96 protein-coding genes and 1 pseudogene (2 of these 97 running past the window's edge) are annotated in these 115,343 nt (G+C 48.2%); 57 read left to right on the top strand and 40 right to left on the bottom strand.

What is annotated here, in order from left to right; all coding sequences use genetic code 11:
• From ebgA to ACUUHJ_RS30860, 8 genes are all read left to right on the top strand, one after another.
• Window positions 1-2,897, top strand: partial view of a beta-galactosidase subunit alpha gene (gene ebgA / locus ACUUHJ_RS30895; RefSeq protein WP_472300949.1) — the 3' portion only. It extends 214 nt beyond the left edge of the window; only the last 2,897 of its 3,111 coding nucleotides appear in the window; the start codon falls outside the window, past its left edge; the stop codon is at window positions 2,895-2,897.
• A gap of 95 nt (window positions 2,898-2,992) precedes the next feature.
• Entirely contained in the window at window positions 2,993-4,729 is a 1,737-nt protein-coding gene (locus tag ACUUHJ_RS30890; protein WP_472300948.1) for a cache domain-containing sensor histidine kinase, read from the top strand.
• A complete protein-coding gene (locus ACUUHJ_RS30885; RefSeq protein ID WP_472300947.1) occupies window positions 4,701-5,894 on the top strand; it encodes a response regulator transcription factor in 1,194 nt (397 codons plus the stop codon). The genes ACUUHJ_RS30890 and ACUUHJ_RS30885 overlap by 29 nt, the downstream gene beginning before the upstream one ends.
• A gap of 118 nt (window positions 5,895-6,012) precedes the next feature.
• Window positions 6,013-7,311 carry an ABC transporter substrate-binding protein gene (locus ACUUHJ_RS30880; protein ID WP_289675254.1) on the top strand — a complete coding sequence of 433 codons (1,299 nt, stop codon included), beginning with the start codon at window positions 6,013-6,015 and terminating at the stop codon, window positions 7,309-7,311.
• A 57-nt stretch (window positions 7,312-7,368) separates the two neighbouring features.
• Entirely contained in the window at window positions 7,369-8,289 is a 921-nt protein-coding gene (locus ACUUHJ_RS30875) for a carbohydrate ABC transporter permease (RefSeq protein ID WP_289678175.1), read from the top strand.
• Window positions 8,286-9,098, top strand: coding sequence for a carbohydrate ABC transporter permease (locus tag ACUUHJ_RS30870; protein WP_082909882.1), 813 nt, complete (start codon window positions 8,286-8,288; stop codon window positions 9,096-9,098). The genes ACUUHJ_RS30875 and ACUUHJ_RS30870 overlap by 4 nt, the downstream gene beginning before the upstream one ends.
• A gap of 30 nt (window positions 9,099-9,128) precedes the next feature.
• Window positions 9,129-9,785: a YesL family protein gene (locus tag ACUUHJ_RS30865; protein ID WP_472300945.1), complete on the top strand. Its 657-nt coding sequence runs from the start codon at window positions 9,129-9,131 to the stop codon at window positions 9,783-9,785.
• Window positions 9,775-11,466, top strand: a complete 1,692-nt coding sequence (locus tag ACUUHJ_RS30860) for an amylo-alpha-1,6-glucosidase (protein ID WP_472300944.1) — start codon at window positions 9,775-9,777, stop codon at window positions 11,464-11,466. The genes ACUUHJ_RS30865 and ACUUHJ_RS30860 overlap by 11 nt, the downstream gene beginning before the upstream one ends.
• A 66-nt stretch (window positions 11,467-11,532) precedes the next feature.
• Here ACUUHJ_RS30860 and ACUUHJ_RS30855 read toward each other — a convergent pair whose 3' ends face one another.
• From ACUUHJ_RS30855 to ACUUHJ_RS30845, 3 genes are read right to left on the bottom strand one after another with little or no spacing between them, the layout of a single operon-like run.
• Window positions 11,533-12,255, bottom strand: a complete 723-nt coding sequence (locus ACUUHJ_RS30855) for an amino acid ABC transporter ATP-binding protein (RefSeq protein ID WP_472300943.1) — start codon at window positions 12,253-12,255, stop codon at window positions 11,533-11,535.
• Window positions 12,252-12,905 carry an amino acid ABC transporter permease gene (locus ACUUHJ_RS30850; protein WP_173611721.1) on the bottom strand — a complete coding sequence of 218 codons (654 nt, stop codon included), beginning with the start codon at window positions 12,903-12,905 and terminating at the stop codon, window positions 12,252-12,254. The genes ACUUHJ_RS30855 and ACUUHJ_RS30850 overlap by 4 nt, the downstream gene beginning before the upstream one ends.
• 51 nt (window positions 12,906-12,956) lie before the next feature.
• The gene (locus tag ACUUHJ_RS30845; RefSeq protein ID WP_289675246.1) at window positions 12,957-13,742 is read right to left on the bottom strand and encodes a transporter substrate-binding domain-containing protein; all 786 of its coding nucleotides are present in this window, start codon (window positions 13,740-13,742) and stop codon (window positions 12,957-12,959) included.
• Between the two features lie 196 nt (window positions 13,743-13,938).
• Between ACUUHJ_RS30845 and ACUUHJ_RS30840 the strand changes: the two genes are divergently transcribed.
• From ACUUHJ_RS30840 to ACUUHJ_RS30820, 5 genes are all read left to right on the top strand, one after another.
• On the top strand, window positions 13,939-14,640 hold the full coding sequence (locus ACUUHJ_RS30840; RefSeq protein ID WP_472300942.1) for a response regulator transcription factor: 702 nt from the start codon (window positions 13,939-13,941) through the stop codon (window positions 14,638-14,640).
• On the top strand, window positions 14,633-15,724 hold the full coding sequence (locus tag ACUUHJ_RS30835; protein WP_289675245.1) for a HAMP domain-containing sensor histidine kinase: 1,092 nt from the start codon (window positions 14,633-14,635) through the stop codon (window positions 15,722-15,724). The genes ACUUHJ_RS30840 and ACUUHJ_RS30835 overlap by 8 nt, the downstream gene beginning before the upstream one ends.
• 166 nt (window positions 15,725-15,890) lie before the next feature.
• The gene (locus ACUUHJ_RS30830; protein ID WP_472300941.1) at window positions 15,891-17,159 is read left to right on the top strand and encodes an efflux RND transporter periplasmic adaptor subunit; all 1,269 of its coding nucleotides are present in this window, start codon (window positions 15,891-15,893) and stop codon (window positions 17,157-17,159) included.
• 12 nt (window positions 17,160-17,171) lie between these two features.
• Window positions 17,172-17,891 (top strand): ABC transporter ATP-binding protein, encoded by a 720-nt coding sequence (locus ACUUHJ_RS30825; protein WP_289675243.1) that lies wholly within the window; start codon window positions 17,172-17,174, stop codon window positions 17,889-17,891.
• Window positions 17,888-19,069 carry an ABC transporter permease gene (locus ACUUHJ_RS30820; RefSeq protein ID WP_289675241.1) on the top strand — a complete coding sequence of 394 codons (1,182 nt, stop codon included), beginning with the start codon at window positions 17,888-17,890 and terminating at the stop codon, window positions 19,067-19,069. Before ACUUHJ_RS30825 ends, ACUUHJ_RS30820 begins: the two co-directional genes overlap by 4 nt.
• Window positions 19,070-19,136: 67 nt before the next feature.
• Here ACUUHJ_RS30820 and ACUUHJ_RS30815 read toward each other — a convergent pair whose 3' ends face one another.
• Window positions 19,137-21,029, bottom strand: coding sequence for a serine hydrolase domain-containing protein (locus tag ACUUHJ_RS30815; RefSeq protein ID WP_472300939.1), 1,893 nt, complete (start codon window positions 21,027-21,029; stop codon window positions 19,137-19,139).
• A gap of 171 nt (window positions 21,030-21,200) precedes the next feature.
• On the opposite strand from ACUUHJ_RS30815, the gene ACUUHJ_RS30810 reads away from it, so the two are divergent.
• Together ACUUHJ_RS30810 and ACUUHJ_RS30805 are read left to right on the top strand one after the other, a co-directional pair.
• Window positions 21,201-23,030 (top strand): response regulator, encoded by a 1,830-nt coding sequence (locus tag ACUUHJ_RS30810; RefSeq protein ID WP_472300938.1) that lies wholly within the window; start codon window positions 21,201-21,203, stop codon window positions 23,028-23,030.
• A gap of 67 nt (window positions 23,031-23,097) precedes the next feature.
• On the top strand, window positions 23,098-23,439 hold the full coding sequence (locus ACUUHJ_RS30805) for a zinc ribbon domain-containing protein YjdM (protein WP_015893952.1): 342 nt from the start codon (window positions 23,098-23,100) through the stop codon (window positions 23,437-23,439).
• Window positions 23,440-23,517: 78 nt separating this feature from the next.
• Here the strand turns inward: ACUUHJ_RS30805 and ACUUHJ_RS30800 are convergent, their stop codons facing one another.
• The 10 genes from ACUUHJ_RS30800 to ACUUHJ_RS30755 all read right to left on the bottom strand — a co-directional run bounded on the left by ACUUHJ_RS30800 (window position 23,518) and on the right by ACUUHJ_RS30755 (window position 31,656).
• Window positions 23,518-24,456 (bottom strand): alpha-helical endospore appendage domain-containing protein, encoded by a 939-nt coding sequence (locus ACUUHJ_RS30800; protein WP_472300937.1) that lies wholly within the window; start codon window positions 24,454-24,456, stop codon window positions 23,518-23,520.
• Window positions 24,457-24,682: 226 nt separating this feature from the next.
• The gene (locus tag ACUUHJ_RS30795; RefSeq protein ID WP_472300936.1) at window positions 24,683-26,554 is read right to left on the bottom strand and encodes a glycosyltransferase; all 1,872 of its coding nucleotides are present in this window, start codon (window positions 26,552-26,554) and stop codon (window positions 24,683-24,685) included.
• 26 nt (window positions 26,555-26,580) lie between these two features.
• Window positions 26,581-27,504, bottom strand: coding sequence for an MBL fold metallo-hydrolase (locus tag ACUUHJ_RS30790; protein ID WP_472300935.1), 924 nt, complete (start codon window positions 27,502-27,504; stop codon window positions 26,581-26,583).
• Window positions 27,505-27,532: 28 nt separating this feature from the next.
• Window positions 27,533-28,288 carry a hypothetical protein gene (locus ACUUHJ_RS30785; protein WP_289675232.1) on the bottom strand — a complete coding sequence of 252 codons (756 nt, stop codon included), beginning with the start codon at window positions 28,286-28,288 and terminating at the stop codon, window positions 27,533-27,535.
• 35 nt (window positions 28,289-28,323) lie between these two features.
• Window positions 28,324-28,692: an alpha-helical endospore appendage domain-containing protein gene (locus ACUUHJ_RS30780; RefSeq protein ID WP_472300934.1), complete on the bottom strand. Its 369-nt coding sequence runs from the start codon at window positions 28,690-28,692 to the stop codon at window positions 28,324-28,326.
• Window positions 28,693-28,749: 57 nt separating this feature from the next.
• Complete coding sequence (locus ACUUHJ_RS30775) at window positions 28,750-29,106, bottom strand: alpha-helical endospore appendage domain-containing protein (RefSeq protein WP_289675229.1); 357 nt, start codon at window positions 29,104-29,106, stop codon at window positions 28,750-28,752.
• A gap of 207 nt (window positions 29,107-29,313) precedes the next feature.
• The gene (locus tag ACUUHJ_RS30770; RefSeq protein ID WP_289678182.1) at window positions 29,314-29,487 is read right to left on the bottom strand and encodes an alpha-helical endospore appendage domain-containing protein; all 174 of its coding nucleotides are present in this window, start codon (window positions 29,485-29,487) and stop codon (window positions 29,314-29,316) included.
• Between the two features lie 265 nt (window positions 29,488-29,752).
• Window positions 29,753-30,448: a hypothetical protein gene (locus tag ACUUHJ_RS30765; RefSeq protein ID WP_289675228.1), complete on the bottom strand. Its 696-nt coding sequence runs from the start codon at window positions 30,446-30,448 to the stop codon at window positions 29,753-29,755.
• A 148-nt stretch (window positions 30,449-30,596) separates the two neighbouring features.
• Window positions 30,597-30,797 (bottom strand): hypothetical protein, encoded by a 201-nt coding sequence (locus tag ACUUHJ_RS30760; RefSeq protein ID WP_289675227.1) that lies wholly within the window; start codon window positions 30,795-30,797, stop codon window positions 30,597-30,599.
• Window positions 30,754-31,656, bottom strand: coding sequence for a class I SAM-dependent methyltransferase (locus tag ACUUHJ_RS30755; protein WP_472300933.1), 903 nt, complete (start codon window positions 31,654-31,656; stop codon window positions 30,754-30,756). The genes ACUUHJ_RS30760 and ACUUHJ_RS30755 overlap by 44 nt, the downstream gene beginning before the upstream one ends.
• A gap of 173 nt (window positions 31,657-31,829) precedes the next feature.
• Here ACUUHJ_RS30755 and ACUUHJ_RS30750 point away from each other — a divergent pair, with 173 nt between their 5' ends.
• The 4 genes from ACUUHJ_RS30750 to ACUUHJ_RS30735 all read left to right on the top strand — a co-directional run bounded on the left by ACUUHJ_RS30750 (window position 31,830) and on the right by ACUUHJ_RS30735 (window position 36,237).
• The gene (locus ACUUHJ_RS30750; protein WP_472300931.1) at window positions 31,830-32,978 is read left to right on the top strand and encodes a glycosyltransferase; all 1,149 of its coding nucleotides are present in this window, start codon (window positions 31,830-31,832) and stop codon (window positions 32,976-32,978) included.
• A gap of 212 nt (window positions 32,979-33,190) precedes the next feature.
• Entirely contained in the window at window positions 33,191-34,159 is a 969-nt protein-coding gene (locus ACUUHJ_RS30745; RefSeq protein WP_472300930.1) for an ABC transporter substrate-binding protein, read from the top strand.
• Between the two features lie 87 nt (window positions 34,160-34,246).
• Window positions 34,247-35,257 carry a FecCD family ABC transporter permease gene (locus tag ACUUHJ_RS30740; RefSeq protein WP_472300929.1) on the top strand — a complete coding sequence of 337 codons (1,011 nt, stop codon included), beginning with the start codon at window positions 34,247-34,249 and terminating at the stop codon, window positions 35,255-35,257.
• Window positions 35,254-36,237 carry a FecCD family ABC transporter permease gene (locus ACUUHJ_RS30735; protein ID WP_372676695.1) on the top strand — a complete coding sequence of 328 codons (984 nt, stop codon included), beginning with the start codon at window positions 35,254-35,256 and terminating at the stop codon, window positions 36,235-36,237. The genes ACUUHJ_RS30740 and ACUUHJ_RS30735 overlap by 4 nt, the downstream gene beginning before the upstream one ends.
• A 204-nt stretch (window positions 36,238-36,441) precedes the next feature.
• Here the strand turns inward: ACUUHJ_RS30735 and ACUUHJ_RS30730 are convergent, their stop codons facing one another.
• Together ACUUHJ_RS30730 and ACUUHJ_RS30725 are read right to left on the bottom strand one after the other, a co-directional pair.
• Window positions 36,442-37,383, bottom strand: coding sequence for an alpha/beta hydrolase (locus tag ACUUHJ_RS30730; RefSeq protein ID WP_472301260.1), 942 nt, complete (start codon window positions 37,381-37,383; stop codon window positions 36,442-36,444).
• A gap of 78 nt (window positions 37,384-37,461) precedes the next feature.
• The gene (locus tag ACUUHJ_RS30725) at window positions 37,462-37,881 is read right to left on the bottom strand and encodes an organic hydroperoxide resistance protein (RefSeq protein ID WP_088910006.1); all 420 of its coding nucleotides are present in this window, start codon (window positions 37,879-37,881) and stop codon (window positions 37,462-37,464) included.
• Between the two features lie 174 nt (window positions 37,882-38,055).
• On the opposite strand from ACUUHJ_RS30725, the gene ACUUHJ_RS30720 reads away from it, so the two are divergent.
• The 9 genes from ACUUHJ_RS30720 to ACUUHJ_RS30680 all read left to right on the top strand — a co-directional run bounded on the left by ACUUHJ_RS30720 (window position 38,056) and on the right by ACUUHJ_RS30680 (window position 47,737).
• Entirely contained in the window at window positions 38,056-38,517 is a 462-nt protein-coding gene (locus ACUUHJ_RS30720) for a MarR family winged helix-turn-helix transcriptional regulator (RefSeq protein ID WP_289675219.1), read from the top strand.
• Between the two features lie 207 nt (window positions 38,518-38,724).
• A complete protein-coding gene (locus tag ACUUHJ_RS30715; protein ID WP_289675218.1) occupies window positions 38,725-39,285 on the top strand; it encodes an RNA polymerase sigma factor in 561 nt (186 codons plus the stop codon).
• Window positions 39,272-40,861: a DUF4179 domain-containing protein gene (locus ACUUHJ_RS30710; protein WP_472300928.1), complete on the top strand. Its 1,590-nt coding sequence runs from the start codon at window positions 39,272-39,274 to the stop codon at window positions 40,859-40,861. Before ACUUHJ_RS30715 ends, ACUUHJ_RS30710 begins: the two co-directional genes overlap by 14 nt.
• A gap of 145 nt (window positions 40,862-41,006) precedes the next feature.
• Entirely contained in the window at window positions 41,007-43,682 is a 2,676-nt protein-coding gene (locus ACUUHJ_RS30705) for a YhgE/Pip family protein (RefSeq protein ID WP_472300927.1), read from the top strand.
• Between the two features lie 142 nt (window positions 43,683-43,824).
• Window positions 43,825-44,070, top strand: a complete 246-nt coding sequence (locus ACUUHJ_RS30700; protein WP_289675215.1) for a hypothetical protein — start codon at window positions 43,825-43,827, stop codon at window positions 44,068-44,070.
• 220 nt (window positions 44,071-44,290) lie between these two features.
• Window positions 44,291-45,700, top strand: coding sequence for a helix-turn-helix domain-containing protein (locus tag ACUUHJ_RS30695; RefSeq protein WP_472300925.1), 1,410 nt, complete (start codon window positions 44,291-44,293; stop codon window positions 45,698-45,700).
• A gap of 373 nt (window positions 45,701-46,073) precedes the next feature.
• Window positions 46,074-46,379, top strand: a complete 306-nt coding sequence (locus ACUUHJ_RS30690; protein WP_289675212.1) for an aspartyl-phosphate phosphatase Spo0E family protein — start codon at window positions 46,074-46,076, stop codon at window positions 46,377-46,379.
• An 85-nt stretch (window positions 46,380-46,464) separates the two neighbouring features.
• Window positions 46,465-47,172 (top strand): amidase domain-containing protein, encoded by a 708-nt coding sequence (locus tag ACUUHJ_RS30685; RefSeq protein WP_289675211.1) that lies wholly within the window; start codon window positions 46,465-46,467, stop codon window positions 47,170-47,172.
• 19 nt (window positions 47,173-47,191) lie between these two features.
• Window positions 47,192-47,737 carry a hypothetical protein gene (locus ACUUHJ_RS30680; protein WP_289675210.1) on the top strand — a complete coding sequence of 182 codons (546 nt, stop codon included), beginning with the start codon at window positions 47,192-47,194 and terminating at the stop codon, window positions 47,735-47,737.
• A 47-nt stretch (window positions 47,738-47,784) separates the two neighbouring features.
• On the opposite strand, the gene ACUUHJ_RS30675 is transcribed toward ACUUHJ_RS30680, so the two are convergent.
• Both ACUUHJ_RS30675 and ACUUHJ_RS30670 read right to left on the bottom strand, forming a co-directional pair.
• Window positions 47,785-49,176 carry an MFS transporter gene (locus ACUUHJ_RS30675; protein ID WP_472300924.1) on the bottom strand — a complete coding sequence of 464 codons (1,392 nt, stop codon included), beginning with the start codon at window positions 49,174-49,176 and terminating at the stop codon, window positions 47,785-47,787.
• Window positions 49,177-49,285: 109 nt separating this feature from the next.
• Complete coding sequence (locus tag ACUUHJ_RS30670; RefSeq protein ID WP_015893929.1) at window positions 49,286-49,711, bottom strand: MarR family winged helix-turn-helix transcriptional regulator; 426 nt, start codon at window positions 49,709-49,711, stop codon at window positions 49,286-49,288.
• A gap of 168 nt (window positions 49,712-49,879) precedes the next feature.
• On the opposite strand from ACUUHJ_RS30670, the gene ACUUHJ_RS30665 reads away from it, so the two are divergent.
• Complete coding sequence (locus tag ACUUHJ_RS30665; protein ID WP_289675207.1) at window positions 49,880-50,533, top strand: glycosyltransferase; 654 nt, start codon at window positions 49,880-49,882, stop codon at window positions 50,531-50,533.
• Window positions 50,534-50,597: 64 nt separating this feature from the next.
• Here ACUUHJ_RS30665 and gcvPB read toward each other — a convergent pair whose 3' ends face one another.
• From gcvPB to ACUUHJ_RS30650, 3 genes are read right to left on the bottom strand one after another with little or no spacing between them, the layout of a single operon-like run.
• Window positions 50,598-52,187, bottom strand: a complete 1,590-nt coding sequence (gcvPB, locus tag ACUUHJ_RS30660) for an aminomethyl-transferring glycine dehydrogenase subunit GcvPB (RefSeq protein WP_472300922.1) — start codon at window positions 52,185-52,187, stop codon at window positions 50,598-50,600.
• Window positions 52,188-52,203: 16 nt separating this feature from the next.
• Window positions 52,204-53,589 (bottom strand): aminomethyl-transferring glycine dehydrogenase subunit GcvPA, encoded by a 1,386-nt coding sequence (gene gcvPA / locus ACUUHJ_RS30655; protein ID WP_472300921.1) that lies wholly within the window; start codon window positions 53,587-53,589, stop codon window positions 52,204-52,206.
• 51 nt (window positions 53,590-53,640) lie between these two features.
• Complete coding sequence (locus tag ACUUHJ_RS30650; protein ID WP_472300919.1) at window positions 53,641-54,423, bottom strand: SDR family NAD(P)-dependent oxidoreductase; 783 nt, start codon at window positions 54,421-54,423, stop codon at window positions 53,641-53,643.
• Window positions 54,424-54,686: 263 nt separating this feature from the next.
• On the opposite strand from ACUUHJ_RS30650, the gene ACUUHJ_RS30645 reads away from it, so the two are divergent.
• Both ACUUHJ_RS30645 and ACUUHJ_RS30640 read left to right on the top strand, forming a co-directional pair.
• Entirely contained in the window at window positions 54,687-56,441 is a 1,755-nt protein-coding gene (locus ACUUHJ_RS30645) for a sigma-54 interaction domain-containing protein (RefSeq protein ID WP_472300918.1), read from the top strand.
• A gap of 59 nt (window positions 56,442-56,500) precedes the next feature.
• Window positions 56,501-57,277, top strand: coding sequence for an arylamine N-acetyltransferase family protein (locus ACUUHJ_RS30640; RefSeq protein WP_472300917.1), 777 nt, complete (start codon window positions 56,501-56,503; stop codon window positions 57,275-57,277).
• 158 nt (window positions 57,278-57,435) lie between these two features.
• Here the strand turns inward: ACUUHJ_RS30640 and ACUUHJ_RS30635 are convergent, their stop codons facing one another.
• Window positions 57,436-58,470, bottom strand: a complete 1,035-nt coding sequence (locus tag ACUUHJ_RS30635; RefSeq protein ID WP_472300916.1) for a M56 family metallopeptidase — start codon at window positions 58,468-58,470, stop codon at window positions 57,436-57,438.
• 4 nt (window positions 58,471-58,474) lie between these two features.
• A pseudogene (locus ACUUHJ_RS30630) lies at window positions 58,475-58,848 on the bottom strand (BlaI/MecI/CopY family transcriptional regulator).
• A 113-nt stretch (window positions 58,849-58,961) separates the two neighbouring features.
• Between ACUUHJ_RS30630 and ACUUHJ_RS30625 the strand changes: the two are divergent.
• On the top strand, window positions 58,962-59,630 hold the full coding sequence (locus tag ACUUHJ_RS30625) for a class I SAM-dependent methyltransferase (RefSeq protein ID WP_472300914.1): 669 nt from the start codon (window positions 58,962-58,964) through the stop codon (window positions 59,628-59,630).
• A gap of 48 nt (window positions 59,631-59,678) precedes the next feature.
• Here the strand turns inward: ACUUHJ_RS30625 and ACUUHJ_RS30620 are convergent, their stop codons facing one another.
• Window positions 59,679-61,217, bottom strand: coding sequence for a hypothetical protein (locus tag ACUUHJ_RS30620; RefSeq protein WP_472300913.1), 1,539 nt, complete (start codon window positions 61,215-61,217; stop codon window positions 59,679-59,681).
• A gap of 144 nt (window positions 61,218-61,361) precedes the next feature.
• On the opposite strand from ACUUHJ_RS30620, the gene ACUUHJ_RS30615 reads away from it, so the two are divergent.
• The 9 genes from ACUUHJ_RS30615 to ACUUHJ_RS30575 all read left to right on the top strand — a co-directional run bounded on the left by ACUUHJ_RS30615 (window position 61,362) and on the right by ACUUHJ_RS30575 (window position 74,923).
• Entirely contained in the window at window positions 61,362-62,765 is a 1,404-nt protein-coding gene (locus ACUUHJ_RS30615) for a sigma-54 interaction domain-containing protein (RefSeq protein WP_472300911.1), read from the top strand.
• A gap of 203 nt (window positions 62,766-62,968) precedes the next feature.
• A complete protein-coding gene (gene gabT / locus ACUUHJ_RS30610) occupies window positions 62,969-64,318 on the top strand; it encodes a 4-aminobutyrate--2-oxoglutarate transaminase (RefSeq protein WP_289675193.1) in 1,350 nt (449 codons plus the stop codon).
• 26 nt (window positions 64,319-64,344) lie between these two features.
• Window positions 64,345-65,769 (top strand): aldehyde dehydrogenase family protein, encoded by a 1,425-nt coding sequence (locus tag ACUUHJ_RS30605; protein WP_472300910.1) that lies wholly within the window; start codon window positions 64,345-64,347, stop codon window positions 65,767-65,769.
• A gap of 264 nt (window positions 65,770-66,033) precedes the next feature.
• Window positions 66,034-67,488 carry a polysaccharide deacetylase family protein gene (locus tag ACUUHJ_RS30600; protein ID WP_472300909.1) on the top strand — a complete coding sequence of 485 codons (1,455 nt, stop codon included), beginning with the start codon at window positions 66,034-66,036 and terminating at the stop codon, window positions 67,486-67,488.
• 34 nt (window positions 67,489-67,522) lie between these two features.
• Entirely contained in the window at window positions 67,523-68,836 is a 1,314-nt protein-coding gene (locus ACUUHJ_RS30595; protein WP_289675190.1) for a nucleotide sugar dehydrogenase, read from the top strand.
• A gap of 27 nt (window positions 68,837-68,863) precedes the next feature.
• Window positions 68,864-70,747 carry a glycosyltransferase family 2 protein gene (locus tag ACUUHJ_RS30590; protein WP_472301259.1) on the top strand — a complete coding sequence of 628 codons (1,884 nt, stop codon included), beginning with the start codon at window positions 68,864-68,866 and terminating at the stop codon, window positions 70,745-70,747.
• A gap of 36 nt (window positions 70,748-70,783) precedes the next feature.
• Window positions 70,784-72,544, top strand: coding sequence for a polysaccharide deacetylase family protein (locus tag ACUUHJ_RS30585; RefSeq protein WP_472300907.1), 1,761 nt, complete (start codon window positions 70,784-70,786; stop codon window positions 72,542-72,544).
• Window positions 72,545-72,571: 27 nt separating this feature from the next.
• Window positions 72,572-73,645 carry a glycosyl hydrolase family 18 protein gene (locus tag ACUUHJ_RS30580; RefSeq protein ID WP_472300906.1) on the top strand — a complete coding sequence of 358 codons (1,074 nt, stop codon included), beginning with the start codon at window positions 72,572-72,574 and terminating at the stop codon, window positions 73,643-73,645.
• A gap of 444 nt (window positions 73,646-74,089) precedes the next feature.
• A complete protein-coding gene (locus tag ACUUHJ_RS30575) occupies window positions 74,090-74,923 on the top strand; it encodes an undecaprenyl-diphosphate phosphatase (RefSeq protein WP_472300905.1) in 834 nt (277 codons plus the stop codon).
• 101 nt (window positions 74,924-75,024) lie between these two features.
• On the opposite strand, the gene ACUUHJ_RS30570 is transcribed toward ACUUHJ_RS30575, so the two are convergent.
• The 9 genes from ACUUHJ_RS30570 to efeO all read right to left on the bottom strand — a co-directional run bounded on the left by ACUUHJ_RS30570 (window position 75,025) and on the right by efeO (window position 84,337).
• Complete coding sequence (locus tag ACUUHJ_RS30570; protein WP_472300904.1) at window positions 75,025-75,744, bottom strand: hypothetical protein; 720 nt, start codon at window positions 75,742-75,744, stop codon at window positions 75,025-75,027.
• Window positions 75,745-75,954: 210 nt separating this feature from the next.
• Window positions 75,955-76,422 (bottom strand): OsmC family protein, encoded by a 468-nt coding sequence (locus tag ACUUHJ_RS30565; protein ID WP_472300903.1) that lies wholly within the window; start codon window positions 76,420-76,422, stop codon window positions 75,955-75,957.
• A gap of 178 nt (window positions 76,423-76,600) precedes the next feature.
• Window positions 76,601-78,289 carry a hypothetical protein gene (locus ACUUHJ_RS30560; RefSeq protein WP_472300901.1) on the bottom strand — a complete coding sequence of 563 codons (1,689 nt, stop codon included), beginning with the start codon at window positions 78,287-78,289 and terminating at the stop codon, window positions 76,601-76,603.
• A gap of 27 nt (window positions 78,290-78,316) precedes the next feature.
• Window positions 78,317-78,757, bottom strand: coding sequence for a divergent PAP2 family protein (locus ACUUHJ_RS30555; RefSeq protein ID WP_289675177.1), 441 nt, complete (start codon window positions 78,755-78,757; stop codon window positions 78,317-78,319).
• A 23-nt stretch (window positions 78,758-78,780) separates the two neighbouring features.
• Window positions 78,781-79,137, bottom strand: a complete 357-nt coding sequence (locus tag ACUUHJ_RS30550; protein WP_041749727.1) for an SMR family transporter — start codon at window positions 79,135-79,137, stop codon at window positions 78,781-78,783.
• A gap of 61 nt (window positions 79,138-79,198) precedes the next feature.
• The gene (locus ACUUHJ_RS30545; protein ID WP_289675174.1) at window positions 79,199-80,128 is read right to left on the bottom strand and encodes a decaprenyl-phosphate phosphoribosyltransferase; all 930 of its coding nucleotides are present in this window, start codon (window positions 80,126-80,128) and stop codon (window positions 79,199-79,201) included.
• A gap of 221 nt (window positions 80,129-80,349) precedes the next feature.
• Window positions 80,350-82,134 carry an FTR1 family iron permease gene (locus ACUUHJ_RS30540; RefSeq protein ID WP_472300899.1) on the bottom strand — a complete coding sequence of 595 codons (1,785 nt, stop codon included), beginning with the start codon at window positions 82,132-82,134 and terminating at the stop codon, window positions 80,350-80,352.
• Between the two features lie 27 nt (window positions 82,135-82,161).
• A complete protein-coding gene (efeB, locus tag ACUUHJ_RS30535; RefSeq protein WP_289675172.1) occupies window positions 82,162-83,439 on the bottom strand; it encodes an iron uptake transporter deferrochelatase/peroxidase subunit in 1,278 nt (425 codons plus the stop codon).
• Between the two features lie 4 nt (window positions 83,440-83,443).
• Window positions 83,444-84,337 (bottom strand): iron uptake system protein EfeO, encoded by an 894-nt coding sequence (gene efeO, locus ACUUHJ_RS30530; RefSeq protein WP_472300898.1) that lies wholly within the window; start codon window positions 84,335-84,337, stop codon window positions 83,444-83,446.
• Window positions 84,338-84,707: 370 nt separating this feature from the next.
• Here efeO and ACUUHJ_RS30525 point away from each other — a divergent pair, with 370 nt between their 5' ends.
• From ACUUHJ_RS30525 to ACUUHJ_RS30465, 13 genes are all read left to right on the top strand, one after another.
• Window positions 84,708-85,496, top strand: a complete 789-nt coding sequence (locus tag ACUUHJ_RS30525) for an HAD-IIA family hydrolase (RefSeq protein WP_472300897.1) — start codon at window positions 84,708-84,710, stop codon at window positions 85,494-85,496.
• A 21-nt stretch (window positions 85,497-85,517) separates the two neighbouring features.
• Window positions 85,518-87,599 carry a glycerophosphodiester phosphodiesterase family protein gene (locus ACUUHJ_RS30520; protein WP_472300896.1) on the top strand — a complete coding sequence of 694 codons (2,082 nt, stop codon included), beginning with the start codon at window positions 85,518-85,520 and terminating at the stop codon, window positions 87,597-87,599.
• Window positions 87,600-87,659: 60 nt separating this feature from the next.
• Window positions 87,660-88,760: an ABC transporter ATP-binding protein gene (locus tag ACUUHJ_RS30515; protein WP_472300894.1), complete on the top strand. Its 1,101-nt coding sequence runs from the start codon at window positions 87,660-87,662 to the stop codon at window positions 88,758-88,760.
• Window positions 88,761-88,785: 25 nt separating this feature from the next.
• Window positions 88,786-90,102, top strand: a complete 1,317-nt coding sequence (locus tag ACUUHJ_RS30510; RefSeq protein WP_172139517.1) for an ABC transporter substrate-binding protein — start codon at window positions 88,786-88,788, stop codon at window positions 90,100-90,102.
• A 26-nt stretch (window positions 90,103-90,128) separates the two neighbouring features.
• Window positions 90,129-91,016, top strand: a complete 888-nt coding sequence (locus tag ACUUHJ_RS30505; RefSeq protein WP_007717821.1) for a carbohydrate ABC transporter permease — start codon at window positions 90,129-90,131, stop codon at window positions 91,014-91,016.
• 12 nt (window positions 91,017-91,028) lie between these two features.
• Window positions 91,029-91,832 (top strand): carbohydrate ABC transporter permease, encoded by an 804-nt coding sequence (locus ACUUHJ_RS30500; RefSeq protein WP_016739540.1) that lies wholly within the window; start codon window positions 91,029-91,031, stop codon window positions 91,830-91,832.
• A gap of 18 nt (window positions 91,833-91,850) precedes the next feature.
• Complete coding sequence (locus tag ACUUHJ_RS30495) at window positions 91,851-92,672, top strand: sugar phosphate isomerase/epimerase family protein (protein ID WP_289675167.1); 822 nt, start codon at window positions 91,851-91,853, stop codon at window positions 92,670-92,672.
• 1 nt (window position 92,673) lies between these two features.
• Window positions 92,674-93,243 carry a glycerol-3-phosphate responsive antiterminator gene (locus ACUUHJ_RS30490; protein WP_289675166.1) on the top strand — a complete coding sequence of 190 codons (570 nt, stop codon included), beginning with the start codon at window positions 92,674-92,676 and terminating at the stop codon, window positions 93,241-93,243.
• 232 nt (window positions 93,244-93,475) lie between these two features.
• The gene (locus tag ACUUHJ_RS30485; RefSeq protein WP_289675165.1) at window positions 93,476-94,573 is read left to right on the top strand and encodes a nitric oxide synthase oxygenase; all 1,098 of its coding nucleotides are present in this window, start codon (window positions 93,476-93,478) and stop codon (window positions 94,571-94,573) included.
• A 101-nt stretch (window positions 94,574-94,674) separates the two neighbouring features.
• Window positions 94,675-95,262 carry an RNA polymerase sigma factor gene (locus tag ACUUHJ_RS30480; RefSeq protein ID WP_289675164.1) on the top strand — a complete coding sequence of 196 codons (588 nt, stop codon included), beginning with the start codon at window positions 94,675-94,677 and terminating at the stop codon, window positions 95,260-95,262.
• Entirely contained in the window at window positions 95,231-96,181 is a 951-nt protein-coding gene (locus ACUUHJ_RS30475) for a hypothetical protein (protein ID WP_289675162.1), read from the top strand. Before ACUUHJ_RS30480 ends, ACUUHJ_RS30475 begins: the two co-directional genes overlap by 32 nt.
• A gap of 232 nt (window positions 96,182-96,413) precedes the next feature.
• Entirely contained in the window at window positions 96,414-96,818 is a 405-nt protein-coding gene (locus tag ACUUHJ_RS30470) for a hypothetical protein (RefSeq protein ID WP_289675161.1), read from the top strand.
• Between the two features lie 259 nt (window positions 96,819-97,077).
• Complete coding sequence (locus ACUUHJ_RS30465) at window positions 97,078-98,043, top strand: iron-hydroxamate ABC transporter substrate-binding protein (RefSeq protein ID WP_289678171.1); 966 nt, start codon at window positions 97,078-97,080, stop codon at window positions 98,041-98,043.
• 69 nt (window positions 98,044-98,112) lie between these two features.
• Here the strand turns inward: ACUUHJ_RS30465 and ACUUHJ_RS30460 are convergent, their stop codons facing one another.
• Window positions 98,113-99,735: a family 10 glycosylhydrolase gene (locus ACUUHJ_RS30460; protein WP_289675160.1), complete on the bottom strand. Its 1,623-nt coding sequence runs from the start codon at window positions 99,733-99,735 to the stop codon at window positions 98,113-98,115.
• Window positions 99,736-99,976: 241 nt separating this feature from the next.
• Between ACUUHJ_RS30460 and ACUUHJ_RS30455 the strand changes: the two genes are divergently transcribed.
• Entirely contained in the window at window positions 99,977-100,927 is a 951-nt protein-coding gene (locus ACUUHJ_RS30455; protein WP_472300892.1) for a lipase/acyltransferase domain-containing protein, read from the top strand.
• Window positions 100,928-100,982: 55 nt separating this feature from the next.
• On the opposite strand, the gene ACUUHJ_RS30450 is transcribed toward ACUUHJ_RS30455, so the two are convergent.
• The 6 genes from ACUUHJ_RS30450 to ACUUHJ_RS30425 form a co-directional block, all read right to left on the bottom strand.
• Window positions 100,983-105,800 (bottom strand): collagen binding domain-containing protein, encoded by a 4,818-nt coding sequence (locus ACUUHJ_RS30450; protein ID WP_472300891.1) that lies wholly within the window; start codon window positions 105,798-105,800, stop codon window positions 100,983-100,985.
• 53 nt (window positions 105,801-105,853) lie between these two features.
• Window positions 105,854-106,471 (bottom strand): class D sortase, encoded by a 618-nt coding sequence (locus ACUUHJ_RS30445; RefSeq protein ID WP_472300890.1) that lies wholly within the window; start codon window positions 106,469-106,471, stop codon window positions 105,854-105,856.
• Between the two features lie 339 nt (window positions 106,472-106,810).
• Entirely contained in the window at window positions 106,811-107,443 is a 633-nt protein-coding gene (locus ACUUHJ_RS30440; protein ID WP_289675155.1) for a LysE family translocator, read from the bottom strand.
• A 152-nt stretch (window positions 107,444-107,595) separates the two neighbouring features.
• Window positions 107,596-109,359: an SH3 domain-containing protein gene (locus ACUUHJ_RS30435; protein ID WP_472300889.1), complete on the bottom strand. Its 1,764-nt coding sequence runs from the start codon at window positions 109,357-109,359 to the stop codon at window positions 107,596-107,598.
• A 14-nt stretch (window positions 109,360-109,373) separates the two neighbouring features.
• Complete coding sequence (locus tag ACUUHJ_RS30430) at window positions 109,374-110,309, bottom strand: hypothetical protein (RefSeq protein ID WP_472300888.1); 936 nt, start codon at window positions 110,307-110,309, stop codon at window positions 109,374-109,376.
• Window positions 110,306-110,455 carry a hypothetical protein gene (locus ACUUHJ_RS30425; RefSeq protein WP_007724683.1) on the bottom strand — a complete coding sequence of 50 codons (150 nt, stop codon included), beginning with the start codon at window positions 110,453-110,455 and terminating at the stop codon, window positions 110,306-110,308. The genes ACUUHJ_RS30430 and ACUUHJ_RS30425 overlap by 4 nt, the downstream gene beginning before the upstream one ends.
• A gap of 187 nt (window positions 110,456-110,642) precedes the next feature.
• Between ACUUHJ_RS30425 and ACUUHJ_RS30420 the strand changes: the two genes are divergently transcribed.
• Window positions 110,643-112,436, top strand: a complete 1,794-nt coding sequence (locus ACUUHJ_RS30420) for a vWA domain-containing protein (RefSeq protein WP_472300887.1) — start codon at window positions 110,643-110,645, stop codon at window positions 112,434-112,436.
• A gap of 13 nt (window positions 112,437-112,449) precedes the next feature.
• Window positions 112,450-115,343 carry the 5' portion of a tubulin-like doman-containing protein gene (locus tag ACUUHJ_RS30415; RefSeq protein WP_472300886.1) on the top strand. 496 nt of this gene lie beyond the right edge of the window, so only the first 2,894 of its 3,390 coding nucleotides appear in the window; it begins with the start codon at window positions 112,450-112,452; its stop codon lies off the right edge, out of view.

Below are 115,343 nucleotides of genomic sequence, written 5' to 3'. Positions count from 1 at the left end.
ATGCGACGGAGTGGGCGCGAATTCAGGTGCCGGGGCATTGGCAGCTGCAAGGGTACGGGAAACCGCATTACACGGACTTGTACTATCCGTTTCCGGTCGATCCGCCGCATGTGCCGTCAGATAACCCGACAGGCTGCTATTTGCGAGAGTTTACCGTAGCGTCTGGGTGGAAAGATCAGCAGGTGATTCTGCGGTTTGAAGGGGTCGACAGCGCTTTTCATGTGTGGCTGAACGGAAAGGAAGTCGGCTATAGCCAAGGAAGCCGCTTGCCATCTGAGTTTGATGTGACGGAGCTGTTGCAGGAAGGCAGGAATCGCTTGGCTGTTCAAGTGTACCAATGGTCGGACGGTACATATGTAGAGGATCAGGATATGTGGTACTTGAGCGGGATTTTTCGGGATGTTTCCCTAATTGCCAGACCGAAGCTGCATGTGAGAGATCTGGCAGTCGTGACTGATCTGGATGATGAATACCGCCATGGTGTGCTGCGTGTACGTGTCCATGTAGAAAACAGTTCCGCAGCTGCCTATGACAGGGTGAGCGTGACCGCTAAGCTGCTGGATCAATCCGACACGCTGATCGCTTCGCTAACTAACACCGAGGCAGGCGTTCTGGTATCCGGACAGGAAAAGATCGTGACCTTGGAGCTTCCGGTACAGGAACCGAAAAAATGGTCGGCGGAGGAGCCGAATCTGTATCACCTGCTGCTTGGAATTGAGCAGGGGTCGGGCGAAAAGACAGAAGTCATCCCGATTCGCGTCGGCTTCCGACGTATTGAAGTAAAAGGAAACAACTTCTACGTGAACGGTGTAGCGATTCGCCTGAACGGCGTGAACCGCCATGATCATCATCCCGATCTTGGGCGAGCAGTCCCGTATGAAACGATGCGTGAAGATGTGCTCATGATGAAGCGTCACAACATCAACGCTGTTCGTACCGCGCATTATCCGAATGATCCGCGTTTTTACGATTTGTGCGACCAGTACGGATTGTATGTCATGGACGAAACCGATTTGGAGACACATGGCTTCCAGTTAACCGGCAACATCAGTCAGCTGAGCGATGATCCAGAGTGGGAGCAGACATACGTAGAGCGCATGGAGCGCATGGTGGAGCGCGACAAAAACCATCCGTCGATCATCATGTGGTCGCTTGGCAACGAATCCGGCTTTGGCTGCAATTTCCGGGCTATGGCCGCTTGGTGCCGACAAGCGGACCCGACTCGCCTCATCCACTACGAGGAGGATCGCGAGGCAGAAGTGTGCGACGTATTTTCCACCATGTACTCCTCAGTAGAAAAAATGATTCAGCACGGTGAAAATGAACATCTGCAAAAGCCGCATATCATGTGCGAGTATGCTCATGCCATGGGAAATGGACCCGGTGGCTTGCGCGACTACGCCAATGTGTTTGACAAATATCAACGCTTGCAGGGCGGTTTTGTGTGGGAATGGATTGATCACGGCTTGCGCCAGTATACGCCGGATGGGCGAGAGTATTATGCCTACGGAGGCGACTTCGGGGACTACCCGACGAATGGCAACTTCGTCATCGATGGACTGATTCGTCCAGATCGCACCCCATCCCCAGGGCTGCTCGAATACAAAAAAGTGATAGAGCCGATCGTCGTTGAAGCAACTGATCTAGAAAGCGGGCTCGTCACCATTACGAATCGCTATGATTTCCGCACGCTTGCGCACGTGAGAATGGTTTGGCGTGTGACTGCAGACGGACAAGTGGTGCAGAGCGGCACGCTGTCGCTACCACATACAGAAGCAGGAAGTCGTACCAATGTAGCTGTTCCGTATACCTTGCCTAAGCAGGTGCAGGATCGAACCGACTACTGGCTGACGCTCTCCTTTGTGCTGGACCAAGATGAGAGCTGGGTACAGGCTGGACATGAGCTGGCTTGGGCACAATTTGCCTTGCCAGTGACCGCTGCCCAACAGGATACGGCCGCTTCCTACCAGCCTGTGTTCAGCAGAGTAGATGCGAGAGAAAAGAAAACGGACGTGACCCTTACAGGAGCAGATTTTCAGTTCGTTTTTGACAAAGTGAGCGGTGTGCCGACGAGCTGGGTGTTTGCGGGTAAGGAGCTGTTGGTGGCAGGACCTCGCCTCACGTTTTGGCGCGCTCCGATTGACAATGACATGTACGTAGTGGAAGAGTGGCGCAAGGTATACCTCGATCGTTTGCAAAACCGGGTGGAGCATGTAAGCATCCAGCAGGATCGAGAAGATCGTGTGGTCATTACCTGCGATGTGCGGATTGCTCCACCAGTATACGACTGGGGTTTTGCATGCCGCTACACGTATACCGTGTTCGGAAATGGCGAAGTGCAGGTAGATGTTCAAGGCACACCCAAAGGTACCCCGCCAGCAATGCTGCCGCGAATCGGTTTGAAGCTATTGGTTGCCAAAGATATGGAGCGCGTCTCGTGGTATGGTCGCGGCCCGGGAGAGGCGTATATCGACAGCAAGGAAGCCAATTGCATCGGGGTGTATCATGCGAGTGTGGATGAGCTGTACACGCCGTACGTGTTCCCGCAGGAAAATGGCAATCGCACGGACGTCAAATGGATGTCGATCACGGATCAGCGAGGCATTGGACTTTTCGCGATGGGTCAACCGACCTTGGAATTTAGCGCACTTCGCTATGATACGGATGATCTGGAGCAAGCAAAGCACACGACAGATCTCGTAAAACGAGAGTATGTCACACTGCATCTCGATTATCGACAAAACGGGTTGGGTAGCAATAGCTGCGGACCTAAGCAATCCGAGCAGCATGCCTTGCGTCCAGAGGAGTTCCAATTCCAGATGAGGCTAACTCCTTTTTCGAAGGATACGATTTCTCCGGTTCAGCTGTATAAGCGGAATTTGAATTTGTGTAACTAACCGCTGATTGCTCTCGAAGGCATCGCCGAAACGTTGTACAATCTAGCTAAAGATCGAATAGTGCAACTAATCGGAATACGGTGGTGGTTTGTCACATGAAGTCATGGTCGCTCTTCCCGCGCAGAAGCATTCATGCCAAGCTGCTCGCTTTTATGCTGATTGCAGCCATTATTCCGCTGATTACTCTGGGGAGTATGGCGTATTGGAAATCGTCGATGGTCGTTCGCGAGCAATTTAGCAAGTCAGGCGAGTATATCGCGACACAGCTGCAAATCCAGATCGACAACTACCTGAGTCAAATGAGATACATGGCCTATGACATCAATACGTACGTGTCTGACCCGACATTGGTCGTTATGCGGGAGGAACAACCGAAGACCTACACAGGCTTCCTGGAACAAAAAAACTTCGAGCGATACCTGGGGGCGCACCGAAACCTTGATACAAAAGGCATTTTTATCGTGACGCCCTCCGGTTATTTTTTCGGGGAAAATGTCATCAATGGACAGGATCTGATGCGGGAATCGTGGTGGAGAGCACTGCCCACCAAGCTGGATGAGGAGCGATGGATCGGCTTTTACACGCCCAGGCATTATGTCGGGTTTCAGGATGAGGCGGAGCTGCGGAATCAGGAGAAGGTGCTCGGTCTGGTCGTTCCCGTTCTCAGCGGTTATGGCGTGTTGAAGGACAGCCGGATTTTGATCGAGATGAAAGCAGGCAAGCTGTTTCAATTGTTTTCCCAGTTGGAAAAGGACATGAGTGCGCATGTGACGATCACAGCCAAAAATGGCGAGTTGATTTACCAGACTGCGGGTACGTTCGTCCAGCAAGAGAGCGATATCGTCTGGAACAAACCGCTGGAGTCCAACAACTGGATGATACAGGTGCGCTTGCCGTACGAGCAAATGAACCGCTCTGCGGAAGTGATTCAATCCTTCTTTATCGCGGCGCTGATTCTTTCGGCAGTGCTTGCCCTTCTTTTGGCTTATTTATTTTCCAGACGGATTACAGGCAAAATCAAACGACTGCAAGAAACGATGCGGCTGGTAGGAACAGGCGAGCTACAAACTCGCGCAGAGGTAGATACAGAAGACGAGCTGGGGCGATTAGGGGTGAGCTTTAACCAAATGGTGAGGCGGATTCAGACGTTAATCGCCGAGGTGAGTCGAACCGAGCAGTTGAAAAAGGAAGCAGAGCTGCGAGCCGTTCACTACCAAATCAATCCGCATCTATTGTTCAATACACTCAATTCGATCCAGTGGAAAGCGAGATTATCTGGTGCCAATGAAATTGGCAATATGCTCTATCATCTCATCAAAGTGCTGGAGGGCAATCTCGACATCACGCAGGAGCTCGTCCCGTTGGAAAAGGAGCTACAAACCGTCGAGCATTTTCTGCAAATCCAAGAGCTGCGGTACGGACCTGTTTTTCAATTTGAACAGACCGGAGTAGAAGCTTGCCGCCGCTATTTAATCCCGCGAATGACTCTTCAGCCGCTTTTGGAAAACATCTTTTTCCACGCATTCGAAGATGGGCATGGAACGATCCGGATCAGTGTCAGTGAAAAAGAAGGGCTTGTGACGCTGTTGTTGCAAGATGACGGCGCAGGAATTGTGCCCCAGCGATTGGCTAAACTTCTCGATCCTGATCTGGAGCGTTCTAGCAAGCGAGGGCTCGGCGTGTACAACGTCGATCAGAAGTTCAAGCTTCATTTCCGTATGGAGCACGGCATGAAGATTTCATCTGTCAGAGGAGAAGGAACCACAATTCAAATCATGTGGCCGAAAAGGGAGGAAATTCCTGATGAACATCAAGGTAATGATTGTGGATGATGAAGTGCTGGTGCGAAGAGGACTGAAGGCAATGGTGCCATGGAGTCGCTATGGGATGGAAGTGGTAGCCGATGCACCGAATGGTCGGAAAGGCTGGGAGGCATTCCTGCAAATACAGCCCGAGCTGGTGATTACGGACATCGTTATGCCAGAAATGGATGGGCTGGAGCTTTGCAGGCGGGTGAAGGAGCACGCACCACAAACAAAGGTGCTTCTGCTCAGCTGTCACCGCGATTTTTCTTTTGCCCAGCAGGGAATCTCTCTCGGGGTGTCGGGATATTTGTTGAAGACCGAGTTCCAGGATGAGGAATGGGGTACGTTGTTGGAAAAGCTGCGGACTGAGTTGGCAGGCGAGTGCGCGCGACCTGAAAACATTCGTGAACGCCCTGATGAATGGAAGCGGGAATTCGGTGCGTGGTTGACTGGCTTGAGCCTGGATTTCGAGCAAAGCTTGTCCTCCCTCCTGCAAACACATTGGTCGTGGATGAACGATTCCATGCGTGTATGGCTCTTGGAAGGGATGGGCAGTGAGAACCGGGAGGAACAGGAGCGGGCATGGGTAGCAAGTGAGCTGGAAGGCGAATGGGAATGGCTTGCATGTGGCGATATTCGTTTTTTGCTGACCCCGGCAAGTACTGGCAGACAGGTAGAATCCTTGCTCGTGGAATGGAAGCTGGCTGGAAAGGTGACGAGCTGGGAGACAGCAAGCCCGTTTGCTGGACTCGAACCGTGGATTCAGACGGTACGAATGCTCTACCAGCGCACGGAGCGGGCGCGCAAGTACGGCGTCATTCAAGACCCATGGCAGGAACCGATCAAGCAGGCTGTTCATTACGCACTCGATCGTCTGGATACGCCATTGACCGTTAGTGAGGTAGCTTCACAGGTGGGACTGAGCCGCAGTCATTTTAGCGTGATGTTTAAAAAGGGAGTGGGCGAGAGCTTTGGGGAGTTCCTCGACAAGCGCCGGGTAAAAATGGCCCGGGGGATGCTGGATGAAACAGCTCTGTCCATTCAGGAGGTAGCGGAGCGAGTCGGTCTTCCTGACCCGAAATACTTCAGCAAATGGTTTAAAAAATATACAGGAATGACCCCGAGTCACTACCGTTTCAAACAAAAGGAGGAGTCCAGTCGAACAATCGTCCACTCCACCGCGCAAACCTGATCAGAACGAAAAAAAGGAAACAAATTCACGCACTATTGCGAACAATTAGCGGTTTCACCGTTTTTTCCCCTTCATTAAAATAAAGAAAAATGAGGGGTAAATCTAGGGGGGATCACAGATGAGAAAGGTTGCGTCAAAATGGATGGCAACTGGCATGGCACTTCTTTTGGCCGTCGTAGCTGGTTGCTCACAAGCCCAGCCAGCAGGATCAGACGGCACGTCTAGTAGCACAGGTACGACAACGCCAGCGTCGTCTGATAAAAAGGAAACGGTTACATTGCGTTTCGCGACATGGGATACGGACCAAATGCTGAAGATCCAACAAGATATCGCGAAACAATTCGAACAGAAAAATCCAGGTGTGAAGGTACAAGTCGAGGCATATGCAGATGGTTTTGATCAGAAGCTGGTAGCGGCATTCGGAGCCAAAAATCCGCCGGATGTCATGTACATGTGGGATTTCCCCACGTATAACGCCTCGCTCGAGCCATTGGATGAGTACGTAAAGAAGGACCCATCAGTGGCAATCGACGACTTTTACCAAGGCCTCTTAAACTATAATCGATTCGATGGAAAATTGTTCGGACTCCCAGCGGGCTTCTCGACGCGGGTCGTCTTCTATAACAAAAAGCTGTTTAACGAAGCAAATGTACCACTTCCGACAGACGACTGGACGTGGGAGGATTTCAAATCGGCAGCCAAACAGCTGACCGTTCGCGAAAAGAAGCAGTACGGCTTCGCTGTTCGTTCGGAGCCGGATACGTACGATTTGCAGCAGTTCGTGTGGAGCAACGGCAGCAGCTTCATCAGCCCTGATGGAAAAGCCATCGAAGGCTACATGAACAGTAAGGAAACAGCAGAGGCCCTGCAAATTTTCAGTGATTTGGCGAAGGACAAGAGCGCTTTGCTCGTCGGTGGAAAAAACCAGCAAAGCGGCAACGACTTGTTCAAAGCAAGCAAGCTCGCGATGTATGACAACGGCGTATGGTCGCTCGAGTCGTACAAGAAGGCGAATGTCGATTTTGGTACGGTCGTGATGCCGCAATTCCCTGGTAAGCCTGGCAAGGGAGTCATTGCAACCTCCTCAGTATCGATCGCCAAGGATTCCAAAAACAAAGAACTGGCTTGGGAGTTTTTGAAGTTCTTCGTTTCCAGCGATGCGATCAAGATGCGTACATCTGATTTGCCTGTGCGTATTAGTGTCGTACAAGAGAAGAAGCTTGATCAAGACCCGCTCTACGCGCCGTTCTATAAGACATTGGAGCAATCGACTGACACGCCAGCCTTCCTGTTGAATCCGCATTGGAACGAAATCAACCGGAACCTTTCCGCAGCGGTCAATGCGATCATGATGGGACAAAACGCCGAGGAATTACTGAATAAGGCAGTCAAAGACTCCCAGAAATTCTTGAAATAACGGGAAGGGGTCAGGAAATTGAATACAGAGAGCGTTGTGACACACAAACAGCCTGCCATGACCGTTCAACCGAAAAAACTCAGGGGAAGGGCGTTTCTTACGCCCTATCTTTTTATCTTGCCTTGGATTCTCGGCTTTCTCGCTTTTACGCTGGGACCAATGCTGTTTTCGCTCGTCATGAGCTTTTTTGATTGGCCTGTCGTTGGTGAGGTTACGTTCGTCGGCTTGGACAATTACATCAATATGTTTACGGATGATCCATTGTTTTGGCAATCGCTCTGGGTCACGATTAAATTTGCGCTGTTGTTTGTCCCGTTGAATTTGTTCATCGCGTTGTTTTTGGCGATGATGCTGAATCAGAAGGTAAAAGGCAGCGGCTTTTTCCGCACAGTGTTTTACTTGCCGAGCGTGATTTCCGGTGTGGCGCTGGCGATGATCTGGGCGTGGGTATATGACGGAGAATACGGTATTTTCAACTATTTGCTCAGTCTGATTGGGATTACAGGTCCAGATTGGCTAAACGATACGTCGTGGGCACTCGTTGCCATGGTAATCGCTAGTTTGTGGGGGCAAGGCTCCATGGTATTGATTTTCCTGGCGGGGCTCAAAAGCATCCCGGAGAGCTTGTATGAAGCGGCTTCGATTGATGGGGCAGGGGCGGTGCAAAAGTTTTTCCGCATTACACTGCCGATGGTCAGCCCTACGATTCTGTTTAACCTGATTATGACGATCATTAGTGCGTTCCAGCAGCTGAGTCTAGCACTCTTGCTCACAGGAGGCGGACCGTTACAGTCTACGTATTTCTATGCCATGTACGCGTATGACAACGCCTTCAAATACTTCAAGATGGGGTATGCTTCGGCGAACTCCTGGTTTATGTTCGTGATCATTTTGGTATTGACCTTCCTCGTATTTAAAACGTCCGGCAAATGGGTGTACTACGAGGGCGACAACCGCAGGGGAGGGGAAGAAGCTTGATACGCAAAACGATCGCTTATGCGAGCTTGATCTTTTTCTCTTTCCTGTTTCTCGCACCGTTTTACTGGATGATCTCTACTGCGCTCAAGTCGGACGCTGAGATTTTGCAGTATCCTCCCAAATGGATTCCGGATGTGCTGCATTGGGAGAACTTCGGGAATGCGTGGATGTCGCAGCCGTTTGATCTGTATTTGGAAAACTCGTTGACGGTGACGATCCTGACTACGATTGGGCAGTTGATATCGTCTTCGCTGGTCGCGTACGGCTTTGCCCGGTTCACGTTTAAAGGAAGAGACTTCCTGTTTATGGTCGTTCTAGCGACGATGATGATTCCGTGGGAAGTGACGATGATTCCGCTGTACATGGAGTTCAACTATCTGGGCTGGATCAACACACTCAAGCCGTTGATTGTGCCGTCGTTCTTTGGATCAGCGTTTTATATTTTCCTCATGCGACAGTTTATTTTGACCATTCCTCGTGAGCTGGATGAAGCGGCGCGTATTGATGGTGCGGGTTCATTTCAGATTTACGCTCGGATTATTATGCCGTTGATGATGCCTGCTCTGATTTTGGTGAGTGTATTCAACATCTTGGGTACATGGAACGACTATTTGGGTCCACTCATTTTCTTGAATGACCAAAGTCAGTACACGCTGACGCTGGGACTGGCGCAATTTAAAGGGATGTATGAAGTAGAGGCTACCGGGCTGATGGCGGTAACGCTCCTGATCTCGCTTCCGCCGTTACTCCTCTTTTTCCTCGCACAACGATATATCGTAGATAATTCAGCTGGTGTTGCTATTAAGTAAGAAGCTATCAAGTAAGGAGGGAGAACCACAGTGGGGAATCGGGCGAAGTGGGAAGGCTGGGCATGGTCATTTCATCAATTTGGTGAGCGATTGTTGCGGATGGCGGCAGCGCATTTCATGTGGGTGGCGTGCGCGCTCTTGGGAGGCATCGTTTTTGGAATCTTTCCAGCGACAGCTGCTCTACACGACGTACTTAGCGGCAAGTGGAATGACCGTGGGCTGCCGTCCGCCTTCTGGCATGCTTTTCGCCACTATTTCTGGAGAAGCCAATGGCTTGGCGCAGGGACGGTGCTAACGGGGGCAATCCTGTGGGTCGATGTGGTGTTTTTCCTTCGCATGGGCTCTCTGTGGGGGCTCTCGTTCGCGGCTGTTTTTGCGGGGATTGGATGCTTGCATGCGGCTACCACTTGCAACGCTTTTTCCCTGCTTATTCGGGAGGATGCGGACGTGAAGCGGACGCTCAAGCAGTCGTTTTGGCTAGTCGCGGCCTTTCCGTTGCATTCGCTCGTCACGATGGGAGGCTTGCTTCTTCTCTTGATTTTCTTGCTGGCGATTCCCGTTTTGCCGATCTTGTTGGGAGCGAGCCTGCCTGTCTGGTGGATGAATGCCAGAATGAGCCGCCTGCTGGAAAAGCGCGATCGTACACGATCGACGAAGCAACCTCGAGGTGAGACATATGCTGTTTGATTTAGGATTGGTTCCTTTTACCCGATACGGGTCGTATCTCGTACTCTCGCGACTGGGTAACGCCAAGCGAAAAGAAGGACTATATTTGCGCAATATCCGTGGAGGAGACAACCACGATGGTGCGATTTTTCGCATAGAAATGGTAGCCGATGGTTTGGCAGTTCCGTTTGAAACGGAGGCTACGCCAACCTTGCTGCGTCTGTACGGGGATAAAGGCGAAGTGAAGCTGTGCATGAGCGAGCCGCAGCTGGTGCAGGTACGTGGTCAAGGGGTTGGTTTGCGAATGGTGCTCGAATCGACGGCAGCAGATTATGCGATTCAAGCTGGAGCCGGATGCTGGGAAATCAATCACTTTTCCACGGAAATTCGCTTGAGAGTGACTCCGCTTGCCGGATCACTTGTGGTCAACCCTACGAAGGCATCGCGTGAACAGCAAGTCACAATAACCTTTCTTCCCGACGAGGAAACGGGTGTATTGGAAGGCGTATTGGAGGAGTTCCACACGGTATGGAAGGAGCGCAGCTACCCTGCCTTTGCTGATGGATGGGAGCAGGTAAAAAAAGAGTACGACGACTGGCTGGAACGGACACTCTCTGTATCTGAGGGGCATGGCGAATGCTTGAACGAAGCAAGAGAACTCGCGGCATACATCACCTGGTCTTGTGTGGTGAGACCCGAAGGCTACCTGCCACGGCCTGCGATGTACATGTCCAAAAACTGGATGACAAATATCTGGAGCTGGGATCATTGCTTCAATGCGATGGCACTGACGCGAGCAAACTTGCCGCTAGCGTGGGATCAGCTCATGATTTTTATCGACAGGCAGGATGAAAGTGGTGTCTTCCCCGATTTTATCAATGATCGGTATGCGTTGTGGAATTGCTGCAAGCCTCCGATTCACGGCTGGACGCTGCGCTGGATGCTGGATCGGAACGATGCGATTACAAACGAGATGCTGGAAGAGGTGTATGAGCCGCTTTGTCGCTGGACCGATTGGTGGTTCCGTTACCGCGACGATGATCAGGACGGGATTCCGCAGTACAATCACGGCTATGACTGCGGTTGGGACAACAGCACGATTTTCCTTGAGGGGGCGCCGATTGAAAGCCCCGATTTGCCTGCGTATTTGATTCTGCAAATGGATGTGCTGGCGGATTTGGCGAATAGACTGGGTCGTCCCGAAGAGGCAACGAGGTGGCAGGAAAAGGCCGAAATGACGCTGCAACGACTGCTGGAGAAGCACTGGAATGGCGAAAACTTCTTCGCGACCCACTCCGGCAGCGATCAGCCCACCCAAGGAGACAGCTTGATCCGTTATATGCCTCTCGTGCTTGGCGAAAAGCTGCCGCAGCACATCCGGGCCAAGCTGATTGTGGACTTGCAGGAGCGGTTTTTGACAGAGAATGGACTGGCTACGGAGAGTCCAGCCAGCTCCTTCTACCGCGCTGATGGCTACTGGTTAGGCCCGATCTGGGCGCCAGTGACGATGCTCTTGGTCGATGGATTGCGGCAAGCAGGCGAAGTCGCGTTTTCTCAGGAGATTGCCAGACGTTTTTGCCGAATGGCGGCGCGCAGTGGCATGGCGGAAAACTTCGATGCGCTGACAGGTGATGGACTGAGAGACCGGGCCTTTACGTGGACGTCCAGTGTGTTTTTGATGCTGGCGCATGAGTATGTGTAAGGTAGTTTTATAGGAAAAAACAAGCGGGCATGATGGATGAAAAATCGCATCATGCCCGTTGCTTGTCTATAGCACTTTACTGAGAAATGCCTTGGTTCTCTCATGCTGGGGATTGTCAAAAATCTCGGCAGGTGTGCCTTCTTCGACGATGTATCCGCCATCCATGAAAATCACGCGATCGGCTACTTCACGGGCAAAGCCCATCTCATGTGTAACCACGACCATTGTCATTCCTTCTTTGGCCAAATCCTTCATCACCTGAAGAACCTCTCCGACCATTTCTGGGTCGAGTGCAGAGGTAGGCTCGTCGAACAGCATGATGTGAGGGTCCATGGCGAGCGCACGTGTAATGGCTACGCGCTGCTGTTGACCACCAGACAATCGATCGGGATACACGTCTCGCTTGTCCGCCAAATCCACTTTTTTGAGGAGTTGCAGCGCCTTTTGTTCATTTTGCTGACGCGCTGAATTTTTGACGTGCTTGGGCGCAAGCATGATGTTTTCCAAAACAGTGAGATGCGGGAAGAGATTGAACCGCTGAAACACCATGCCGACACGCTCTCGCAGCTTGTTGATGTCGACTTTGGGGGAAGTAACCTCTATGCCCTCAATGGTGACTTTGCCAGATGTTACTTCTTCCAACTGGTTCAGGCAGCGCAGAAACGTACTTTTTCCCGAGCCGGAGGGACCAATGACGCAGACAACTTCACGATCTTTAATGGTAGTCGAGATGTCTTTTAAGACTTCCAACGAGCCAAAGCTCTTTTTCAAATTCTCTACATGAATCATTTCGCATACCTCCTCTCAAGGGAACGGGACAGCAGACTGAGGATGTAAATCATCAGGAAATAGAAGACCGCTACTACAGCCCAAATTTCGAATGAGCGAAAGTTGCTAGAAATGATAATCTCACCACTGTTCATCAGCTCACGGATACCAATGACCGTTAAGAGCGAGGTGTCTTTTAGCGTCACGATGAATTGGTTGACGAAAGCAGGAATCATGCGGCGAACAGCCTGAGGCAAGATAACCAGGCGCATGGCTTTTCCGTGGGATAGTCCGAGGGAGCGAGCAGCTTCCATCTGTCCTTTATCGATAGAGAGAATCCCTCCGCGAAAAATTTCAGCCAGGTACGCTCCGGCATTGAGGCTGAGTGCTAGAATACCTGCGGTTGTCTCTGGAATTTTGATATCCAGGACAGGCGGCAATCCAAAATAAATAAAGAAGATTTGAACCAACAGCGGTGTGCCGCGGAGAAAGTCAACGTAAGCGGTTGCAATGCCACGAAGTATTTTGGAGCGGCTGGTGCTCATTAAGCCAAAAAGCAATCCGATCAAGAGAGCGAAAAACAGAGAAATGACCGTTATTTTTAACGTGACCACAGAGCCTTGGGCCAAGACAGGAAGTGCGTCGACAATGACATCCCAACTACTGCTCATTTGGACAACTCCATTCTTTCTAAGGTGAAAAAAAGGCGCGTCTTGCGCCTTTTACTTTTTCGTGCTCAAGTATGTGTTGATGATTTCGTCGTATTTCCCGTTCTCTTTCAGCTTTTTCAGACCAGAGTTGAGTTTGTCTTGCAGCTCTTTGTTCCCTTTTAAAACTGCGATGCCGTAGTGGTCACCATTGAGACGGTCACCTACAATTTTCAGCTTGGAAGCAGGGTCTACCGTAATTTTATAAGAGATAACCGGATAGTCCTCGATGGTTACATCAGCATTGCCGTTTTGAACCTCTTGGAACATGGAAGGGCTATCGTCGAAGTATTTGACAGTCGCTCCGTACTTTTGCCCGAGCTCATCAGCAAAGGTCGCGCCAGTCGTGCCTTTTTTGATCGCAATCGTTTTGCCAGCCAAATCTGCCTCTCCATTGATCGTTGTGTTGTCCTCACGTACGACCAAGGAAAGACCTGCTTGATAGTAAGGTTCAGAGAAATCTAGAATTTCTTTGCGCTTATCATTCATGCTGATCCCCGCAATGGCACCGTCCAATTGCTTCGCTTGAACAGCTGGAATGATTCCTTTGAAGTCCATCGGCTTAATTTCTACCTCAAAGCCCTCTTCTTTGGCAATTGCATTGATCAGGTCGATGTCAATTCCTACGTATTTTCCGTCTTTTTCAAACTCAAAGGGTGGGTATGTTGCATCTGTACCAAACACGTACTTTTTTGCACCGGATTGCCCGGATGTTGAGGCAGCCTGATCTGTGCCAGTGCCACACGCACTTACCGTAAGTGCCAACAAACCAGAAACCACAGCAAACATTAGTTTTTTCATAAATTACCCCCAAGTATATTTATGTTAGATATGATATGGACATGAATATAGTAATATAGAAAAGTCTGCAAAGTCAAAACAAACTGAAAGTAATTATTATCCATAATTGTATGAACGAGCTCTGTGTACGATAACAGAAAAGTTAGTTCATACCTGCTATAATGGTAGGAAATGTATACAAGGGATGGGAAAAACGATGAAGCACGTCACCATATTGATCGCCGACGATGAAGCGGAGATTGCGGAGCTCGTTGCCTTGCATGTGAAAAAAGAAGGTTACCACACAATTATTGCAGCGGATGGAAAGGCAGCACTCCAAGCTGTGCAGACGCATTCGATTGATTTGGCGATTCTCGATATTATGATGCCTGGACTGGATGGCTACGAGGTCACCCGTCTCATTCGTGAACAGCACAATATGCCGATTATCTTTTTGAGTGCCAAGACGTCCGATCTGGATAAAATTTCGGGATTGGTGATGGGCGCAGATGATTATATGACCAAGCCATTCAATCCAATGGAATTGGTCGCTCGTGTGAATGCCCAGCTGCGACGCTTTAAGCAGCTGAATCAACCAGCAGTAGCAGTAGCGAGTAACAAGGTTTTAGAGGTAGGGGGACTTGTCATTTATCCAGAGGAGCGAACTGTGAGCCTGTACGGAGAAACGATTGAGTTAACACCGAAAGAGTTTGATATTCTCTACCTGCTGGCAAGATACCCAAAGAAGGTGTTTAGTGCAGATAATATTTTCCAGATGGTGTGGGGCGAAGCGTACTATGAAGGTAGCAATACAGTCATGGTGCACATTCGCACCTTGCGAAAGAAGCTGGGAGAAGAAAAAACGAAAAACAAGTGGATCAAAACGGTTTGGGGAGTAGGGTATTCCTTTCATGGCTAAGATGATACGGAGCTTTCGGTTCCAAATGGTCAAGCTTCTGGGCCTAAGTCTGCTTCTATCTGGTTCGGTAACCTATGTGATCTTTAAAGCGCTACAGTTTTACTATCGATCACAGGTGAAGATGGAAAGCATTTTAGCGCCGATTCGCCAGTTTATGCGAGAAATAGGGGACATTTACTTCTTTCTGATTATTTTTGTTCCACTAGCCATACTGTTTTTCTTCTTGCTAACCAAACGGTATGCCGTCTACTTTCAGGAGATTTCCAGAGGAATTCATCATCTTGCAAACGGCGACTTTACCCATCATGTTCAAATACCGTCAAACGATGAGTTTGGAGATATTGCCAAGGACATCAATCTGGCGGGTGAAAAGTTGCAAGAAGCCGTACAAAGAGGAGATTTTGCCGAAAGCAGCAAAGATCAGTTGGTTTTAAACCTGGCGCATGACCTGCGGACGCCACTGACTTCTATTTTAGGGTATTTGGACATCATTTTGCGGGACGAGCAGTTAACGGTGGAACAAGCCCGACATTACACGAATATTGCTTTTACCAAGTCGCAGCGTTTGGAAAAGCTGATCGATGAGCTTTTCGAAATTACGAGAATGAACTATGGCATGCTCACCATCCAACAGAACATGATTGACCTCAGTGAACTGCTCATGCAGTTAAACGAGGAGCTATATCCTTCCTTGGAGAAAAATCAGTTGGAAACGAGAATGAATGTGGCGTCACGATTGACGGTTTGCGGGGATGGCGAGCTCTTGGCACGCGTTTTCGAGAACATCATGACGAATGCCATCCGTTACGGGCACGATGGTCAGTTTGTTGACATCAACGGTTTTCTTGCGGGTGACCAGGTCGTTGTGCAGATTATCAATTATGGTCACGAGATTCCCCCGGAAGATCTGCCGCATCTTTTCGAGGAGTTTTACACAGGTGACAAGGCCCGAAGCCATCAAAACGGAAGCACAGGTCTCGGGCTATTTATCGCCAAAAATATCGTCGAGCGCCACGAAGGGACGATTTCTGCCGAGAGCAATTTGATTCGTACGATTTTCGAAGTGCGCTTACCTTACAAATAGACTCCCTCACTTTAAAAAAATTTAAGTTTTACCCCACTTTTTCTTTTAACAGTTTTCCTTATCCTGATCGGGTGACGAGCCGGGGTGGAAACTGCGAAGGAAGAAGTGGGGTTTTTTGATTGGCTAAAAATGATCGGGGTTTAAAGTTTTTGGGGAGGTAAGGAATATGAAAAAACGTTTGTGGATCTGGCTGGGTGTGGGCGTGGGCGTGCTTGTGGCCGGGTTCGGTGGCTATGCAGCTTCTTCGGGAGAAAAGAAGAATGGCACTACTGTCACGTTATCAACGGTGGTAACGGCCGATTTGGAAAGCACGATTTTGACGTCGGGCCTGGTCAAAGTACGAAATGAACATACATTGTTCGCTAACTATGCAGGCGAATTGCGGAATTTCTCCATCAAGGAGGGAGACAAAGTGACGAAAGGGCAGGTGATCGGCAATATCGACATGTCCGATGTCAGCAATGAAATCATGGATATCGAGGCACAGATCACCATTCAAGAAGCGAATATCGCAAGGCTCTCCAAAGGTGTGGAAACTGAGGAAGTCACGAAAATGCAAGAGCAGCTTGCCCAGCATGAACGCGAATACCAAACGGCATTAAAAGATTACCAGCGAACGCAATCGCTGTTTACCGCAGGCGTGTCTACCCAACAGGCTGTAGAGGAGGCGAAGCAAAAGCTACAGACCGCAGAATCAAGAGTAAGGGTCGCGAAGCAAGATTTACTTTTGAAGCAAAAAGGGCCAGACAAGGCAGAGATTCGCTCCTACGAGGCGCAAATTCAAAAGCTGAATTTGGAAAAAGCAAAATATGAAAAGCAACGTGTGCAAAGCAGCATCGTGTCTCCGATTGACGGAACGGTGCTCTCGATGAAGGTGAAACAAGGGAAGTACCTAAGTAAAGGCGAGGAAATTCTCACGGTTGGAGATACCAATGATGTTATGGTCGAAGCAGCAGTTGGAGAATCTGACTTGCGTAAAATCAAAATCGGACAGGATGCGGTGGTCTCAGGCATTTCCTTAGGCGGAGAACAGTTGCAAGGTAAGGTGTTGCGCATATCTCCTATGGCTGTAACCAGCAAAGAGCCGGGTGGAGAGAGTACGGGAGTGCCGGTCGCTGTCCATATAAATGAGACAAGGGAGTATTTGAAGCCAGGTTTTCACGTGGATGTGAACATCGTCCTGCAAAAAGCAGCAAACGCCATGCAAGTCCCCATTGAGGCAGTCGTGACAGATCAAGATGGATCTTCTTTTGTCTGGGTAGCGGAAAATGGCAAGGCCAAGAAGAAAAAAGTGACGACTGGAATTGAAAGTGAATTGTTTATCCAAATTGAAAGCGGATTGGATGGCAGTGAAGAATTGGTAGCGAATCCACCGGAAACCTTGCAAGAAAATGAAGTGATCTTCCAAGCATCTCCCGAAGAGTTTGCGGGGTAAAGGAGGATACATATGCTGAACATTGAGGGGTTAACCAAACAGTACAAGACGGATGAGCTGGAGCTGTTCGCTTTGCAAAATATCAATATCCACGTAGCTCAAGGTGAATTCGTGGCGATCGTGGGACCTTCTGGTTCCGGAAAATCGACGTTTATGAACATGCTGGGTTGTCTGGATCGGCCAACCTCCGGATCGTATGTCTTGGATGGAATTGATGTTACGCAGTTGAAGGATAGTGGGCTGGCGCAGGTACGCAATCAAAAAATCGGCTTTGTCTTTCAATCGTTTCATCTGTTGCCACGTGCTACTTCGCTGCGAAACGTAGAGTTGCCGATGATGTATGCGGGCGTCGGCATGACAGAACGCAAAAAAAGAGCGAAAGCGGCGTTGCAGCGTGTCGGACTTGCCCAGCGGATGGATCATAAACCAACGCAGCTGTCCGGCGGTCAAAGACAACGGGTAGCTATCGCCAGAGCGTTGGTTAACCAGCCAGCCATTTTGCTTGCTGACGAGCCGACAGGGAATCTGGACAGTCGTTCCAGCATCGAGATCATGGCGATTTTTCAGGAGTTGCATGCGCAAGGGGTAACGATTCTGCTCGTCACGCACGAGGCGGATATCGCTCAGCATGCCGAGCGCGTCATTACGTTTCGAGATGGTCATATCATCCGAGATGAGCGAGTGGAGAAGCGCTTGTTTGCTACTCCGTCCGAGGAGGTGATCCTCACGTGAATTTACTCGAAAGCTTTCGTACGGCTCTGGAAGGGATTGGGACAAATAAGCTCCGAGCTACCTTGACGATGTCTGGGATCATCATCGGAATCATGTCTGTTATTGCCGTGATTACACTAGGAAACGGCAGTCAACAGGCCTATACTGATCAGTTGGAGAAGCTGGGTGCTACTAATTTCAGCGTTACTGTTTGGTGGGGCCAAGGAAGCAAGATTACTGATTTGACAGTGGAGGATGCTTATGCACTTCCCCAACAATCGCCCTACATTGAAGAGGCCGTGCCGTTCACAAGTCTTTATGGAACAATTCGTGGCCCGAAAAAGGGGAAGGACGCAAGTATACAAGGAACAAATGAGGATCTGTTAAAGGTTCAACCCAACTTGAAACTAGTTGCAGGCAGATATTTTACTGCGAAGGAAGTAAGAGAGGGGAAGCCGGTTATCGTTTTAACCGAAAAGTTAGCGGCAGGGCTTTTCGGACGTGAAGACCCGATTGGCAAGCGTTTGACTTTCAAAGCAGCATCAGTCGTCGTTATTGGCGTGGTAAGGGAAGCCAAGCTGATGATTGACGATGGTCGATCCGAGGGTGCTTATATGCCGATTACCTTTCTGCACAATATGGACGGGTACAAGTACGTTCATACGATAACTGTAAAAGCCAAGTCGAAGGAAACGATGGAAGCAGCCAAGAAGCATACAGAGAAGTACTTAAACCGCAGGCACGATCGCGAAAACTACTACCAAATCGATAGTATCGAGAACGCACTGGGGGAGATGGATTCCTTTTCCGGCACGCTCACCACGATTTTTAGTGTCGCAGCCGGGATTGCGCTGTTTGTCGGTGGGATTGGCGTCATGAACATCATGCTCGTATCCGTCACGGAGCGGACGCGGGAAATCGGCATTCGCAAAGCGTTAGGGGCCCGTTACGGAGATATTATGCTGCAGTTTTTGATTGAGTCGCTGATCGTCTGCCTGATTGGTGGAACGATTGGCGTGCTGCTCGGCATCGGGACAGCCATGTTTGCCTCGAAATATGTCGATGTGCCACCGTTATTATCGTGGGAAAGTATCGTAATCGCTTTTGGGTTTTCCAGTGTCATCGGTATTTTCTTTGGGCTCTATCCGGCTCATAAGGCAGCTAGGCTCCATCCGATTGACGCGTTGCGATATGAGTGAGGAACGAAAAAAATGACTAGCAGAATTCGCCGCTAGTCATTTTTCTATTAGTCCCGAACTCGGAGTCCTATGAGTAATGAATCGAAAGAAAGTTCCAGTAAAATAAATAGCCAGTATACAGGATGGAAAGTATCGCTGCTGCGCTATTCACTACCTTCCAGCGAGCGCGCTCCTTGGATGTTCCGATTCGCAGGAGTAAATAAGCGGCGGCGGCCAACGAAACAATCGGTAGGGATGCGACAACGAATTGGTAAAAGACCGGGTAGCCATAGACAAGCTCTGCGTTTGCATAGGTGAATTGGATGATAAAAAACAAGCTATGAAGCAGAGCCATAATCGGAACGACCTTCGAAATAGCGTGCGATTGTTTGCGCCATTTGCGTAGCCCGAAACGAGCGATCCAGACGAGCGAAAGAAGGATGAACACGATTCCGGGAATCACATATAGAGCCAGGAGAACAGGCGGACTTTCGATGAAGGAGATACGAGGGAGCGAAAAGTTCATCGGTCCTGTCATATAAAATTTTCCTTGTTCTTCGTGAAAATATAGCTGTTCCTCACCGTTGATCTCTTGAAAGAAATGATCGTCTACCTGCACAAACTTTTTCTCAAGGGATTGCTGTCCTTCATTTTGGAATAAACCAGTCACGGATATCGTCTGCCCATCTAATGCCTTCACTGTGTAAGGGTAGCTATTAAGCAGCCGAAGCCCTTTGCCCCAGCCATTCTCGGGCGTCAGGGTAAGCAGATATTGACCTTCCAGCTTTTTCATTTCGTCTATGGTGCCATCAACAGGAGTTATGGGCTTGCGGACTTGCTCTGTCAGTAGCTTGTCGGTAAACGCGTTCACGACCTTGCCGTGTAGCTCCAAGCCCGGATGCGTGGCGTTCACCGCAACAAAGATGCCGATTGATTCTGAGGGAATCAGCACCATTTTTGAGATAAAGCCATCAATCCCACCGTTTGCCCATAGGGTAGGAATGCCGTTTTTCGTCTCTCCTTTAAAAAAGCCATAGCCGACCCCGTACATGCGCTTATGGGCCGCGAATTGCTGGGCATGCATGCTCTGGACAGTTTCTGGTTTGAGCAGAGATGTGCCGTTATAGCTGCCGCCAGAAAGATGGGCGATCATATAGGGGGCGAAGTCAACTGGTGTCATATTAGCGGCACCACTCCCTGGGAAAATAATCCCCGAGTAAGGAATCGTTTGATAGCCGTTTCCGTCGTAATAATAGCTTTTAGCCAGATTGCTCTTGTCCTCTGGGAGATACAATTCGGCGGAATCCATACCTAGCGGGCGGAAGATATTCTCCCGCATATAGTCATGCAAAGATTGACCGGAAGCTTGTTCGATTACACTTCCTAACAATCCGGTGCCCGCATTACTATATTGAAATTTGCTGCCTGGCGTGAAAATCGTCTCCTGCATCTGAAGCGTTTCATTTACGGGCTCGGTCGAGAATTCTGGTATCACACTCTCGCGGTTGTCTCTTTTATAAATTTTTTCATCTATACCGGCTGTATGTGTGAGCAGGTGGTGGAGTGTGATCGGTCCGTAACGATTATTGGTAATTTTGTAGTCCTTTAGGACGGTATTCAAATCTTCGCGTAAGGAAAGCTTGCCTTTTTCCACGAGTTGCATCGCTGCAGTAGCAGTAAACGACTTGGTCACGGAACCGATTCGAAACACCGTACGCTCAGGATCAACGGGGATTTGCTGTTCGACGTCGGCAAAACCATAGCCTTTTTTAAAAATGATGCGGTCTCCCTGGGTAATGACAATGGCTGCGCCCGAGATATGCAAGTTGTTCATTTCATTTTTCATGACGGGATCAACTACTTGTTCGATGGAAAGAGCAGTAAGAGGGGAGCGAGCATTGACCACAGATAGGGGCTGTATCAGCATGAGGCAGGATACGAGCAGAACGGCAAACCATTTTCGTAAAGCAAATAATGTCATGTTTCATCACCTTTCGCGTTTTGCGTCAGTCAATTGTTGTAAGCCAGCGACAGGGATGAGTATAGGACGATGAGTGTCACGGTGAGAAGTCACAGAATGTCATTGCTTATCGTGATAGTAGCTGATCGTCATCTGATACTATAATGGAGAGAAAGTTAGGGTGTAGATGAGGTGTGCCAATTGCTTGCATTTGTTAAACGATGGTTATGGGTCGACTGGATGATCTTCACCATCCACTTTATGTGGGGATTGACGATTATTCTCGGTTTTGTCCGCCATCACGATCAATTGCCTTATCCGATAGTGTTTACATGGATCGTTTTGTTCTTCGTGCTTGTCGTCCCCAGTTGTTTGCGTCGATACTCTCGTAACCTATATTTGTTCGCCGAGATTTTTTTGAGTGGAGGCTTGTGTATTGCCTTGAACTTCTTTTTTGAAGGAGTAAGATGGCAGTTTATCCCCATCGCTTTTCTCATCGGGTATCACAGTGTGGAACGATCTTATCGCTGGACGGGACCATTGGCGATTTTGGCGATTCCGTTTCTTGTGGGCGAGGCAATTGGGTTTGATTTCGAGCCAATAGTCGTAAGTGATCTAATAGTGTACCATTTCGCGGCATATGCGCTTGGTTTTGCCTTTCAATTGCTTAGCCATATGCATAAGCAAGGCTTGATCATTCAACATCAGAACCAAATATTGGAGCAATACACTTCCCAGGTGGAGGAAATCACGCTGCTGGAAGAACGGAACAAAATGTCCAGAGAGCTGCATGACACGATCGGGCACACGATGACATCGCTTATTATGGGGATGGAGATGCTTCGGTCTAAAATACCAGATGCGGAGGCTAGTCGGCTGGACATGCTTTTACGGATGGCCCGACAAGGTTTGGACGAGTCCAGAGGGATTTTCCACAAGTGGGCTCAGAATGGCTATGAATCTGCTACGACGATGGAGTCCGCCTTCGTTGAATTGATCGAGCAATTTCAAGTGGCTACAGGGGTGTCCGTCAAGCTGCGTATGTACGGTGCTGAGTATGCGTTGAGCCGTTCCATAAAGCTGACTTTGTACCGCTGCTTGCAAGAAACACTGACCAATGCTGTGCGACACGGAAAAGCATCACAAGTTCACGTGGGGCTTTACTTTGAAGAAGCCCAGATCCGGTTGCAGGTCGAAGATAATGGGCAAGGAAATGGGACAATCGAATTTGGCTTTGGTCTGCAATCGATGAAGGAAAGGCTGGAAGCACTTCAGGGACGATTATCGATCCATTGTATGGACGAAGGAGGTGTGACGGTCATTTGTAGTCTGCCAGCTATGCAGGCTGTACCAAGTGCAGGCATACGTATCCTGATCGTCGATGATCAGCCCTTTGTGAGGGAAAGCTTGCAACTCGTTTTACAGAATCAGCAAGATTTGCAGGTGGTCGGGGTCGCAGAGAACGGCTTCATGGCACTGGACATCATTCCAAAAGAAAAGCCCGACGTCGTACTTTTGGACGTTCAAATGCCTGTCATGGACGGGGCGAAGACACTGCAAGCGATACGTGAGCGGTGGCCGGATATGCGTGTCATTATGTTGACGACCTTCGAAGAAACAGCCCTTGCGGCAGAAACGCTAGGGAGAGGCGCGAATGGCTACTTGTTAAAATCGGTAAGTCCGATCGAGCTGGTAGAGGCGATACGAGTGGTTCATCAGGGTGAAGCATTGATTAACTATAAGATTGCGGATGTCCTTTTCAAAGAAATGCGCTTGCAGCAAGAAGAGCTGAATGGACTTCGCCAAAAGCAAGGGCGCGAGTGTCCCTATGGGCTGACGGAACGGGAAAGAGGCATACTGACCTCGTTAGTAGAGGGGCTTCGCATGAAAACAATCGCGGAGAAAATCTTTCTTTCTGAAGGAACGGTGCGCAATTGCACCACAGTGATTTATGCAAAATTGGGTGTTAAGAATCGCGAAGAGGCTGTTAAAAAAGCACGAGACGAAGGGCTTACTGGTTAGATGACCAGATTTTCTGGCTAGTTATGGTAGAATGGACAGTATCGATCGAATGGAGGTTATATCAAAGATGAGTCAATTGCCAAATTGCCCAAAATGTCATTCAGAATACACGTACGAAGATGGAAGCTCCTTGGTATGCCCGGAATGCAGCCATGAGTGGACGTTGCAAGCAGACAGCGACAACGGTGAAGATAACAAGGTCATCAAGGATGCGAATGGAAATGTCTTGAACGATGGCGACACCGTAACCGTCATTAAAGACCTCAAGGTTAAAGGGACTTCTTTGGTCGTGAAAATCGGGACAAAAGTTAAAAATATCCGTTTGATTGACGGAGACCATGATATCGACTGCAAAATCGATGGTTTTGGTCCAATGAAATTGAAATCGGAATTTGTGAAAAAGGTGTAAGCCGGGAATGTAACGGACAGGAAAAAGCTGACTGCATGGTAGATTGCAGTCAGCTTTTTTCGTAAAGGCAAAGTCTTGTTAGGTGAGACGGTGAATGGACCAGACGATGCCCTCGCCGCCTCCACCTAAGTTGAGGTTGATGGTCAATCCATTGGCAACATAGAACAAACCGAGAGTATCACCTGCATGGAGTTGAACGTCACCTGCGAGCGTGACGGTTCCCGCCCCCAGAATGGCTCTTAATATGAGTACGAGCGCAATGTTTACGTTGAGAACAGGAAAATCACCGCTAATGAGATTTGTTGCAGTAGGGGTGATTCTCTGTACTTCAATTGCAGGGGTGATTTCCGGGCCTAAACTAACGGTAATGGCTTCGCTTGTTTCATAGGTAATGGTTGCTTTGATGGCGTAAGTTCCAGTCTCTGGTACTGTATAAGTGCCAGTTAGCGGATTGAAACTTGGGCTGCCATAATAGGGGCTGGCTATTGACCAGTTAACTAATTGGGAAGATTCGCCAAGGGTTACAGTTGATAAAAAGGCTGAGAAGTTTTCAGTGGTGAAAGCAGGTCCAGTCGCGCCAGTGGCCCCGGTAGCGCCAGTTTCTCCGGTGGCACCCGTCGCGCCAGTCGGTCCAGTAATCCCCGTCGCACCTGTAGCCCCGGTGGCACCCGTCACACCAACGCCCGTGGCCCCTGTAGCCCCCGATATGCCACCTGTGCTGCTGGATGAAACAGACAGGATGTTGTCCAGTTTCGATTGCAAGAGCATTTCTTTTTTCGCAACGTCTTGCAAGGTTTGGCGAACGCTTGCATTCACCAGAAGGAGATCGCTTACCGAAGCAGGAACAGTCAAGCCTGGTAGTGTACCAATGGCATATTGCATTTTTTCTGCTTCTGCATGAATAATATGCCCGAGGCTGAGCTCTTCGATGGCGATGGAAGTAAGGAGGAGATTGATAGCATCGTCTCTCGTTACAGTAATCGTGGGAGTAATATTGGGAATATTTGCTTGAGACATGGCATTCATCCTTCCTGTTACATTCAAAAACTTATTACTATGCTATGAGGCTTTATCTGTGCGCGTGCCTGGCTGTATAGAAACGGAAAAAAGCCAATCTGATTTCCAGATTGACTTTTGTGTTCACCGGTAAGCACCGTGCTCATCAAAAAATAGACCACCATTGCTTATGGCATGTATACATTCACCCACAGGGTGGGTAACTTTTTCATGATCACGAGGGGAGTCAAGTCAGAGACTCAAAGTACTTTTTGTTGTAGAGAATGCTAGGGTGAGTTGGGTTGTATAAATAGGCAATATCATTGTGGTGACGTGATTTCTCGTTGTCCCCCATTTGAGAATAGCATAAGCAGAGTTGCAGATGAGGTAGCCAGGTCCAGGAAACATGGTCGATGTGTGCGAGCTTTTCAGCAGGTCGCTCTACTTTTGTTGCGAGATCATACCAAAAAATGGCCAGTAGCCAATTTTTATCTTCGACGTGAAAGGCTCCGATCTGGCAGCATGCTTCCGCCCGTGGGCGATCGTAGTTGAACGTACGGTATAGCGACGACAGAACATTTTGTCTCTCATAGAGATGGGAATAGCAACTCGCCAACTTCAGGCAAGCGTTAATGTTGTCCTCTACCCAGCCTTGTTGGGTGTTCAGGAACCTCGTGTAAAAAGTAATGGCTTCTTCATGATACTGATTGTCTCGTAATTCATTCGCATAATAGTACAAGTCCCGTGGGGAGAATTCTTCCCCTTTGGCATCCCTGCGTCGATAGATTTGCAGATTGCGGTCCGTGTATTCCTTCTGCTTGTTATGCGTGATGGATATGTCACTGTTGATGACGTTACCACTTACTTCCAAATACTCATGGACGGGTCCGATCCAGCGAAATCCGCGGTCGCGTTTTACGAGGCGATTGCGGCGAATGCTGTATGCCACATTCCCATTGCTGTCTACAGAAAGGTTGTAGTTCATCGTGACACTGTCGATGCTGTAATTCAATGTAAACCTCAACTCGCGGAAGAGCTGACGGTCCTTTTCCAGAAGGATATCGTCTGCATCCAACCACAAAATATAGGGGCATGTTGCCTTGCTGAACGCATAGTTGCGTGCGGCTGAAAAATCATCAATCCACTCGAAATCATAAAGGGTACAGCCATAGTTGGACGCAATTTCTTTCGTGCGGTCTGTTGAACCCGTGTCGACGATAATGATTTCATCGACGAGATCCGCAACGGTGGAGAGGCAACGCTCCAGAGCGTCTTCTTCATTTTTGACGATCATGCATAAACTGATTGAAATCTGATTCGCTTTCCTCGCTGTCATGCCATTTTTTTTGCGATACTCGCTCACTCCTGCCAGATCCGACTGACGGTAGATGTGGTACCCGGGAAGGTGCGTATCTACATGCAAAGAAAAGCCCATGGCTACAGCCCGGACGCAAAAATGCCGATCTTCTCCCCAGAACGACAAGTTGGCTATTCGTTTAAAGCTGACGCCTGCCTCCAAGACCTTTCGGTGGATTAACGTGCATGCACCGAGACCTCCTACCTCGTACACACCCGGTTTACGCAGCATCTCTAAAAAGTTTTGGTTCTCCGCTGATTCGGAAGCGCCCTCGCGTGTTAACGTGTATTGATCCATCAGCCAAACTTGAGGAAGCTCAATCGAATCAGGCTGCCAGCGTGTCCAGTAAATGTTGGAGATAATATCTTTATTGGCTTGAAGCAGCTGTTGCAGGGTGTGAGGATGTAAAACGAGATCTGAATCGATCAAAAACAAGTAATCAAAACCCTCTTTGAGCGCATAGGAGATAATCGTATCTTTCATTTGCGCTACCTTCCAAATATTCCGTTCCGTCCAATAATGGGTCAGTTCATTTCGAACATACGTATCATCGTCTGTGTTTTTGAGGATGACGGTTCGTTTGTTCTCCTTCTCGAAATCAGCCAAGAGTGTACTGGAAAGTGGGTCTTTGTTATCGTCAATGAACAGGTAATGGACCAGTTCATTTTTGGTAGTCAGCTCTGTGAGGGATTGAAGGAATTCCTCCAAAATAATCGGGAATTGTTGAATGGGACTCCCGATTAAAATACGTTTTTTACCCATGGTACACCCCCATATACAGCCTTTGTTCAAGTGTTTGGCGCGGGTTTGCTGAATAGCAGTAAACCATTGTCCACCTTTGCGACAATTCGGTTCTCTTGCTGTAGTTCTTTTAAATAAGAGCGGATAATCGAGGTAGTCAAACCGTAGCGGTGCAAGTCATCTCCAAACGCATACTTTTTCATGACCTTTTGGACTACTTGCTCGAGAGTGCTTGGCTGCTCATGAATCCATGCTTCAAGAAAAGCAGAGGTGTCTTTCATAAGGGTGAGATGCCTGTTAATTAGTCCTGTGACTGTCTTGTAAGGTCCGCCATGGTACAGCACGTAAGCGTTCAATTTCATCATCGAGAGCTTCTTGAAGCTTCTTCTGGCAGCCCTCAGATCGTTAAAAAAAAGCAGCTCCTGCTTGTTCAATGTTTTGGCACCAAACAAGGCATCGCCGCAGTAAAGGACATGATCAGGGGTAATAATGCCGACCATTCCCGGCGAATGCCCCGGTAAGGAGACGATTTTAAATGGAATGGTATGGACGTGAAAGATACCATCGGTGGATGGCAGATAATCCGTTACGAGTGCACGTGTATTCTCATTGTTTTCATCAGGCTTCGTATCAGACCCTCCACCTACGTCGAAAACCAAAGGCTCGAGATGCGGATTTTCGATGATATAGGATGCCAGATGTGTCGCATAGATGCGTAGATTGGGGAACCTTTTTTTCAAATAGGGATTGCCACCGTGGTTAACAGCGTGACCATGTGTATGAACAACGGCAAGGATTTGATACCCTCGATCGCTGATTCTCGCGCATACTTTCTCGATGACCGTGGCATTCGGTCCGCTATCCATGAAAACAGCAGTTTTGCTGGACCTATCCAAATAGACACCGATCCCGTATTTACCGGAGACCACATAACTGTTGCCGGCCACTTCGATCAATTCCAAACGAGCCATATCCCTTACTCCTTCATTAGATTCAGGTTCATATGTGGATGACCTTGGTGACATTGCCGATACGTACCTTTACGGAGTTCGGTACAAAGGGAGGCTTTGTAGGTGCAGACACTCGCTTAGCGAGCATCTTTTTCTGGCCACGCACTTTTGCCATGTTTGTTACAGGCTTGGGACGCTTGGATTTGCGTTTGTTTTTATCGGGAGTAGGGACGGAGGCAGCCTGTGCTAATAATGGGGGTTTTTGACGTGCTGATTTCCGGTTTTTGGCCGTATCGATGCGTGCTTTGTTTGCGAGCAATGGAGGGGTTGGGGTAGGTACAGGTGGAACGTCAAGCTGTACAGGTTCGTCGTCTCGAATATCTCCTTCTAGCCCCAATTGCATCGGCTCGTCGTAGGGGGAATCCTCTTCCGGTTCTATCGAGTAAAAAGCTTGTAATTGCCGCAGATGATTTTCTATCAAGGTGGTGATTTGTTTATGTGAAAACCTCCATGTCTTTACCCATTCCGATAACTGGGCTATCGCAGCAAGGACAGGAGTGTGCATTTCACTAGCGGGATGGAGGGGATTATGCGATTCAAAAAGGAAGCTGTGAGCAATCTGCTTATGATGTATGTGGGTATGCAGTCTGACGAGCAGATTGATCATCGTTGATATTTGGTAGCCAAACAGCATGAGCTCATAATCTTTGGCATGATGAAAGCGAGATTCCAATCCTTTGACCAACTGGACGATGGAATAGGTCAGCTTTAGAACGGTTTGGTCATCGATACCTTTGTTCTTCATGGCAATTGACCTCGAATTCCTGAAATGATCAATCGTTAATAGTCGATGGTGAAGTAGTCATCCAATTCATCCCCGAAATTGGATGCTTCCATCTCAAAATTTGATTTAAGCGCCACAGGGTACATGTGAATGGCTGCGTTCAGCTTTTTTAACAAAAGCCACTCAGCCATGAGCACCGAATCCAGAATCGAAATGACTGTACGATTAAAGGTGATGATTTCATCATTGGAGGGGTTGTTGGGGAAGTCCAGATTTTTGCCAACGAAAGCAAGGGCTTTGTCAGCTTCGGCGTTTAGCAATCTGGACAAGGCTTCTTCCTCTAGGGCAATCGATTGCAGCAAATGACTCAGAGCTTCTTCACGCGTAGGCACATCATATGAAGGAACTTTATCTTGTAAGGTCATCATCATCCCTCTTCAATAAAATTAGGATCCCATGAAAAGCAGTGTAAGTAGTAAGGGTTATTCTTTAAAGCAAGAAAGGTCGGGGATGTCAGACGTGTCAGGTAAGTCATCATGATGATGATCATGATTATGCATCTGCTCCAGCTTGATAATATCCTCCAGCCTGAATTGTAGGAGCATCTCGGTCTTGATGACATTGCGCAGCATTCGTTCTACGCTGTTGTTTAAGGCAAGCGCATCATTGAGCGAGAGGGATTGCTCCTTCACGATCCTTTGGATCTTTTCCCCCTCTGTATTAATAATGTGAGAAAGTCCGATTTCCTCCAGCGCAATGGAGGTGAGAAGCAGATTTAATACCTCGTTTCGTTTCAATATAATTTCTGGTGTTATATTGGGGACCGTGGGCATTGACATCGTTATCCACATCCTTTGTTTGTATGACTTTGTATACATACAAAATAAGACTGGCCTAATGAAGAAGGCGATCTGGTTCCCTTTATTTGCACAGAACGCCTTCGGCCAAGTTTCTTGCAACAAAAACGATAGGATCGTCATAGGATCGCGTGATTGAGAGTGAAGAAATGGAAACTTCCTCGCAGTACATGTTATGTATCCGCGATCTTAATATGACAACTTAATCGTATTGATTGGATAACGGGGTAGAGGTGCCTCTGCATTCATAATATGCACCAAAGCCAATTCTTCCAGAGCAATGGATGTCAGCAGTAAAGATACCGATTGCTCAATCGTAACGGAAATCGTTGGGGTAATGTTAGGGATGGTAGGTTGAGACATAAGATCACCTCTTTGAAGTAATGGATAACTTGCTCATTTGGCCTATCGCTTACTTCTAAACGTGTGATCGCTAGCAAATCCCCCTTTCTTTTAACTACGGTAAGTGTATGCATAGGTGTGTGTCCAACTGAACTGTAAGGAAGAGAGGAAAAGGAAAAGGCCGGATCGATTGACCCGGAACAGTGATATGGTGATAGTTTCCTTTAGATATAGCCGGTGTAATATTTGGAATGGTTGCTTGGGACAAACTCATTACCTCATGGACTTAATTTTTGGTTCCCTGGAGCCTTACCAATACCCAGCGACGATTTCCAGCTATCTCTCGAAAAAGTTCTTCGTAGTGATAGATTTTTCCGAGATGAGCCAGAAAGGGATAGTGATCAAAATCATCTACGAGAGTAAGCGCATCCGGCTTGAGCGTACCAACAAATAGTGGATAGGCAAGAGCGCGGCCGTTGCCATGCGGACCGTCAACTACCATGACATCTACTGATTGACCGGAAAGCGGTAGTTGGTCCAAATCGGCGTAAAAGGCATTTTGTATGGAAAAATGATCAAATTGATTCTCGGGAACACGCTGTCCGATGGTGGGCCACAAGCTCTTGCTCTCTGCTGGATTGTTGAAGACCTTGTTCCATTCCTCTTCGGATAGTTGCTTCAAAGAGCTGGTTACTAAAGCGACATGCGGTACATCCCCTAAACTCTCCTTGATTTCCTTTGCACGAATCGGATGATGCTCCAAAAAGGTTGCTTGGACCTGTAACAGCTCAAGCTCGCCAAGTGATTTCCAAAACAGAGCGGAGTCACCTCCACCCAACTGAAGCACCTGGCACTCCTCATTTTCTTTGTTAATATGTCGGCATGTATGTACGAGGGCCTGTTTGCTCAACGTGAGAGAGTTGTACCGCCAGTGATTACAATTGGACTGCTGCAAGGCTTTTTCAATATCGCGAACGATCATCTTCATTCCACCCATTCCAACAGATTGGGATGTTGATCCAAGATGGATTCATACTGTTCCTTCCAGCCATATTTGGCGTCGGGGTCGAGTAGCTGATAACGGTTGTATTTGCTTTGTCTGTCTTCGAGTCGGGCCCAGCCAAAATGCTTCACGCGGGATGGATGGCACAGGTAAGAGAACTGGTTGATCGAGAGAGGAAATCTGCCGCAATGCTGAGGGGTTTCCCTCCATCATCGTCGATGATGACGGCTGCATCAATAAAGTCTTTATGTACTTCCAGCGCTCTTCTTAAATAGCGATTGCCTTCATTTTTCACAATCATGGAAAGAGTTAGTTTGGCTCTGGTCATCTACGTGCTGCACCTCCTGCGCTTGTCGTGTTGCAATGCAGAAGATTTCATGGCCTTGGAAGGTCGACTGGAGGTTCACGGCTAGCTGCATGATGTCCTGGATCGGTAAAGCTGTTTGCGTGGTCTTGCGCAAATGGTTTTCCAAGCGATTCGTTTCTTCCCGAGAAAAGATGGAGAGAATCTCCCAACCGCCTTGATGAAGCAGTGAGATCAAATTGTCACGCGAGTAATGAAAGAGGTGGTCATTCTCGGTATACAGCGGGGAATACACCCCAAACAGTTTATTGGTAAACGAGTTTTTGTTCGGCACGCTAAAAATGATCTTTCCTCCTGGTTTAAGAAACCCCTTCAATTCTTCAAGGTATTGCTTTGGATGCGAAATATGCTCAAAGACGTGACAAAAAACGATGGCATCAAACGTACCAAGGTGTTCGGGGGCGAGAACAGAGGAGTTCCATAACGAATGAACCAGTTGTAACCCATACCGATCTTGGGCGTATGCGCATGATTGATGTGACGGCTTTACCCCAACAACCTCCCAGCCAGCCTCACGAGCAAGGAATAACAACTCTCCTGTTCCTGGACCAATTTCGAGCAACTTCCCTTTTTCCGAAAACCACATATCGAGCAGCAATGTATGGAAAATCGCGTGTTCCGTAAATGTATTTTTGGCGTATTGATCCCGCATGGAGACCCAACTCGCGTCATAAATGTCTGCAACCAGCTGTGTCACGTTGATTTGATCGAGGTGAGGTTGAAAAACGAGATCACAATCTTTGCACGTTAGGAGGGAGAAGGTAGCGTACTGGTGGAAAAGCGCAACCTGAGCGCTGTTGCACAAAGGACATGAATCATGCATGGATACGATCCCTGCTTTCTTTGTGATATCTGCCTACCACTACCTATGCGCGGCTCCAGCAAAAGTTTCGAAAGCCAAGGGAATGGCGGCGTTCTGAAAGAAGCAGTCCACTCATAGAGTAAAGGGGGGATAGACTACGATCTCAGTGATGTGTGTAAAAGGAGATGAGCAGCATGTCTGAGGCGCCCAAAATTTCCTTATGTATGATTGTAAAAAACGAAGAAGAATGCCTTCACAAGTGCTTGGAAAGCGTGAAAGATCTTGTGGATGAAATGATTATTGTAGACACGGGGAGTACTGACAACACCGTAGAGATATGCAAGTCATTCGGAGCGGTCGTGCATTCGTATGAGTGGCAGGATAACTTCGCAGAAGCCCGAAACTTTGGACTGGAAAAAGCAACGGGCGACTGGATTTTGTGGATGGATGCCGATGAGGAAATGAATAAGGAAGACAGCAAGAATTTGAAGGAGCTGCTTCGTGGTCAAGAAGATTCTCTTTTTTATATCCATCTAATTAATTACATTGGAGATGAGATAAATGAAGACGATGCTTTTCATATCGCTCACTCACGTTTGTTTCGCAATGGCATCGGTTTTCGCTTCCATTTTCCCATCCATGAAACGCTCAACGTAGAAGAGGTTCTTCCCAATCTGACCGAAGATCTCCACATTCAAATCTTGCCTGTACGGATATACCATTATGGCTACATGAATGAATGTACTGGCAGAAAGAACAAGTTCGAGCGCAATATTGGGCTACTTATGAAGGAATTGGAAAAAGAGGACCACTCTCCATGGATTGAGTATCATCTTGCCAGTGAATTCTCACGTATCCAGGAGCATGAAAAAACGTTCAAGTTCGTGAATCTGTCTATTATCGGGTTTCTCGAAAACCATATGATGCCTCCTTCGCTTCTTTATAAGCTCAAATACTCTACGTTGATCTCGATCGGCAGTGCTGAGGGAGCGTGGCCAGGAATCGAAAAGGCAATCGAGATGTATCCAGACTACGTTGATTTGCATTTGTACAAAGGGATCATTCAGTATTTGAAAAAGGACTATAAACGTGCTTTGATGACGTTTGATCACTGCTTGGAGCTAGGGGAGAGCAACATTCGGCATCTGACCTTGAAGGGATCGGGAAGTTTTCACGCCTGGTACTACAATGGGCTTTGCTACGAAGGTTTGGATCAAGTGGAGGAGGCTGTGACCGCTTATCAGACGGCATTGGCAATGGCGGAAAATCATGCGCCTGCCAAGGAAGCATTAGAGAAGCTGTGCTCGACGACTGAAGTGAGTCATACGTCAAATAACAAATAGCATTGTGGCGAAAAGCCGTTTACGTCGATAGTCCAGACGTAACGGCTTTTTTCGTAATGGCAGAGCATGAACAAAATGACGTTAATCATCTTTATTACGATAAAGAGTTTAATAAACATAATGTTTCATTTACGGCAGGGGATTGTTACAATAAAAAACGCATTTTATCGGTAATAATAATCATTATCATCAAGACAAGCGAGGGACAAAAGATGAAGCGAACAAATGGAATGAAACGTCTCGGCTATATGCTTTGGACTCTTGCACTGGCAGGTACGGTATTACTGACTGGGTGCGGTAGCGCAGAGCAAAAACAGCCACCAGTAGGTCAAGATAACGCGAAAACTGCACAAAAGCGCATCGTAAAACACGAGCTAGGCGAAACGGAAATTACCGGGGACCCGAAAAGAGTCGTCGCGCTGGAGTACTCCTTTGTAGACGGACTATGGGAGCTGGGAGTGACGCCTGTAGGAATCGCGCAGGAGAAGGATAAGGACGTAGAAGGATTGATCGGCAAAAAAATCGAGTATACCCCTGTGGGGACTCGCCAGCAGCCAAGTCTGGAGGTCATCAGCTCGTTGAAGCCGGATTTGATTATCGGTGATTTGAATCGCCACAAGGACATTTACAAGGATTTGCAAAAAATCGCACCGACGATCATTTTAAAAAGCCGCAACTCGACGTATCAGGAAAACCTGAGCTCGTTTGTCACGATAGGGGAAGCGCTGAACAAGCAAAAAGAAGCAGAGCAGCGTCTGATCAAGCACAAGGAGATCATCGCAGAGTTTAAAAAGAAAGTACAAGCTGGCGATTTCCGCAAAGTCATGCTGGGAGTATTTCGAGCAGATTCGCTGTCTGCACATGGTTCGAAATCGTTTGATGGCGAATTGCTCGAAATGATTGGAATCAAAAATGCAATTCAAGACGCGCCAGAGCCAACGGTAAAAATCAGTCTGGAGCAAATGGTGCAGTGGGACCCAGATGTGATTTTCCTGGCGGAGGCTGACGACGCGCTGTTGAACGAATGGAAGCAAAATCCGCTCTGGAACAATATCACCGCAGTCAAAAATCACGAAGTATACAAAGTAAATCGTGACCTCTGGACGCGCTATCGCGGACTGAAATCCGCAGAACGCATTGTGGAAGAGGCAGTGAACCTCTTATATAGCAAGGAAAAATAATATACGATGCAAATTCCGGAAAAGACCGATCGCTGATCTGGTCTTTTCCGTGTTCCTGCACGTGGTAGTAGATCGAGGTGGCTTGTATTGCAGAAAACAACGACACGACAACGAAAAAGTACCTTTGTCCTCATTGTGATCGGCTTGGTAATCCTCTTGCTGATCGGTTTGTTGCTGAGCTTGTTTACCGGAGTAGCTTCGCTGCAGATTCGCTCATTAGTAACGCATTGGTTATCGGGCGAATTCTCCAAGGAGCTCCTGATTTTCCAAACCATCCGCGTTCCAAGAGCCGTGCTGGGAGCCATCATTGGGGCAAATTTGGCTGTGGCAGGCGCAGTGATGCAGGCCGTTACCCGCAATCCGCTGGCATCCCCACAAGTGTTTGGCGTGAATGCGGGGGCTTGTCTGGTGGTCGTACTTGCGATTGTGTTTTTACCGGATATCGGGAAAGCCAATCTCATTTATTTTGCATTTGCTGGAGCGATTCTCGGGGGACTTGTGGTCTTTGGATTTGCAGCTTCCCGCGGGATGACCAATCTCAAGATCGCCTTGGTAGGAATGGCCATCCACCTGCTGCTCACCTCCATTACGAAGGGAATTATTATTTTTAACGAACATATCTCGAATGTATTGTACTGGTTGTCTGGCTCCATTAGCGGAGCGGCTTGGACGGATGTGCAATTGATTTTGCCATGGTCGATGGCGGGACTCCTGCTGGCGATCTGGCTGTCCGGCTCTTTGTCTGTGTTTCGACTGGGGGAGGAAGTCGCGTTGGGGTTGGGACAAAAAATCGCCCGCGTCCGACTGCTGTCTTATGTTGTGGTCGTTATTTTGGCAGGCGCCTCTGTTGCTGTCGCCGGAGCTGTTGGGTTCGTCGGACTGATGATACCGCATATCGCAAGGAGGCTCGTGGGTACGGACTATCGCGTCGTCATCCCTGTGTCTGCGCTTGGTGGTGCTGTTTTAGTGACCTATTCCGATGTCCTGGCTCGCTTGATTTCCTATCCGTTTGAGTCTCCTGTAGGAATTGTAACGGCTCTCATGGGAACCCCGTTCTTTCTGTACTTGGCGAGAAAAAAGGGGAGGGAAATGGTATGACTTCGCGAAAAAACACCCTGCTCCTGATGGGCCTCGGTGCCTTAGTCTTAGTGGCAGCATTGCTTAGCATGGGGATCGGTCCGATCTTTATCGGCCCTGATCAACTCATTCGAGTGATTATGGGCGAAGCTTCATCGCTTACGTTTATGATTGAAAACTATCGATTGCCGCGGGCGTTGCTCGCGATTCTTGCTGGAGCGGGCTTCGCGATCGCTGGTGTGATTTTGCAAGGAATGATCCGGAATCCGCTGGCATCACCGGATGTCGTAGGGGTAACCAAAGGTGCGGGCTTGTTCGCAGTTGTGGTCATCATTTTGTTTCCGACTGCTTCACCACTTCTCCTCCCGATTGTCGCGTTTTTGGGAGCACTGGCGGTAGCCATTGCCCTCATCTATTTCGCTCGGAAAAGCGGTGCACAGCCAACTACGTTTGCCTTGGTTGGAATGGGAGTAGGAGCGATCTGCCAAGCGTTGACCGAATTCATCATGGTGAAGTATCCGATGCAAGCTAATGATTCTCTTGTCTGGTTGGCAGGGAGCTTGTGGGGGAAAGGCTGGGATGAAATTTACGCTTTGCTGCCGTGGCTGCTCGTATTCATTCCGATTAGCTTTGCCCTGCATCGAAAGCTGGACATTATTAGTCTAGATGAAGGGAGCTCCACCGGGCTTGGACTGAATGTCGTGCGAACACGCTATATGCTCTTGCTGCTCGCCGTTGCATTGGCGGGCGCATGTGTAGCGGCGATTGGCTCGATCGGCTTTGTGGGATTAATTGCGCCACATATGGCGAGAAAGCTGTTCGGTCATCAGCATCGTTATCTGTTGCCAGGTGCGGCGGTTTTAGGAGCGTTGATTCTCGTCATTGCAGACGCATTGGGGAGGGGACTGAATCCTCCGTTCGAGATTCCCGCGGGTATCGTGACGGCGGTCATCGGTGTTCCGTACTTCTTGTATTTGGTGCGTCAAGAGAAGAGAAAGTAAAAAAAGCCTAAGTAGCCAGTGTGATCCGGTATTCTACCGGGGTACACTGGTTTGTTTTTTCTCGAACCGCTCCTTTTCTACCCATAAGAAATCCCCTCCAAGTAGAGTGTACCTCCCACCGTTTTGTGGGCGAACTTTTTACACTGTCTACTTAAAGGGGATATTAGCAGTCTAGGTTTTTTTCGATGTCCGCATTTTCCCTTTTTACTCTTGTTTAAGCCATGCGTTAGCCAATGTCATGGCCCCACGCGCTGCTTCCGTATTCGCCAAATCATTAAGCATGACGAAATCGTGGATGATTCCTTGGAAACGTACCGTTGTTACAGGTACACCAGCCTCACGAAGTAAATTTCCATAAGCCTCCCCTTCATCGCGCAATACATCTGCTTCCGCTGTGATAATTAATGCCTCCGGAAGTCCTTTCAACTGTTCTGTCGTTGCACGCAAAGGGGAAGCAGTGATTTCCGCTCTTTGTTTCGGATCGGTTGTATATTGATCCCAGAACCATTGCATGGCGTCACGACGAAGGAAGTAATTCTTGGCAAACTGATGATAGGAAGGAGTATCAAATGACGCGTCCGTTACGGGATAGAATAGCAGTTGCTTGTTAATTTGTGGACCTTTTCGTTCTTTCGCCATGAGAGTAATAGCTGCTGTCATGTTTCCGCCAACACTATCCCCTGCTACTGCCAGTTTTTCAGGGTTCATGCCGTGCTGTTTTCCGTTTTTCGATACCCACTCCAATGCTGTGTAAACTTCTTCGATCGCAACAGGATACTTTGCTTCCGGCGAGAGGCTATAGTTGGTAAAAACGACTGCAGATTGGGAACCAACTGCAAGTTCACGTATCAATCGATCGTGCGTATGCTCGTTTCCGAATACCCAGCCAGCTCCATGCGTGTACAAAATTACGGGGAGGTTTTGAGGGGCGTTCTGCGGCTTCACAATCCTGATGGACACAGTCCCTTTTGGCCCTCCGTTAATGGTAAGGTCTTGAATATCAACAGGTAATTTCTTAACAGGACCAGACTGAACCTGATCCACGGCCTTTCTCCCCTCTACTGGTCCAAGATCGAATAAATATGGAGGATTAGCTGTTGCGTCTGCGAATGTCTGGTCTCTGTCAAACGCTTTTTCTGCCTTAATGAGGAAACGTCATTCGAATACAAAAAGACCCGTAAGAAGATACATATCCGAAGCAGCCTACTTACGGGCCCTCTTTGTTTAGATGACTCTCAATTCAACCTGCATGTTGCCGTTGCGAGTTGCTCTTGAATACGGACATACTTGGTGAGCCTCTTCTACCAATTCCTTTGCTGTGTCTTGGTCAACGCCGTTTACTTGAACCTCCAGAACCGTGTGTAATTGGAATCCGCCCTCCGCATCTTTTCCAAACGAAACGTTAGCCGTAACTGTCGTACTCTCCAGCTTGATCCGTTTTGTACGGGCAACGAGGTTCAGTGCTCCATCGAAGCAAGCAGAATACCCAGCTGCAAAAAGTTGTTCAGGATTGGTGTAAGCACCGCCAGGTCCACCCATTTCCTTTGGAGTGCGAATTTCAAGATCAAGTACGCCATCGGACGATTTCACTACTCCGTTCCGTCCGCCGGAAGCAGTTACAGAAGTTGTATAAATTGGTTGCATGGACACTCTCTCCTTTAATTGTTTACGATTGTATTGTACGCAATTTAATTTACCACTCACTTAAATTCTTGTCAACATGAATAGCTATTTAATTTCGCGCTATTAAATTTGACATTACTTACCCTGGACGTTATGATTCTTTCAAAATATGCTATATCGGAGCGGATTTTATCCATGAATAACGATGAATTTCTACAACTAAAGAATCAGCTTTGTTTTACCGTATACGCACTGTCCCGTGAAATTACTCGTATGTATCGCCCCTATCTGGAAGAAATGGGCGTAACCTATCCACAGTATCTTGTTCTGCTCGTTTTATGGGAGTATGGCGAACGTACAGTTAAAGAGCTTGGAGAACAGCTTTACCTAGATTCAGGCACGTTAACCCCACTCCTGAAACGAATGCAAGAATCAAAATTGGTCACACGAGACCGTTCGAAAGAGGATGAACGAGTTGTCGTTATTCGCTTGACAGAAAAAGGACAATCTCTAAAAGAGCAATCCTGTAAACTGCCAGAAGCTTTATTAAATAATAGTAGGCTCGATCCTAAGGAATTTAGTGAGCTTCTCCAAAGTAGCCAACATCTGCTTACGCACATCCATCATTCAAACGAAGCCATCAGTTCTAAAAGATAACGTTACTTTTTAAAGGAACGGACCGTAATACCAAATTACTAGGAAGAGCCTGACCAGTGATGGTCGGGCTTTTTTTCTTGTCCTGAAAATATTTATCCAATCCTTGTAAGAAAAAAACCGATCTTTTCATAGTAAAAGTAGAATGGTTGCTGGACAGTAGAAGTGAACGGAATGTCTGGTGATAGAAATAGAAGGGAGCGACAATTCATGGAGGAGGATCAAGAGTGGGTGAAGCAAGTCTTGGGAGGCGACCCGCATGCCTTTGCCCACCTTGTGAACAAGTACAAAAACAGGGTGTGCTCGTTACTCGTACGGATGGGCAATTCCCCAGAGGATGCAGAGGATTTCGCACAGACTGCTTTCGTCAATGCGTATAAAAGCTTGCAGCAATATGATGCGAGCCGTCCGTTTTCAGCTTGGTTAAATAAAATCGCAATCAACTGTTGTCTGCAAGCATGGCGGACGGCACAGAAGAAGAATCCGATCGTGCCTTTTCAAGAATCTATGAAGGCCCACACCAATGATGAAAACCCGGAGTCGTTTTACCTAGCTCGTGAAAAACAAAACGAAATATTCGCTGTCATGGGAGAACTCGCTTCCCATTACCGGATCGTGCTTACTCTACGGTATTTTGAAGAGCTGAGCTATCAAGAAATTGCTGAGACGATGCAAGTGCCGGTAACAACCGTGCAAGTTCACCTGTACCGCGCGAAGAAAAAGCTCCGTGAGCTCATGGGGAAAAGGGGGGAACTTCATGAAATGTGCTGATTGTATCCGACTGATTAATCAAGTCGACAGAGAGCTTTCACATGAAGAAGGAAGACAGCTTCAGGACCATATCGCTGGTTGTGGGCATTGTCAGTCCATGCTGCTTCAGGAAGTCGATGAAGTGGAGGCCGACTTGAGTAAACCTTGGCCGATCGTATCTGCTTCGGATCCTTTCACAGAAAAAGTCATGGCGGAAATTTTACAAGTAGAAGAGCAACAACAAGAATCGTTACGTCGAAAAAAATGGCCTAGTCGTCTATGGAAACGAGCAAGCATTACCGCAGCCATACTGCTGCTTGTCCTGACAGTAGGTGTCGTATCATCCCCTACGCTCGCTAACTATGTCACGTCAATTTTTTCCGAGTCGTTTATCGTAGAAATGAAGCGTGGAGGCGATTTGGGCTTTTCTCAAAAAGTGAATCAAACAGTCACGGATCAAGGCATCGTCGTGCTGGTAGATGAGATTTTGGTCGATCCATTAAAGATGTATGTGTCGATTCGATTTTACACGGAACAACAGAAGGAGCTAGAAGCTTCGATTGAGTTTGAAAACAAGGATAACCGGATTTTTCTGTCTGACAAAAACGGGAAGTACATCGGAACGGAAGTGGACCATTCATACGACTTCGAGACGTTGTATCTGCCAAAGAACGTTCCAAATGATTTGATTCTCAACCTGAAAGTAACCAGAGTGGATCTGCGCGACGAATCATCTAAAGAAGGCGAAGAGAAGGTAAATCCCACCTATGGAAGCTGGCATATGAAAATTCCCGTCTCGCTGGAAAAAAGCAAATCGGCCACACAAACGATTCCGATTGAGAAAACATACACCTCTCCGCAAGGGTTTATCTTGGAGGCTGATAGACTAGTGCTGACACCAATAGAATCAAAGCTGATCCTCTCCTCTAAGATGAATGAGCAAGAGAAGGCCCGTATAGAGTCGAAAGCGGAAGCAAGAATGAAGCTTCACAATTCACTTTACCCGGACAAGGTCACCGCCCAAGAAGTATGGGATTCCATCAGAACGAATGCGACAGTCATGTGGGAAATCGTCGATGAGACGGGCAAGGTTGTGATGGATACGAATGGGGCGGATGGCGAGTTTTACGGTCCGATTGAACCAAACAAAAAGCTGACGTATCGTACTGTCTACATCGAGAAGGCAGAACCATCCGATTTGCTCATGACTTTTACACCAGCAAAACTCAACGAGCAGCCTGTAACCTTTACAAATGAAGGGAATACGTTTGTCTTGAAGTCGTTTCGCATCGAGCCCGATCCTGATCCAGATACTGGTACATCCGGGTACGTCGGTATCATTGAGGCAGAGATCAACTACCAGAAGGACACGTTAGAGTACTACGGAATGGATGCCGTTGGATTAGGCACTGTCAAAATGGAGGAAGACGATCTTTCCAAGGACAGTAAGCGCCCACATATAAGAACGATAACCATCCGCGATTTCCCAAAAGGAAAAGGAAGGGAAAACCAACCGGTGACGATTACAGCTAGTAAGCTTATTAAAAGGTATGAAAACGTGGATTGGAGCTTTGACATCGTAAGCCCAGCGCATTGAGGAAGCCATCGCTTTTGTCCTTCATAAATTGGCGTGCAGCTGATCATGCTACTACTGACAGCTCATTCCCGACGATTTCCTTTCATGGTAAACTGTCATGTAAGTGTCATGCTTCATCCATTCTGTCCTACTAGGTGGTACATACATGCGGTCTATATGGAAGATTTACAAAACAGACTGGATTAACATTTTCAAGGTCCCGACTGGGATTTTTCTGATCATCGCCATCATTCTCATTCCTTGTTTATACGATTGGATCAACATCAAATCAGTATGGGACCCTTACGCCAATACGCAAGGGGTCAAGGTAGCGGTGACGAGCGAGGATCAGGGAGCTACGGTTGACGATAAAAAGGTCAACATCGGAGAGGAGCTCATAAAGAGCTTGCATAACAACCAGAAACTAGGGTGGACCTTTGTGGATAAAGAAGAAGCCAGAAGGGGCGTGGAGCGGGGAGATTACTATGCCAGCATCCTGATCCCGGCTGACTTTTCCACAAGAATCACGGGAATTGTTCATGGCAACCTGAACAAGCCTGAAGTGATCTATACGGTCAATGAAAAAGTGAACGCCGTCGCACCCAAAATTACCTCGTCGGGCGTTTCGGCGATTGCCAAGCAGATCAACGAGAGTTTTACGGAAAGCGTCAGTGAAGCCTTGCTCACGAAGCTTACAGAGATCGGCATTAAAATCGAAGAGCAATTGCCGACCATCCGTAAAATCGAGAGTGGCGTTTTCCAACTGGAAAAAAGCCTGCCTGAGATTCATGCCGCAGGGCAAAAAGTACTGGAGATTGAGAAGAAACTTCCCGAGATTCACGAGAAAGCGCAGATCATTCTGGAAGTGGAAAAAAGAATCCCCGAGATCAATCAAGCAGGGCAGGCCGTCCTCAAAATCCAGCAAAACTGGCCCAAAATCAATGAGGCGGCGTCTGTCATTATCGCGATGGAAGACAAGCTGCCGGTGATTGAGCAAGCCGTTGGACGAATTGAAGAGCTGGATCAAAATTTTGATAAGGTCGCAAACGCAGTGACTACGGCCACAGAAAAAGCGAGTCGAGCCATTGAGATCGTTTCGGCTGCACAACAAGCGTTGCCGCGTATCGCTGATCTGACTGATAAGGGCGCGTCTGTTGCCGATCAGCTCAATGACTTTTTTACGAAGCATGACGGTGCCTTTGAAACGATTGCACCGCTGATTAAACAAAATCTCATCTTAGCCCAGCAAGCATCGGATGCGCTCACACAACTCACAGACAGGCTGCTGCAAATCAATCCGGATCGCCTCCCTACTGCAAGCGAGGTAAATGCCGTGAAAGACAGGTTATCCAGAGCTGCGAATGTTTTGGGGCATACCGCATCGATTGTAGAGAAGGTAAACAGTTATATTCCAGGACAGCCATTAAGTCATTTCGCAGAGCGGCTGCGCACGATTGAGAACAGAATGAACCGGCAAATCGAGATTCTTGGCATGATTGCAAGTGCGTTGGAAAACGGCAAGCAGCCTGCGAAAGATTTGGTGGAGAGTCTGAATCAGCTCTCGAAAAACACTAGCGCGGAATTGGGAGACATCCTGTCCCGTTACGATAGCGAAATCGTTCCAAAAATATCCGAGGGCATTGACAAGCTGAAGGTGATCACAGGAGAATCTGCCGATCTACTGCATAAGGCCCAAGAAAAGCTTCCGGATGTCGAAGCGATTCTCAAAGAAACAAAGGCAGGATTGGAGCTGGGATTGGCAGAATTGAAGCGAATCCAGCAGGAGATGCCGCAAATACGGTCGCACGTCCACGAGCTCGCGCAAACGCTCAGAAGCAAGTCGGATGCTTTTGCAAATGCGATTCGTGTAGCAGCGCCATTCCTGAAGAGCAATCTTCCTGCCATCGGGAAAAAGCTCAACGAGGCAGCGGCATTTGTCCAGAATGATTTACCCAAAGCGGAAGCGGATTTGACCAAGCTGGCTGATTTTGTGCGCTACAAGCTCCCGGAAGTGGAGACAGGAGTCCATAGAGTTGCTGCATTGGTTCGCGATGATTTGCCTAAGCTGGAGAGTGCCATTGGGAAGGCCGCCGATAAGCTGAGAGAAGTGGAAGCGAACAACAATTTCGCCGACCTTGCCAAGCTATTGCGCGGCGACATAAAAAAGGAGAGCGAATTCCTCGCAAGTCCCGTGCAGATCAAGGAAAACCGCCTATACCCGATTCCGAATTATGGTTCGGCCATGTCGCCGTTTTACGGTGTGCTGTCTCTCTGGGTAGGTGCGACCTTGTTGATTTCCCTGCTGAAGCCGAATCCGGAAAATCCAGACGGAGTGTACAAGCCGTATCAGTTGTATCTTGGCCGCTTGGGAACGTTTGTGACAATCGGGCTGCTTCAGGCGTTGTTCGTCACGCTCGGTGATATTTACATCCTCGGGGCCTTTGTAGCGGACAAAGCTCCGTTTGTGTTATTTGGTATGCTGGTCAGCCTGGTGTTCGTCACGATTACGTACACGCTGGTGTCCGTCTTCGGCAACGTGGGCAAAGGGATAGCGATCATTTTTATGGTATTCCAATTCTCCAGCTCGGGCGGTACGTTCCCGATTAGCATGACCGCGCCGTTTTTCCAAGCGCTGAACCCATACATGCCCTTCACGTATGCGATCAGCCTGTTACGTGAAGGGGTGGGCGGCATCCTCTGGGAAACGGTGATCCGGGATATACTCGTATTATTCGGCTTTATCGGTATCAGCCTGTTTGTGGCGCTTGCGCTGAAGCGTCCGTTGAGCGGAATCATTGAAAAGTCGATGGAGAATGCGAAGAAGACCAAGATTATTGGGTAAAGGTTACACGGAAGTTGATTGAAATTAGCAGGGTGTCCTCACGTAGATATCACTACTGGAGGGCACCCTTTTTTTAAGGACAAGTGATTTTATGATTTTGTAAAATATGGCTTATTGGTGAATTGTAAAGGGGGAGTGAACCATGGGGAGATGGTTTGGATACATTCTACTGACGATTTTGATAGGCGGTGTGTGCTTTTTTGTCATTACTCCACAAATCACCTTGATGTTGAGTATGTTCGTCATGATTGGAACCTTGTTTTATATTGTACACATTTTAAAAAATGAACTGCCTAGATTCGTTCAGGATCGGCTGGAAAGGCGATTCCATAAGACAGATAAAAGACTCGAGGAATTACAAAACCTGTATAGGCAGGAGGCTGAATAGGGATGTTTTGACACCTTCTGTTGGTGCCCTCCCTACACGAGTACAGGATACCTTTTTCCAACAAGGTGGGGTCACCTCACGAGTTTCGTCAGAGTATACTCTAAATGAACAAATCTTGTAGAACGATAGCTATTTCTGTAAAATATTTACATTTACTCACGTCGTCTGTAAAATATAGGAAGTTTAGTGTTTTCTTGTGTTAAGGAGGAGTAGATTTAATATGGGGGAAGGTAAGACAGTTCAACGATCATTACGATCAGAGATTGAATATCATCTGAAAGATCGTGGTTACACACTGACTAGACTTAGCGAGATAACAGGTATTAATCAGGGAGTTTTGAGCGACCTTTTAAATCGAATTCCACCACGGTCGATGACAATTGGTCACTTGGATGCACTCGCTCATGCGTTTGAGCAATCTCAAGGCTGGCTGTATGAATTGTACGAGGCCGAGTGTTTTGTGGAAGGAAGAGTATCGCGATCAAGGGTTGTCCCCTATCTGGTTCGATGCGCGGAAATTGGTCGGCGGGATTGTATTGATTCGATTGTCTACAAAGTACTGGACAATCAGAAAAACACGTCGATTCTCTTTCAGGTAGCTGAGCAACTCTTTACCAAAGGGAAACGTAAGGAATCGGTTCTTTTTTATAAGCTCGTCATTGATACGGATAAAAACAGTCACAATGAGCGCTTCGTCATCGCACAGTATCGATTATTTCGAGCTCTACAAAGTACCGATTCCGAGAAAAATTGGGGGGCTGTCATACAATTTGATCCATATCGTAAGAGACTGCCGGAAAACTATCAATTGGATGCTCTATTACAGCTTGCTAATGTATGCTTTTCGCTTCACAAATGGAAAGAGGTAGAGCGTTATGCAGATGAGCTAAGGGGATTGGCAACTGCTGTTTATCAGGATCAGTTGCGCGGGCGGAATAGCAACAGAAAAATCCCTCCGCTGAAGACAGAGCGGCATTTAGTTGTATACTACGGTCAGGGATTCCTTTTGAAGAGTGCTGCCTTGGAAAAGCAAGGACTGTATAAAGAAGCGAAAGAATATATCTCTGGTTACACTGATCTGAGTTGGTTTGAACTGTTGGATGAAACAGGACAGATGGAGGTAGATAAGTTTCGACTGTGGGCAACGGCTAATCGCTATACATTGGACGTCCTCCTGGGTGACATCGATATTTTACCTACTTATACTCGTTTCCTTATCGATCACCCAAAAGAGATCCTTTCAGGTCTTATAGCCATTATGGAATCGGCCAATAAGCATGGATTTTTAGTGGATGGGATTCTCGAACAACTTACAAATCAGATCAATGATTTTAATGATTATGATAACCTCATCCAGACAGATCGTTATTTTCGTTTTCGATATGAGCTAGCTATGTATCGACTTCACAATGGACAGTATGAGAGCGGAATGGAGGATATATTACGCTGTCTGGTTTTATCGACTAGCCTTAAGAATGACAGTGGCTTCATTCGTTGCGTTACACTATTCGAAGCTTTCCGATCACATGCAACAGATCAACAAAATAGGAAGTACAAGCGAATCATGGAGGGGGTACGAAATAATGAGGGCGATTTTGCTATCAATAGCTTTAGTTTTGGGACTGTGTAGCAGCGTCACGAGTGGGCAAGCAGGAATCCCTAAAGGAACCGTTATACAATATGAACACGGTGTTGGTGGGTAAACGCTGATGCTAAACATCCTCTTTTGAGGATGATCAGGCTGTCGATAAACCCCCACTCTAATTTTTACAAAAATTTGACCTTCTAGAATTGCTCCTAACGCGTTTTACGAGGGTGGGGAGACATATTTGTACCTCCTGAAATCAAGCGAAAAGTTCCCTTTTTTCGGAAGTGAACTTTCTCTACACTCTGAGCATCCTCTTTTGAGGGTGATTTTTTTTACTATTCAAATTTTGTCAACCACTAACTTTCTGAATGTTAGTGTATAGTTATAAATGTACTTTATTGTAAAAAAAAGGTAGGTGGTAATCATAGGAGCTATTACCTATAAAAAGGGCGTTCCACCCCTTCGCCAGGTTAAAGGAACGCCCACAGGAGGAGCAGTTACAGCTCCTATAAGTAAATGTACCACGCTACCTTTAGATCGGGAAGGAGGAACTTATGACGATGTAGATCATTTGAAAAATATTGTAGAACAATTACGCGAGAAGCTTGTGCAATTGTTTTTAGAAAAGAATGATTTGTTGGATGACGAAGTTGTGGAATTAAGCCAGCAATTAGATCAGTACATTCTTGTAATTCAATCAAAACTGATGCAAAACGAATGAAATTTAATAGTTTAGGGGGTACCTCCAGCCAAACGCGGATTTAAAACTATACATTAGGAAAGTTCATTCAAGGAGATGGGGAAAGTTGAAAAATACGGTAAAAAAGTCATTGCTTCTTACATGTTTAGGATCAACATTACTAGTTGGACAAGCATTCGCAGCGCCAGAAACTATGTTTACGAATACGGATTCCAATGTGAACAGTAATTTTGATCGAAAAGCTGCCAAAAAATATGCTGAAAAGTATGCTGAGCGACCGGGAAACAAAGATTACGCAAATTACGGAAGCAACGGTGATGGCGGTGATTGCACAAACTTTGTTTCCCAAGTTTTGCATGAAGGTGGGGGTTTGGATTTTCATGGGCAAGCTGGATACAATAGGAATACAAAGGATTGGTACTACTACGGCCGTAATGTTCCGGAAAACAAAAATGATAAAAAATCTCGTACATCATCATGGACCGGCGCTCATCAATTTAGGGAGCACTGGGCAGTAGTTAATGGTTCAGGAGGGGAATTTGCATATCAAGCCAAAAAGTACTCAGTTAAGGATGCTCAAAAGAACTTTAAAGACATTTACAATGATTTGTACGAAGGAGACATTGTGCAGTTTGTTGACAGTTCTGGAAGAACAGTTCATTCACAAGTAGTTCATCGCTTTAAGAATGGTGAGCTGTATATGGCTCAGCACTCAGTAAACGACAGTGATTTTACTTGGGGAACAGACCTTCCATTGAGTGAATGGGTCGATTATGGCGGTGCATATATTGTAACAATAAAAATCAAGAAATAATCCACGAAAGGAGGTGAAAATGGTGTTTGTAAATAAAACTAAAAAATTTCTTGCTTTATCATTTTGTAGTGTTGCTATTTTGAGTGCTGGGAGTTTTCTCGGCTATCAAGCTTATGCAAATGATTTGTCTAAAAAGGAAATTCTTGAGCAAAAGAAAAAGGAGTATCAAGAATTAGTGGACCAAGATGATCCTAATGCTCCTAGCGAAGAAAGGGAAAAAGTTAAAGAACTGGGGTGGGAAGTAGGAAAGCTCGAAAAAGAACTTAACCCCGAAAATCCTGAAGATATATTAAAACGTAAGTTAGCTATTTTCAAAGAGATGACTCTCATTCATGAATCAAGTTATGAGGGTAGTGATGTAGATTTAAGTGACCCAACAGTGATCGAAGTTTTAGATCAAATAGAACAAAGAAAACAACTAGTTGAAAAATTTGAAGAGAAACTAGCAGCGTACAAAAGCAAAATAAACAAGGTAGTGCAGTCTAAAGACGCCAAACAAGAAGCAGAACAGTTATTAGAAGAATTTCAAGAAGAAAAAAGAGCTATTAGTATACAAAGCGAGTAATAAAACAAGCCGCCGACGAAAAATTCGTCAGCGGCTTTTCGCATCATCTAGGGTGTCCTTTCTTCTTGAACAGGCACAGAACCTGTCGCCAGTCGGGCAGCAGATACCAGCCCCAGTATGACGATGAATGTCTGAAGGAGCAGAGAAACAGTAATACCAACAGAAAGTGAAAACGCAAAGGCAGTCATCACAGAAACGATGGCTCCTCCCATCCCAATGACAATCGCAGGCGTGAACGTATCCGCGATAGATAGTTCGGCAGATACTTTCCCTTCCTCACCAGACTTCGCAAGGGAAAATGCAATAGCACCGCTTGTCGGGTGAGCTAAACCGATTCCGAAGCCCATAATGATCTGGCTAAAAATCGCAACTACGATACCGAAAAGATCCTGCTGAATTAACGTCAGCGGTACGGTGCAAGCGACGCCGATGAGCATAATGACGAGACCGATGATAATTCGTTTTTTTCGACCGGCCCCTTGGTCTTTTTTGTCCAGCTTTGCCTGTACATTGGCTGCCACCGACCAACTGATTGCTGCGGAGGCAACAGCTAAACCGGCTTTGTCGGCGGTTAATTCTAAAATCGAAGTGAGTCCAAGGACGAGATACGTTTGTGTCCCGTAATAGGCAGCGACAAATAGACCCCGAGACGCCATGACGGCAGGTAAGCCTGGGCGTGCGACGAGCGTTCCTTTAGGCATCAGTTTATACAACGGGACACTAAGGGCAAGCAAACCCGCGATGGATAGCAAAAAACCGAAGATCGAGGGAATTTTGCCGAGTCCAAAAAGCAAGGCACCAGTCCCTATAGCCAAGAAAAAGGGTTGAAGAAGACTACGATTGTTTGCCACGCTTGCTTTTGGCGGCTGTAAGCCTCGGAAAGAGGGGGTGGTTAAGAGTGCAGACAGAAAGATAAAGGGAAGGATCAACCAGAAGACATATCTCCACGACAACTGTTCTGCAATAATCCCGGCGACATACGGTCCGAACAGGCCTGGAAGAATATAAGCGCTGGAGAAGACAGCAAGAATCTGAGGGCGAAGGGAATCAGGGTAACGCAAAGTAATCATGGTATACACGCAATTGACCAAGGCACCGGCTCCAAAGCCTTGCATCACTCGCCCAAGCAGTAAAGTAAGCATATCTGGCGCAATTGCAGCAACTACAATGCCAAGGACAAAGAGCACGATCGTGACAATAAAAGGCTGGGCAGGCCCTTTTCTATCGACGAATTGACCTGTGACCACAGTTCCAATCAGCTGAGCCAACAAATAAGCACTGAATACCCACCCATAAAGATCCTCACCTTGTAGCTCTCGGGAAAGACCGGGGGCGATTGTCGTGACAGCCAAGCCTTCAAATGCTGTAGCAGTCACCACAAGAATAATACCAATCGTCAGCGCTCGATAATGCGTGCTCCAGATCCCTTCTGTGCTCATTATTTTCACTCCTTTTTTGTATATATTTGGCTTTGAAAGTTGTTATAAATACTGTTGCTACAACAACTAATTATATACAAAAAATGACATCCTGCAATGGTTTTTGTTTTTACAAGTTTTTCACGTTCTCATAAATGATATTGAGTGTTCTTCGGAATTGGTTCACTTCTTCTTCGGTCAATCCTGCAATGGTTTTCTCGTACGCTTCAATGGAGGGAGGAAGGACCTCGTCTTTTAAAAGTCGCCCTTTTTCCGTCAGATAGACGCGAAGGGAGCGGCGATCCTTTTTATCTGTTTCGCGATGAATGAACCCTCTTTCTTCCAGGAGGAAAAGCATCCGCGCGATATTCGTTTTATCTTTATAGGTGCGTTCTGCCAACTCGTTCTGGGTCAGACCTTCTTCTTCCCATAGCACGACAAATATCATCCACTGATCGATGGTGATGTTATACGGATTGCATACTTTTTGATAATAGTTGTTCAGTTTTAAATCCGTTCGTTTCACGATGACGCCGATATACTCATCCAATCTCATTGCGAAACCTCCTAGGTTAGGCAGTCAGGGCAACTGTTGATAAGACAACTATAAGGATGCTTCCGACAAGTGTCAATTTGCCGGGCTGATATGTTGGACGCATGAAAAAGCCAAATTTGCTCAAAATAACAGCGGGATTTAATACTTATCAAAAAGGAGAAGGAATAGATGACTCCAATGCTTAGGAAAGTAACTGTGTTGATGATTTGCGTGGCATTACTTGGTGTGCCGGGTATGGCAGCAGCCAAGGAATCGCAAGGAAATGTAAAGCAGGCAGAATGTATAAGGCCGAAAGAAGTAAAGCTACAGGGCGATATGCGCAGGCTCTGGATTGACCACTTGCTGTGGGACCATACCTATATGGTAAGCGCCTTAGCAGGGCTGGAAGACAAAGACGCCGTACAGGCACGTCTCTTGAAAAACCAGGTGGACATCGGGAACGCAATCAAGCCGTATTACGGAGAGGAAGCAGGTAAAAAGCTTACCGAATTGCTGACAGAGCATATTACGATAGGCGGCAAAATCATTGACGCAGCCAAAAAAGGCGATCAGGCTACCGTGGCAAAGCTGGATAAGGACTGGCACCGGAATGCAGATGATATCGCCAAGTTCTTAAGTAGCGCCAACCCCAATTGGAACGAGAAAGAACTAAAAGAGATGATGTACGTGCATCTGAAGCTGCTCACTGATAATCTCCAGGCGAGATTGAGAAAAGACTGGCAAGCGGATATTGCTGCGTTTGATCAAGGGGAGGATCATATCATCTCATTGGCGGATGTGCTGACAGCAGGCATCATTAAGCAGTTCCCGAACCAGTTCTAAAAGAACTTCCTTAACAAAAAGAACGCCAGCACTTGTCGTATCCCGTGCTGGCGTTTCTTTCTTTTTATGCTTGTGCCGTCTTTTTCAAATAAGCTCTCCATGTGATGCACCATTGATCAGGATCATCAAGCACGGACTCTAACACACGGTGACCTGTACTATTGTGCGGCGCTGTTTTGACAATCTCCGGGTTTTCATAAGCTTCCTGTGAAATATGGGTCAGTGCCGCAACGTATTCGTCGAGTTCTGCCATGGAATAGGACTCCGTCGGTTCCAGCGTAAACGGCTCCGGCACGACGTACGGGTGATGACTGGTCCAGTAATGGTGGGCAAAGTCGACCATCCGACGCTGAACATCGTATGTCGTGACGCCCGTGTCTTCTTTTAGCTGCTGCCAGCTGTAGCGAACCTGCTCCAGGCGTCGGCCTTGTATATAGGGCGCGCTCGCCCCGCGGATTTTCAGGATTTTGTGATAGAGATAGTTGTTGTTGAGGCAAGCGATCTCGGCAACTTCTTTCAAGCCGTCAGCACCAAGAGCACGGACCCAAGCGTAAGAGCGCAGGACAGCAGGCGGAACGCCGTAAAAGCTGCGGACTTTCCCGATACTGTTTTTCAAGTCACGTTTATAGAAGTAACGCTCTCCATCGAAGTCTACGATCGGTCCTGGAAGGAATGGCGCAAGCTCGGCAGTGACCCCGATGGCGCCTGTTGCAGGTCCGCCGCAAGCGTGTGGGACGGAGAAGGTTTTGTGCAAGTTGAAGAAGCACATGTCAAAGCCAGCTTCCAGCGCGCGGGTAATGCCGAGCAAGCCGTTGGCGTTTGCTTGGTCGTAGCAGCACAGTCCCCCTGCGGCGTGGACGACATCTGTGAACTCCTTGATGCGAGAGTTGTAAATGCCTGTATCCTCTGGATTCGCTACGGCAAAGGCAGCGGTTCGTTCCGAGACGAGGCCCTTTAGCGCTTCCAGATCAGGGTAGCCGTTTTCGTCAGCAGGTACATAAATGATTTTGAAGCCTTTGACTGCTGCCGTCGCGGCTTGGGACGGGTGGGAAAAATGGGTAGTAATAAACTCGTTGCGCAGCTCTCCCTCACCGCGAGATTCGTGGTATTTGCGCACGATAGAGGCTTGGGTAAACAACGCCTGTGTGCCGCTGCCCGGTTGGAACGAGAATTTGTCCATTCCCGAAATCTCGCGCAGGTACAGATCGAGCTGATACGTCATCTCCAGCATCCCTTGGACAGTGGACTCGTCTTGCAACGGATGCAGCTCCGCCATTTTCGGCGAGCGCACGAAGCGTTCATTGATTTTCGGAGAGTATTTCATCGTGCAGGTGCCTTGCCCGATCTCTACGTTAAAATCCGACCCCAGAACTTCCTGCGAAATGCGGGAGTAATGACGGATCACGCGGTACTGACTGATCTCGGGAAGATTCGGCCGTTTTTTCCGGCGCAGGCTGTCTGGCAGCGAAGAGATGCCATCGCCTACGGTCTCAACGATTTGTGGCTCGACGGGTGGTACCTCGACGCCACGCTCACCGGGCTGGCTCAGCTCGAAAATGACAGGTTCATCCCACTTTGCTTGGTGAAAACGGCGTACCTTATGGTCTCTCGGAATCCGTTTCATTTTGTCGATGGTTCCTTCGGATGTTTTCATGGTCGGTTTCCTCCTTTTACACGATGTTTTTTATGGCGGTGACGAGTGTATCAATATCCTCCTGGGTATGAACCTCCGTGACGCAGTAGAGCGCACATTGACCCAATTCCGGGTAGTGTTCAGTCAAATCAACTCCGCCGAAAATTCCTTTGGCGAGAAGCGTAGCGTTGATGTCTTTGACGGTTTTGCCTGTTTGGGAGAAGTCGATCACGAACTCCTTGAAGAAAGGAGCGGAGAATTTGGCCTCGACTCCGGGAATAGAAGAGAGCTGTTTGGCGGCGTATTGGGAGCGCTGCATGATGCCTTGCCCGATTTCTTCCATGCCTACAGGTCCCATCGTCGCCAAGTACACGCCTGCGGTAATGCCCCATAGCGCGGTTTGCGTTCCGACGGACTCCTTGCCTTTTTCACGTTTGGCAAAAGAGGTGCGGTCGTACGCGACATCTCCGAAGCCGTATTCGCCTTCGACCTCTGTCGGAGCGATTCCAAACAAGCGGGACGGATATTCCATGACGTAGGTCGGATCGTCATGCGCCGCAATAAAGCCGGATTGCCCACCGCCGTAATGCATGTGTACGCCAAGCGGCTGCAAATCTCCGCACACGATGTCCGCGCCGTAATTCGCCGGAGCTTCCATCACGCCGAGAGAGATGGGATCGACGCCGACTACGCAAATGGCACCGGCTGCATGAGCCAAGTCTGCGATCATCTGTCCGTTTACTTCCACAGAGCCGAGGAAGGTCGGGTTTTCGAAGTAAACCGCTGCTGTATCTACACTGAGCTTTGCTTTTAGATCATTCAGGTCAAGTCTGCCTGTTTCGTTCTCAAAATCGATCAAGGTGACGGTGAGATCAGGAGACGTATAGTTTTTGATGATCATGAGCTTGTCGGGATGGATATTTCTCGAAACCAATAGCTCGGTGCGTTTGGTGATACGTGCGGCCATGCGCAGAGCAGTAGAAGCAGCCTGTGCCCAGTCAAAAGTCGGAACGTTCACGACATCCATATCGACAAGCTCAGCTACGAGGCTTTGGTACTCGAACAACGCCTGAAAGCGCCCTTTGTCTTCATAAGGCTCACCAGCATAGGCGGTCACAAACTCTGCGCGGGAGTTGATTTCATCACAGACAGCCGGAACAAAATGCGGCCAGCAGCCTGCGCCGAGAAAGCTGATATTTTCTTTCGTCGTTTTGTTTTTGTTCATCAGCTGGTTGACGTGGCGCTCCAGCTCATATTCTGTCAAAGCTTTCGGGATGTTCATTTTGTCTTTTAGGCGCAGCTCTTCGGGAATGTCCGCATAGATATCCTCGATGCTGGAAAAGCCGATTTCGGTAAGCATTTTCTCTTTAACTTCAGGTGCAGAATTCGGAATATACGGGTGGGCATAACGCTGTACGCTCATCTCAGGTTCCTCCATCTCTTCGTTGGAATATTCAGTCGGAATAACGAAAAATTAAGCTAAACCGCCGCCGTCGACGACCAGTACGGAACCCGTCACCCAGGAAGACAGATCGCTGGCAAAGAACAGGACAGCATTGGCAATATCTTGCGGAGAACCGAGACGCTCCAGCGGACGTCCTTGGGCGGAGGAGACGAGGAATGCTCCTTCTTCCTTTTCTAGCTGACGCGCTTCTTCACGCAACAAAGGTGTGTCGGTATCGCCGGGTGACACGCAATTCACACGGATGTTTTCCGGACCGTGGTCAATCGCCATCGCCCGCGTCAGGTTGACGACGCCTGCTTTTGCCGCGCAGTAGGCCGCCGCCTTGTCACCGCCCTTGATGCCCCAGCCAGAGCCTGTGTTAATAATGCTGCCTCCGCCTGTTTTCGCCATGATCGGAATGACGAATTTGGAGAGGTTGTAAGCCCCCTTCAAGGAGACATCGACGACCAGATCCCACTCGTCCTCTTCCAGCTCGACGACCGTCTTTCTTCTAATCACGCCTGCGTTGTTGAACAAGATATCGATACGACCGTACGCTTCCTCGATCGCTTGCGTTACTTCACGACAATCCTGTTGGGAAACTACATTGCATGTAAAATAACGGGCTGACCCGCCCTCTGCTACGATTTCTTGTGCCGCTTTTTCCCCGAGCTCCTCGTTGATATCAAGCAGCATAACGTTTACTCCAAATTGGGCCAGTCGTTTCGCTGTGGCAAGTCCGATACCGGAAGCAGCACCTGTCACCAAGGCTACCTTTCCTTGCAGATGGAATACCTCGTTCGTGTTTACCATGGTTGATCACTCCCCCTAGATGAAAAGTTTATATTGCAATCACTGTGCCAAGTGCGGAGCGAATCCCGTTGGGTAACATGCTCCTTACTGGATCGCCAAAAAAGACGATTTTCCAAAGTTCCGACTGTGCTTCGTACCGTCACGGCGGTGACAAAAGTGGCAATGAGTTGTCATGATTGGCAAACATCGGTGGCAAAATATTTGTGAACTGTCTAAATATTTCATAAAATAGAGGGTAAGGACAATAAGCAGGGAGGGTATCCATGGTTTCGTTGGATCTGTGCAAACCAGCCATCGAAAAGGTCATTACAAGCATTTCAGATATATTGAACGTGGATGCAGCGGTGATTAACGAGCGAGGCCTCTTGGTCGTGAGTACGGAGCGCTACTTGAAACAAAAAGGGGAAAATGTGCATGTGCCCTCGATTGAATTCGTGTTGGCAAAAGGACAGTATGTGGTAGACAAACCCGGCTCCATGGAAATGTGCAAAGGATGCCGTTTTCTCGACAGCTGCCCCGCCAAAGTCGAGCTGCTCTCTTCTATTAAGGTAGCCAATCATGCAATTGGGGTCGTTTCTCTCACATCCTTTACGAAGGAAGGACAAAATCGCCTGTCCAAGCATACAGAGAGATACCAGCAAATCCTGACAGAAGTCAGCGAGATGATTACAGCGATTGTACAGTCCCATGCGACGAGACAGATCGAATCATCTGATGACTCCATGCGGCTGTTGGAGGGAGCACTGGATACCGTTGCGGATGCGTACTTCACCTTTGACCGAAGTGGCAATGTCATTCACACAAACGCCAGCGCACGTAGATTGCTGTCCCAACATGAACTGCTACCAGCAGAGGTTTCACGGATGCTGCTGCCGTCATTATCCGGAATGGCCGCGCATTCCTTGCCGATCGCAAATTGTCTCGTTGACAAGCTGGACGCACCGACCGAGGCCACGCCGATCATCGTCAACAATCAGCTCATCGGCGGCGTGCTCCGCGTGCAGAGGGGATCGCTAACCGTTCCGCGTTTGATGGATCATCAAGGGAGCCGCTCTCCTAGCAAAACGGATAGCCTTGCTCAAATCGTGGGAAACAGCCCAGCCATCAAGCAGGTCAAAGAAATGGCGATGAAAATCGGTAACAGCAACTCCACGGTACTGATTACCGGCGAAACAGGGACAGGCAAAGGGCATCTGGCAAAAGCGATTCACGAAGCAAGCACGCGGGCTTACTACCCGTTTGTCGCCATCAATTGTGCCAGCATTCCGGAAAATCTGTTCGAAAGCGAATTGTTCGGTTACGAGGACGGCGCGTTTACCGGAGCCAAAAAGGGAGGAAGGCCTGGGCGGTTCGAAATGGCAGAGGGAGGTACGCTTTTTCTGGATGAAATCGGCGATATGCCGCTCTCGTTGCAGGCAAAGCTACTGCGCGTCTTGCAGGAAAAGGTCGTGGAACGCATTGGCGGCACGCGGTCGTTTCCCATTAATGTACGAATCATTGCGGCGACGAATCAGAACCTGGAGGAGCTCGTGGAGAAAAAAGCGTTTCGTGCCGATCTGTACTATCGGTTGAACGTCATTCCGATACACGTCCCGTCTCTCGCAGAGCGCAAGGAAGACATCGAGCTTTTGGCTGTTTCATTTATGGAAAAGTACGGAGAACAAGCAGGACGCACCTTCTTCGGAATAGCACGAGAGGCGATCAACCTGCTCACATGCTATCACTGGCCGGGCAATGTGCGGGAGCTGGAAAACGCCATCGAGTACGCCATGAACATGGAGCAAGACACGGTTCTGACTGCGGACAGCTTGCCTCCGCGCCTTCGTGCTCGTCCTCTTGTGGCTCCTTCGCATTCAGGTCCAGCTATCAAAGCGAGGGTCGCCGATGCACAGGCAGACGCCATTCGCGCTTCCCTTCAAAGGCACGGCAGTGATTTGAAAGGAAAGCAGCGGGTAGCAGAAGAACTCGGGATTGGGCTCCGCACTTTGTATCGGAAGCTAAAGCTGCTCGGTATTTAAGGAATTCGGGCAGGAGCTTGGTGTAAACTTGTGGGAGAAACGATGTGGGGGGAAGAAGCATGAGTGAACTAAATGCCTTATTTCGGAAAAGAATCGGCATGCCTGAAAATGAAACGATTACCTTCGATACATTGGATCGCCTCCTTGATCTGACAGCATTGGCGATTCCTTTTGAAAACCTGTGCGTTATAGATGAGCGAACGAGTGTAATCTCCAGACAGTCCATTATGGAGAAGATATTGGTCAGAAACGAAGGCGGTCTCTGCTACGAGCTCAATCCGATGCTGTATTTCTTCTTGCTGGAAAATGGCTTTGACACCCATCTGATTCGCGGCGTTGTTTACAGGCATGACGTTGGCGAGTATTACACGATTGGCCGGACGCATGCCACGATTTTGCTTACACATGAGGGGCAAACGTATTTGCTCGACACGGGCTTCGGTTCGAACCTGCCGTTGAAGCCTGTTCCGTTAACCGGGGAGACCGTGTCTTCGCGCAATGGTGAGTTTCGGATCAAGAAAGAGCAGACGGAGTATGGCGATTATGTACTCGAAATGAAGCTGCGGCACAAGGATAAGGACTGGAGGATCGGCTATACGTTTGATTCGCAGAAGCTGGTGACGGATGAAACGGAATTAAACGAGATTCAGACGATTATAGATGATCATGAACAGTCTCCCTTCAACAAAAGCCCTTTGCTTACGAAGCTGACGGAGAGGGGCAATGTTACGTTGACGAATACGTCCTTTACGCAATGGGTGGATGGAGTCGTTACCAAAGAGGAAATCGATAACGAGAAATTCAAAGAGCTGGCGAAACAGCACTTTGGGTTGTAAAAAAATATGAATAACGTATGGTTGCTTAGCTTCGTCAGTTTTTTCACAGACATGGGTACATACATGGTTACCCCGTTAATTCCGATCTTTCTTGCCTCCTCTTGGTCCTATAATTATTGGGATCATCGATGGGGTTTCCGAGGCTCTGACCAGTTTGCTCAAGTTCGTTTCCGGTTATGTTTCCGATCGTTCCAAGAAACGAAAATCGTTAGCCATACTGGGGTACGGACTATCTGGGATCGGCAGGATATTCCTCGTGATTTTACTTGTTTTTTGGAGCTGGAGAACCCGGCTGTGAAGTGAATCTGTTTGGGGTCGGCATACAGCTCGAGCATTTTGACCATGGTGTATCCGTAGCGGGGTACCTCTGTCTCCTGTAAATAAGTCAAAGCCAAGGCATCACAAGCCATTTCCTGATCCTGACGCATGCGGGAAGCGGCGTACCATAACAGCGGGTTGAACCAGTTGAGGATCAGCAGCACGCTCATGATGCTGTTCACAGGAATATCTCGTCTTTTCCAATGCGCCAGCTCATGTAAAAAGATGTGACGCAGCTCATGCTCATTGAGCTTGTCTAAAAGATTTGCCGGCAGCCAAATTTGCGGTCGCCAGAATCCCATCAAGGCTGGGCTTGTCATCTGATGACTCATGCGCAGGGGAATGGATTTGGAGATGCCCATCTGCTTTTGGCAGTGGGAAAAGACGCGCAAAACAGCTTCATCCTGTACGAACACATCGTTTTTTAGCTGAGAGAGCAATTGGTATGTACTGCGAGTCATGGTGATAGCGAAAATGGCGACACCGCCGATCCAGATGAGGGAAAGCAGGCTGATCCAGGAAAAGCTCGCTTCGTTTGCCAGAGAGCCATCTGGTTGGAGGGCAGATTCATCTTGATGCAGGGCCTCTGTAGCGAGAACAATCGGTTCTGTAGGCGGGGGCGCTTCCTGCATGGATGTCCAAGGCAAAGGAGGCAGCCAGTTATAAAAACTGATCGAGCTGTCTATCGACCAAGGAACCGCGAGCTTCCAGAGAAGCAGGAACCATACGGCGTGGTGCCAGCGGATGGAGAAATGCTTTTTGCCGAGCTGCTGACAGAGCAAGATCAGGAGGACAAGAAGACTGGCCTCGATGGAGTTATACAGTGTCCACGTAAATGCTTGATTGAGGGTGAGTGTGAGCCATTGCCAATCCACCAGCTTATGTCTCCTTTTCGGAAAGGATTTTTTTTAGCTCGTCAATCTCGTGGGGGGAGAGCTTTTCCTCTTTTAAAAAGTGAACCAGCATGGGCTTTAAGCCCCGCCGTACACGCGCTGCAAAAAGGATTGGCGCTCTTGGCGCTTGCATTCTTCCTCAGTGAGCACAGGAGAGTAATAGTAGACGCGATTGACCTGCTCATAAGTGAGAATGCCCTTTTGCAACAGGCGGCTGAGCAAGGTTTTGATTGTGTTGTCTTTCCACGTCTTATTGTCTCGCAGGGCGTGGATGACATCGGCTGCTGTAGCGGGTGACTTTGCCCAGATGACCTTCATAATTTCCCACTCGGCATCCGAGATTCGCGGTTGCTCGTCCAAGTAAGACACCTCCCTCGATTACATTTGTAATCGTTGATTCTGTTTTAAAGATTACACTTGTAGTCGTCGGGTGTCAACTATCATTTTTGTAAATCCGTTCCAGAGGAGCATCATTGGAAGATGACGAACGAATTGATACACTGAAGAAAAAACGGATAAAGGCTGTGATAGAGATGAATCTGGCCGAGCAGTTTGGCGAAATGGATATGTATTTGTTTGATCAGTTGTTAAAGGGAAGGGTTACGAAGGAAATGCAGATACTCGATGCCGGTTGCGGTTCGGGGCGGAATTTGGTCTACTTTTTGCGAAATGGCTATCCGGTATATGCGGTTGACCAATCGGAAAAGGCCATCGAGGCTGTACAACGAATGGCATCGCAACTGGCGCCGAGCTGGTCAGCGGAGCACGCTCGTGTGGAACCGATTGAGAGCATGAGCTTTGAAAACGAAAGCTTCGATTTTATCATCAGTAATGCCGTACTACACTTTGCTGAAAACGAAGAGCATTTTCACCAGATGCTAGAGGAACTGTGGCGGGTATTGAAGCCAGGAGGCATTTTATTCATGCGTCTTGCTTCCTCGATTGGGATTGAGGATGCTGTACAGCCACTAGGAAACGAACGTTATTTGTTGCCGGACGGAAGCACTCGTTTTCTCGTAAATGAACGGACGATGGTAGGCATGACGGAAAAACTGCAAGGCGTGTTCCTGGAGCCAATCAAAACGGTGAATGTAGCCGGGCAGCGTTGCATGAGTACGTGGGTAATCAAAAAGAATGGCTAAGCACCAAAAGCCGCCTTCCTGTAGGAGAGGCGGCGTCTTTTTTCTCACTCAAAAATCACGTGTCTGATCAAAAATAGTAAAAAGATCGTCCACATCTACTTCTACACCCGCAGTAGCCAAATTCTGTTTTGCCGACTGAAGCAGCTCATCGAGCACAACGAAAATTTCTTCCCGTTCAACCGTTTCAATAAAGCCAGTCCGGCGATCCATTTTGTTGAAAGCCTCTGTGTACTCTTTGACCAATGCACGCAAAGCAGTTTGTATTTCTTCCGTATTTGTCGCGTCTTCGCTGCTTTGCTTTTCGAGCGCGCTGATCGCGGTGTTCATTTTTTTATACAGACTGGCAGCCTTGTTGGCGTGGGTTGTTGAGATGTGCTCCCTGCCATCCCAATCGCGAAACGGATTGGTCAAATTATTGGCCAGCCATTCGGGCTTGCGCGGCTTGGTGATGGACAAATCCAGCCCATTTTTCACTTCTTTTTTGTAGGCGGCTTTAATGGTCTTGGCCGCTTCCGCCGGGAGGCTCGTCATCCAGAGCGAGGAGAGCTTGGGACATTGATCTGGCGAAGGGAACTCGTCCCCGGAGAAGCCAAACAGATCGTAGGTCGTAAACGTCAGTAGCTCCTTCAAGTGCTTGATACTGCCCAGATTGCTGAGGGTACCAGGCTTGCCCCGCAGACGGATGTCCTGAAGCGAAGGATAGCGTTGGACGAGTGGCTGCAAGTCCAGCTCCACTACATCATGCAGATTGAGTCCTCCTAGCTGGTCGAGTCCACGGTGAAGCGGCAGCGAATCTGAGAATGTGGCGGTTAGCCAATGCCCATCCTGCTCGGCATCTATGAACAGGTTGGATGAAATGTCCTTGCCCAGTATGAGATCTCTTAGACAATCGTTCAGATGGAGTGACTCCAGCCCGTCCGCGTTTTGGAGAGAGAATTTACTGAGATGGCTTCCTGTCAGATCTAGAGAGGAGCCATTGGCTTTTTCTAGGTGAAGCTCCAGAATAAACGGATTGCTTTTGACAAAGGCAAGCAAGGAATCGGTCGGCTCCTCTGCATAGATTCTTGTCAGGCAAGGGAGCTTTTCCAATTCAGAGATGTCCGTCAGGCTTCGCAGGAGGTCAGCATGAATGACGTTGTTAGATCGGCGCAGGCTCGTTCCGCCCAGCGAAATCATCTGGTCATCCTTTGCGGCCTGTTTAAACTGCTTGCGACGTTCCTCGGGAATTTGATTCCACTTGTGTTGACGGTACAGGCTCCCTCCGACATCCCAACTGCCGTAACTCCTCGTCTCTTCTGTCACGAGAGGTGGTATATTCCTTACTTTTATGTAGCCTTTGGGCACTGCTGGATCAACATACATGTGATCGAGTTTGTTGTTCCAGAAGAAGTAGTCGCAATATAAGGGCTTCATCTGGTACAGCTCTGATTCATCAGGCAATGTATCGCTGCTCCAGTCCAGCTCGAGGATACTGATGAGGTTGGATTTACTCGAGCCAGACTCTTTTATCGATGTGACCTGGCAGGCTGTGTACTTTTGGAGCTTCTCGACAAAAACACAGTAGATGTCTCCGACTGTGGGTGTCATTCCTACCATCCTTTCTATCTTGCAGAGCTTGTTATTATCGCCATTTTTACATATTTTTCATAGGTTGTCGTTGTTCTTGCTGTTTTCTATAATGAAAAAATAAACACAGATCGGACATAACGGCGTGTGAGAGGCGGCGAAGAGATGAAGAAAGAAGAGAGCACACAAAAGTGGATGAGCCGCGTATTGGAAGCCATTGTTGAAACGTCTCGCGATCATTTGTTAATCACGGACCATGAGGGGTACATCCGGTTGGTTGGCGATTCGTCCTATGAAGTGTACGGCATCGGGAAGGAAGAGCTCTTGGGCAAGAACGTCATCGAGCTGGAAAAAAGGAAAGTCTTTTCTCCATCTGTCACGCGAAAAGTCATGGATGCCAAGACGCCGCAGACGATCATGCAGGAAATACCCGGCGGTCGAAAGCTGATGGTGACGGCATTTCCCGTCTGGAACGAGGATGGCAGCATGCATTCGGTCATCAGCTATTCCCATGACCTGACTGAAATTATGGAATTGAAACGGCGCTACGAAGGTCTGACTGAGCAGCTCAAGCAGTTTGAAACCGAGATTGAGGAACTGCGCGAAAAGCACCAGGAGGGCTTCGTGGCAGTGAGTCAACCGATGCAAGCCATTGAGCGTCTCATCAAAAAGGTGGCGGCTGTCGATTCGACTGTCCTGATCCTCGGGGAATCGGGTGTCGGGAAAAATGTGATCGCAAAAGAGATTCATCGCAATAGTCGTCGTGCGGGTGGACAATTCGTGGAGATCAACTGTGGCTCGATCCCGGAGGGCTTGCTGGAATCCGAGCTGTTTGGCTATGAGGCTGGTTCGTTTACAGGAGCCGCCAAGCAGGGCAAGCAAGGGATTATCGAGATGGCGAACCAAGGGACTCTCCTCTTGGATGAGCTGGGGGAACTGCCGCTGACGTTGCAGGCCAAGCTATTGAAGGTAATTCAAGAAAAACGACTGCAACGCGTTGGGAGCACACAGTACCGCGACGTGGATTTTCGTTTGATTGCCGCGACCAATCGCGATTTGGAAAAGATGGTGAAGGAAGGAAAGTTCCGACAAGACCTGTATTTCCGTCTGAATGTTGTCCCAATCCACGTCCCGCCGTTGCGAAATCGGCCAGAGGATATCGCAGCTCTCCTGAAGCGCGTCGTGCGCTCGCTCAATGAACGATACGGAATGGACAAGCGTCTGGACCCTGCTGTAACACATGCCTTGATGCAGTACGAGTGGCCGGGAAATGTCCGCGAGCTGGAGAACGTCTTGGAGAGAATGGTGGTCACAGCGGACGAAGAGGTAATCACTTCTTCGCATCTACCTGCGGAAATCAGGTTGGCAGGACAAGAGCAGGCAGCCATGGAGCCGAGTCTGGCTACTTCCAAGATGTCGCTTCGGGAGGCACTGGAGCAGGTAGAGGAAAAATGGCTGCGCTATGCATCCGAGCACTGCCGGACCACGGGAGAAATCGCGGAGTTTCTCGGCATTAGCCAGCCCTCTGTCGTACGGAAGCTGCAAAAGTATCGGATTCGCTCTAAGTAATTCAAAAATGAATATTTTATTCAAAAATGAATCGAGCATTTAAGTGTTTTTGATTCATTTTTGAATAATTTGATATACACGTAGTGAGGGAAACGTGATTTCATCATGCTCTGGCGTTTGGCATAGGTATTGCTACATATCGTAGTTGAGTTTACAAGCAAGCAATCCAACCAATACCATCTCGAACGAGGAGAGGAAACCATATGTCCAAACAACGTCAATTTGTAAACGTAGCTGCAGGTGTGCCAGGTCCTAAGGGAGCGGCCCTGATTGAAAAAAGAAAACAGTTCGTTCCAAAAGGTGTCGGCAACAACACCCCTGTTTTTGTAGAGTCAGCTTCAGGTGCATTGGTTACGGATGTAGATGGCAATACGTACATCGATTTTGCCGGAGCGATCGGGACACTGAATGCCGGACACTGCCCGCCGGAAGTAGTTGAGGCACTGAAAGCGCAACTCGACAAATACATTCATCCTTGCTTCCATGTAGGGATGTATGAGCCATATGTGGCCTTGGCTGAGAAGCTGACGCAAATCACCCCAGGCAGCTTTGAAAAGAAGACGATGCTCGCAAACAGCGGAGCAGAAGCAGTAGAGAACGCGGTGAAAATCGCCCGTAAATACACAGGACGCCCAGGCATCATTTCTTTTAGCCGCGGCTTCCATGGTCGTACGCTTCTCGGCATGTCCCTGACTTCCAAAGTGAAGCCGTACAAATTCCAGATGGGTCCATTCGCTCCCGCTACGTATAAAGCGCAATTCCCGTATCCACTGAATAAGCCAGAATCCATGACAGATGATGAGTACGCGCAATTCTGCGTGCGTCAGTTCGAGGACTTCCTCTTGACTGAGGTTGCACCGGAAGAAGTGGCTGCCGTGATTATGGAACCGATTCAGGGAGAAGGCGGCTTTATTGTTCCGCCTGTGTCCTTCGTTCAAGGTGTCTATAACATTTGTAAAAAGCATCAAATCCTGTTTATTTCCGATGAAATTCAAACAGGCTTCGGTCGTACTGGCGCCATGTTTGCTTCTACTCATTTCGGTATTGAGCCAGATATCATCACCATGTCCAAATCCATCGCGGCAGGCTTGCCCATCTCTGCGGTTACGGGACGCGCAGAAATCATGGACGCGCCAAACCCGGGTGAGATCGGCGGTACCTATGGAGGAAGCCCGCTTGGCTGCGTAGCGGCGTTGGCAGTCATTGAGAAAATGGAGCGCGAAGACCTGTCTGGCCGTGCACAGGTGATCGGGGACAAGATCAAAGCGCATTTCCACGCGTTGCAAAAAGATTTCCCTGTAATCGCAGAGGTGCGCGGACTGGGTGCAATGTGCGCCGTAGAATTTATCGATCCCACAACCAAACAACCGGCGAAGGAGCTCGTTGCTGGCTTGACCAAAGGCTGCTACGAGTCTGGCGTCATCGTGCTTTCTGCTGGCGTCCACAGCAACGTGCTGCGCTTCTTGTCTCCACTGGTTATTACAGACGAGCAACTGGAAGAGGCGCTGGACATTATGACGGATGTTCTGAAAAGCCAATACGTGACGAACTAAAACGCCCGAGGGGGGTCTCCATACTCATGAAAAAGCATCTCTACATCAACGGAAAATGGAAAGAAGCAAAAGAATACACGCCGCTCTACTCCCCTTATTCCGGGGAGCTGCTGGCTGAAATCGCTCAGGCAGATGATCATGACGTCGACGAAGCAATTAAGGCGGCAAAAGCTGCTGCCAAAGTTATGGCAAAAATGCCAGCGAGTCAGCGAGCTTTGATACTAGAGAAGGCTGCTGCGATTATGGAAGCACACAAGGAGGAATTGGCGGTCATCCTCGCACAGGAAGCCGCCAAGCCACTTCGCACAGGTCGTGTAGAAATCGCTCGGACAATCCAGACCTACAAGTTCGCGGCGGAAGAAGCGAAGCGCATTCACGGAGAGACAGTGCCGCTCGATGCAGCACCGGGTGGTGAAGGTCGTCTTGCTTTTACAGTACGCAAACCGATTGGCGTCGTCGGCGCGATCACGCCTTTTAACTTTCCGTTCAATCTCGTGGCGCACAAGGTCGGGCCCGCCATTGCAGCAGGAAATACCGTCGTGCTGAAGCCAGCGAGTCAGACGCCGCTTAGCTCACTGATCTTGGCTGATATTTTCGCAGAGGCAGGCTTGCCAGCAGGAGCGCTCAATATTTTGCCTGGAAAAGGCGCAGTCGTAGGCGAAAGGCTGGTCAGTGACAGCCGAATTGCCGCAATTACGTTTACGGGAAGCCCTGCAGTTGGAATCGCCATGAAAAACAAAGCGGGACTCAAGCGTGTGACCTTGGAGCTTGGCTCCAACTCCGCAGTGATCATCGACCACAACGTAGAAATTACGCAAGCGTTGATTGATCGTTGCGTGACGGGTGCCTTTTCCTTTAGTGGTCAAGTGTGCATCTCGCTGCAACGCGTCTATATACACCAGAGCAAGTACGAAGAATTCCTGGAGAAGTTTAAGATTGGCACAGAAAAGCTCGTGCTGGGTGATCCGCTGAACGAAGCGACAGATATGTCCTCCGTGATCTCCGCCAAGGATCATGAACGCATGGGCGCATGGGTACAGGAAGCAGTAGAAGCAGGCGCACACGTAGTTACTGGCGGGAAGCCTGTCAGTGACAATCTCTTTGCCCCTACGATTCTGACCAATGTGGGTGCGAATGTTGCCGTCTCTTGCCAAGAGGTATTCGGTCCAATCGTAGTCGTTACACCGTTTGAGACGATGGACGAAGCGATTGAAGCGGTAAACGACTCCCGATTCGGCTTGCAGGCAGGCATCTATACGAGTGACATTCACGCGGCTATGCGGGCAGCGGAAGAGCTGGAGGTCGGAGGCGTGATGATCAACGACATCCCGACCTTCCGCGTAGACAACATGCCGTATGGCGGTGTGAAAGACAGTGGTTTTGGCCGCGAAGGTATCAAGTACGCGGTCGAGGAATTAACGGAACTAAAATTAATCGCGATCAAGCTGTAACAGCGAATGACGGGCCAGATGAGGCTCGTCTTTTTTTTTTGAAAATAGCGTCTTGAAGAAAATTTTTCCTATATCCATAAATTGTCATATATGAAACCGCTTCATAAAGTTGTTTGGTTTAGAAGATTATGTTAGTCTAGCGTGTGGAGGCAGACTATGTTCATTTTTGCGGAGGAGTGTTTGATTACACTTGGCTTGTTGCGCAGATGAAATAGTCGTTTTTTTATGCGTAAAGGGCATTTCTTACATGAAAAGGGGACAATCATGATTAGTCATTGGAAAGGGGCCAGTGGGTTCCGATTATTTCACTGGATCTCCCTGGTAGCGATCGTGGCATTGTTGGCAGGCTGTTCACCGTTTCAGGGGAATGAAAACGGTGCAGATAAGGGGCCTGCGCCAGCCAAACCTGAAAAAATCGAGCGTTACCAAGGGGAAAAGAGCAAGGCAGTGTCGATGGTCTACACGACGCAAAGACAGCTTGCTCTTACTTTTAATGGGATGGCGGATAAGGACACGATGAAAAGATTGCTAGATGAGTTGGACAAGTACCACATCAAGGCAGCTTTTTTCATGCCAGGAATGAGAGTGGCTGAGGAGCCTGACATTGCGCGAGAAATTGTCGCCAGAGGTCACGAGATTGAAAACAATACGTTGAACAAATCGGACTTGCAGGGCCAACCTTACGAGAAAATGTACCAAGACATCGAGTTGACCAATGAGGTCATTCAAAGAGAAACGGGCCAAACACCGCGGTATGTCAGAACGAAGTCGGGTGAATACAACGACGATCTCCGTTTGGTAGCTGCTCACAATGGACAAGAAGCCGTCGTGTCCTCTAGTCTGTTTCTGCACAATTGGCAAAAAGAGACGGAAGCTGACAAGAGACACTATTTACGAAAATATATGAATCGCGGCGGCATCATTGAGATGGATACAGAAGAGAACAAGTCTGTAATCGAAAACATCCGTCTTCTCGCAGAGGCAGCTACTGATGTCGGATACAGATTTGTCCCATTACATAAGTTGATTGCACAAGGTCAGGAGCGTAAGCCGCTGAAAGAAATTCCAGGTTTTGATGCAGCCAAAATGAATGCGGTGTATTACGAAGCCAAGCCAAATCTCATCTACCGAAAAGAAACAGACAAAAAGATGGTCGCCTTATCCTTCGATGATTGGGGTACGGATCAAACGGTTACGAAGATTCTCGATATTTTGGACAAAAAAGGAGTAAAGGCTTCGTTTTTCCTTCGCGCAGATGGTGTAGAGCGAAATCCAAACTTGGCGAGAGCGATTGCGGAAGCGGGACACGACGTAGCCAATCACACCTATTCTCATCCGGTGAATACCAAAATTGCGCCGGAAGAATTGCAAAAAGAGATTGTCAAAGCCCATCAGATCATTACCGAAGCAATTCAGCAGAAGCCGACGATGTATTTCAGACCGCCAACCGGGGCGTTCGACGAACAGACACTCAAGGCGATTGCAGCAACGGGCTACAAGGATATTACGATTTATGATGTGACGCCGTCCGATTACGACAAGAAACGAAGTGCAGACGATATCGTCAAAGACATTATGGAGCAGACGCGGAGCGGAAGCGTGATTCTACTACATATGCTCGATGACATTCACACAATAGAGGCGTTGCCAATCGTAATTGACCAGCTAAGAAGCAAAGGATACACACTTGTACCCATGACAGAGATGTTTGGCCAATAAAGCCCAAAATAAAACAGGGAGAGGGAGCCAGCTTATGAATTTGTACGAAGGGATTGTGGAGAGGAAGGAAAAAATTGCTGTCGTCGGTCTTGGGTACGTAGGCTTGCCGATAGCGATGGCACTTTCCAAACGTGCTTCTGTGATTGGATTTGATGTAAACAAAGAGAAGGTAGCAGCCTATCAAAAGGGAAACTTTCATGATGCGGACGTGGATCAGGAGCTGACGAGTGAAGCTGCTATTGAATTCACATCAGATGAAAATAGATTGCAGGAAGCGGGATTTTTTATCGTCGCCGTGCCGACCCCGGTCAAAAGCGGTAATGTTCCAGACCTGAAATATGTAGAAAGCGCGTCCCGCATGGTGGGCAGACAGTTGAAAAAAGGGTCAGTCGTTGTCTTTGAATCAACGGTTTATCCTGGGGCAACCGAAGATGTCTGCTTGCCGATTTTGGAGACGGAATCGGGCATGCGTTGTGGTATAGACTTCAAGATCGGCTATTCACCAGAACGCATCAACCCGGGAGACAAAGTAAATCGCCTGGAAAACATCGTCAAGATCGTATCGGGGATGGATGAAGAAACACTTGGAATCGTAGCAAGCGTCTACGAGCTCGTGATCAAGGCGGGCGTTTATCGAGCGGAAAGCATCAAGGTAGCGGAAGCGGCAAAAGTCATTGAAAATGCTCAGCGGGATGTCAATATTGCGTTTATGAATGAGCTGGCGATGCTGTTCAATCAGATGGATATTCCGACAAAAGCAGTATTGCAAGCGGCAGGGACCAAATGGAACTTCCTCCCTTTTGCACCGGGGTTGGTCGGCGGGCATTGCATTGGTATTGACCCTTACTATTTAACGTACAAAGCAGAAGACAGCGGCTATCGCTCCCGCATCATTTTGGCAGCCAGACACATTAATGATGGCATGGGGAAATATGTCGCCCAACAGATTATTAAGATGGCCGTTCGCGCGAAGCTCGATCTTCAAAATGTAAGGATTGGCATATTAGGCCTGTCCTACAAAGAAGATTGCGCAGATATTCGAAATACAAAGGTGACAGATATTATTGGGGAATTGAAAGAATACGGCATGAATCCGTTAGTCGTAGACCCGATGGTGAATCCGCGGGAGGCATTCGAGGAATACGGCATCGAGCTGTCAGAGATGAAGGCTCTCCACGACTTGGACATTGTGGTTGTAGCGGTCCCGCATGTTCCCTTTGCCCAGATGGAAGTCGCTGAATTTGCCACGATGTACGGCAAGAATGCGGCAAAAATCATGATCGATATAAAAGAGATTTATTCCAAAGCTGACTTTGTAAACAGTGGATTTCATTACTGGAGCTTATAAAGCAGTGGAGGGGAGAGAGCGGCAGTGATGAAACAGTTGATCGAGAAAATAAAGCCAAAAAAGAAAGAGAAAATCGAAGAAGTACTGACGGTTTCCAAAACAGAGAGACGCGTGCTGTCGAATGTGCCAGATCCGGAGAAAATTCGTGTCCAAGTGGACCGCCGCGGTGCTAAAGATTCGGATGAGTCAGGAAAGCTGGAGGACCCGGAATACCTGAATCGCATTCGGATGCTGAGTCTGCGTTATATGGCGGATTTCCCGGTGACGCTATTGACCAAAAAACAGCGGATCAAGGACGGAATCAAGGCCAGAGCCGTGGACATTTCTTCGACTGGACTATTAGTTGAATTAGATTCGGAGAGGGAAGACATCCAGGTGGGACAAGTGTTTATGATCCATTGCACAATCCCGCCAGGTACAATGCCAGAAGGCTATGAATCAACGGTGAAGCTGGATGCAGCGGTTGTTCGCTCGTTTACCCAGGAGGAGGACGGGCGTCAGAAGTTCATGCTCGCCTTCGAGTTTTCCAAACCGCTGACTGACTATTTTCGCAAAAAACGCTGGGGATACGCCATTTATATTGCAAGTACGTTCCTGTTTTTCGCTGCGGCGTTTATCGTGCTCATGCGCGCGGAGAGTGTGATTTATTTCAAATACAACATGTACTTGTATTTGTACAGCTTGATTGCCGCTGCCTTTTTGCTGACACGGTATTTATTCGGTGCTCTTTATCGGGGGGTTCCCGTCAATCCGGACTATACACCGGGCGTGAGCATCATTATTCCGTGCTTCAACGAAGAGCAGTGGATTCACCGGACGATTTTGAGTTGTGTGAATCAGAACTACCCGATTGATAAGCTGGAGGTCATCGTGGTAGACGACCGCTCGACAGACCGATCAGCAGAAGAGATTCAAAAGGTCATCGATATGATTCATAACGAGGCCGAGCGCTATATGACCCGCGAGCGCGTGAAGATGCATATTCTCTCTGAAAACGGCGGGAAACGGGTTGCTTTGGTCAAAGGTGTGGAAATGGCCAAGCACGATTTGGTCGTCTTTGTTGATTCAGACAGCTTTTTGGAACCGACTGCGATTCGCAACCTCGTACAGCCCTTCCAAGACCCGAAAATGGGTGGCGTTGCAGGGCGTACAGATGTGGAAAACAAGTTCACCAACGCGATCACCAAGCTGCAAACCGTTCGTTACTACATTGCCTTTCGCATCATGAAAGCGGCTGAGTCGTGGTTTGACAGTGTTACTTGCTTGTCTGGGCCGTTGTCTTGTTATCGCAAGGAATTGATTTTGCAGCATTCCGAAGCATGGCTGAATCAGAAGTTTCTTGGGCAGCCTGCCACTTTTGGTGATGATCGAAGCATGACCAACTTTATTTTGCGAACACATCGGACAGGCTATCAGGATTCCGCCATTTGCTCGACGATTGTACCATCTGACATGAACGTATTTTTGAAGCAGCAGATGCGCTGGAAGCGTTCGTGGTTGAGGGAATCTTTGCGTGCCAGCGGCTTTATTTGGCGCAAGGAGCCTTTTATGGCGATCTTCTTTTACATTGGTCTGATTGTTCCTATCGCTGCCCCTGTCATCGTTCTGTACAACCTCATATACGTCCCGCTGGTTCATCACGTTTTCCCGGGCACGTTTTTAATGGGCTTGCTGCTGATGGCACTCTTAATGAGCTTGGCCCATCTGTTTTTCCGCAGAAGCAAGCTGTGGGTTTTCGGGCTTGTCTTTTGTGTGTTTTATGAGCTGGTGCTGTTGTGGCAAATGCCTGTGGCTTGGGTGACATTCTGGAAATCTACGTGGGGTACGCGAGAAACGCCGCAGGACGTCGAAGCGAGATTGAAAAAAGAAGCCCGAAAGAAGAACAAAAAAGGCTTTGGGCTGCCATTTTAAGAGGGAAAGACAAAGGGAGTGAGGGTGTCAGGAGCTATGGGGAAAACGACGAGCGATGTCTTGGACTATCGGAAAAAAGATCGCAATAAATTTATCAAAACGCTGAGCCAGGTCGCTATCTTAGTCGTCCTGGGTGTCATGTTATATAATGCTGTATTTGATTGGAAGAAGTATGAGGAGCCGAATAAAGCGAGCTGGACGAATGACAAAGGCTTTATCGCCATCTCCTATTTTGGCGTAGGTCGTACGGGTACACCGAAATTAGTAGCCAAGGAGCAATTGGACGAGCAGCTGCAGGCGTTGTATGACCAGGGATATCAAACGATCTCGCAACAAGATATTTTGGACTTTTACAAGAAAAAGAAGCCACTTCCTGAGAAGGCACTGTTCTTAGCCTTTGAAGATGGCCGCAACGATTCGAGCTTGTTTGCCCAACCGCTTTTGGAGAAGTACAACTTCAAAGCAACGGCATTGTCTTACGGCAACAAGATGGGAAACAGCGAGAACAAATTCCTGCAGCCGGAAGACATGAAAAAAATGATGGAAAATGGCTTCTGGGAGCTCGGTTCCAACGGCTATCGGTTGACGTACATCAATGTGTTTGATGATCAGGGCAATTTCATCGGGGTGAAGGATGAGAGTGAGTTATCGAATAAAACAAAGGTAGGCTATTATAATCACTACTTGATGGACTTTATCCGTGACAGCAATATGATCCCGATAGAAGACAGAAGCAAGATGGAAGCGAGAATCAACGAAGACTACAAGCGGATGAATGATACGTATATGAATCAATTGGGCTTTGTCCCGGGTGCCTATATGATCATGCATGCGAACACCCTGTATGGCGGGATGAATCGCTTGGTAGCGGATGCGAACGACGCGAATATCAAAAAGTATTTTACGATGCACTTTAACCGGGAAGGAACCGCCTACAACGACAGCGAGGGCGATCTGTACAACCTGACTCGCGTGCAGCCAGAGCCGTACTGGTACACCAATCATTTGTTGATGCGCATCCAAAAAGACACCGGCGAGAAGATTCGCTTCGTTCGCGGTGATGAAGAGCAAGCCAAAGAGTGGGACCGTCTCGGTGGCACCGCGCAATTTATGGAGGATCAGATCGTCTTGACCTCTCCAGCTGCTGGCTCTGGCATGTTATATTTAAAAAACAGCGACAGCCAGAAGGATATCAAGCTTTCTGCCAAGCTGGAAGGGAATGTAATTGGCAAACAGTCCATATATTTGCGCTACGAGCGGGAAAAAGGCAGCTTTGTACGAGTCGTCCTGCATGATAATGAGCTGCGTGTCGAGCAGAAGAAGGAAAAAGGCGAAGTACAGGAGCTTTTCAAAACGGAATTGAGCCAAGTGATTTGGAATCCCGAGGATTTGACCTTCGACCGTGCCTCTGTTTATACGAGAGAGCAAGGCGAGTCTGGTGCTCCCAAGCTGGAAAAATACCCGATCAACATTAAAAATAAGCGTCCATTCGAAATGACTGTTCAAGGCGATCGTCTCAGTGTTTCCGTGGACAATACAATACTCTTGGACAAGCAACAGATCGACCCAAGCATTAGCAGCGGTGGTGTTGCATTGGAAGCGGCCTATAGTGATGTGAACAAAAAGGACGACATTTATGACGGGGTGTTTGCGGACGTACAGATTGCGTCCCTAGAGCAACCAAATGGTGAGCAAAAGATGCTGTTCAGTAATGTGCAGACAGGGCTTGCAGGAGTCGTTAGTTCAACCAAGAAAGCTATTTCTGCCGCAGTAGACTGGGTCATCGACACCTTTTAAATCCGAAACAAGGGGGATCTGTGTAAGGTGTCAAACATCAAGAAACGATCGATCATTTTGACTGCTCTTCTGATAGTAGTGTGTGTCATCCTCGTATGCCTCGTATGGTACATGATGAAATGGAATGATACCGAAAGCTTAGAGAGCGTAGATGCGGCTAACAACACGACCGAATTGTCTGCCTGGGTGGTAGACTGGCAATGGGAATCCGGTTTGGAGGATTTCCGCAGGATAACGGATGGCTTGTCCAGTGTGCAGGTCTTCGCGGCGTATTTTGATGAAAATGACAAGCTGCACTTTACTGATCGCATGACCAAGGCGATGCCTGAGATCAAGGAAGCATCGAAGCAGGGCAGCTATGTCGATCTCGATTTAACCATTGTGAATGATCGTCTTAACAGTAATGGTACGCAGGTTCAAAAGGACCCGTCGATTGTCAGCCGGCTCATGGCGACAGATGCAAGCCGTACCAAGCATATTATGGAGATCAAAAATGCCGTGATCGAGAATGGCTTTCATGGTTTAGAAATCGATTATGAGAGAATTGACGAGAAAGACTGGGACAACTTCCTTACTTTTATCCATACCCTGTATCAGCATATGGAGCAGGAGGGAAAGTCGCTTCGCATCGTATTGGAGCCGCGCGCGCCGATTGAAGAGTTGGCATTGCCAAAGGGTCCTACTTACGTCATGATGGCTTATAATTTGTACGGTACAAATACAGAGCCAGGTCCCAAAGCTGATCATGCATTTATTGAGGAGCTTGCCCATCGCATGCAAAAAGTGCCGGGTGACAAAGTCATGGCCCTATCTGTAGGCGGGTTTGACTGGGCCAGTGATGGCAAAGTGACGGCAGTGACGGAAAAGCAGGCAGCAGACCTTGCTGTGTCGAGTATCGAGCCACCCAAGCGGGATAAAGCGAGCGGCAGTCTGTACTTTGACTATATCGGTGAAGACGGCCAAAAGCACACAGTCTGGTATGCGGATGAAGAAACGCTGTCTCAATGGGTTGCAGTTGCAAAGAAAGCGGGTATTGAGAAAATTGCGCTTTGGCGACTTGGTGACATGGGGGATGGGACGTTGCAATATGTGAATCGGTAGGGGGTGTAGTGGAGGGAAGAAGCGAATTTCCAGTCTACGCTTCGGCCTACGCCCCGCAAGGGGTATGACTGTCCGCTTCGAAATAAATGGCGGGAGCGCTTCAAACCAGAAAACGCGGATGCGTTTTTGTATGTAATAAAAGCTTAAATTCCCCGCCATTTATTCCGAAGCTGGGGCGGGCTCCAGAGGCGCTTGGACTGGAAATTCGCTTCTTCCGGCCAGCTTTTCGATTCACATCTTGTAGAGTTAAATGAATAAAGAAAAACATGAGGGCTTTCACTGTGGGAAATCCCATCAATAATTTACTAGAATGTTTTTCGATCAGGATGTAACTTTGTAGCGGAGATGAACGTTATAATGCTAGAAGCGGTAGTCTGCTCTTTTCTTTTTCAGGGCGGCTGCTGCCTATTGATTTTGGACATCATTCATAGGAGCGTGGAATTTTTGGGTCTCTGGGAAGCTTTTGTTGCGATTGTGCTGGGGCTAGTAGAAGGTTTGACTGAGTTTGCCCCTGTTTCCTCTACGGGTCACATGATCATCGTGGATGACTTTTTGTTCCATACGAAAGATTTGTTCTCACCTGAAGTGGCCAACACCTTCAAAATTGTCATTCAGCTCGGCTCGATTTTGGCTGTCGTGGTTTTGATGTGGGATCGGTTCATGAGCTTGCTCGGCCTCAACAGACTGGTGGGTAAGCGTGAGGTTCAGGCAGGACCTCGACTGAATTTGGCTACGGTCATTGTCGGTTTGATTCCTGCGGGGATTCTGGGTGTTCTGTTTGACGACTACATCGATGAGTATTTGTTCTCGACGAAGACCGTGGTAATCGGACTCGTGCTGGGCGCTTTGCTTATGTTGGCTGCGGATTGGTTCCGACCAAGACGTCCCAAGATCGAGTCGGTTGATCAGATTACGTACAAGCATGCATTTCTGGTCGGACTTATTCAATGCTTCTCGCTGTGGCCTGGCTTTTCCCGTTCGGGTTCCACGATCTCGGGGGGCGTATTGTTGGGCATGAGCCATCGGGCGGCGGCAGACTTCACGTTTATTATGGCGGTGCCGATCATGGCGGGTGCGAGCTTTTTGTCGCTGTTGAAGCGTTGGGATGCGATTACAATGGACAGCATTCCGTTTTTCGTCATCGGTTTTATTAGCGCGTTTGTGTTTGCGCTCCTGTCGATTCGTTTCTTCTTGAAGCTGATTAATCGCATCAAGCTGACGCCTTTTGCGATTTACCGTCTGGTGCTGGCAGCAGTTATTTACTTTGTGTTTATGTAAGATCCATAAAAGTAGGGTACAAAGAAGCTGGTTACGCTTTTAGCGTTAACCGGCTTTTTTGAAGTGAACGGAAGGTTATGATTCCTTTTCATCGAATTCTTCTAGCCCCAATTTAAAAGATCTAATCCACCGAAACCAATCCTTGCATGGATATTTGTACCCGGAAGAGTAGTAATTTTCTTCCCTTTGAAGGGTCCGCCAGATTCTGCAACAGGGGTAATATGAGGAGGGAACAATAAATCAACCCCACCAAATCCGCATTGGATATTGATTTGCTCGGTTCCTCGTAGTTCTGTCCAACCCAAAGTTGCACTCCCAATAGAAAGGTGAATCGAAGCAGTTCCTGATAACTCATTGAGGGAGACGTCACCGCCACGCATTTGAATGTTAATGTTTTTGGAGTGTGTGATTCCGGCAACTTCTCCGAATTGACCTTGTATCGCTACATCCCCTTCTCCACCATTCAAAATCATAACGCCCCCAGTAAATGAGGCACTGACCTTTGTTTGTAGGGGAACATGAACCTCTGAAAGGATTTTTTGCTTCTGTCTATGGCGAAAGTATGTCCCGATATTACGCCCTTCAATAACAAGAGTACGATCAACCCGTTCGATACGCGCAGGAAGAAGGTGCTCTTCACCTGCCGAAACCACTGTAGCATCGGATTTTGCGTCAAAGCAAATGATCAGGTTTCCGAGGACATTCACGTCGATGTATAGCTCCTCGAGTCCAGTTGCGTCTATCTGCTTGACTATTGCGGGATTTTTTATAGCGCCGATCGGGAAATTAGTTAAAGTTTTAGGGGGGAGTAAAGGCATCATGTCACTCCTTCATCTCTTCTCTCTGTGGTAATTTATGCCTCTCCATTTTACTAAAGCCAAAAAACGAAAATAACCAACCTGAGACGGATTTCATTGATCATAAGCCTTATGTCCTCCTTCGATTATTGGACATAAGAAAAGCACCACAAGGGTGGTAACACTTGCTTTTGATCAAAAATACGACAAAGGCTCCCAATTGGGAGCCTTATTTTAATCATTCGCCTTTATCTCGCTCGGTTTTTCAATAACAATACCGTTTAATTTAAGCGTGACAGGATTCGCAATCGTATCTCCAACCGGGCATGTCTGTTCTAAAAACTCCACAAAAGACTCGACTTGCTCTCTTGGAGCATCGGTTTTGATATGAAAGGTGTATCGAATCTCGGAATACCCGCGTCGGACATCAGATTTGTTCATGAAGCCATCCGTATCGAGATCGCCTTCAACTTCCACCCAAAAATCGTGGAGTTGAATATGAAACTTCCTGGCATATACTCTGGCAACGATCGATTGGCATGCGCCTAATGCGGAGAGCACCAGTTCAACCGGGTTCATGCCGGTATCCGTACCCCCCAAGCTTTTCGGTTCATCGATGGTTACCTCGAAATTTCTGGAACTGGCCTTCACAACCATTCCCTTCTGTAGATGTGCAGTTGCTTTGAATGTTTCAACAGGCATGATGCACACTCCCTTCTGGATAATCAACACAAGTAAACTTTACCATAGTTTTCCAATGACTATTATGGAAATTTTTACATTTATGCAAGCGGGTGTCTCGTCCACTACACACAGCTAATAAGAAAAAGGGACTGTCCCAAAAGTCGATTTCCCGACTGAGAGACGCCCCTTCTATCTTTTATTTCAAAAGATAAACCGCACGCGTAATCATAAAGCCTTTGACATCTTCACCTTTATCCAGCTTTTGCTCGACGAAAGGAATGCCCGCTTCTTGCAGACGTACTTTCACCGCATTGAAATGGTGGAAGTCTACGACCAGCGTTTTGTTGCTTGCTTTGATCTCTTCAAGCTGCTTTTTCACTAATGCATTGGCCCCAGACTGCCCAATGATATGAGAAGCATTTACCATCACCATATTGGCGAGTAAAATGACGACCAGAACCTTGCCCGCATTGCGGAAAAAGCCCTTCTGAACATCCAAGACTGCCAGCGCAATCAAGAGTGGAATTAACCAAAGCTGCGGAACATAGCGCGCCCACCAGCTTTCCGGATTAATCAGCACGGTCACGAAGAGCGCCAGACTGATCCACAAGAAAGGTGCCGCTTTTTTTCGATGAGTCCCCAAAAGCAAGGCGACGAGAAGCAGCAATGTGACAATCACAGCTCCTCCGAAAAGCGGCCCGAATCCGGCTACACGCACGTCAGGAGAGTAGAACACGGAGAGCTCTTTCCATGTGACCGTAAATGGCACCTTCCATGTAGGGCTATGGGGTGTTGCAATATTCTCCGATTTGGAAAATAAGGAGATAGCCAGATTTTCTATACCGGAATTGTCTTTGAAGCCATGCGGGCTGTTCGAGGTCATGATATCAACGGCACCTTTGCCTGCCAACGGATAAAACGGATGTCCCTTCGTTAGCGTGTTGGTGACATACGGATTGAACCCGACAACCCCTACGGTGATAATCAGACTAATCGAAAGCCACACGAGCATGCTTTTGATGTGCTGACGGCGATCATAGAAAAAGAAGAGCACGAGAATAGCCAATCCGAGCAATCCGGCATACCCCAATGCCGTGAATTTGATCTGCGCTAGCAGCATGAGCGCTGCGCATAGTGCCAGTAGCGTCCAGACATGGTAGCGCTTATACAGCAGATATCCGAGAGCACAGAGGATCAGCACGAGTGAACCAAGCTGTCCGTCAATATAGAAGGAAGTCGATTGCGTAATCACCGTGGGATTGAACGCTGCGAGAAGCGCGAAGGCAATTGCCGCCCCTTTTCTCTTCGGGAAAGCGGTTCGGATGGCAGCGAGTGTCAGGAAAAAGGACGATGCAATCAACAACAGGTTGAATATTTTGCTAACCTCAATCTGACCAGTAAGTTTATACATGACCGCATCGAGCATCCATGGACCTTTGGCGTAATGATTGATCCACAGGTGAAAGGCCGAGAGAACCTCTCGATTATCCATCTTCTCCACTTCTTTTGAACCAGGAGGCTTGAGGATGGGCTGGTCATGAACCGGATTCCAGCCGTTGGTTAGCTTCACGATTGCTTCTTGATGATACGTTTGTCCGTCAAAAGAGAGATCAAACGTATTAGCGCTGATGAAGTAGCTGATGCCTGAAACAAGCGCCAGTCCAGCCAACACGGAGAAAAACCAGGCCCGACGACGTGAACTTACGAAGACCGACACCATCGCGCCCATCGCAGCCAAAGCCGCAAAGAGGCCGATCCAAAAGCTTGCGGCCGTCACGGATACGCCGAACAAAAATAAAACCGATGTGCTAAGCACAATCGTAGCCATAAACAATAGCAAAGCCGTCCCGAGGAGGAACGAGTACGTAGCTGTACGGTTATTCATGAACATAATCTCCTGTCTACGAATCTACTAGCCAATGAGGTTAGGGAGGTTCGCTGCCAGCAGATGCAATACAGTCGCAAGCAGTACCCCGAGCACCAGACCCCCGGCAATTTCCCATCTGGTATGTCCCATGCTTTCACGCAAAGGCTTGGTGGGAAACACGTCCGGATGTTCCTGTGCGAGCTTATTAAGTGCCTCTGCATGTTTTCCTACCGCTCTGCGCAAGCCAGTCGCATCGATGATCACAATAAATGTCACAGCCACACCCAGCCCGAATGCAGGATGAGAAAAGCCCTCCTGCAAACCAATCAAAAACACAGTCGTGACCATGACAGTTGTGTGCGTGCTAGGAAATCCGCCGTTCCCGACCATTTCTTTGGCCCGGGACCCAAAACGGAGGGAATTAATCAAAAATTTGGTTATTCCGGACACGAGCCAGCCGATAAACGGTGCTATCGCATATAACATGAGAAAACTCCTCTACGTGATGATTACGATTGAGAAATGACGACGACGCCCACGACGATAATCGCCAGACCGGCAATACGTGTAAGGGACAACGGTTCGTTGAAGATCAAGAAGGACAGCACAGCTACCAACACGTATCCGAGTGCTGCCATGGGATAAGCATAGGAGAGCTGCACCTTTTCGAGCGCAGCAATCCAGATAAACGCAGAAAGTCCGTAAAGCGCAAGTCCCACCATAATCGGCAGGTTCGTGAAATAGTGCAGGAACTTCAGTAGCAGCATGTCATTGTTGCTGGTGAGCGAGGATGCGCCCATCTTCATCGCGACTTGTCCACACGCACTGAGGATCACAGAAATGATGATGAGAACAATTGATGGCATAGTCTGATCCACAACCTATCTGAGCAAGTAACTTCATGTACAAAATAATTTCAAAACTACCTTATTTCAATTCAAATACGTAAATAATCCCGGCCACCATGATGACATACAGGAACACCGTAATGAGAATCGGCTTGTCCTGCAACAAAACTTTTTCCGGACTACCACCCTGGCCTGCAACGGTGATCAAATACAGGTAACGGAAAATACCAAAGATCACGAGCGGAATGGTCCACATTAAGTGAATCGTGCGTCCCGATGTAAAAGTGAACAAGGAATAGCTGATGATTGTCATGGTCGTCACAATCGTATTCAACTGATTCAATAACTCGGACGAATAACTGTCGAGCACTTTGCGATGCGTTCCTTTATCTTGCTGCAACAAGATCAACTCGTGGCGACGTTTGCTGATGGCTAAAAACAGCGCGAGCAGCATCGTACAGAGCAAAAACCACGGCGTGAACGGTGTTTGGATCATCAGACTTCCTCCGATGGCACGCAAAACAAAACCAGCTGAGATAATCATGACGTCCAGAATGACCACATGCTTCAGCTTCAGCGAATAAGCGACATTGAGCACAAAGTAAACCAGCAGTACGAGCGCGAATAATCGGTCAAAGTAATAAGCACTAAACAGGGAACCTAATAACAAAAACACACCGAATGCTAATGCAAGGGCTGGCGGCAATGCACCAGAAGCCATGGGCCGGAACTGTTTTTCCGGGTGATTTCGGTCATTTTTGATATCGACAAAATCATTGAGGATATACACACAGCCGGATACAAAACAAAACAGCAGGAAGGCCAGCACTGATTTTCCAATGACATCCGGACTTACTTTGTGCAAGGAAAATAGCAAGGCAGCAAAGACAAGCAAGTTTTTTGTCCATTGATGTGGACGAAGCTGCTTCACTAATAGGTAGACCATATTTTGTCGAACGCGTGGCGTTGTTTTGACGTCAACTTTAACAGAATTTGATGTTGCCCCCATATCTAACCCCTATCCTAATATCGAATCTTGTACCTTCTAATGACGGAAAATGTAAAAAGAAGGTTACACCTGTAATATGGTAACATAACTTCCTCCATAAAAATTTAAGGATATCAGAAAAAATGTGAACTTGCGAGAAAGAATGTTTGTCAAAAATAATAGCGGGGTTACAAAAAACGCAGCCCTCGTGATGGAGCTGCGTTTTTCAGGTTTTCTCTTTTCTAGTTCACCCGTGGAATAGGAGTGGCGGCTTTTTTTCGAGAATACAGGAACAAATTGAAAAGAACGATCACGAGTACGATCAATTGCGGGATCGTCGTTTCCCAGCTCGCGTAAATGCCGAGAGTCGGTGCGTACCACAAGTAATCGCTGCTGTGTGCAGATAGGCTTCCCGTCACCTGCAAAGCGTGGATGCTGACGCCGACGAATTTAAATGCCATGTAGTAGAGCAATAGGCTGGCAACAAAAAAGAACGGACGCACCGGAATGCGTGCACTGAGCTTGATGATGACAAAGCCAATCACGGCCAACACGACAAGCGCGCTCAAAATACCAATCACCAGATCTGTCATGGAGATCGTAGCGGCCATTCCCATATAAAAGATAATCGTTTCTGCCCCTTCGCGGGCGACAGCGAGAAAGGCGGTAAATGAGAGTGACCACAGAGCTCCTGTTGCCAAAGAAGAGCCGATAGATTTCTCGACAAATTGATTCCATGCCTGCAAATTGGACTTCTTATGCAACCAGGCACCGATTGTCACCATAAAGAAGACCGCAACCAGTCCGGTTACTCCCTCAATCGTTTCTCGCGAGTTGCCTGTGGACAGGTTGGAGAAAACGACACTGAGGATGACGGCAAGAATAGCGGAAACTACGATCCCGGCAATTGACCCAGACCAGATCCATTTGCGCTTGTCTGCATTGCCTGACTTGTTCAGGACAGTAAGGAGAGAGACGATGATCAAGATAGCCTCGAGTCCTTCGCGGAACAAGATGAGTCCCGCATCCCACGCGGTGTATGAGGACGCTGTCGCAAATGGCTCAAGCTCTGTCTTCATTTCCGCAAGATTAGCCGACGCCTTTTCCCATTGCGGGGGATTGGACAGGATGAGTGTCGGGACGGCGACCATCTTGGCTTCGATACTGCTGTAGGTAGCAGGCGATTTGGTCATGACTACGCCTTCTACAGAGGGCCAAGAGGTGATAAAGGTCTCCATTTTGTCCGAAGCAGCGTTTGCGTCCTGATTGGCGATATCTGTTTCTACTGATGCAAGGAGTACCAGTAGAGACGAGATGGTGGGTTGTTCGGCAGAAGGACTCACAGCGTCCTGTTTGACTGCCTTTCCTGACAAATAATTGTCCACGGTAGTAATGAGTGCCTGTACTTTCTCTGCGCTCTTTTTAGGATCGGGTGGTTCTGTGTTCAGGGCAATACGCGCACCGCTGATTTTGATTTCCATATCCCCGTAGACGGCGGTATTTTCCGCTCGAACAAGACCCTCTGCCTTGTACCAGCCGGCGACGAAGCTGTTGTACGATTGCGTGGCTTTTGTCAGATCGCCTTCCGTGATGGCTGTCATGCTGTTTTGCAAGAGCGGTAGCAATGCCGCAATTTGCTTGTGTGCGCGTTCTTTTGGCTGACCGCCTTCTTCTTTGGACGAAACGTAACGATCCGTTGCTTTTGCCAAAGTGGAGATGGCTGCTTTTGCAGTGTCGGGATTCGCCTTTGCTTGAGCAAGGGCTTTTTCTGCTTCCGTGATTGCTTGCGTCAAAGCTTGTGCATCTGCCGAGGTTTCTTCCGAATTGCCCTCCCAGACGCTCTTCATACCGCTGATCGCTTTCGCTGCTTCTTCCCAGTTGTTATCTCCACTGCTAATCAAGGCATCGCTAGAGAGGGCGATCATTTGCTTGAGCTGCTCTGGCACCAGCGGCGCGGCTACAGCGGCAGACAGAGCAGATGTCCATAGCAGCATGCATGTACAAAGGATAAACAGATAGCGTTTCAAGGTGTTCACTCCATCCCAGGTAGTTGGTTAAAATAGCGTGTCCCCGATGTATCCGCCCTCACTTGCACCAGGTAGACAGGCGTACAAACCACTGCCGACATGGGTGATATATTCATTGAGCAGGTCGACAGATGCGAGCTTTTGTTGCATCGGAATGAATTGCTTGCGTGGATCACGATTGAAGCAAATGAACAACAGTCCAGCATCGAGCTGACCAGTCTTCAGGTCCATTCCACTTGAATAAGAATATCCGCGCCGCAAAATTTTCACTTTGCCCTCCATATGGGCCAGGGCGGTATGGGAATTCACAGGAATAACGGGTTTACCCTTGGCATCCTTTCGATCCAGCTCCAGCTCGTCGAACTCATTTGCTTTGCCAAGAGGAGCTCCGGTTAAACGGTGACGACCAAATGTATTCTCCTGATCGGTGAGGGTGGAGCGATCCCACACCTCGATCCGCATACGGATTCGACGCATGACCATGTAGCTTCCGCCTGCCATCCACGCGGGACTTTCAGCCGTGTTAGCCCAGACGACTTCATTTGCGGTAGCAGGATCGTTCACCGGCGGATTGTTCGTGCCATCCTTGAAGCCCAGCAGATTTCGTGGTGTGGAGCCAGTCGGGTCGGATGCACTGGTACGCTGGAAGCCTTCCTGTAGCCAGTGGAGGACAGCTTTGCCTCGAGCGATCCGGGCCAAATTCCGTAGGGCATGAAAGGCAACCTGCGGATCGTTGGCACAGACCTGTACGACAATATCGCCACCCGACCATTCCTTTCGCATTTCATCGCTGTTGAAGCGAGGTAAATCGACCAAAGGAGCTGGGCGCTTGGATGCCAGACCAAAGCGCTCGTCAAAGAAAGAAGAGCCAAGCCCAAATGTGATCGTCAATTTCATTGGGCGCAGGCCCATGGCTTCTCCCGTGTCGACAGGAGGAAGAAGGGCGTGATCGCTCTCCTCATCGACGTTTTTGCCGGCAGTCATGCGTGCTGCTGCCTGCGTCCAGCTTTGAAACAAGCTGCGGACATCCCCTAGCGAGGTCGTCGTCAAATCAAAAGCACCCATGCAGATAAAATCCTGCATAGGTGTAATGATCCCGGACTGATGCTTGCCATAAAAGGGAATGACCTCATCTGCACCGGTCGGAGTGGCACTCGCCTGCTCATTTTTAGGAGAGGAGGGCAAAAGGGTATTAACCCCAGTCGCTCCTAACAGCAGTCCAATCCCCCCGACACCAGCCAACTTCAGAGCTTCTCGACGTGTGAATTTGTTCGCTGTGGTGTTTTCGAGATGCTTGTCATTCATCTTGTTAGCCTCCTACGATCTTACCCATTTTGGATAAAGGCTCAGCCAATGCATCGAGGGACTGACTCAGCTTTTTCACTTGGTCTTGCTTCAATTCGGTGTACAGCACATAGCCGTCGCCTTTGCGGTATGGTGCGAGGGCTTTGTCCAAATCAGCAAAGCGAGCTTCAATTTCAGTTGCAAGAGCAGCGTCTTTTTCCGTAACAGCAGGCTTCAATACTTTGTAAATTTCGTGAGCGCCTTCCACGTTCGCAGCGAAATCGTACAAATCTGTGTGGGAATAGCGTTCTTCCTCACCAGTCACTTTGCTCGACGATACTTCATTCAAGAGCTCTACCGAACCCGTTACCAGCATAGGCACATCGATTTCGACGCTCTCTACCTTCACGCGGAGCTGCTTCACATCTTGCAGCAGTTGATCTGCCACTTTACCTTGGTCAGCAACTGATTTGGTTTCCCAGAGGGCTTTCTCCAATTTGTGATAGCCGCGCCATTCGTTATCAGGCACATCGCCTTCGCGGGCATCGATCCACGGGTCAAAATCGCCGAGAGATTCAGCGATAGGCTCGATTTTCTCAAAGTAAGCACGGGCTGGAGCATACTCCTTTTTCGCTTTCTCCATATCGCCTGCTTTGACGGCGTTGGTAAAGCTCTCTGTTGCTTTTACGAATTGGTCGGTTTGGTCAACGACCCATTTTCGGTATTGATCAATAGAGGCTTGCAGCTCAGGAGAAGGAGTAGTGCTCGCTGTCGCGGACTGATCAGCAGCGGCAGGCTTGTCAGGCTGCGCGGCTTCTGGTTTTTTCTCTTCGGTTTTTGTTTGTGCGTTTCCGCAAGCAGCGAGCAAGGAAGAGCCGAGAACAACTGCCGCGAGTGGATAACTCCATTTTTGTATCATGAAATGACATCCCTTCATATGATATAAGTGTATAATTATAAGATTATATTCCGATAATGAATATCATTATCATCCACAAAGAATTTTACTCTTTCTTAGACAGTTTGCAATCTTTTTTTGGCTAACTACCAATGGTTAGTTTTGGTGTTGTTCACATAAAACCAAAAATAGCTCAACAATCCCTTAACAATGACCTGTTATGATCGAGCTATCAACCAAATGAATAACGTCTGTAAGTGGGTCGAGACGTGGAGAAAGCCCTCATACAGCAATAGATTTGAAAAAGACCGTTCGATCGGTTTGTTTCTTTGTGCTATTGCCGTGTATGAGGGCTTTTTGTGTTTTCGAATGAAAGGAGCGAGCAGGGGATTTGCTAGATACAGATAGGTACGAAGCGTATTTTTTTGATTTGGATGGAACGATTTTTCTCGGGAATGAACTGCTTCCTGGGGTGGAAAAGACACTTGCCACGCTGCGGGAGAAGCAGAAGAAAATCATGTTTTTGACCAATACGACGGTACAGACAAGAACAGCTTGTCAAACTCGCCTCCAGAAGCTCGGATTAACTGCCGGGCGGGAAGAAATCATGACGGCTGCCTACGCAGCGGGATTGTATCTTCAAGAAAATGCGGAGCAAACGCGTGTCCTGATCGTTGGAGAGCCTGCATTGGAGGAAGAGATTGCGAGCTTTCATATAAAGCAGGTGCAAGATGCGGAGGAGGCTACGCATGTATTGGTTGGAATGGACCGTGGATTTACGTATGAAAAGCTGCAACAGGCTGCTGATGCTGTACGAAAGGGAGCCCTCCTGATCGTAGCGAACCCCGATCCGGTATGTCCGGTGCCAGGGGGGGCCATTCCTGATACATGGGCGTTGGCGAGAGCGATTGAAACGGCTGGTGGAGCCTCTGTCTGGGCGATGACTGGCAAGCCGTCTCGGTACTACGTCGAGCAGGTTTTTCAACAGCTTCAAGTACAGCCAGAAAGATGCGTCATGGTGGGCGATCGTTTGGAGACAGATATTTTACTTGGGAAAAACAGCGGCATGAAAACAGCGCTGGTCATGACGGGTGTGACGACCAGCCGCGAACTGGAAGCCACAGAGATTCAGCCAGATTACATCCTTCCGACGATGGAAGCCATGGTGCAAGTCGAGTAGGAAAACGAGGAGGCAAGGGAGATGGAGTTGGGAAAGAGCAGCAAAAAGTGGTTGTGGTCACTAATGGCAGCAAGTCTGGTGACAGGCAGTATGCCGTCCGTAATGGCGCAAAGCGCGGTGAGCAAAACCCTGCTCATCACAGAAGTTGTCAATGATCCTCTTTTTGATGAAAGCACAGGCGAGTTTATCGAAATCACCAATATCTCCAACGATTCGATTGATTTGAGTGGATACATGATCGGCGACGAGGAAAAGCGTGGCGGAAATGAAGGGATGCATGCGTTTCCGGAAGGCACCATGATTGAGCCTTACCAGACGATTGTCATTTCCCGCTATGCAGACGGAATCGTGGAACGCCACGGCGTCACGCCAGATTTTGAATTGTTCGATTCCATGGAGGACGTCCCTGAGCTATTGCCGACGGATTGGGCGACAGGCAGCATTTATTTGGCAAATGGCGGCGACCATGTCATTTTGATGGACCCTGCGTACAATGTGGTGGATTCGATGGCTTATATGGATGCGAAGGTTCCGGGAGTCATCTCTCATCCGGGAGTAGCTGGCGGACACTCGATGGAACGCCTGACAGAAAAGGATACGAATGATGCTTCCAAAGATTTTGTTGATCAGCCCAAGCCAACCCCTGGTGAGTTGTTATTTGGTCCGAATGCCCAAAAAGACAAGATTCCAGTCTCTGACTTAAAAGAGGACGTGCTGATTGTCCCTGAACCTAAGACGGGAATTGTCCTTCCGCCGACGGTGATTGCCATGTACGACAAGAAGTCCGAGCCCGATACGATTCTGGATGCAGAAGCGTCTTCCATTTTTATTCCGGTGAAAAAATCCGGGAAGAACGGAGTCGTCACCCAGGACGGCACATCGCTGGACGAGGTACTGGAGCAGATCAAGGGCAAGGCGATTCCGGTGATTCATATCGAGGACAAGAAATTGGTAGCCGAGGTTGATCGTCTACTCCAGAAAGAGAATCTCACTGATGTGCACATTGTGTCTTCCCGACCGGAAATTGTCCAAGAGATGCGAGAGAAAAACAATGAATACCGTGGTGCCCTCGTGTATATCGACGGCAAGCTGAATGAAAAGAAGCAAAAGGAGCTCGTACGCTCAGCCAGGAGCAGTCGCTCCAATGTGATCGTTCTCTCGCAAACTGCGATGACGGAGGATGTCATTCGTTACTTCCGCAATCGCGGGTTGTCCGTGTGGGGAATTGATCGGGCGAACAAGAGCCAAGCGAGTGAAATGATCGAGATGGGAGTGGCGGGGGTTGTCTCACACGATCCAAAAGAGGTGCATGAGCTGCTTGCTGCTTACCCAGAGAAAAGCATCACGCAACCTCCGATGGTCATGGCGCATCGAGGTATCCCTTCCTTAAAACCGGAAAACACGATGTACGCCTTTGAAGAAGCAATGAAGCTGGGTGTGGAAATCATCGAGACAGACGTCCACAAAACAAAGGATGGCCACCTTGTCCTGATCCACGATTTTGATCTGGAGCGTACCACTAACGGGACCGGGAAGGTAAAGGATTTCACACTGAAGGAACTGCGCGAATTGAATGCGAACAAGCTCGATCCAGCAAATCCTTCCTGGTACCAGCCTGAAATTACCGATGCTGTCATTCCTACCATGGATGAATTGCTGGAAGCGGCCAAGGGCAAAGCGGTGGTCATTCTGGAAGCAAAGGGGATTGGGTACGAAAAGGAAATGGCGAAGGTCATCAAGGAGCACGACATGGTTGAAGATGTGATTGTCAGCAGCTTCAGCTCAGAAGTATTGGAGCGTTTTGCCAAGCTCAATCCGGAACTGGGACTCGGCTTTACCTTGAGCGGAACCAAGCCAAAGGAACAACTGGAACAGTACGCCGAAAAGCGGATAACAGACGCGGTTCAACTGAATGCCCAATACTATATCAACCATCAGATTGTCACGCCAGAGCTAATCCGCTTCGCCAAGCATCGGGGAATCATCTTGACCGTGTATACCGTTAACGAGGAAGTAGATATGAAGCGGGCAACCGAGGCGGGAGTCGGCGGGATTATTACCGACTATGCACAAAAACTTTACAATACCCAAATATTACCTTAGTAAGCAATTGGTATAGTCGAGTGATACGTAAAAAACAGCGGAGATTCAGGGGGGAAAGTCGTGGCTGAAGTGGAATTGCGGCGCATTTCCAAGATATATGGGGGCCAGAAGGTAGTCAATGAAGTGAGTGCTCGTATTCTGCCAGGAGAGTTTTTCGTGCTGGTAGGGCCTTCTGGTTGTGGGAAATCAACCACACTGCGCATGATTGCCGGGCTGGAGGAGATCAGCACGGGAGAGCTGTTGATTGGCGGCAAGCCGATGAATCAAGTCCCTCCGAGCGGGCGAAACATCTCCATGGTCTTTCAAAATTATGCACTTTATCCGCATTTGACGGTAAAAGATAATATTTTATTTGGTTTGCAGGTCCGAAAAGTAGACAAAGCAGAGCAGGGCAAGCGGTTGGAGCGTGTAGCGGAGATGCTGGGTATCGCGCATCTTTTGCAACGCAAGCCGAAGGAATTATCCGGGGGACAACGACAGCGTGTTGCACTCGGACGGGCCATCGTCAGTCAGCATCCTATTTGCCTGATGGACGAGCCTTTGTCCAATCTGGATGCCAAGCTGCGCGGGCACATGCGCACGGAAATTCGCCGCTTGCAGCAAGAGTTGGGCATCACGATGATTTACGTTACGCATGATCAGGTGGAAGCGATGACGATGGCAGACCGCATGATGGTCCTGCGCGACGGAGAGGTTCAGCAAGTCGGAAAACCGCTCGATGTCTACAACCATCCAGCGAATTTGTTCGTGGCGGAGTTTACGGGGGCACCCCCGATGAATACGGTCCCTGCCATTTGGCGGGCAGGCGATCAGGCAGGAATTGAGCTGGCAGGTCAGCAGTTTTTGCCGCTTCCTATGTTTCACGGTATCAAGGACCAGACCCCGGTCGTTCTCGGTCTGCGTCCAGAGTCACTTCAACCCGCCCTTGAAGGGCAATCTGTCGATGTTTCCTTCCAGTTCCCTGTCACCGTACAAGGAGTAGAGATTCTCGGTTCTGAGACCATTGTTGAATTCACCGTGGGAGACAAGCTGTGGAAGGCCAAATGGAACGGGCAATGGCACTGCAAAAGAGGTGAAACCATGCATGTTCGTTTTGATCCAGCTCAGGTGAACGTGTTTGATAGAGAAACCGGAAAAAATCTAGCGGTTACGACCAATTGAGAAAAGAAAAGGGAGAGGTACTGCGATGCGTAAAGTTGTCAAAAGCTTGTTTGCGGTCGTCATGAGTATGAGTCTGATCACGGGTTGCTCCAGTGGCAATTCTTCGTCTACGAACAACGCGACGCAAGGAGCCAATTCGTCTGGCAAAACAGAGCTGTCCTTCTATTATCCAGTTGCGGTTGGCGGTCCTTTGACCAAGATCGTGGACGGAATGGCAGAGGAATTTAACAAAGAAAATCCAGATATCAAAGTCAAGCCAGTCTATACGGGCAGTTATCAAGATACAACGACAAAAGTGCAGGCGGCTGTACAGGGCAAGACTCCTCCCGACGTAGCAGTGATGCTCTCTACTGAGCTGCATACGATGATGGACATGGATGCAATTCTTCCGTTGGACGACCTCATTGCCAAGGATGGCGGCAGCGAATACGTAAATGATTTCTTCCCGGGCTTCCTGGCGAATTCTCAAGTAGATGGCAAGACATACAGCATTCCGTTCCAGCGCAGCACCATCGTGCTCTATTACAACAAGGACGCGTTCAAGGAAGTCGGTCTTGATCCGGAAAAACCGCCGACATCCTGGGATGAGCTGGTTTCGTACGCGGCCAAATTGAAAAAGGACGGGCGATACGGCGTCGAGATTCCTTCCTCGAGCTTTACGTATTGGATGTTCCAGGCGCTGGCCCTGCAAAACGGCAAGAACCTGATGTCCGAAGATGGGAAGAAAGTGTTCTTGGATACGCCAGAAAATGTAGAAGCTCTGCAATTTTGGGTAGATTTGTCCAAAAAGCATCAAGTCATGCCTGAAGGTGTCAACGAGTGGGCGACTGTGCCTTCTGATTTCTTGGAAGGCAAAACGGCGATGATGTTCCATACGACAGGGAATCTGACGAACGTGAAGAAAAGCGCGAAGTTTGATTTTGGCGTAGCATTTTTGCCAGCGAAAAAGAACTACGGCAGCCCGACAGGTGGCGGTAACTTCTACATGTTCAAAGGAACCGATGAAAAGAAACAGGCAGCGGCATGGAAGTTCATTCGCTTTATGACCGAATCTAAGCGCGCTGCTCAGTGGAGTGTCGATACTGGCTATGTTGCTACACGCAAATCTGCATACGAAGAAGAGACGATGAAGCAATACGTTAAGGATTTCCCGGCAGCAGCAGTAGCTCGTGACCAGCTGGAATACGGACATGCTGAGCTGTCTACGCACAATAACGGTAAAGTGACAAAGCTCTTGAACGACACACTGCAATCCGTGATTACTGGTCAATCTGAACCTGCGGAAGCATTGAAAAAAGCGCAGGAAGAAGCGGACAAGATGCTGGCGCCGTTCAACAAATAATCAAGCAAGGCAATGGGGGAGCGACAATGGGGGAACTACGCGCAAAATGGAAAGTGAACATGTACGCCTGGCTCTTGCTCCTTCCCTCCCTCATCTTCCTGCTGCTGTTTACCTTCTATCCGGTTATACAAACGTTCATACTCAGTTTTCATCAAGCGGATCTGGGTTCTCCAGAGCCGTTTTTTAACGGGATAGATAATTATAAACAAATGGTGGAAGATGAAGTGTTTTGGAAGGTGCTGACCAATAATATCTGGTTTGCCATCGGAACGGTGCCGACGAGTGTGGCTCTCGCACTGGCTATGGCTTTGTTCGCCAACAAGGCATTACGAGGGAAGAGCTTTATCCGCACGGCTTATTTTTACCCGACAGTTGTTCCGATGATTGCCGTGGCGAACATCTGGCTGTTTATTTACACACCGGAGTACGGAGCGCTTAGTCATGTGATGGAGTGGTTCGGAAAAGGCGACATGAACTGGCTCGGTGATCAGAAAAATGTGATGTGGGCGATGATCTTCATGGTCATTTGGAAGGAAGCGGGCTATTTCATGATCTTCTATTTGGCGGGGCTGCAAAACATTTCACAAGAGCTATACGAATCCGCCTCTATGGAAGGGGCATCGTCGTGGACGGTTTTTCGCCGCATTACCTTTCCGCTGCTTATGCCAACGACGATGTTTGTCAGTATTATCGCCTTCACCAACTCTTTCAAGCTGGTAGACCATTTGGTGATCATGACCAAAGGCGGGCCGGATAATGCCAGCAATCTCTTGCTGTACTACATATACGAGACGGCGTTTTCTTTCTGGGATCAAGGAATGGCTTCGGCATTGACGATTGTCATGGTCGTGCTGTTGCTGCTAGTCGCTGCTTTTCAGTTTTTTGGTATGGATAAAAAGATTCATTACAACTAGGGGGGATGGCAGATGCTTCGCAAAATCACAACGGTTGGAATGTACGGCTTGGCCGTTCTCTGGTTGTTTCCTTTGCTCTGGGCGGTCTGGACTTCCTTTCGCCCGAGGGAGCTGGCGACTTCGTGGTCGTTCAGTACAGATTTTACACTCGATAACTTTGCGAAGGTGTGGGACGCAGCACCCTTTGATCAGTACTACATCAATACCTTTTTGATCGTGACCGGTATTTTGGTGGCGCAAATGATTACGGCTACACTGGCAGCCTATGCCTTTGCGAAGCTGCAATTTTGGGGAAAGGATGTGTTGTTTGTCCTGTTCCTGGTCCAACTCATGGTCCCGGCAGATATCTTAATTTTCCCCAACTATAACGTTCTGCGTGACTTGTCTTTGCTGGATACCAAAATCGGCATTATGCTGCCGTACTTCGCTTCGGCCTTCGGGGTCTTTCTGTTGCGACAAACCTTCAAGACAATCCCGAACGAACTGGAGGAGGCGGCACGGATGGAAGGCTGCTCCTGGTTCCAGATTTTGTGGCGGGTGTACGTTCCACTAGCGAAGCCGACCTACATTGCTTTTGGTTTGGTTTCGGTGAGCTACCATTGGAACAACTTCATGTGGCCGCTGATTATTACGAATTCCGTGGAAAATCGTCCGTTGACGGTCGGTCTGGCGATTTTTGCTCAATCGTTTGAGACGGGGGCGCAGTGGGCCGAGGTAAGTGCAGCAACGGTCATGGTGATTTTTCCGTTGTTGCTGGCATTTTTATTGTTCCAGCGGCAGTTTATCAACAGCTTCATCCACTCCGGCGTGAAATAAGAGGGAGGGTCATGAATCATGAGAGACAAAGGCTCGTTTGCCGTATCCACCTATGCGTTATTTGATCTGTCCTTGCGTGATGCGATTGTTCAGCTTTTGCAAAAAGACTGGAAGGGCATCGAGATTATGTGTGAAGAGAATCATGTTGACCTCTTAGACTGGTCCTGGGAGCAGCTGAAAGAGTTGAAGCAGCAGGGAAACGAGAGAGGGATTGCCTGGTCGATTCATGCGCCGATTAGTGGCTGCAATCTGGCGGCGGATGCAGGATCAACCCGGGATCAAACGTTGGACACGATGAAGCGCTGCCTGGAGATTGCCAGCTTTCTCGACTGCACGCACGTCGTGATGCATGCGGGGGAGGTAGAAGATCGACTCGCGGAAACAGAGCGTGCCAGAGGTGTGGAAAATGTGAGTCAGGCACTCCACGTGTTGACCTCCGAGCTGTCCGCAGAGAGTAGAACCATACTGACGATTGAGAATGTCCCCCCTTATCCAAAAGTGCTGGGGTGGAACGTCGAGGATCTCATACGTATATGCCGTCATGTAAACTCCTCTCGCGTGGGAATCGTCTACGATGTGGGCCATGCCCATTTGATTCGTCCGGGATATGCGATCGATGCCTTGCAGAAGGTGCTTCCTTATTTGTCCGCTCTGCACCTGAGTGATAACTTTGGCAAGCTCGACGATCATTTGGCAGTAGGGGAAGGAACGATCCCGTTCGAGCCTATCCTGTCTCTTTTAAAAGACAATGGCTTTGCGGGTCATTGGGTTGTAGAGACAAAGCAGCTTGGCTGCGCAGAGGTAAGTGTGGAACGGCTACTGAGGGCAGGAGGCAAATAGCATGGACATGCAAACGATTTTGAAAACGAATCCGGTTATTGCGGCAACCGAACAGGATCGCCTGGGAGAGGCGATGGCGTCACGAGCTTGCGCGATTCTTTTGATGTACGGAAAGCTGACCAAGCTGATGGAGGAAGCTGAAACCATCCGTCAGTCGAGCAAGCCGATTTTTTTGCACACAGACCTCATGAATGGCTTGTCCAATGACAAGGAGGCTTTTCGTTTTTTGTCCACCTATATCCAACCAACAGGCATTGTCACTACCAAAGGTCCAATGATACGCGCGGCCAAAAAGGAAGGGATGCTGACGATCCAGCGAGTCTTTTTGATCGATTCGACCTCTCTCACGACGACGATCAAAAACGTCTTGGAAAACCAGCCGGATGCGATTGAAATCATGCCGGGGATAGCACCGTCGATTATTTCTTATATGAAGGAGCATTTGTCGCAGCCGATTATTTTGGGCGGGTTGATTTGGAACATGGAGCAGGTCAATGAAGCATTGAAGGGTGGAGCAGATGCTGTTTCATTGAGTAAGTCGGAGATGTGGAACCACCATATGACAGTTTAGGAGAAAGGGCAGGTGTGAATGCACCTGTCCTTTTTATATGTAATAAATCTTTACGCCCCTCCGCCTACGATTTTATCTGGTTTGCCATCCATCCATGTTTCTTACAGATATGTGTCCAAATGCCTACATGATTGGTAATCACACAAGAGTAAATTTATAATGTAAGTAACAAAATTCTACGATGAAGAAAATAACAGCGAAGTGACACCCTTCAGCGTGAAAAGAGGGTAATATGGAACCAATTCAACTGATGGAAGCGGCAGAGCAATTTATCCGGACATGCTATCGTGAACTGGACAAGACGACGGACGAAACCGAGCAACGGTTGCAAGAAGTACGACAGCTGATTCATCAGCAGGGATACTATGAGCATACAGCCGAGGAGCTTCGTCATGGAGCGAAAATGGCCTGGCGCAATAGCAATCGATGTATTGGGCGATTCTTTTGGGAATCGTTAGTGGTGATAGATGAGCGGCATGTCGAAACAGAAGAAGAGATGGCGCAGGCCATGCTCCGACACATCGAATTTGCTACCAATGACGGGAAAATTCGCCCGACCATCACGGTTTTTGCACCTGCTGTGGCAGGCAGAGCTCCCATGCGCATCTGGAATGACCAACTGATTCGCTATGCGGGATACGAGACAGAGTACGGCGTACTGGGTGACCCGATTTCGCTTTCGTTGACGAAGCTATGTGAGAGCTTGGGATGGCAAGGGAAAGGCACAAACTACGACGTTTTGCCGCTTGTCGTGCAAATTGGAGATCGGACGCCGCAGTTTTTTGAGATTCCTCAGGAGCTGGTCTTGGAGGTGCCGATCGTGCATCCCGATTTGCCGGGCTTTGCTGATATGGAATTGCAATGGTATGGGGTTCCTATTGTTTCGAATATGCGCATGGAGATTGGCGGTATCGACTATTTGGCCGCGCCTTTTAACGGCTGGTACATGGGGACGGAGATCGGTGCGCGCAATTTTGCCGATCAAGAGCGATATAACATGCTGCCAAAGGTCGCAGAGGTCATGGGACTCGATACGAGCAGGGAAGTGACGCTGTGGAGAGACAAGGCGCTTATCGAGCTGAACGTAGCTGTCCTGCATTCCTTCAAGGAAAAAGGAGTATCGATTGTCGATCACCATACGGCGAGTCAGCAATTCAAGCGATTTGAGGAAAGAGAAGAGAAATGTGGTCGAGCCGTTACTGGTGACTGGACATGGCTGGTTCCACCGATCTCCGGAACAGCTACACACATTTTCCACAGTAATTACGACAACACAATCCATACGCCGAATTTCTTTTACCAGGACAAGCCCGCGCTCGGCAAAAAATAAGGTCTTCATATGTCGCGAACATGCTTCGCGGCATTTTTTTTGCACGCGATGTCACATACAGGGTGATATGGTACGTTATACCAGTTGAAAGGAGGGAGAGAGTGGACACGAAACAGATAGAAGAACTCGTGGATGAGATCATTCAGGGAGCGGATGACCGCTACACTATCATCATGAAGAGCTACCAAACCCCGATATTTCACTACTGCTATCACATCTTGGGGAATCGATGCGAAGCGGAAGATGCCACACAGGAGGTCTTCTTCAAGGCTTATCGCAACTTGAAAAAATACAGTCCAATCATGCCGTTCGCAGCTTGGCTTTATAAAATAGCCTATCACCACTGCATCGATCTCATCAGAAAAAGGAAATGGACAAAGCTGTTGCCATTTTTGATGCAGGACAAAGAGTCTCAATCAGACATCGAGCGGCATATTGAAAATGTTTATTTCAGTGAGGATGTATTTTTTGCCATGCAGACACTCTCGGTAGAGGAAAGAACACTTCTCTTGCTGCGAGGCGTGGAAGAAAAGACGTACGAGGAAATTTCCTTGATCATGAACAAAAACGCTGCGAGTCTGCGCAAAAAATTCGAGCGTACGGCATCGAAGTTCCGATCCGCTTATTCTCCTTTAGGGAAGGGAGGGTCAGCTCACGATGAGTCGAAACAAATCGCACGAGAATATTAAGGAGCTGTTCAATGACCCGCGCATCCCGCAGGAGATTGACATTAGCCGTCAAGTGATGACAAAAATCAAACGAGAGAAGGAGAGATTTTTTGTGAAGTACAAGGTAAGCATATTAGTTGCCATTGGTCTGATCGCGAGTCTCACAACGGGCTATGCCGCTGTCCAGTACTATCAGTTGAAGAATGAGAAGGGCGAGGTTCTTTATGAGGAAAAAGACATTTCCCAGTACCAGGGCAAATCGAAAATCGTTAAAGAGTTAGAACCCGAAAAGGAGAAATATTACGATAAACGTTGGGAAATTGAGGATACCTTGGAGCCGGGGACTGCGGCTGCTCTCTATATCGCCGTTTACAACCCCCAAAAAACAGTGGAGAGAATCTCAAGACCGTTTGAATTTGCCACATTAACAGAACTTCGTAAGAAAATGGGGGAAGGGGTATATGTGCCTGAGACGCTGCCAGGGGGGTATCATTTTTTAGATGCTCGCCTCGAAAATGGCATCCAATTCGAGTATGAGAAGTATGACAAGGAAGCTCTGTACAAACAAGCAGAAAAAGAGAAAAAAGAATTCGTTATGCAGCCCTTGGAATGGACGAATGAGCTGGATTATATGTATGCGACATACAAAGATTCAGTGGGCAACTATTTAAATTTCAAAATCGCCAATTACGAAGATATAGTGGACAACACAACGTATGTTGTAGATTTGGATAAACAGAAAAAAGAGGTAATAAAGGTAGGCAATACGGAAGTGCTGTATAAAGAAGAAGCTAGAAAAGACCAGGTTAGCAAAAGAATTGTCTGGGTAACAGAGGCTTCCGGCAAAAAATTGCAGTACGAAGTATCGACAGACGGAGACAAATTGAACAAGGATACTATTAGCCAGTTCGTCAATGCTGTTGTTCCGAAAAACCAATAGCTCTTTCTTCACAAATAGAAACCCCCGAATTCTGCTACTGATTCGGGGGGGTTTGTCTGAACAAGGAGATTCCTAATCAGGTGACTATACTCTGAGAACCGAGGATGCGCGTTGAGTTAAAGAAAATTTTAGTTTTACCCCAATATTTTGTTTAACATTTCCTCTTACCCTAGATTTAGCAAGTAAGAGATTTACTTGCACATAAAAAAGGAAATGAAAAGGAGCGAGACCAATGAAAAAGAAATGGATGACAACTGTATCAGCTTTGTTACTTACTGGGGTGATTGGTACTGTTATACCGTCTGCAACCACAACAGCAGAGGCAAAAGCAAGTGTAGCGGAAAAAAGTAACCTAGACTTAAGAATTTCATTCGTTTTTTCTGAGGATGGCCAGGGAGTAACCATTAAAGACAGTAAATTAGGTGATTTCAAGGCTACGGTTAAAGATCTCTCCGAGAAGTTAGGTATCAAGGCAGACGATCTTAATCTATCTTCACATATCATTGATATGAAACCAAATGCGACAGGCAGCAAGATTATTGTCAAAGAAACTTCCTTTAAAGGTGAAGTGAAAGAGTATGAGACCAGCGATAATGATGTCCTCATGCTGTTCGGTCTTCACAAAGTAACCCAATAAGTTGGTAAGGTACTGTGGCACGACTCACCATTCAAAGTCTCAACTCCCCTTATGTGAATAAAAATAAGGGTCCTCACCCCCCAAATGAATAAACATAGCTACCAATGTCGCGAACATGCTTCGCGGCATTTTTTTGTGACGAATTGTAAAAAGAGTATCTAGGAGAACGAAAAATATGGGCAGAGCAAGCTCTTTGTGCTAAAATTAACGAGAATGATTATCAATTTCATAGTTCGTTGAAGGAGAGGTTCTTTTGAGAATGAGAAAATCAGGCTTAGATAAGATCATAATGGCAGCCCTTATTATGATCATGACCAGCATGTTATCGGCCTGCGGACAGACACCAGCCAATCAAACTGCTCAACCTGCGCAGGAAAGTGCGAGTAACGAGAGTAACAATGAATATATCACCTACGAGGCGTTTAATGGCACAGTGAGAATTCCTAAGGACCCAAAACGGGCTGTGATACTTGCGGACAGCTATGTTGGACATTTTCTGACACTAGGGATCAAGCCGATCGGTATCACGGACCATGCTATGGGAAACCCGTATTTTAAAGGGAAGCTGGATGGTATCGAAAGCGTGGGCGACGGAACATCGCTAGAAAAAGTACTGGCGATGAACCCTGATTTATTGATTGTGTTTGAAGGGGATAAAAATATCGAGCAGTTTACCAAAATAGCACCAACGGTAGTGATTCCATACGGTAAGAAGTCAATCCGCGAAGAACTGCGGGAGTTTGGCAAAATGACAGGAAGAGAAGACAAGGCGAATGAGTGGATTGCCGAATGGGACAAGAAAATAGCTGAGGCAAAACCTAAGGTACAAGCAGCGGTAGGAGATAAAACCGTTTCGATTCTGCAGCCATACGCCAAGGGGATTTATGCGTTTGGCCACAACTTCGGAAGGGGTGGAGACATCCTTTACGGCGAATTCCAGTTAAAGGCTCCGAATGCCGTACAAAAAGAAACCATTGATAGCAACACCGGCTGGGCGGAGGTCTCGCTTGAAACACTGCCGGACTTTGCGGGAGACTACATCTTTACCAGTGCATGGTCCGGAGATGATGCCAATCCAGAGGGTGTATACAGTACAAATGTTTGGAAAGGCTTGTCGGCAGTAAAAAATAACAAGGTTTTTCAGATCGATCAGAAAGGCTCCTATTTTAATGATCCGATCTCCTTGGAAGAACAACTCACGTTCATTGTAGAAAAGTTAACGTAGAAGAAAAACCCCCGAAACACCTGTAGCAAGTATGCTCTGCACTGCTACGAGTATTCGGGGGTAATTTATTTAGCGGTTGTAATAGCTGCTAAGAGCTGGGAGCAGACCCAATGGATTTTTCCGCAAGTCCTTGGCACTAAAGAAAATGCTGCCTTGAACCTGAGGAACCATCGCGTTGAAATTCAACTGGTTAATAATCTCCTGGGCACTCTGCCAGCCAGCTTCGGCCGTTCCCAGCTTGTATGGCGAATGACCGATGTAGAGCTTGACGTTCGTGCCTTGTACTTCGTTTGCCCACCAAGTAACGAGCTTGTCGTATTGGGCAGGGGCGAAGGAAAAGCTCCAATAAATTTGCGGAGTCACATAATCAATCCATCCTTGTTGAATCCACGTGCGCACATCGGCAAACATGTGGTCATAAGCAGTAACGCCAGCTTTTGTATCGGAGCCCGTCGGATCGACGTTGCTGTTGCGCCATACACCGAATGGACTGATCCCGAATTGAACGTGAGGCTTGACGCTCTTGATAGACTGATTCATTTGTTGAACAAACTGATTGATATTATCGCGGCGCCAGTCGGCTTTGGACACGATTTTTTTGCTGTTGTAAGCCTTGAATGCTGCATCGTCTGCAAAGGCGACATTGGAAGGATAGAAATAATCATCCAAATGGACACCATCGATGTCATAGCGTTGTACGACTTCCATTACTTCATTAATAATTTGCTGACGTGCTGCCGGAACACCCGGATTGATGTACAGCTTTTTGTTGGCATTCACAATCCAGTCAGGATGCTGCTTGATCACGTGATTCGCTGGCAATTGGTCTGTTTTTGCATCTGTAGTGGCACGGAACGGGTTGAACCAAGCATGGAATTGCATCCCGCGTCTATGTGTTTCTTGTACCATAAAGGCAAGCGGGTCGTAGCCAGGATCTTTCCCCGGAGTTCCCGTCAAAAATCTCGACCATGGAGTGAGTGTAGAAGGATACAGTGCATCTCCAGATGGGCGAACTTGCACGAAAGCAGCGTTCATTCCCATGGCTTGCAGCTCATCGAGTAGCTGTATGTATTCTTGTTGCTGCTTTGCTGGATTTCCGTATGAACCGGAAGATGGCCAGTCCAAGTTGTAGACCGTAGATATCCATACCCCGCGCAAATCTCCATTTGTCACGACAGGTGTGCCTGGTTCCATCTCGCTGTTTCCACTCAATATATCCTGTGGTGGCGGAGTCATGGTAGCGACGTTGCCGCTTTGCAGGCGAATGGTTCTTGTTTTGTCTTCCCAGTTTACCGCAAGACCCAGCTGCTCAGAGACAAAACGCAGCGGAACCATAATTCTCCCTTGTTTGTTCTGAACAGAAGCATCAAGTGGGATGCTGTTGTTGTTCACGCGAGCGTTCTTTTGATTAACCGTCAGCGACAACAAGGTATCCTGCTTACTGATCGTTGCGGTTTGAGATTTTGGCTCCCAATTTACTTCGGCTCCCAAATTTTCACCGATCACCCGCATTGGAACCATCGTTACGTCTGCTTTTGGAACAATGTACGGAGCGACGTCACTTTTGATTTGTTGCCCGTCCAAATAGATGCTGATGCCAGAGGATGTCTGCGCAGCCTGCACGGATATCCCCATCGTTGGAATACATAGTACGAACATTAGCAAAAGCATAAACCACTTGCGTACCTTCATTTTTGCCAATCCTCCGACAAGTATAGATTTGCTTACTACATTAGCCAATTCGTTAGACGCTTTATTATATCGCTTTGTTACGCTCAAGTGGGAAGATTATTGTAACGATTCGCTCCATTTCGGTAAAAAATGATGAGACTCATCGAAGCAAGGGAACCTCCCAAGCTTCACTGGCATAGGCAAGAGCATATGTTGTTTTCCTTCTGGTCATGGGACAAAAGAGAGGGGAAGGAGTGCAAGCATGAGTTCTTTTCTTGCGCCAAAGGCACCGATTGTTTTTGTTCCGGGGCTGTTTGGGTCGATGAGTGATCATATTATTCCGGGTACTGGTGACTGGGGCTTCGGGTTTGCCCGAACGGCTTACGAGCCATTTATCCGTTTGCTTGGAAAAATGGGTTACCCCCTCAATGAACAACTGTTTGTAGCTTTTTATGATTGGCGAAGGCAGATCGATATTTCAGCTGAGCGCTTTTTGCTGCCTGCCATCGAGCGAGCGAAGCAAATGACTGGTTCCCCTTGTGTCAATCTCATTTGCCATAGCATGGGGGGGCTTGTTGCTAGAGCCTATGTCCAGAGCGGATTTTATCAAAATGATGTAGATCAGCTGCTTATTTTTGCGACTCCCAACGCAGGATCGCCTGTCGCCTACAGCTATTGGGCAGGAGGGAAGCTACCGCGCTCCGTTTCTGGCAAAAGAAATGTCGTGGAGCTATACATGAGTGTATATCTGGCCTATTTGGAGCAAAGCATCCCTTTTCATCGTATACAAGCTATTCACAGACACTTTCCCAGTCTCCTTGACCTTACTCCGTCAGCAGCATATGGCGATTATTTGCTGGAGAAAAAACAGGGGGTAGAAGCCTTCGTGCCTTATGGACAGATGGTCGTGAAAAATCAATACATGGACTATTTGAACGCAACGATGGGGATCATCGCAGCTCGCAATATTCGCGTCACGCTGGTAGCTGGCATCGGACATGAAACGATTCATTACCTGCGAACAGTCCCTTCGCTATCCCCCGATAAATGGGTCGATGGAAGAGTAGTGGGCTCGATCAATAGTGATGCTGGGGATGGGAGTGTCATGGCGAACAGTGTATTCGCGCTGGAAGGTGAGCGTTATTACGTTGAGGCAACACATCTGGAGATTTTGTATAAAAGTGAACCGCTTCTCCGGCAATTGCTAGAGTAGGGGGAAAAAAGAGGACCAAGCCGGGAATATCCCTGGACTCGGTCCTTTAGATGAACTATGCTTTCTTATTTCTGCGATACATGATCGAAATACCGATCAAGATCGAAACAATACCTGCAACGATAGGGAGTGGGTTAGCCTGCTCTCCAGTTTGAGGCAATACTTTACCTGTTGATGGAGATTCGTTGCTGGTTTCTAGGACGTTGGAGTTATTAGCAGCTCCCGAATCGTTCGGTTTGGTTGTATTTCCTGTTTGATTCGACTCTCCTGAAGTGTTGTTGTTTGCATCAGGAGTGCCAGATTGATCCGAGTTACCAGGCTGGTCTGGGTTTCCAGGTTGGTCTGGTTTACCAGGTTGGTCTGGTTTACCAGGTTGGTCTGGTTTACCAGGTTGGTCTGGGTTTCCAGGTTGGTCTGGTTTGCCAGGTTGGTCTGGGTTTCCAGGTTGGTCTGGTTTGCCAGGTTGATCCGGTTTGCCAGGTTTACCTGGTTTATCCGGTTTGTCTGGTCTATCCGGTCTATCCGGCTTCTCTGGTTTTTCCGGTTCGGGCTCTGGTTTTGGTTCTGGTTCAGGCTCTGGCTTCGGCTCTGGCTTTTCGGGCTCCGGTTCAGGTTTTGGCTCAGGAGTTCCGCCACCACCGCCGCCTCCACCACCGGAGGTCGCGTCATTTTCGACAGTGACCAACACATGGTCGCCAGCTACTTGGTTTCTTTTAATCTCGAACTCGATTGGCTTGCTGCTTTTTACATAACCAGCAGGTGCTTTCGTCTCGATAAACTCATATTTGCCCGGATTCAGTCCTTCGACAATCAGCTCTCCGTTGCCATCTGTTGTCAGCTTGGTAAGCTCCTGCCCGTTCATATCTTTGGCTACTTGACCATTTTCATCTCGGAGCGTAAATTCAGCTCCTTTGAGCTTATGATTTGGGTATCCCGTTCTTACTTTGGTCAGTTTCACAGACCCTGGGTTCAATCTGTTGGTCAACGTAAGAGAGGCAATGCCTTCCTCTGTCACTTCGAATTTCAGTGGTTCAGCAAGCTCATAATCAGCAAGGGCTTTTGTTTCCACGAGCTGGTAGAATCCTGCTTTCAGGTTTTCGAGGAGAATGATACCGTTCTTATCCGTTGTGAGTCCACTTTGCAGTACTTTCCCGTCAGCATCCTGAAGCTCAAAGGTTACGCCAGGAAGTGGCTCTTTGGTGTAGTGGTCCACTTTCAACAATTGAACGGACCCAATATTTTTGGCGTTCTTTTTCGTAAGGGTTACAATTTCTGTCTGGTTGGAGGCGATTTTGAATGAAATCGGAGTGGCATCCAGCTTGTATCCCTTCGGAGCTTTCGTTTCGACTAGCTGATAGTTTCCTTCTGCCAGATCGCCTTTGGAGACTTTTCCGTCAGAGCCGGTTGTCAGCTCCGCGATCGTTTCGAATGCTCCGCCCTTTTCAACCTGCAGATTGAAGACAGCGCCTTCCAGTGCTTTGCCAGCATTCTCCGCGTCAACTTTGGTTAACTCAAATCCTTGACGGAGCAGCTTGTTGTCGATGGCCATTTCGATTGTAACTGGAATAGCAGGGTCAGCACCTGCAGGAGCTTTTAACGTAATGTCTTTTCCGTTTCTGTACTCGTCTGCGATAACGTAGCCAACAGGAGCGGATAATTCTTTTAACTTGTACGCTTTAAATTTGTAGCCTTTGAAGGTAGCAATACCATTTTCATCGGTCACGACTGTTTCCAGCAAGGTTTTCCCTGCCTTGTCGTACAGACCAAACGTGGCGCCTGCCAATGCCTTTTTCGTATCTGCGTCTGTTTTGATGATTTTCAAGTCGCCTTTGCCAGGCGTGCCGGCTCCGCCACCAGCACCGGACAAGCTGACTTTGATACCTTCTTGTCCGTCTTTCCCTTTACCTACAACTGTTTTCCCTGCAAAAGAGGCTTCGTTTTTGATGACCTCTCCATGATCAGCATTGATAAAGGAGCGGTACTCCAGGATGTAGGCAGTGTGCAGGTCGTTTTTGAAAGTCAGTTTAAAGGTGTTGCCGACTACTTCTAATGTGTAGTCCTCAGAGGTCACTTCTTTTCCGATAGTCAGGGCACCGGATTCAGAGACGTTTGTCGTAAAGAGCTTGAAGGAGTCTTTCATCAGAATTTGATTGCCAGACAGCGTATCGGTCAATGCAGCACCTGCCGAAATGTACGACTGGCTCGGATTGATTTTTACTGTCCATGTTGCATACTCTGAGTCTGCTCCTGTACCTTGTGCGCCTGTTTTGAGGACGTACTGCCCACCGTATGTCGGTCTGACGGTCGTCTTGCCTTTATAGAGTGGAGTGCCTGTTATGTCACTATCATGCATAGTGGCATTGTTTTCGTACACTTCTCCGACAGGCAGATCAGCCAAACTGGTTGTGTACGTGATGCGATAGGCCGAGTCGATCTCGCCAAGATGCAGCTCAAAACCGTTGGTTAATGGGTCGAATTTGATAGGAACAACAGGTCCTTCGACCACTTTCACACCGTCTGCTCCACCTGTAAGCAGTAACTTATGCACGCGTAACGAGTCCTTCACAAAAGTTTGTTCTCCGGCATAAAAATCCCGAATGATCGCGTTGCTAATCTTGTGAAGGTTATAGTTCACATCGATTGTCCACGTGATTTCTTTTGTGCGGGCGTCGTATTTACCTGTTTTGTTGCCGTTATTGCTGGTGTAGCTGTCTGGTTTAACAGTAGCGGATTTCGTGATAGGGTCTTGTGCATTCCCATTTTCTTTCCAGTTCATTTCAGCCTTGTTTTTGTACGCGGATGGACGGTCCTTGGAAGTAGGATCGAACTTCGTCAGGTACGTAATCACAAGGGCTTTTGTGACTGGTTTATGGAAGGTGATCTTGAATCCATCCTCGTACTTTGGATTCGGAGAGATGCTGTAGTCTTTGTCAGAACCTTCTTCCAAATCCTTTGTCCAATCGTTGATTTTTACTTTGTCAGGAAGAAGCGTCAGCCCTTGACCAGCATAACTGTCGGTAATGACGACTTCATCCATCACCTGATTGTCCTCGTTTAGACTAAGCGTCCATTCGATCGTTTTATTCAGGTAATCAACTTTTTCTTTTTTGGCGTTTTTCCAGAAGATTGCTTGCGTGATCTCTTTGGATGCATCTTTTTTGGTTCCGTCGTAGATTTCTACTTCATTTTTCACGAGGTAGCTGTCTTGGTGGACCCGATTTTTAGCTTTGGTTTGGTAGGTAATTTCGTAAGCAGCCGATACGTCATGATCAAACTCCAAGCGGAAGCCGGTTGCCGACTCGGTTACGTTGTACCCTGTGATGGCAGCCCCGTCTTTTTTTCCGTTTCCGTTGTCGTCGATGGTCATTTTATGAACGGTAAAAGAACCATTCACGAGCTCTTGATGACTGGTATCAAAGCGATCCTCGAGCCATGCATCACCTTGATTGATTAGTTTTTCATTGTAGTTGTACTGAATAGCCCAGGTGATCGTCTGTTTGGTGTAATCATAGTCAATCGCTTTTTTGTTCAGAGGCTGGCTGAATCGGACAGAGACATTTGCGGAATCGATTAAATCCTTTGGAAGGTTCGTTCCTGTGACAGTGGCTTTATTCGTGTAGGTTGTATCTGTCGTACCGGTGACGTTGGTCTTGTACGTGACGCGATAAGCACCGTCGATGTCCCCAAAGTTCATTTTGAACCCATTTCCTTCTGTCAATTTCTCAGGAGTGAAGGTAGTTACCTCAGCCTTTGGTTTAACAGAGCCATTCAACTGAACGTCTAATGGGAAGACCTTAATCGAGCTCATGTCGATATCCAGACCGCTTGGAAGCTCATCTGTAAAGACAGCGCCTTTAATCGGATTTTCGCTTAGGTTGAAATCGACGGTCCAGTCGAGATAGCTAGGATTCATTCCCTTGTTTGCTTTTCCGTTCTTGTCGATTTCATTGTTGTTTTTGCCTTTGAAATGGACAGAGATAGGAGCGATGCCATCGAATTTGAAATCGATTTCCTGTCTCGTGCCGCCCTCAAACTTTTTCTCATCGAATTCCCGCCACACAAAGAACGTTCCGTCATTGATCTCAGCGCCATCGTTGATGGTATCGCTAAAAGTGAAGGTGACGGTGCCATCGGTTGTCACTTCATAGGTGCCGTAGCCTCCATCCAGATCTCCGGTCAAAATACGATCGGTCTTAAACTTGTCTGGGAGAGTGAAGGTAAAGGTGGCACCTCCTGAGTAAGGATGTCCGGCAGGGATTTTCCAGGTGAAATCAACTTGAACACGCGAGCCCTGATCGGGGCGGATGTCTTCAATGTTGTTTCCGTCTTTGTCCTTCATGACTACGCTGGTGATGATGTTGTCTTTGACGATGTTGTCATCAGGATCTGGAACTGGTACCGGAACCTCTGGTAGAGGAACTGGTGGTTCAACAGGTGGCGTAGTCGGGGTCCCTGTACCCGGATCGGTAGGAGTTCCAGTACCCGGATCGGTAGGAGTTCCAGTACCTGGATCGGTAGGAGTTCCAGTACCCGGATCGGTAGGAGTCCCAGTACCCGGATCGGTAGGAGTCCCAGTACCCGGATCGGTAGGAGTCCCTGTGCCCGGATCGGTAGGAGTTCCAGTACCCGGATCAGTAGGAGTCCCTGTGCCCGGATCGGTAGGAGTCCCCGTTCCCGGATCGGTAGGGTTACCTGTGCCCGGATCGGTAGGAGTCCCTGTGCCCGGATCAGTAGGGTTATCCGTTCCCGGCTCCCCACTATTCTCTACGACAACCTCACCTTGTGTTTGGGCATACGTGGTTGTCGTGAAACCGAAAAAGTTTTGGATGATGAGCAAAAGTGCCACCACAACGATCCAAGATTTCCTTTGCATATGCTCCTCCTGTACTAAATAAAACTACTCATTCCGTCTTTCAGTAGGACGTGTTAGGGCTGAGATGAAGTCGTTTGTTTCCATTCAGCTTGAACGATCAGTCTGTCCTTCGGATCCTTTGCTCCAACAGGGGTGCATGTAACTAAGGTGATCATTGGCTTCTTTTGATCCTCTAGAACTTCTACTTGTGTACGATCTACGATAAAGGCTTTCACGACAACGAATTGGTAGGTTGCCGTTTTCGTCTTGATCTCAATCTCATCGTTAGGTGCTAGTTCGTCCAAGCGATTGAATTGCTTACCGTGAGTAATCCCGCGATGACCTGCCAGTCCAACATTGTTCACGCCGAATTCCTTGTCTGGCTCGATCAGGCCAACACCTTTACTCAAGGCATGCTTGTCCGCGCCTTCAAAAATCATCATTTCCAGATCAATTTTGGGAATCCGAATCACGCCTCTGGCACCTTCCAACATAGCGAGCGGCTCTTGTATCTGAGGAGCTGGTGGGTCCTCTGATGTAGCTGTTTCTATTTGCTCGCTGACGTTGCTCAGTTGTTCGAACGCTTCGATGAGCTGTTCCTGCTTTTGTGCAGATACCGCCGTTTCCCATTGAGGATAGAAAAGGAGGAATAAGCCTGCCAGGATAAACCCGGCACTTAACAGCACTCGCACATTCTTCAACTCCCTTTTCGCACCGTTAACTCAATTCATCTTTCCCCCCTTGTCCCAATTTTTCGTTAACTTTGTTCGGCAAGAGCATCCTTCGTTGTACAAGTCTTGCTAGTCGAGAACAACAGATTCACCTGCTGTTCCAATTATGAAAAAATGCCTAGAGGTATCATAATCTTTGGAACTATACAATTTCTGAACATGAAAAAAGCCAGAGTAGGAAGAATCTCCTTTCTGGCTTTTTCGGTCTACATTCTATGGTTAATAGGCGACGCTTTTCGAAACAAATCGAACTAAAACCTGAGTGCAAGTACAGAAATAATCTTTTTCATAGACAACCTCCTAAGGATTCGCTTTCGCCCGCAACAGATTCAACCCCATCCCGATAAAAACAATCCCCGTCAGCTTGTTGAGAATGACAGAGAACTTCTGATTATTACGCAATTTTTGCGTAGCGAAGGAAGCAAACAGGGCGAGAAGACTACACCAGATGCCACCCGTAACGGTAAAAGTGAGGCCGAGAATAAGGAAAGGGAGTGGGCCGGCTTCGGTCGCGCTAACAAATTGCGGGAGGAAGGCGATAAAAAACAGGGCGACCTTTGGATTCGTGACACTTGTCAGAATCGCTTGCAAATAGACCTTTTCACCCTTTAGCTTCTTGGAATCGGCTGCGTCAAAAGCTGGTGATTCCTTCGTTATGAGCATGCGAATGCCCAAATAGACGAGATAGGCGACCCCCAATATTTTGACGATGTTAAAAAGCACGATGGATTGCGCCAAAAGGAGCGACAAGCCGAAAGCAGCCAAGAGCGTGTGAATGAGTGAGCCTGTCAAAATGCCGAGAACCGAAAGAATACCTGCCTGTTTTCCTTGCGAAATGCTGCGGGTGATGATGTACATTGTGTCTGAGCCGGGTATCAGGTTCAGCATGATTGCAGTCATCAGGAATGCTTCATAATGAACGATTCCAAACATCTCTTCTCACTCCTATCTGTCTATAAAATAAAAATAAATTATAGAATAATCTGATACCTAGTGCAACGCGGAAAAATGAGGAAAAGCCCCCGACGCAGATCAAGGAAGGTATGCCATGATCGCGAGGGGGAGCTCCTAATTCAGCAAACAGATTACGGCGTTGATTCGGTAGCGCGTATCCAGCCTTCTTTTCCGTCAAACACAATCTGGTACCAGCCATTCAGATCTGCGATGACTTGGAAGGAACCATCTGCTGCTACCTGACCGATCTTTTCATATTCTTCACCGGGACCTGCAAAAACATCGGTTTTTTGAGTGGCAGGGGAAGGATGATCCGTCGCTTCTGTTGAGCTGTCAGCAGGGGAAGGCGCTTCTCCTGACCCAGTTCCCTCGGTCGTTTCTTCGGAGCTCTGCTCCAAATCAGCCAGCTTTTCGATGTAAGCCAAGCCATTGTCCTCGAGCTTGAACAAAGCGATTTCGTTTTCCCCTTTCCCCACCGCATTTTTTAGGATCACGTGCTCGGAGTCTTCTACGCTGAATTCATCTGCCTCAACCGAAAAACGCTTATCGAGTGACTCTTTTGTCAAATTCGGAGAGAGTGCCGCGTAGGCGTTAGCACGCTCCTTGCCGGAAGCACTTACGATAATCACAGGCTTTTCTTTACTTCCGAGCTTATCGTCGATCTTAGCCTTTGCCGTTTTTAAGTCCACATCCAGTGACTGATCCAGATAGAGGACCGAGTCATTCGGCATTTTCGCTGCGAAGTAAAGACGATGATCTGCCTCAGAGAGTCCAAATGCGTAAACCTTTGCTCCCCAGCGATCTGTGCCGGAGAGTATATCGGTGAAGGTTCTGTCTGGATATCTCAATTGCAATAAACGTGCTGGATCGTATTCCAACCAGAGTTTATTCAGATCGGACAGGAGTGTAGCCGTATCCTGGAGCGGATTCAACTGTTCGTATAATTCACGCGCTTTGGTGAACTCAAACGACTTGATGTATTGTTCTGCCTGCTTGAGCTTGCCTTCCAGATAGCGGGTGATCGAATCGAGGACAGGTGAATCACTGGAAAGCACATCCTCGATTTTGCGATAGGCGGCAGCCATGTCAACGAAGGCACTCAAATCCTTTGAACGAATGACTTCCTTGATTTCAGCTAGCGCATACTTTTCCAACTGACCCACTAACCAATCTGTCTCGATACCCAGCTTTTCGTAATGGCGTATGCTTGTAGCCGTTTTGGTGATGACTTCTTCAAAAGGAGCAGAAGCGATCAATTTCCGCAGCTTCGTCTTTTCATAGTCTTGGAACAAGGCCATAAGCTCAGCCTGCTTCTTCTTTTTGCCGCCGTAGTATTCAGCTGGAATGGCAATGAGTGTTTCGATGAAAGATTCGTCCTGGTAGTTTTCCTTGTCGAGATTCGATTGTGCCTGAGCCTTGGCTGTTTGCAAGGCATTCAAGTAATAATCGGAAAAGCTCTTATCCATCCCCAATTGAGCGGACAATTGCTGGAAAAACATTGCTGGTACGTCCTTTTGATTCTGGTAATTCTTTTTGACAGCTTGATATTGTTCATAGACCGTACCGATTTCTGCGACCTTCTTTTCCGAAATGGCCGCCCGCGATTGCTGTTGAAGCCCCTCCAGCTCAGTACGGATCGAAGCCAGTTGGAACATGATAGAGTTCCATTCGTCATCCCCGTAGGACAGGACGGCCATATCATGCGCACGAGAAAAGGTTTCCTCGGCTTGCAGCAGGTTCTTTTGTTCATAAAACGCCTTTGCTTGTTTATACAACGTAATCTGCTTGTACCCGAATCCGAGCTTGAACAGAACAGCGATCAAACCCAAGGCAAAGAGTCCGAGAAAAATATTACGGACCCACAGGGACCTATGATAGGGAGAGATAGGCAACATAAAAGGCCCCTCCTTCACAGTAAGCCTTTGAAATCCGGGTCAAACGCGTAATGCGTATCCACCCTGTTTTTGGTAGAATGATATAGTTGTTCCCAGCCTTCATCCTTATGGGTTTGTACCATTTTTGCCAATCGCAGAAGGCGCTCGCGAGGCAAAAAATCGATGAATTCGATAATCAGATCCTGATACTCGTCCACATAAGACTTCATGCGGAGCGCCGCACCTGCCACTTGACCAATGAGTTGATCCCCGTTTTCCAGCAACAATATTTGCTTTTTATAACGTCTGACATAGGTAAGCACGGATCTTTTGACGAGCGAAGGCTGGACCTTGATGACTTCGCGCACATATTCCATGAAGTCCTTGTCATACATAGACGGGATGAGCGTTTCGAGCTCTAGCTCCATGTCTTTGCGCAGGACGTAATGATTGAGGAACATGATTTTGCGTATCTTGATCGTATCGGAATCGATGAAATGCCCGATCTCTCTCGTTTTTTCATAAGCTTCCTTGAGATGTCCTTCTTTGACGTCGTTGCCCACTTCCTCCAAATGACGGAGGAGTGATTTCTTGAGCGTCTCCATTTCCCGTGTTAGAAAGTGTTGGAATTGTACGTCTCTTTCATAGATGCCGTATTTTTTCTGTATCACGAAAAACAAGACGAACAACACACAGCCAATACCTCCTGCGAGAGCCAATTGCAAAAGGGTATCCGCAGAAAGGAGAGCTAGACAGACGAACAAGCCCAAGAGCAAAAAGCGCGTCTGCACATAGCGGCGTGTCACCGCATGGGATACCTGGCGGATCGGTTTGTAGGCTCTCCCGCAACTCTCGCAATGCGTCTCCCACAGGACATGGTACGTATGGCATCGTGTGCACGCTTGGATTCTTTCGTACGTATGAGTGGTTTTACGGGTTTTGCGAAAGTGGACGCCGATTCGTTTTCTCATGGTGAATCCCTCTTCTCATTCAGTAAGGCATGAAGATGCTGATCGATTTCGGCGTTGGAGAGGTTGCGCCGTTTCAGTCGTAGCAGCTTGAGGAATCGGACCGCTAGCAGCAAAAAAGCCGCAAACAAAAGAAAGTAAGTTAACATAAAATTTCTCCTAACGAAGTTGTCGAAATCTGTAACAAAGAATCATGTCGTATCGTATTACGAGTAAGGGGCAATCATTCTAGTACTTTTTTATCATCTGTATTCTACTTCTTGAAATAGTGTCATAGTCTTACTTTCTTTGCAACACTTCACAAATTCTTTGTAACGAACAAGAAAAGGAGCTCTTATGCAAATAATACGATTCCGAATGTTATATCGATACGTAGCATGTCTTGCCCTGCTCTTGGTCAGTGTCCTCTCTGGTACACACCCAGGTTTTGCGCAAACGAGCGGAAACAATATGGACGCTGTCCTGGTCGTGGACGTCAGCAACTCCATGACCCAGAGCGATAAGAACAAAGTCAGCAACGAAGCAATGAAAATGTTCGTCGACATGACGTCGATCCAAGCGAACAAGGTTGGTGTCGTCGCCTATACCGACAAGATCGAGCGGGAAAAAGCACTGCTTGAGATTAATTCCGAAGAAGACAAGAACGATATCAAAGCCTTCATCGACAGCTTGCAAAAAGGAGCCTACACCGATATCTCTGTCGGGGTAACGGAAGCAGTAAAAATCCTTGATGCGGGCCGCAATCCAAACAATGCGCCGATCATCGTGATGCTGGCAGACGGAAACAACTATTTGAACAAAGCATCAAGCCGTACCCAAGCAAAGTCTGATCAAGAGCTGCAGCAAGCAGTGAAAGAGGCCAAAGACAAAGGCTATCCGATCTACACGATTGGCTTGAACGCAGACGGTCAGCTTAACCGCACGACACTACAGCAGATTGCTGCGGAGACAAATGGTAAATTTTTTGAAACGAGCACAGCAGACAAGCTCCCGCAAATCTTGAGCGAAATCTTTGCGAATCACCTGAAGCTGAAGGTTGTCCCGGTTAAAAGCTTCATCGCAAACGGCCAAGCTCAGGAGATTCCAATCCCCATCCCGAATGGCAGCGTCATGGAAGCCAACATCTCGATCATGTCGCAAAAAGCAGTGGAAGTGAAGCTGTATGACCCAGCAGGCAAGGAAGTAAAAATCCCTTCCAACCAGGTCAGACTGTCGAAGTCCAATGCGTACACGATGATCAAGCTGGTCAAGCCACAGCAGGGTGATTGGAAGCTGATGGTAAAAGGTGTCCCGAAGGAAAAAATCGATATTAACCTCATCTTCAACTACGATCTGCAATTGGAGATGGAGCCAGTCACAGCGAAGAGCTTCAAGACTGGCGATGTCGTACCGATCAAGGCTGCTCTTGTTTCAAACGGACAGAACGTAGCAAGTCCTGATCTGTACAAGCAAATGAAGGCGACACTGATCGTCAATGACAAGACGGACAATAAGACCAATGAGGTCATCCTGAACAATACGGGCAGCGGGTTCGAAGGCAGCTTCACAATCCCGGCTGACCATACCTACGAAATAAAAGTCAAGGCAGAAGACACCAGCTTTTACCGGGAGACAAAGCCGCTCCTTGTAGATGCTGCGAAAACAGCAGGCTCTGGAACGAGCAAGCCGAGCACAACCACTGATCCTGCGGCAGAATCGAAACCATTTCCATGGCTGACCGTAGTAGGAGGTATCTTGGTTCTCCTCCTGTTGATCGGTGCTGGATTGTACGCACTGTCGATCTATCGCAAGGCGAATAAGGGCTTCGCGGGCCAAATCGCCATCGAGATCGTGGATGAGGATACAGGCGAAAAGTCCAATCCGCAATACAAGAAACTGAACGCGTTCAAAGGAAAAGTGAAGCTGCACCAGCTCTTGCAGCTCGCCCCTGAGTTTGCGGAGACAGAGAAGGTCATCTTTTTACCAGGGAAAAACGATACGCTGATCATCGAGAACCGTTCGAGCTGCCGAATCGAAAAGGCAGGACGTGTCCTCGATGCAAGCAAAGGCAAAGAGCTGAAGAAAAACGATCGCATCAAAATTTCGTTAACGAATGTGAACAAGTCCTTATATGTAGATTACATCGTCTAGGAGTGAGTCGAATATGAAAGCAGTTGTGAGAGAACACATTCAACAATTGGACGTATCCCTCGGCGGGGGAATCGTCAGTGACAAGATTCGTGTAGATACCATTGATAACCCGATGCTCGTCATCGGTCTAGGCGGTACAGGAATTGATGCGCTTTTGCGCCTGAAATACCAAGTGAACAGACGCTTCAAGCTGCCAGTAGATCAGCTTTCCAAGAAGCGCAAGGAAAAGCCGGACAATATTGAATTCATCGCATTTGAAACGAATGAGCATGACCGCAACAAAAAGTACAAAGGCATCGGACTCGATCCAGTGACGGAGTTCGTACTCCTGTCCAATCCTGAGATCGGCGGTGTGTTGCAGAATCGTAGCATTCTGGAGCCGTACATCACGGACTGGCTCTCGCCAGAGCTGACAATTACGGACGGAATCAGCGGCGCATCCGGTGTACGCCAGGCCGGGCGACTTCTCCTCTTTACGAAAATTACGCAAGTCGTCCAAACCATTGAGAAAAAGGTCAAGATGCTGTGTGAGGGCACGAACAAAAAGCTGACTGTATTTCTCTTGAGCGGTTTGTCCGGGGGAACGGGGAGCGGTTGCTTCCTCGACATTGCCTATATCGTTCGCGGCATTTTGGAGCGCGACTTCGGAAGTGCGGGAGTAGACAAGGTGAATACGCTGGGCTACCTGTTCACGCCTGACGTCAACCTGTCGAACAAGAGTCTCAGCTCGCACACACGTGACTACATCATGAAAAATGGTTATGCGGCATTAAAAGAGCTGGACTACTGGATGAATGCGGACGAGCGAAACGAGCGTTTCCGCCAGCAATACGGCAACGTGCTCACCGTCCAATCGCCGATGCCGCCATTCAACCTGTGCCATTTGATTTCTGCGACCAATCTGGAAGGCAAAGCATTGGAAAACGCGTACGATTACTGCATGAACGTGACCGCGGAAAACATTACGAACTTCATGGCGAGCGAAGAAAAGCGCTCGGGTGAAGAGTTTGCGATCCACGACTATATCAGCAACATCCGTACGAACATCAACCAGATGCCAAAAGCGTACGCAGCCAACTATCAGTACAACGTCATCGGTGCTTCCTCTGCTGTCTTGCCGATCGAAGAGATGACAACGTACCTGGCCTATCGCTTGTTTAAAAAGATGGAAAAAATGTTCACGGTAGCACCAACGCAAGAAGATGCAGAGAAATTCGCCCGCAAGCTCGGAATCGACATCGACTCGATTTCCCGCAAGTTCGAGGAGCGCGTTCCAGAACCGTTGCCAGGCTATGAAAACAGCGAGCGTTTGAACTACAGCAACGTCATTACCCAGCAAGTCGTGAGCATCGACCACGAGTTAGAGCAAGGCTATCTCGCCAAAGCGCGCGAAGCGTACATCAAGTCCAAAAAGCAGATGCCAGGCGACATGATCTCTGTTTTTGGCGAAATGATCACGCGTGTATTCCTGCACCCGCAGCAAGGACCATTCTATGCGTCCCGTTTGATTCATTCGGACAAAGGCTACTGCCTGATGAAAATGATCCTCTCCTACATCGAGAGCCTCAAGGCGAATTTGGAGAGCTTCCCGCCTGAGATCGAGGGCGCACGAGAGAACGCGAATGAAAAGCTGGGCGATGCCCGCAGTGCTTTCATCTCCAAGGAGAAGAAGAAAAACAGCTACATCGAAGCGAAGATCAACGAATACCAGCTCTTGGCTGATCAGGAAAAGCTGGAGCAAATGATCGAATTCTACGAAGAGCTGCATCGTTTGTTGAATGCAGAAAACAACCGCATTTATAACGTATTTACTGAGATTTTGAACGCACTCAATCAAATTTTTGAGCAAAACGGCGACATCCTGATCAACGGGGGAGAAGAGAGTGACCGCACTGGCAACAAAACGTACTACTGGAACATCGTCAGTGTGCCGGATATCTCCAAGGTCGTCAGCAACATCCTGGAGCAAAAAGATGTGGATGACCTGATCCGCGATTTCACCAGTGAGCTGCTGCGACACTCCGATCAGTGGGTCAAAGAGCAGGAGCTGGATATCGTCAGCTCGATTTCCGAATTCCTCTCGGAGAAGTTCGGTGAGGTGATCACCAAGTCGATGGAAGAATTCCTCGTGATTAAATACGGTCAGGACGAGACACTCGATCGCATCGTAGAGCGCAAGATTGCGAGCAAGCTGGATGAAGAAGCGATTCCGGTCTTCCATCTGAGCAACAATCTCGGCAATATGCATTTCCCTTCCTGGGGCTTTGTATCCGTGCCACTGAAAGCACCATCGATCTTGAAGGGGATTAAAAACTATCAAAATACAGCGATTAGCGGATCGCGCTTCACCGTCAAAGAAAGCGAAGTCAAAAACCGCATCTTCTGGCTGAATACGAAAAACGGTGTTCCACTGTTCGCTTACACACCGTTGAAGGTCTACGAGGAAAGCTACGAACGTACAATTCTGGACAGAGAGGGTATCGGACGCCACCTCGTTCAAACGGAAAAGAACAACTGGGCGTACCTCCCATCCCCTATTCCGGAAAAATCGTGGGGAGATACGTACCAAAACGGGCGGATCAAAGCGTATAACGCCAAAGTACGCGAACTGTTTGACCGTGCGGTGCGCTACGGGGCCATCCGTGAAAAAGGCAGCGACAGCCAGACCAGCAACCGTTATGAATCCATCGTGACGAAGCCGTTCTCGCTGGCCGCCTTCCTGGCGAAGCATCAAGCGCAAGGAGACGCGACCAAGCTGAGCCCTGGCGAGATCAAGCGTGTATTGGTTGAGCTTAAAGGCTTCATGAGAGATGGTCTGGAGCAAGAATTTACGCGTGACGTGTTCGGAAGTATTAATGAAGAGATGGCAAAAGAAAACCTGATTCGCTATCCGGAGCAGATTCGTCT

It is taken from the genome of Brevibacillus schisleri (assembly GCF_055685845.1).
Note: the sequence above shows the minus strand (reverse complement) of the source record. Positions and strands in the feature narration are given on the sequence as shown.

What these genes read in the sequence shown, in the direction of transcription:
- ACUUHJ_RS30860 (WP_472300944.1), top strand. Translation starts at nt 9,775, where the DNA reads ATGCTGTTTGATTTAGGATTGGTTCCTTTTACCCGATACGGGTCGTAT.
- ACUUHJ_RS30715 (WP_289675218.1), top strand. Translation starts at nt 38,725, where the DNA reads ATGGAGGAGGATCAAGAGTGGGTGAAGCAAGTCTTGGGAGGCGACCCG.
- ACUUHJ_RS30795 (WP_472300936.1), bottom strand. Translation starts at nt 26,554, where the DNA reads ATGGGTAAAAAACGTATTTTAATCGGGAGTCCCATTCAACAATTCCCG.
- ACUUHJ_RS30545 (WP_289675174.1), bottom strand. Translation starts at nt 80,128, where the DNA reads ATGGGGGCAACATCAAATTCTGTTAAAGTTGACGTCAAAACAACGCCA.
- gcvPB (WP_472300922.1), bottom strand. Translation starts at nt 52,187, where the DNA reads ATGAAAACATCCGAAGGAACCATCGACAAAATGAAACGGATTCCGAGA.
- ACUUHJ_RS30565 (WP_472300903.1), bottom strand. Translation starts at nt 76,422, where the DNA reads ATGCCTGTTGAAACATTCAAAGCAACTGCACATCTACAGAAGGGAATG.
- ACUUHJ_RS30460 (WP_289675160.1), bottom strand. Translation starts at nt 99,735, where the DNA reads ATGAAGGTACGCAAGTGGTTTATGCTTTTGCTAATGTTCGTACTATGT.
- ACUUHJ_RS30695 (WP_472300925.1), top strand. Translation starts at nt 44,291, where the DNA reads ATGGGGGAAGGTAAGACAGTTCAACGATCATTACGATCAGAGATTGAA.
- ACUUHJ_RS30640 (WP_472300917.1), top strand. Translation starts at nt 56,501, where the DNA reads ATGAGTGAACTAAATGCCTTATTTCGGAAAAGAATCGGCATGCCTGAA.
- ACUUHJ_RS30520 (WP_472300896.1), top strand. Translation starts at nt 85,518, where the DNA reads ATGGAGTTGGGAAAGAGCAGCAAAAAGTGGTTGTGGTCACTAATGGCA.
- ACUUHJ_RS30650 (WP_472300919.1), bottom strand. Translation starts at nt 54,423, where the DNA reads ATGGTAAACACGAACGAGGTATTCCATCTGCAAGGAAAGGTAGCCTTG.
- ACUUHJ_RS30435 (WP_472300889.1), bottom strand. Translation starts at nt 109,359, where the DNA reads ATGTTGCCTATCTCTCCCTATCATAGGTCCCTGTGGGTCCGTAATATT.
- ACUUHJ_RS30855 (WP_472300943.1), bottom strand. Translation starts at nt 12,255, where the DNA reads ATGATTCATGTAGAGAATTTGAAAAAGAGCTTTGGCTCGTTGGAAGTC.
- ACUUHJ_RS30555 (WP_289675177.1), bottom strand. Translation starts at nt 78,757, where the DNA reads ATGTTATATGCGATAGCACCGTTTATCGGCTGGCTCGTGTCCGGAATA.
- ACUUHJ_RS30750 (WP_472300931.1), top strand. Translation starts at nt 31,830, where the DNA reads ATGTCTGAGGCGCCCAAAATTTCCTTATGTATGATTGTAAAAAACGAA.
- ACUUHJ_RS30710 (WP_472300928.1), top strand. Translation starts at nt 39,272, where the DNA reads ATGAAATGTGCTGATTGTATCCGACTGATTAATCAAGTCGACAGAGAG.
- ACUUHJ_RS30420 (WP_472300887.1), top strand. Translation starts at nt 110,643, where the DNA reads ATGCAAATAATACGATTCCGAATGTTATATCGATACGTAGCATGTCTT.
- ACUUHJ_RS30850 (WP_173611721.1), bottom strand. Translation starts at nt 12,905, where the DNA reads ATGAGCAGTAGTTGGGATGTCATTGTCGACGCACTTCCTGTCTTGGCC.
- ACUUHJ_RS30595 (WP_289675190.1), top strand. Translation starts at nt 67,523, where the DNA reads ATGAATTTGTACGAAGGGATTGTGGAGAGGAAGGAAAAAATTGCTGTC.
- ACUUHJ_RS30725 (WP_088910006.1), bottom strand. Translation starts at nt 37,881, where the DNA reads ATGCAACCAATTTATACAACTTCTGTAACTGCTTCCGGCGGACGGAAC.
- ACUUHJ_RS30605 (WP_472300910.1), top strand. Translation starts at nt 64,345, where the DNA reads ATGAAAAAGCATCTCTACATCAACGGAAAATGGAAAGAAGCAAAAGAA.
- ACUUHJ_RS30875 (WP_289678175.1), top strand. Translation starts at nt 7,369, where the DNA reads ATGACCGTTCAACCGAAAAAACTCAGGGGAAGGGCGTTTCTTACGCCC.
- ACUUHJ_RS30455 (WP_472300892.1), top strand. Translation starts at nt 99,977, where the DNA reads ATGAGTTCTTTTCTTGCGCCAAAGGCACCGATTGTTTTTGTTCCGGGG.
- ACUUHJ_RS30510 (WP_172139517.1), top strand. Translation starts at nt 88,786, where the DNA reads ATGCGTAAAGTTGTCAAAAGCTTGTTTGCGGTCGTCATGAGTATGAGT.
- ACUUHJ_RS30620 (WP_472300913.1), bottom strand. Translation starts at nt 61,217, where the DNA reads ATGACACCCACAGTCGGAGACATCTACTGTGTTTTTGTCGAGAAGCTC.
- ACUUHJ_RS30755 (WP_472300933.1), bottom strand. Translation starts at nt 31,656, where the DNA reads ATGCATGATTCATGTCCTTTGTGCAACAGCGCTCAGGTTGCGCTTTTC.
- ACUUHJ_RS30670 (WP_015893929.1), bottom strand. Translation starts at nt 49,711, where the DNA reads ATGAGATTGGATGAGTATATCGGCGTCATCGTGAAACGAACGGATTTA.
- ACUUHJ_RS30490 (WP_289675166.1), top strand. Translation starts at nt 92,674, where the DNA reads ATGGACATGCAAACGATTTTGAAAACGAATCCGGTTATTGCGGCAACC.
- ACUUHJ_RS30800 (WP_472300937.1), bottom strand. Translation starts at nt 24,456, where the DNA reads ATGTCTCAAGCAAATATTCCCAATATTACTCCCACGATTACTGTAACG.
- ACUUHJ_RS30845 (WP_289675246.1), bottom strand. Translation starts at nt 13,742, where the DNA reads ATGAAAAAACTAATGTTTGCTGTGGTTTCTGGTTTGTTGGCACTTACG.
- ACUUHJ_RS30485 (WP_289675165.1), top strand. Translation starts at nt 93,476, where the DNA reads ATGGAACCAATTCAACTGATGGAAGCGGCAGAGCAATTTATCCGGACA.
- gabT (WP_289675193.1), top strand. Translation starts at nt 62,969, where the DNA reads ATGTCCAAACAACGTCAATTTGTAAACGTAGCTGCAGGTGTGCCAGGT.
- ACUUHJ_RS30815 (WP_472300939.1), bottom strand. Translation starts at nt 21,029, where the DNA reads ATGACATTATTTGCTTTACGAAAATGGTTTGCCGTTCTGCTCGTATCC.
- ACUUHJ_RS30645 (WP_472300918.1), top strand. Translation starts at nt 54,687, where the DNA reads ATGGTTTCGTTGGATCTGTGCAAACCAGCCATCGAAAAGGTCATTACA.
- ACUUHJ_RS30825 (WP_289675243.1), top strand. Translation starts at nt 17,172, where the DNA reads ATGCTGAACATTGAGGGGTTAACCAAACAGTACAAGACGGATGAGCTG.
- ACUUHJ_RS30780 (WP_472300934.1), bottom strand. Translation starts at nt 28,692, where the DNA reads ATGACCTTACAAGATAAAGTTCCTTCATATGATGTGCCTACGCGTGAA.
- ACUUHJ_RS30500 (WP_016739540.1), top strand. Translation starts at nt 91,029, where the DNA reads ATGCTTCGCAAAATCACAACGGTTGGAATGTACGGCTTGGCCGTTCTC.
- ACUUHJ_RS30430 (WP_472300888.1), bottom strand. Translation starts at nt 110,309, where the DNA reads ATGAGAAAACGAATCGGCGTCCACTTTCGCAAAACCCGTAAAACCACT.
- ACUUHJ_RS30675 (WP_472300924.1), bottom strand. Translation starts at nt 49,176, where the DNA reads ATGAGCACAGAAGGGATCTGGAGCACGCATTATCGAGCGCTGACGATT.
- efeB (WP_289675172.1), bottom strand. Translation starts at nt 83,439, where the DNA reads ATGAATGACAAGCATCTCGAAAACACCACAGCGAACAAATTCACACGT.
- ACUUHJ_RS30835 (WP_289675245.1), top strand. Translation starts at nt 14,633, where the DNA reads ATGGCTAAGATGATACGGAGCTTTCGGTTCCAAATGGTCAAGCTTCTG.
- ACUUHJ_RS30840 (WP_472300942.1), top strand. Translation starts at nt 13,939, where the DNA reads ATGAAGCACGTCACCATATTGATCGCCGACGATGAAGCGGAGATTGCG.
- ACUUHJ_RS30805 (WP_015893952.1), top strand. Translation starts at nt 23,098, where the DNA reads ATGAGTCAATTGCCAAATTGCCCAAAATGTCATTCAGAATACACGTAC.
- ACUUHJ_RS30550 (WP_041749727.1), bottom strand. Translation starts at nt 79,137, where the DNA reads ATGCCATCAATTGTTCTCATCATCATTTCTGTGATCCTCAGTGCGTGT.
- ACUUHJ_RS30450 (WP_472300891.1), bottom strand. Translation starts at nt 105,800, where the DNA reads ATGCAAAGGAAATCTTGGATCGTTGTGGTGGCACTTTTGCTCATCATC.
- ACUUHJ_RS30440 (WP_289675155.1), bottom strand. Translation starts at nt 107,443, where the DNA reads ATGTTTGGAATCGTTCATTATGAAGCATTCCTGATGACTGCAATCATG.
- ACUUHJ_RS30765 (WP_289675228.1), bottom strand. Translation starts at nt 30,448, where the DNA reads ATGATCGTTCGCGATATTGAAAAAGCCTTGCAGCAGTCCAATTGTAAT.
- ACUUHJ_RS30600 (WP_472300909.1), top strand. Translation starts at nt 66,034, where the DNA reads ATGATTAGTCATTGGAAAGGGGCCAGTGGGTTCCGATTATTTCACTGG.
- ACUUHJ_RS30760 (WP_289675227.1), bottom strand. Translation starts at nt 30,797, where the DNA reads ATGACCAGAGCCAAACTAACTCTTTCCATGATTGTGAAAAATGAAGGC.
- ACUUHJ_RS30475 (WP_289675162.1), top strand. Translation starts at nt 95,231, where the DNA reads ATGAGTCGAAACAAATCGCACGAGAATATTAAGGAGCTGTTCAATGAC.
- ACUUHJ_RS30890 (WP_472300948.1), top strand. Translation starts at nt 2,993, where the DNA reads ATGAAGTCATGGTCGCTCTTCCCGCGCAGAAGCATTCATGCCAAGCTG.
- ACUUHJ_RS30745 (WP_472300930.1), top strand. Translation starts at nt 33,191, where the DNA reads ATGAAGCGAACAAATGGAATGAAACGTCTCGGCTATATGCTTTGGACT.
- ACUUHJ_RS30585 (WP_472300907.1), top strand. Translation starts at nt 70,784, where the DNA reads ATGGGGAAAACGACGAGCGATGTCTTGGACTATCGGAAAAAAGATCGC.
- ACUUHJ_RS30785 (WP_289675232.1), bottom strand. Translation starts at nt 28,288, where the DNA reads ATGAAGAACAAAGGTATCGATGACCAAACCGTTCTAAAGCTGACCTAT.
- ACUUHJ_RS30470 (WP_289675161.1), top strand. Translation starts at nt 96,414, where the DNA reads ATGAAAAAGAAATGGATGACAACTGTATCAGCTTTGTTACTTACTGGG.
- ACUUHJ_RS30770 (WP_289678182.1), bottom strand. Translation starts at nt 29,487, where the DNA reads ATGTCTCAACCTACCATCCCTAACATTACCCCAACGATTTCCGTTACG.
- ACUUHJ_RS30590 (WP_472301259.1), top strand. Translation starts at nt 68,864, where the DNA reads ATGAAACAGTTGATCGAGAAAATAAAGCCAAAAAAGAAAGAGAAAATC.
- efeO (WP_472300898.1), bottom strand. Translation starts at nt 84,337, where the DNA reads ATGATACAAAAATGGAGTTATCCACTCGCGGCAGTTGTTCTCGGCTCT.
- ACUUHJ_RS30885 (WP_472300947.1), top strand. Translation starts at nt 4,701, where the DNA reads ATGAACATCAAGGTAATGATTGTGGATGATGAAGTGCTGGTGCGAAGA.
- ACUUHJ_RS30665 (WP_289675207.1), top strand. Translation starts at nt 49,880, where the DNA reads ATGACTCCAATGCTTAGGAAAGTAACTGTGTTGATGATTTGCGTGGCA.
- ACUUHJ_RS30830 (WP_472300941.1), top strand. Translation starts at nt 15,891, where the DNA reads ATGAAAAAACGTTTGTGGATCTGGCTGGGTGTGGGCGTGGGCGTGCTT.
- ACUUHJ_RS30790 (WP_472300935.1), bottom strand. Translation starts at nt 27,504, where the DNA reads ATGGCTCGTTTGGAATTGATCGAAGTGGCCGGCAACAGTTATGTGGTC.
- ACUUHJ_RS30700 (WP_289675215.1), top strand. Translation starts at nt 43,825, where the DNA reads ATGGGGAGATGGTTTGGATACATTCTACTGACGATTTTGATAGGCGGT.
- ACUUHJ_RS30705 (WP_472300927.1), top strand. Translation starts at nt 41,007, where the DNA reads ATGCGGTCTATATGGAAGATTTACAAAACAGACTGGATTAACATTTTC.
- ACUUHJ_RS30735 (WP_372676695.1), top strand. Translation starts at nt 35,254, where the DNA reads ATGACTTCGCGAAAAAACACCCTGCTCCTGATGGGCCTCGGTGCCTTA.
- ACUUHJ_RS30880 (WP_289675254.1), top strand. Translation starts at nt 6,013, where the DNA reads ATGAGAAAGGTTGCGTCAAAATGGATGGCAACTGGCATGGCACTTCTT.
- ACUUHJ_RS30505 (WP_007717821.1), top strand. Translation starts at nt 90,129, where the DNA reads ATGGGGGAACTACGCGCAAAATGGAAAGTGAACATGTACGCCTGGCTC.
- ACUUHJ_RS30425 (WP_007724683.1), bottom strand. Translation starts at nt 110,455, where the DNA reads ATGTTAACTTACTTTCTTTTGTTTGCGGCTTTTTTGCTGCTAGCGGTC.
- ACUUHJ_RS30570 (WP_472300904.1), bottom strand. Translation starts at nt 75,744, where the DNA reads ATGATGCCTTTACTCCCCCCTAAAACTTTAACTAATTTCCCGATCGGC.
- ACUUHJ_RS30680 (WP_289675210.1), top strand. Translation starts at nt 47,192, where the DNA reads ATGGTGTTTGTAAATAAAACTAAAAAATTTCTTGCTTTATCATTTTGT.
- ACUUHJ_RS30560 (WP_472300901.1), bottom strand. Translation starts at nt 78,289, where the DNA reads ATGAATAACCGTACAGCTACGTACTCGTTCCTCCTCGGGACGGCTTTG.
- ACUUHJ_RS30495 (WP_289675167.1), top strand. Translation starts at nt 91,851, where the DNA reads ATGAGAGACAAAGGCTCGTTTGCCGTATCCACCTATGCGTTATTTGAT.
- gcvPA (WP_472300921.1), bottom strand. Translation starts at nt 53,589, where the DNA reads ATGAGCGTACAGCGTTATGCCCACCCGTATATTCCGAATTCTGCACCT.
- ACUUHJ_RS30465 (WP_289678171.1), top strand. Translation starts at nt 97,078, where the DNA reads ATGAGAAAATCAGGCTTAGATAAGATCATAATGGCAGCCCTTATTATG.
- ACUUHJ_RS30720 (WP_289675219.1), top strand. Translation starts at nt 38,056, where the DNA reads ATGAATAACGATGAATTTCTACAACTAAAGAATCAGCTTTGTTTTACC.
- ACUUHJ_RS30615 (WP_472300911.1), top strand. Translation starts at nt 61,362, where the DNA reads ATGAAGAAAGAAGAGAGCACACAAAAGTGGATGAGCCGCGTATTGGAA.
- ACUUHJ_RS30775 (WP_289675229.1), bottom strand. Translation starts at nt 29,106, where the DNA reads ATGTCAATGCCCACGGTCCCCAATATAACACCAGAAATTATATTGAAA.